Here is a 113,485-nt window from a genome sequence, read left to right as displayed (position 1 = left end):
GCCGAGCAGTTGCTTGGCCAGCGGGATCGGCTTTTCCAGGCGCACGCAGCCGTGGCTGGCCAGGCGGCTGTAGCTGGCGAACTTGGCCCGCGACGGGGTGTCGTGCAGGTAGACGCCGTAGGGGTTGTTGAAGTCGAACTTCACCAGGCCCAACGCGGCCTTGTCGCCGGCCTTCTGCTGCAGGCGCGAGCCGCCGTCGCCGGTCGGGATGACGATGAAGTCGTTGCGCGCCAGATAGCCCGGATTGGCCCGCTCCTTGGGCCACAGTTCCTTGGTCGCGATCGACGACGGCACGTTCCAGGGCGGATTGAGCACGATCGAGTGGATCGCCGATTGCAGCATCGGCGTCTCGTCGCCCGGACGGCCCGTGACCGCGCGCATGGTCAGGGTCGGGGCGTCGTGGTGGAAGACGCTCATGACGGCGGCGGCGATGTTGACCTGGATGCGGTCGGCCGGCAGTTCCTGCGGCAGCCAGCGCCAGCGCTCCATGTTGGCGACGATCTGGTCGATGCGCAGCTGCACCGGCACGTTCAGCGCCGTCAGAGTGCCCTTGCCCAGAACGCCGTCGGGATTGAGGCCAAAGCGCTTCTGGGCGCGCATCAGGGCCTGCTGCAGGGCCTCGTCGAACACCGCCACGCCGTCGACGGCGATGGTGGGGTCCTCAACCGCCAGGCGGGCCTCGAGTTGGACAATGCGCGGATCTGCCTTGTCGCCCAGCTTCAGCGGCGTCCCCTCGGGGATTACCGCCCAGCCGCCGCGCGCGGCGATGTCGCGATAGGTGACGAGGCCCTTCTGCAGGGTCTGATAGCCGGTATAGGGCGGCGACAGCTCTTCCAGCCAGCCGGCCAGCTGGTCGTTCTGCACGGCGGCGGCGAAGCCGGGCGCGGGATCGTAGGCGGCCGGGCGCAGGCCCCAGTTGGCGTCGAAGTCGGCGGGCGCCAGGCGGCCGCTGTGCACGGCCTTGGCGTAGCGCAGGGTCAGGGCGATCAGTTGGTTCAAACCGGCCTGGCGGTCGGCGCCGTTGCGCGAGTCCAGCTGGGCCAGGGCGCGGTCGGGCGCGAAGGCGCCGGGCTCGAAACCGTGCGAGGGCGCGTTGATCAACGCCTTGGCCAGCAGGTCGATCTGGTCGGCGCGCAGGGCCGGCGGCGCGGGCACGGGCACGGGCGCCTGTTGCGGCGCCCGGACAGGCCGGACTTGAGCTTGAGCATGAACGGCTGGAGCCGCCGACATCCACAGGGCCGCCCCAAGCAGGGCGGTCGAAACTTTCAGGCTCTGTCTCACCGTCGACGGGTCTCGCACGCACATTGCGCGCGGCCCCTCCGCGCGCTTCCCAAATGGCAATTCCGCGTCGGCTTCGTCAACGCGAGGATCGTGAAACTGCAACGGCCAAGGTCGCCTTTTGGTTCTTTCTCACGTTGCGGAACCTTAACGCCACACTCGCGGTTTGCATTCCGACGTCGGCGCCTTTGCGCCACAATCGTCCTTGGCAGGATCACCACACATGAGAATCGCCCAGGTTCCGCCCCTGTACGAAGCCGTTCCGCCGCGGTTCTACGGCGGGACGGAACGGGTGGTCGCGCACCTGACCGACGCCCTGGTCGATCTGGGTCACGAGGTCACCCTGTTCGCCTCCGCCGAAGCCCGCACCAAGGCCGACCTGGTGGTCGTCCGCGACCAGGCGATCCGCCTGGATCCCGCTCCGCTGAAGTCCGACCTGGCCGCCCACATCGCCATGCTGGCCGAGGTTCGCCGCCGCGCCGACGACTTCGACGTCATCCACTTCCATACCGACATGATCCACTTCCCGCTGTTCGAGGGCATGGCGGGAAAGACCCTGACCACCCTGCACGGGCGGCTCGACCTGAAGGACCTGCCGGGCGTCTATCGCCGCTGGCCGCAGTTTCCGCTGGTCTCGATCTCCGACAGCCAGCGCGCGCCCCTGCCCTTCGCCAACTGGGCCGGCACGGTGCTGCACGGCATGTGCGCCGAGATCTACGAATACCACCCGAAACCAGAGGGTTACCTCGCCTTCCTCGGACGGATCTCGCCGGAGAAGGGCCCCGAGCGGGCGATCGCCATCGCCAAGCGCGTCGGCCGCCGGCTGAAGATCGCCGCCAAGGTCGACGCCGCCGACCGCGAGTACTTCCACGCCGTCGTCGAGCCCCTGCTCGACCACCCGCTGATCGAGTTCGTCGGCGAGATCGGCGACGCCGAGAAGTCGGCCTTCTTAGGTGGAGCCGACGCCCTGCTCTTCCCCATCGCCTGGCCCGAACCCTTCGGCCTGGTGATGATCGAGGCCATGGCCTGCGGCACCCCGGTGATCGCCTACCAGTGGGGCTCGGTGCCCGAGGTGATCGAGGAAGGCGTCACGGGCTTCATCGTCGACGATGAGGACGAGGCCGTCGCCGCCCTGCGCCGCCTGCACGACCTGTCGCGCCAGACCGTGCGCGAACGGTTCGAGACCCGGTTCTCGGCCCACGCCATGGCCCGTCGGTACGAAGACCTCTACGGCCGCCTGGACGAGGCGGCCCAGCCGCCGCGCCTGACCCTGGCCCAGAGCGCCTGACCCGTCGGCGGTCCAGCCCAACGGCCAAGCTGCCGGCCTGAGGCCGCATTGTATTTTCAAGTTTCAGCGACCGCGCCCTCACCGGCGCGGCCGCTGATCGCGTTTAAGACCCAGCGTTCCGGATAAGGGGCATCGAATGGACGACCTCGCACCGACCCCGTTGACCGCCGGCGAGCAGGGCGAGACCGGCGAACCGCGCGTGCCCTACCGGCTGTTCGCCCTGAAGGACCGCGACACCTTCCTGGTGGCCGACGCCTTCGGCGACGTGCTGGGGGCGGCCGACGGGCTGTTTCACGACGACACCCGGCTGCTGTCGCGCCTGCGCCTGCTGATCGGCGGCAAGCCCCCGGCCCTGCTGAGCGCCAGCGTCTCGCAGGACAACGTCTTCTTCACCTCGCACTCGACCAACCAGACCGTCCAGTCGCTGGGCGGGTCCTCGGCGCCGCACGGCGCGATCCATATCGAACGCAAGCGCTTCCTGTGGTCGGAGCGGCTGTATGAGCGGCTGCGCTTCGTCAACTACAGCCGCGACATGGTCATCCTGCCGGTGATCCTGGAGTACGACGCCGACTTCCACGACATGTTCGAGGTGCGCGGCTCCAAGCGGAAAGCCAGGGGTCGCGTGCTGCCCGCCGAGCTGAACGGCCGCTCGGTGCACTTCGCCTACCAGGGCCTGGACGGGCTGCGCCGCGACAGCGTCGTCGCCTTCTCCGAACCGCCCGGACGCCTGACGCCGCAACGGGCCGAGTTCATGTTCATGCTGACGCCGGACACCCATTTCGACCTCTATCTCGAGGTCGGGCCGGTTCCGGACTATCCGCCGACCCGCGAGCGCTGGCGGGCCGCCGCCGCCCGGGCGCGGCTGGACATGCGCGGCCGCCGCCGGCGGGGCGCGCGACTGAACAGTTCCGGCCGCCTTTTCAACGACTGGCTGGAGAAGTCGCGGGCGGATCTCGCGCTGCTGACCACCGAGTTCGAGACCGGCCCCTATCCCTATGCCGGCATCCCGTGGTTCTCGACCCCGTTCGGCCGCGACGCCATCATCACCGCCTGGCAGGTGCTGTGGATCGAGCCGCGCCTGGCGCGCGGGGTGCTGGCCTATCTGGCCGCCCACCAGGCCGAGGAGGTCAGCGCCTTCCGCGACAGCGCGCCCGGCAAGATCATGCACGAGACCCGCAAGGGCGAGATGACCGCCCTCGGCGAACTGCCGTTCGGCCGCTACTACGGCGGGGTCGACACCACGCCGCTGTTCGTGGCCCTGGCCTGCGCCTATGCCGAGCGGACCGGCGACCTGGCCTTCATCGACAGTCTTTGGCCGCGCCTGCAGGCGGCCATCGGCTGGATAGAGCACTTCGGCGACAGCGACGGCGACGGCCTGATCGACTACGCCCGCGGGGCCGACACCGGCCTTTCCAACCAGAACTGGAAGGACAGCGAAGACAGCGTCTTCCACGCCGACGGCAAGTTCCCCGACGGGCCGATCGCCGTGGTCGAGGTGCAGGGCTACGCTTTCGCCGCCTTCAAAGGCATGGCCGATCTCGCCCGTCGGCGCGGCGAGGCCTTCAACGCAGAACGCTGGGGCGCCAAGGCCGAACACCTGCGCAGGATGGTCGAGGAGCGGTTCTGGATGGAGGACAAGGGCTTCTACGCCATGGCCATCGACGGCCACGGCCAGCCCTGCCGGGTGCGCGGCTCCAATCCCGGGCACCTGCTGTTCTGCGGCCTGCCCTCGCCCGAACGGGCGGCCAAGGTCGCCGAGACCCTGCTGTCGAATGCGTTCCACAACGGCTTTGGCGTGCGGACCCTGGCCGAGGGCGAGCCGCGCTTCAATCCGATGAGCTATCACAACGGCTCGGTCTGGCCGCACGACACCGCCATCTGCGCCATGGGCCTGGCCCGCTACGGGCACAGGGACGGCGTGGTGCGGATGACCTCGGGCCTGTTCGAGACCGCCGCCCACTACGAGATGCGTCTGCCGGAGCTGTTCTGCGGCTTCCCCCGCCAGCCGGGCGAGCCGCCGGTCGCCTATCCCGTGGCCTGCCTGCCCCAGGCCTGGGCGGCCGGCTCGGCCTTCATGATGCTGCAAGCCTGTCTGGGGATCACCGTCGACGGCTGGGCCGGTGAGATCCGCATCCAGGAGCCGCGCCTGCCGATCGGCATCGACAGCCTGTCGATCGAGAACCTCGGCGTCGGCGACAAGCTGACCGATGTTTCCTTCGAGCACGTCGGCCGCCATGTCACGGTGCAGGCCGGCCGGCGCTCGACCGTGCCGATCCTGACCCGCTGCTAGTCCTGCTTACCCAAGAACAAGAAGAGCAAGATCCCATGCCCCAGAACCTCGACCTCTTTCCGATCGGCAACTGCGCCGTGAACGCCCTGATCGACCGCGACGGCCGGTTCGTCTGGGGCTGCATGCCCCGCGTGGACTCCGATCCGGTGTTCTCGACCCTGCTCAGCGGGCTGGAGCCGCCGTTCGAGGGCGGCAAGGGGCTGTGGGACGTGGTCGTGGACGGCGCGACGAGCGTGGAGCAGGCCTATCTGCGCAACACCCCGATCCTGCGCACGGTGATCACCGACGCCGACGGAGCGAGCCTGGAGATCATCGACTTCGCGCCGCGCTTCCAGCAGTTCAGCCGCATCTATCGCCCCACCGCCTTCATCCGCCTGGTGCGGCCGCTGAGCGGGGTATGCCGCGCCACCATCCGCCTGCGCCCGACGGCCAGCTGGGGCGCGCGCCTGGCCGAGCACACCAACGGCTCCAACCACATCCGCTACCTGTGCTCGGACATGACGATCCGGCTGACCACCGACTGCCCGGTCTCGCACATCCTGGAGGAGCGGACGTTCCGCATCGAGCGGCCGATCGCCATGTTCCTGGGGGCCGACGAGGGCTTCGACGCCGATGTCGGGGCCACCTGCGCCCGGATGCTGCAGCAGACCGAGGACTATTGGCTGAACTGGGTGCGGGGCCTGGCCGTGCCGCTGGACTGGCAGTCGGCGGTGATCCGCGCGGCCATCACCCTGAAGCTCTGCACCCACGAGGAGACCGGCGCGATCGTCGCGGCCATGACCACCTCGGTGCCCGAGCACGCCAACAGCGGCCGCAACTGGGACTACCGCTACTGCTGGCTGCGCGACGCCTACTACGTGGTCCAGGCCCTCAACCGGCTGGGCGCGGTCGATATCCTGGAGAACTACCTCTCCTACCTGCGCAACATCGTCGACCGGGCGGCCGGCGGCCACATCCAGCCGCTGTTCGGGGTGGGGTACGAGCCGGCGCTGATCGAGCGCTTCGCCCCGGACCTGGCCGGCTATCGCGGCATGGGGCCCGTGCGGATCGGCAACCAGGCCTTCGAGCACCAGCAGCACGACGTCTATGGCCAGATCATCCTGTCCTCGACCCAGGCCTTCTTCGACGAGCGCCTGCTGCGGCCGGCCACCATCGACGACTTCAAGGCCCTGGAGCCGGTGGGCGAGCGGGCCTTCCAGCTGCACGACCAGCCCGACGCCAGCCTATGGGAGTTCCGCGGCCGGGCCAATGTGCACACCTATTCGTCGGTGATGTGCTGGGCGGCCTGCGACCGCCTGGGCAACGTCGCCGAGAAGCTGGGCTTGGCCGATCGCGCCGTCTTCTGGAACGAGCGCGCGGCCAAGGTGCGGGGGGCCATCGACAGCCAGGCCTGGAACGAGACCCTGGGCCGGTTCGCCGCCACCTTCGGGGGCGAGGAACTCGACGCCAGCCTGCTGCAACTGGTGGACCTGCGCTATATCGCCGCCGACGACCCACGCAACAAGGCCACGGTGGCGGCCATCGAGGCGGGCTTGCGCAAGGGTTCCTACCTGCTGCGCTACGCCCTGCCCGACGACTTCGGCACGCCGCAGACGGCCTTCAACATCTGCACCTTCTGGCTGATCGAGGCGCTCTATCTGGAAGGCCGCATCGAGGAAGCGCGGGATCTGTTCGAGGAGATGCTGGGCCGCCGCACGGCCGCCGGCCTGCTGTCGGAGGACATCGGTTTCGAGGACGGCGAGCTGTGGGGCAACTACCCGCAGACCTATTCGCTGGTGGGGCTGATCAACTGCGCGGCCTTGCTCAGCCGGCCGTGGACTTCCGTCCGCTGACGGAGCGTCAACCCTGCGGGGCGCACGTTTTGGTGAGGCAAACGTGACCCACAGCTGGACCGTGCAGGGGATCGAAACCGGCCGCGGATGCGTTGTTGGCGCCTAGTTCCATAGTGAAAGGGGCCAAACTGCATGACCGCGTACGGGTCTGCCGCTCGGCTTGCGGCGTCGGATCTTCCGACACCGCCGATCAATATTCCCGCCAATGCCGCGCTGTTCCTCGATCTCGACGGAACACTCGCGCCCATCATGCCGCGTCCGGACGACGTCGGCCCAGACCCCGCGCGCGCGGCTCTGCTGGCGCGCCTGCGGGCCGCCCTGAACGACCGGGTGGCCGTGGTCAGCGGCCGCTCGCTCGACGATCTTTCGCGTATCCTCGGCCAGGACGGCGTGGCCTATCTGGCCGCCGTGCACGGCCTGGAGCGCCGCACGCCGGCCGGCGCCTGGCGCTCGGAACCCCACGAGGGCCTGGCCGAGGCCCGCGACGTGCTGGGCGATCTCGCCCGCTGCGATCGCGGCCTGCTGCTCGAGGACAAGCACCTGAGTCTCGCCCTGCACTACCGCAACACCCCCTCGGCCGCCGACGCCGTGGTCGAGGCCGCCGAGCGCCTGGCGCGCCAGACCGGCCTCGTCCTGCAACTGGGCGACATGGTCGCCGAGCTGCGCACGCCCGGCCAGGACAAGGGCTCGTCGGTCGCCGCCCTGCTGCGCGAACCGGCCTTCCATGGCGCCACGCCGATCTTCGTCGGCGACGACCTGACCGACGAGGACGGCTTCGCGGCCGCCGCTCGCCTCGGCGGTTTCGGCGTGCTGGTGGGTCCCGAGCGTCCCACCGCCGCGACCTATCGCCTGGACGGCCCGGAGGCCGTTCACGCCTGGCTGGACGCCGCCGCCCAGGCCGTCCCGACCAGCGAGGCAGCCCGATGAGCCGCCTGATCGTCGTATCGAACCGCGTCAATCCGCCGTCCGGCAAGGGTGAGGAAAGCGTCGGGGGCCTGGCCATGGCCCTGGCCGCGGCCCTGCGCGAATATTCCGGCATCTGGTTCGGCTGGAGCGGCAAGACCACGCCGGAGTTCACCGGCCAGCTGTCGATGCAGCGCATCGAGGGCGTGACCGTGGCCACGGTCGACCTCGAGGAAGGCGACTATCAGGAGTACTACAACGGCTACGCCAACAAGACGCTGTGGCCGCTGTTCCACTACCGCGTCGACCTGACCGCCTACGACCGCTCGTTCGGCGAGGGCTACGACCGGGTCAACAAGCGCTTCGCCGAGACCCTGCGGCCGCTGATCGAGCCGGACGACATCATCTGGGTTCACGACTACCACCTGATCCCGATGGCGCGGGAGCTGCGGCGGCTGGGCGTGACCAACCGCATCGGCTTCTTCCTGCACATCCCCTGGCCGGCCCACCAGCTGGTGGTCACCCTGCCCCGCCACCGGCCGCTGGTGGAGGCGATGTTCCACTACGACCTGATCGGCTTCCAGACCGAGGAGAGCCTGCAGGCCTTCGAGGGCTATGTGCTCAACGAGGTCGGCGGCGAGAAGACCGAGGACGGCCGCCTGCGCGCCTTCGGCCAGGTGACCGAGGCCGGGGCCTTCCCGATCGGCATCGACGCCGAGGACTTCGCCCGCATCACCAAGAGCTCGCGGGCCATGCGGGTCTATGACCGGATGGCGGCCCACAGCGTGTTCCGCAAGATGGTCGTGGGCGTCGATCGCCTCGACTATTCCAAGGGGCTGGAAGAACGCCTGATCGGCTTCGAGCGCTTCCTGCACGACAACGAGGAAGCGCGAAACGAGGTCATGCTGCTGCAGATCGCGCCGATTTCGCGCGACGAGGTCGAGGCCTATCAGGACATCCGCCACCGGCTGGACGGCCTGATCGGCAGGATCAACGGCGCCTATGCCGAGATGGACTTCACGCCGATCCGCTATCTCAACCGCTCCTATCGGCGCGACGAGCTGGCGGGGGTCTATCGCGCGGCCAGGGCGGCGCTGGTCACGCCGCTGCGCGACGGCATGAACCTGGTGGCCAAGGAATATGTCGCCTCGCAGAACCCCGAGGATCCGGGCGTGCTGATCCTGTCGCGCTTCGCCGGCGCCGCGCGGCAGATGAAGGAGGCGCTGATCATCAATCCCAACAGCCCCGAGGAGATCTCCGACGCGCTGAGCCGGGCGCTGGCCATGGACGAGACCGAGCGAAAGCGGCGCTGGGAGGCCTTGATGGACAACGTCACCCGCCAGGACGTCACCGCCTGGCGCGACGACTTCGTGGCGGCCCTGAAGGGGCGTCCGCCGGTGGCCGAAGCGGCCAATACCGAAGTTCCCGAAGAGGAGCCGCCGGTCGTGACGGTCAAGAAGGCCGCCCTGGTCGGGGCCAAGAAGTAGCATGGCCGCCCGCCCCACCTGGCAGGGCCACCTGCGGCTCTCGCTCGTGACCTGCCCGGTGGCGCTCTACACCGCCACCAATCCCGGCGGCGAGGTGCGGTTCAACCTGCTGCACCCCAAGACCCACAACCGCATCAAGATGGTGGCGACGGACCCGGATCTCGGGCCCGTAGAGCGGTCCGACCTGGTCAAGGGCTACGAGGTCGAGAAGGACCGCTACGTCATCGTCACGCCCGAGGAGATCGAGAGCGTGCGGCTGGAGAGCACCCGCACCATCGACATCGAGCGCTTCGTCGACGTGGCCGACATCGACCGCCTCTACTGGGACAATCCCTACTTCCTGGTCCCCGACGGCAAGCTGGCGGTCGAGGCCTATTCGGTGATCCGCGACGCCATGGCGAGCGCCAAGCGCATCGCCCTGGGCCGCGTGGTCATGCACACCCGCGAGCGGCTGCTGGCCATCGAGCCGCGCGGCAAGGGGCTGATCGCCTGGTCGCTGCGGTCCTACGACGAGGTGCGCGACCCGGCCGACCTGTTCGACGACATCCCGGCCAAGAAGGCCGACGCCTCGATGATCGCCATCGCCCGCAAGATCATCGAGCAGCAGGACGGACCGTTCGAGCCGCAGGCCTTCAAGGACCGCTACGAGGACGCGCTGCGCGCCCTGATCAAGCGCAAGGAAAAGGGCGGCAAGGCCAAGGTCTCGGCCGCTCCGCCCGAGGACACCAACGTGGTCGACCTGATGGAGGCGCTGCGCAAGAGCCTTGGCGGCAAGGCGCCGGCGAAGAAGGTGGCGGCGAAGACCCCCGCCAAGACCAAGAAGGCCTCCTAGCGCCCCCAAAGTCCGAGCATCCCCGCGAAGGCGGGGATCCAAGCTGAGCGTATCGTCGAGACGCGGCGCACCTCGCCAGACTCGGCTTGGACCCCCGCCTTCGCGGGGGAGATCGCGTTGGGTTGGCGTCTTAGGCCGCCTCGGCCACCGGCGACTTCGCCTCCCTCAGACGCAGGTAGATGCAGCCGAAGCCGACGATCGCGTTGAGGATGCCCACCAGCACGAACGGCGAGGCCGGGCCGACCACGTCGAACAGCACGCCGCCGACCGTGCCCAGCACCAGGATGCCGAACGCGCCGCACAGGTTGAAGAAGCCGATGACGGCGCCGCGGCCCTCCTCCGGCGCTTCCTTGCCGATCAGGGCCTGGGAGCCGATGAAGGCGCTGATCTGGCCCACGCCCAGCAGCACGAACAGCGGCATGGCCGCCTTGCTCAGCGGGTCGTCGATGAAGATGGTCGCCAGGTAGCCGACGCCGCCCAGCAGCATGCAGGCGGCAAGCGCGGTCAGGCGGTGGGCCTTGTCGATCATCAGGGCCACGACCACCGGCCACAGCAGGGCCGCCGACTGGGCGACGATGAACGGGATGCGGCCCTGGTCGAGGGCGTCGGCCAGGGTGGCGCCGTTCTCCAGCGCCGCCTTCTTGCCCCAGGCGATGGCGTAGGCGCCGACGATGGCCAGGTCGCCCCGGGCCACGAAGGCCGAGGCGTAGGCAAGCACGATGCGCGGATTGGCCTTGGCGGCCGCGACGCCGACGCCGAGCTGGGTCGAGAGCTTGGGCCGCTCGACCGTGCGCGTCGCCACGCCCGGCTTGAGGCCGAACCACATCACCGCCGAAGAGATCACGCACATCACCGCCGCGACCACCAGGGCGGCTTGGCCGGCGGCCTTCTCGCCCATGCCGTCGGCGACGAAGATGGAGGGCAGCTTGCCGATGGCCAGCGCCAGCACCACCACGCCCAGGCCGTTGAGCACGCCCGACAGGGCGACGATCTTGCCCCGGTCGCGGGCCTTCACATAGTCGGCCAGGACGGTCGACAGCATGCCCGTCGTCGCGCCGATGCCGATGGCGTAGATCACCTTGTAGAGCGACAGGTCCCACAGGCTGGTGGCCAGCGGATAGAGCAGATAGCCGGCCGCCGTCGCCAGGAAGCCGACGGCGTAGACCGCCCGGCGCCCCACGCGGTCGGCGAAGGCCCCGGCCAGGCCGAACACGAACAGCAATGCCACCTCGTTGACGAGGTTGAGTATCCCCAGGGCCGAGCCCTGGCGGTCGAGCGGCACGCCCAGATTGGCGCTGAGCACGTAGGGCGTCATGATCGCCACGGTCGTGGCCAGCCCGATATTGACGAAGGAGGCGTAGAGCGCGGTCCACATGTGGCCGGCGCGTACGCCCGGCTCGATCGCCACTATGCCGAAGCGCTCGGGATCTTTGGCCTTCGCCATTTGGGGGAACTCCAGGAAAGCTTGGGGGCAAGGAAAAGGCCCGGCGCGCAGGCGCGCCGGGCCTTGGCAGTTCACACGATCAGCAGGATCAGAAGGTCTTGCTGATGCGGATCGAGCCGGCGCGCTTCTCGGGCAGAGAAACCACGTAGGCGCGCACCGGGGTGTTGTTGACGAGGTCGAAGAACCCGAAGTCGGTCGCCGCGATGGCGTTCTTCGGGGTGTCGTCGTCGAACAGGTTGGTGACCGAAAGATCGACGCTCCACGACCCGTCGGTGATCCCGGCCCGCAGATCCGAGACGAAGTAACTCGGCAGCCAGGTCAGGTTGTTCTGGGTCATGTAGCGCTTGGACTGGTAACGACCGCTGAGTTCGGTCGTCCAGGTCCAGCCGGCGCCCACCGGCAGGTCGCCCGTCACCAGGGCCGAGACGTTCAAGCTGTGCTTGGGCGTCAGCGGCACGGCGTTGCCGGTGTAGTTGCCGCCAGTCGACTCGATCCGGTCGAAGTAGCCCGGGGTCGAGACTTTGTAGTCGGTGAACTCGGCGTCGGTGTAGGTGTAGTTGCCGCTCAGCGTCAGCCAGTTGGTCGCCCGCCAGTCGGAGTTCAGGTCAAAGCCCTTGCTCTCGCTTTCGCCGGCGTTCTCGACCGACGGCACCGAGGTGCCGCCCAGCACCTTGGTGGTGCCGATCTGCTGGTTCTTGTAACGGTTGAAGAAGATCGCGCCGTTCAGAACCAGGTCGCCGCCGAGGAAGACGTTCTTCGAACCGATTTCGAAGCTCTGCAGCTTCTCCGGCTTGAAGGTCGAATCGACGCTGCCGCTGGTGCCGGTGGTGTCGACGCCGCCCGGCTTGAAGCCCTCGCCGTAGGACGCATAGACCGAGTTGCGCGAGGTCAGCTTGTAGTTGACCACGAAGTTCGGCGTGAAGGCGTCGGCTCGGACGGTCTTCTTGTCGATCTGAGTGGTCTTGGCGAGCTGAGCGGCGCGCGCAGCCGCGGTGCCGGCGGGACCGGCAGCGCAGCCCAGTTGGGTCAGGCAGACCAGCTGGACGCCGAACAGGCGGTAGTACATCGGCTGGTACGGGCTGCCGCGATAGGCCACGCGTTCCTCGATGTAGCGGCCGTCGAAGCGGACGGTCAGGGCGTCGGTGACATCGTATTCGACGCTGCCGGCCCAGGACAGGGAGTCCGTTTCGCGCGAGATCTTCAGCGGATAGTCCGCCGTGGCCTTGGCCGTGGAGGTCGGCGCCTGGAAGGCCCCGGCCGCCGTGGCGCCGCCGCCCATGTAGAGCGCCGTCAGGATGGTCATGCGGGGGTCGGACCCCGTACGCATCCAGAACTGGTCCTTGTTGATCTGGCTGGCCTGCTCATGGAAGTACAGGCCTTCCAAGGACGTGCGCAGCTTGCCGAAGTCCTTGCTCCACCGCAGCGTCTGGCTCTGCTGCTTGGTGTCGAAATCGTCGTCCAGCATCACCGAGAAGCCGATGGCCGGAAGGCCGCCGGTCGGCGCCACGGTCGAGTAGTTCAGGCCGTAAGCGCGCAGGAAGCCCAGATACTGGTAGAGCGAGCCGTAGAACGGCGCGATGCTGGCATAGGCCGACAGCACGTTGCCCGACAGGCTGTAGTCGCTGTTGTCGAAGTCCTGGACCTGGGTGGTCTCGCCGCGGGTGATGCCGGTCAGCGAGGTAAACGTGCCCCAGTCGCTTTCGTAGTTGATCTCGAACGAGGCGCGCGTCGCGTCGGTGACGGTGCCCGTGAAGTCCTTGCCGGTACGCGGGTCCAGCGAATAGGCCACCTTCTGGTTACGCACGACCGCGGCGTCGGCGAGGTTGCCCTTCACCGTGTAGCCGGCCTTGGTGCCGTCGAGGGCCGCAACGCCGAGATCGGCGGTGTTGGCCGTGCCGGTCGCCGGGTTCACCGAGGTGATGAAGGCCCGGGCCATCTGGTCGTATTCCTCGTGCGAGTGCTGCACGCGGGCGAAGACCGTCAGGTTCTCGGTCGGCTTGATCAGCAGGCCGAGGGCCGCGCCCTTGGCTTCGCCGCCACCAACGCGCGCGCCGCTGACGCTGTTCAGGTACTGGCCGTCAGTCTCCCAGGCGCCGGCGTTCAGGCTGAGCGCCAGCTTGTCCTTCACCAGCGGACCGGTGAGCAAGACCTTGCCTTCCTTGAGGCCGAAATCGCCGGCCTCGATGCTGACCTTGGCTTCGAACTCGTCGAGGTTCGGCCGCTTGGAGATGTAGTTGATCGCGCCCGAGAAGGCCGAGCGGCCGTAGAGCACGCTTTGCGGGCCCTTCACCACTTCGATCCGCTCGGCGTCGACGAAGCGCAGGCTCGCCAGAGCACCGCCACCGGCGGTGGCGAAGGCTTCCGAAGACGTATCGACCCCGTCCACCAGGATGGCGACGTTCGGACGGCCCCGAACGGCTTGCACGCCACGAATGGCCGGACGCGTATCGCTAGGCGTCAGACCCTGGTCAAAGGTTAGACCCGAGGTGGATTGCGCCACCCGCGAGATATCAGAAATGTTGCGACGTTCGATCGTCTCAGCCGACACCGCATTGATGGTGATCGGCACGTCCTGCAGAGATTCTGACTTATTCCGCGCCGTGACGGTGATCTCTCCAATCACCGTGGACTCTTCTGAAGTTGTCGTTTGCGCGAAGGCTTGCCCCGCGCAGACCAAAAGCGTAAGAGCGCTCGCGCTCGCACAGTAGATATTCATCGCCGACTTGGTCATGACTCCCCTCTTCAAATCTTGACCACACCCCGCCGCGTTCACCGCGACTGTTCCCCGCCGGTCAAGATGATGGAGCCGGACCAATACAGGTCTTGCGATAAAGCGTTTGTCCGTCCATCGGATAGGAGTTCAGGAAAGTAAGCCATGCTGTCAGAGATCGCCGCCGCGCCCAAACCTCGACAATCACGTCGGATCGCCACCGAAGCAGCGATCGTGGAGGCTTTTGGGCGTCTTATGGAGCGCGGAAGCGTCCACGACGCGGGTGTGAACGCCCTAATCAAGGAAGCGGGCGTAGGCAAGAAACAAATCTATGACTATTTCGGCGGACTGGGCGGCGTGGCCGACGCCTGGGTGCGCCGCACCGGCGTCTGGCCCCGCCTGACCGACATGATCGACGAGTCGCTGGAAACCTTCCACCAGCGCCCGGCGATGGAGCGCCTGCGCATGCTGGTGCGGGCCTACGCCTCGACCCTGCGCGCCCACCCGGCCGTCGCCACCATCATGGCCGGCGAGTTCGCCGGGCCGCCCGAACTGCGCGACGCCGTCACCGCCGTGCGCATCCGCATCTGGGAAGAGTACGAGCGGCTGTTCATCGGCCAGCGCAGCGAGGACAAGGAACTGCTGGCCGTGGCCATGACCATGCTGTCGGCCGTCTCCTACATCGGCATGCGCGCCAAGTTCGAGCCGAACTTCTTCGGTTTCGATCTTCACGACGACGACGCCTGGCATAAGGTCGCAGGCATGCTCGACCACGTGATGGGCCGCTATCAGACGGGCGTCGAGGTCGCGATTTCTCGTCAGGCGGATATCGCCGAATAGAAAATTGACCGGTCGGTCCCTTTTTGAAAATCTCCGAGCATCCCGCCAACCGCGGGGCTGATGGCACCCGGAGACCTTCATGTTCGGCGACCCCCTTTCTCTTCCCGTCAAACCCCAGGCGGGAGACCTCTGGGTGGCCGCGACCACGGTCACCGACCACCAGCTGAAACTGGGCCTGTCGCGCATCCTGCTGCTGGGCCCTGATCTGCAGGTGAAGGCGGCGCTTCATACGGGCGACTTCGGCATGGTTTCGGGCTTGGCGGTGAATCCCCGCACCGGCGAGCTCAACGCCCTCGACCCCTTCGCCCGCAACGTCACCCGCATCGACGCCGACGGACGCCGCGTTCCTGGCCAGGCCTCGCTTCTCCCCGGTCGAGGCCTGGGCTCGATGGTGTTCCTGCCCGACGGCGGCGCGCTGGCTGGCGAGCACCTCTCGGGCCTCGCCCCGCCGTTCACCGGCGAGGGCCGCCTGGTGCGCTTCGACGCCGACGGCCGCGTCGTGCGCTTCTATCGCCCCGAATATCATGGCGGCGTGATGGGCTTCCTGGGCGTCACCCACCTGGCCCTGCTGTCGGACGGCAAGACCGTGGCCTACGTCTCCGAGACCGGCCACACCGTCTTCCGCTACGACATCGAGGCCGACGCCCAGCTGTCGCCGCTCTATGTCCGCACCGATCCGCCGGGCATGGTGTTCGGCCTGGCGACCGCCCCGAACGACGACGTGCTGGTCAGCTGCGGCAATGAAGTGCGCCGCATCGCCCAGGACGGCTCGGTGGTCCGCGCCTACGCCGTGCCGGAAGGCCGCGGCTGGTCGTTCCTGCGCGCCAGCGAAGACGGCGCCCACTTCTGGGCCGGCGACTTCTTCTCGGGCCAGCTGGCCAAGATCGCGCTGGACAGCGGCGAGGTCGTCGCCAGCGTTAAGCTCGACATCCCGTTCGGCGTCACCTCGATCGTGGAAGCAAAGGCGGCCTGATGGGCAAGAAGCGCAAGATCCTGCTGGCGGGCCTCGGCGTCGTCGTCCTGGCGGGCGCGGCGACCTATGCCTCCGCGCCGCTCTACTGGAGCCGCTATTTCCGCGCCCTGACCGTCAATCCGCTGGAACCGCCGATCGACTGGTACAAGCCGGTCGCCGTGGTGAAGGGCGCGCCGGGCAAGGCCCTGCCGAAGACCACGCCGCAGGCGGCCGGGATCGATCCCGCCGCCCTGGACGCCGCCGCCGACTACGCCGGGGCCCGCAAGTCGGACGCCCTGATCGTCGTCAAGGACGGGGCGATCGTCTACGAGCGCTACTGGAACGGCGTGGGCCCCACCAGCCGGATGAAGGCCCACTCCTTCACCAAGACCCTAACCGGCATGCTGATCGGCGCCGCGATCGCCGACGGCAAGATCAAGTCGGTCGACCAGCCGGCCGCCGACTTCATCACCGAGTGGCGCGGCGACGAACGCGCGAAGATCACCATCCGCGACCTCTTGCAGATGTCGTCGGGCCTGGCGGCGCCGGACTATTCCTACGCGCCGTGGTCCAGCACCATCCGCACCTTCCTGTCGCCGGATCTGGCCAAGGACAATCTGGCCCTGAAGGCGACCCACCCGCCGGGCACGGTGTTCGGCCATCACAATCCCGACCCGGTGGCGCTGAGCGTCATCGTCGAGCGCGCCACCGGCAAGACCTTCGCCGACTACATGTCGGAAAAGCTGTTCCGTCCGCTGGCAATGCACGACGGCCAGCTGTGGCTGGCCAAGGAAGGCGGCCTGGCCCACGGCGACTGCTGCCTGGTCTCGCAGGTGCAGGACTGGATGCGCATCGGCGTCATGCTGGCCAATGGCGGCTCGTTCGAGGGCCGCGAGGTCCTGCCGGCCTCGTACGTCGAAGCCATGAGCGCGCCCGGCAAGGCCAATCCGGGCTATGGCTTCCAGATCTGGCGCGGCCGCCCCTACGCGGCCGACCGCATCTATACGCCCGAGCGTCCCGACAAGAGCAGCAAGTCGGCCGAGCCGATCGCCGCGGAAGATGCGATCTTCCTCGACGGCTGGGGCAAGCGCCGCCTCTGGATCGTGCCTTCGCAGAAACTGGTGATCCTGCGCGACGGGGTGGACCTCGACGACTGGGACGACACCAAGATACCCAACCTCATCCTCCGCGGACTCACCCCCGCCCCGCAGCCGGAGAAGACGCCATGATCAAGAACCAGTGGTACGTGGCCGACTACAGCGACGAGATCGCCAAGGGCGGCCACAAGCGGGTGAAGATGCTGGGCCTGGAGTTCGTGGTGTTCCGCGACTCCAAGGGCAAGGTCAGCTGCCTGTCGGACGTCTGCATCCACCGCGGCGCGTCGCTGGGCAGCGGCATGGTCGTCGATGACGCCATCGAGTGCCCCTATCACGGCTGGCGCTTCAACGGCGGCGGCAAGTGCGTGAAGATCCCGTCGCAGGAGCCGGACGCCAAGATCCCGCCGCGCGCCAAGATCGACTCCTATCCCGTGCAGGAGAAGTACGGGATGATCTGGGTGTTCATGGGCGACCTGCCCGAGGCCGAGCGCCCGCCCCTGCCGCCCTTCCCCGAGTTCGACGATCCGTCCTGGCGCTGCATCCGCGGCACCTACGAGTGGAAGGCCAACTACGCCCGCATCACCGAGAACGGCATCGACCCCTCGCACGCGGCCTTCGTCCACCCAAGCTTCGGCGACAAGGAGGCCCCTCAGGTCCACGAGTTCACCCTCGAGCAGGACGAGTACTCGGCCTATGCCGAGCTGAAATTCGTGCCGCCCGAGTACAAGGGCATGTGGAAGTTCTTCCGCAAGGCCAAGCGCAGCATGGTGACGGTGCGCAACGGCTTCCACGTCTCGGGCGCCCACGTGCGGATCCAGATCCGCCCGACCCCGACCTGGTCGACGGTGATCTTCGACGTCAACACGCCGATCGACGAGACCACCACGATCACCCGCTGGATCATGGCCCGCAACTTCCTGACCCAGAAGATCTGGGACGGCGACAGCCGCCGCCGCACCCTGCGCATCTTCGAGCAGGACCGCGTGATCATGGAGAAGGTGTGCCCCGAGCTGCTGCCCGTCTATCTGCACGAGGAAGTCAGCGTGAAGTCAGACGGCATCATGGTGGCCTGGCGCAACAAGCGCCGCGAGCTGATCGAGAAGGGCTGGGCGCTGGACGTCGACGCCATGGAGCGCGACATCCAGGGCAAGCGGGCGATGGTCATCCCCTCGCCCGACCGCGCCGATCCCAAGCTGGCCAAGGACTTCCTGCTGAAGACCGTGCCGCTGGTCGACGGCGAGCGGGTGCGCCAGGAAGCCTTGAAGCAGCGCCACGGCGGCGCCGCCGCCACGGCCGCGGAGTAGTCCGGTGAAGAGTGTGAGAACGAGCATCCTCGCCCTCGTCGCCGCGCTGGCCGCCACGGGAGTCGCCCACGCGGCTTCCGTGGAGGTTCGCGTCTCCGGGGCCCGCAGCGCCAAGGGCCAGATCGTGGTCTCGGCCTGCGACAAGGCCACCTTCCTGAAGACCTGCCCCTACAACGTGAAGGTCCCGGCCGCCTCCGGCGCCGTGACCGCCAAGATCGCCAACCTGCCGCCCGGCCAATGGTCGTTCCTGGCCTTCCACGACGAGGACGGCGACGGGGTGATGAAGAAGACCGCCCTGGGCCTGCCCGCCGACGGCGTCGGCCTGTCGCGCGATCCCAAGGCCCGCTTCGGCCCGCCGAAGTTCGAGGACTCGGCGGTGGACGTCGGCGCTGGTGGAGCCAGCGTCAGCATCGGCCTGAAATACTGATCCTTCTCCCCTTGCGGGAGAAGGTGTCGGCGCCAGCCGACGGATGAGGGGTCGCACAGACCTGAAACACCGCGAAAGCTGATCGGCTTTCGCGGTGTTTTGCTTTTGAGAGACCCCTCATCCGATGTCCTTCGGACGCCACCTTCTCCCGCAAGGGGAGAAGGATCAGGCGGGAAATCCGCCCGCCTTCGACACCATCCCCGGCAGCGCCGGCGCGCCCAGCACGCCCTTCAGCCAGCCCGCCGTGTCGATCAGCGACGGCAGGTCGAGCCCCGTCGCCACGCCCATCCGCGCGAACATGTAGGCCAGGTCCTCGGTCGGCACGTTGCCGGTGGCGGCCGGGGCGAAGGGGCAGCCGCCGATGCCGCCGATCGAGGCGTCGAGGCTGGCCACGCCCGCGCGCCAGGCGGCAAAGGCGTTGGCCAGGCCGGTGTTGCGGGTGTTGTGGAAGTGGGCGCGCAGCACCGCGCCGGGCGCGACGGCGCGGACGGCGCCGAAGCGGGTTTCGACCGCCAGCGGGTCGCCCACGCCGACGGTGTCGGCCAGGGTGATCTCGGTGACGCCGAAGCTCGCCAGTTCGGCGGCGATCCGCGCCACCTGCTCGACGGCCACCTCGCCCTCGAACGGACAGCCGAAGGCCGCGGCGATGGTGACGCCGAGCTTCAGCCCCGCCTGGCGCGCGACCTCGGGCGCCTCGGAAATCTGCCTCAGAGTTTCGAAGACCGGGACGCCCTGGTTGCGGGCGTTGAAGGTCTCGCTGGCCACCACCACGAAATTGACCTCGTCGACGTCGGCGGCGATGGCGCGGTCCAGGCCCCGGCGGTTCAGGACGAGGCCGATCAGCGACACGCCGCGCGCGCGCAGATCCTGCTGGCCGCGCAGCCGGGCCATCACCTCGTCGGCGTCGGCCATCTGCGGCACGGCGCGCGGATTGACGAAGCTGACCGCCTCGACCCGACGGGCGCCGGCCTCGACGGCCTTGAGCACCAGGGCGGCCTTGTCGGTCGCCGAGACCATCGTCTTCTCGTTCTGCAGCCCGTCGCGGGGCGACACTTCGACGATCTCGATGCGGGTGGTCATGACGTGTTCCTCGACGCCCGCGACGCGGGCAGGCATGGCGCGCGAGCATGCGCGGCGGCGCCTTCGAAACCAGCGCCCCGCCCCCGGCGCCCGACAGGCGGGGAGCCCGCGCGGCCACGCAGCGAACGTCGGTACGCGGCGCAAGCTCCCCCGATCAACGAGGGGAGCTGATCAATGAAAACTGCTGGAACACTCGCCGCCTGCGCCGGCGTATCGCTGCTGGCCCTGGCCTGGGCCGACGCCGCGTCCGCCCAGGACACCGCCGTCGAAGAAGTCGTGGTCACCGCCCGCCAGCGGGCCGAGAACCTGCGCGACGTGCCCGCCGCCGTCACCGCCCTGGGCCAGTCGACGCTGGAAGCCGCCGGGGTGGCCCGCGCCGCCGACTTCGTGGCCCTGACCCCGGGCGTCAGCCTGGTGCAGGCGGCCGAACAGGGCGACGCCCAGGTCAACATCCGCGGCGTCAACGGCGCCCGCGACGCCCAGGCCTCGTTCGCCTTCGTCGTCGACGGCGTGCAGATGGCCAATCCGGCCGCCTTCAACCGCGAATTCTCCGACCTTCGCCAGATCGAGGTGGTGAAGGGTCCGCAGGGCGCGGTCTACGGCCGCAACGCCGCCGCCGGCGCGATCATCGTCTCCACCGTCGAGCCCGGCGAGGAGTTCGAAGGCTCGGCCAAGCTCAGCGCCGGCAACCGCAAGAGCTACGCCGGCGACCTGCGGGTGGCCGGACCGCTCACTGACAAGCTGGCCGGCAGCCTGTCGGCCGACTGGCGGCGCACCGACGGCTTCTACGACAGCCAGTTCAGCGACGGCGCCGTCGATCGCTTCCGCGGCTACAATCTCAACGGCCGCCTGGTGGCGCGGCTGGACGACAAGACCAAGCTCGACCTCAAGGCCCGCTACGGCCGACTGACGGCCGGCTCGATCGCCTACAACGCCGTCTTCGCCCTGCCCTCGTTCGCCTCGGTGCTGTCCACGCCGTCCTACTACGAGGACGTCAACGACCACGACTTCGTCTTCCAGAACAATGTGCAGCACACCAACCGGCAGGAGGCCTTCGAGGTCTCGGCCAAGCTGGAGCGCGACCTCGGCTTCGCGACCCTGACGGGCTGGACGCTCTATTCCGACATCGACAACGACCTGGTCGCCGACGGCACCTCGGCCTCGTTCGGCTTCTTCAACGCCAGCGCCAGTTGCGCGGCCTCGATCGCGGCGCTGAACGCCAAGGGCGTCACCCTGCCCTCGCCGCAGTACCTGGGAACCACCGCCGCCGGCTCGTTCTTCGGGCCGTACACGCCGACCACCTGCGACGGCTACCAGTATCAGAAGCGCGACCAGAGCGACCTGTCGGGCGAGTTGCGCCTGACCTCGCGCTCGGACCAGGCCCTGCGCTGGATGGTCGGCGCCTACGCCCTGCGCATCGACCGCGAGGTCGGCGTCGCCACCGGCCTGGACGGCGGCGGCGAGGTTCCGCGGTCGCTCTACGTGCCCTCGTCCTCGGCCTATTCGACCGAGCAGCTCTATTGGGACGACTTCAAGAGCGACGTGGCGGCCGTGTTCGGCCAACTGGCCTACGACTTCGCGCCCGGTCTCGAAGGCTCGCTGGCCCTGCGCTACGACCGCGAGGAGCGCAAGGTCCACAATCTGGTGCCGACCGCCGCGCGCACCAAGTACATCGACTTCGACGGCCCGGCCTATACCGGCGGCGCGGCCCTGAACCCCGGCCTCGACACGACGATCAATCCCGGCGGCATCAAGGACCAGAAGAAGACCTACGACCAGCTCCAGCCCAAGATCGCCCTGCGCTGGAAGGCCAGTGACGACTGGACGCTCTATGGCGACTGGGGCGTCGGCTTCAAGTCGGGCGGCTTCAACAGCCAGGGCAGCGCCGCGACGGTGAACCTGTTCATCAACCCGGTGCGCACGGCGGCCGGCTACAAGCCGGTGACCATCCGCGACGACTTCGACAAGGAAGTCTCCAAGAGCTTCGAGATCGGGGCCAAGGGCCGGATGTTCGACGGCCGCCTGACCGTGGACGCCGCCGCCTACCAGACCGACGTCGACGACATGCAGTTCTTCGAGTTCTTCGTCGGCCCGTTCGGCCTGCTGCGCGTGGTGTCGAACATCGACGAGGTGCGGATCAAGGGCGCGGAGCTGGGCCTGCGCTACAAGGCCAGCCCGAACCTGATCCTGGAGGCCTCGGGCGCCTATACCGACAGCGAGATTCGGAAGAACAGCGTGCGGCCCGACACGGTGGGCAACGAGTCGCCCTACACGCCGCGCTACACCTGGAATCTGGCGGCCGACTACACCCACCCGCTGCCGCAGAACCTGTCGCTGCACCTGCGGGCCGACGTGCGCGGCACGGGGCCGACCTGGTTCCACGTCGTGCAGGACCAGGACAATCCCACCGTCTTCGAGCTGAGCTACGGGGCGCTGGGCCGGGCCAACTACGCCAAATCCCGCCGCGACGCCTACACCACCCTGGACCTGCGGGCCGGGGTCGAGGCCGACGCCTGGAGCCTGACCGCCTTCGGCAAGAACGTGCTCGACGAGGACTACGCCGCCGAGGTGATCCCGGCGCCGGAGTTCGGCGGCAGCTTCGTCTCGCCCGCCGCCGGCGCGACCTGGGGCGTGGAGCTCGCCGTGAAGTTCTGACGGTTCGACGGGCGGCGCCCGCACAGCGGTGAAACCCCTCCCCCGATCCGGCGCGCACCGCCCGATCGGGGGAATGTCGCCCGAATAGGCGTCGCGCCGTCGCCCTGGGGGGAGTTGGCGCGCCAGCAAAGAGGCTGACGATGGCTTACCGATTGGGCGTGGACGTAGGCGGGACCTTCACCGACCTGCTGTTGCTGAACGAGGCGACGGGCGATTTCTGGCGGCACAAGACGCCGTCGACCCCACATGACAGCTCGGTCGGCGTGATGACCGGCGTCAACGCGGTCTGCGAAAAGGCCGGGGTCAAGCCGTCGGACGTCGACGTCTTCCTGCACGGCACCACCGTGGCCACCAACGCCGTGCTCGAGGGCAAGGGCGCCCGGGTCGGCCTGGTGACCACCGAAGGCTACCACCAGGTGATGCAGATCGCCCGCTCGCTGGTGCCGGGGGGCCTCGCCGCCTGGATCATCTGGCCCAAGCCCGAGCCGCTGGCCAAGCTGGAAGACACGGTCGAGATCAAGGGCCGCATCGACGCGGCCGGCAAGGAGATCCGCCCGCTCGACGAGGCCGACGCCCGCGCCCAGCTGACCAAGCTGAAGGCGCAAGGCGTCGAGGCGGTGACCATCGCCCTGATGAACGCCTACCTCAACGGCTCGCACGAGCGCCGCGTGGCCGAGCTGGCCGCCGAGATCCTGCCGGGCGTGCTGGTCTCGCTGTCGCACGAGGTCCTGCCCGAGATGCAGGAATACGAGCGCACCCTGACCACCGTCGCCAACGCCTCGGTCCGTCCGGTCGTCTCCAAGTACGTCAAGAACCTGCGCGACAAGCTGCGCGGCCTGGACATGCAGGGCCGCATCGCCCTGCTGCGTTCGGACGGCGGCCTGATGTCGTCGGAAAAGTCCGAAGAGCACCCCGTCAGCCTGCTGATGTCCGGCCCCGCCGGCGGCGTCACCGGCGCCCTGTGGGTGGCGCGTAACTCGGGCCTGAAGAACATTCTCACGCTCGACGTCGGCGGCACCTCGACCGACGTGGCCCTGATCGAAAACGGCGAGCCGCGCCGCGTGCGCACCACCGACGTCGGCCACCTCACCGTCCGCGCCTCGTCGCTGGACGTGAAGACGGTCGGCGCCGGCGGCGGCTCGATCGCCAAGGTGCCGGAACTGACCCGCGCCCTGCGCGTCGGCCCCGAGTCGGCCGGCGCCGCGCCGGGTCCGGCCGCCTACGGCAAGGGCGGCACGGCTCCCACCGTCACCGACGCCAACGTCGTGCTCGGCTATCTGCCGGAAGACCTGCTGGGCGGGGCCTTCAAGCTCGACCGCGAAGCGGCCCGCACGGCGGTGCAGACCATCGCCGACGCCCTGGGCATCGACCTCTATGAAGCCGCCCGCGGCATCATCGACATCGTCAACGAGAACATGTTCGGCGCGCTGCGCATGATCTCGGTGCAGCAGGGCTACGACCCGCGCGACTTCGCCCTGATGGGCTTCGGCGGCGCCGGTCCGCTGCACGTCAACGCCGTGGCCAAGCTGATGGGCTCGTGGCCGGCTGTGTCGCCGGTCTCGCCGGGCGTGCTCTGCGCCCTGGGCGACGCCACGACCCGGATGCGCACCGAAACCGCCCGCTCCTATTCCAAGCGGATTTCGGCGGCGACCGAGACCGAGGTGCTGTCGTTCTTCAACGAGATGGACGCGCAGATCCGCGCCACCCTGAAGGCCGACGGCGTCGCCGACGCCGAGATCGAGACCAGCTTCGAGATCGACATCCGCTATCACGGCCAGGCCTTCGAAGTGCCGATGGTCGTGACCCTGGACATGCTGAACGCCGGCGGCCTGGCCCGTCTGGCGGCCGCCTTCGACGAAGAGCACCGCCGCCTGTTCACGTTCAACATGGACGCCGAGCATGAGTTCGTGAACCTGCGCGCCGTGGCCGTGGGCAAGGTCCAGGAAATCCCGACCCTCGAGATCGAAAAGGGCGACGGCGATCCCTCGCGCGCCAAGATCCGCGACCACGAGGTCTGGGCCGACGGCGGCATGAAGCCGGCCGCCATCTACGACCGCTCCAAGCTCCGCGCCGGCGACCGCATTCCGGGTCCGGCGATCATCACCGAGATGGATTCGACCACCCTGGTGCTGCCCGACTGCGAAGCCGTCGTCGACGTCTACGGCGTCATCCTGATCAACCCTGCCAAGGAATCCTGAGCCATGCCCGCGCGCATCCTGGAAACCAATTCCACGCCCTTCGGCAAGGTCGCCGTCGATCCGGTGACGCTCGACATCATCGAGAACGCCCTGCGCAACGCCCGCGTCGAGATGGACGCCACCCTGTTCCGCACCGCGCTGTCGCCCGGCATCCGCGAACAGGGCGACGCCTTCCCGCTGATCGCCGACCGCGACGGCCGCATGGTGGTGGGCCAGTTCGGCTCGTTCATCGACGGCTTCCTCAAGGGCTATGACGGCGAGATCGAGGAAGGCGACATCATCCTCGTCAACGACCCCTATTCGGTCGAAGGCGCAATCAGCCACACCTCGGACCAGCTGTGCATCGCGCCGATCTTCCGCGACGGCCGGCTGATCGCCTGGTCGGCGATGTTCGGCCACATGACCGATGTCGGCGGCAAGGTGCCCGGCTCGCTGCCCACCGACGCCAACTCGATCTTCGAGGAAGGCTTCCGCCTGCCGCCGGTGAAGCTGTATCGCAAGGGCGAGCTGCAGAGCGACATCGTCCGCATCGCCGCCCACCAGTCGCGCATGCCCGAGTGGTTCAAGGCCGACCTGCACGCCATCGTCGCTTCATGCCGCGTGGCCGGCCGCCGGGTGGTCGAGATCTGCGAACGCTTCGGCGACGACGTCTTCAACTCGGCCCTGACCGAGCTTCTGGCCCGCAACCATCGCGCCATGGCCCACCTGATCTCGACCGCGATCGGCGAACAGCCGGTGTCGTTCGAGGACTACATCTGCGACGACGGCAAGGGCGCTGGTCCGTTCAAGATCAAGTGCACCATGTGGCGCGAAGGCGGCAAGGTGGTGCTCGACTTCGACGGCACCGATCCGCAGTCGGAAAGCTCGATCAACTTCCTGCTGAACGAGAACATGTTCAAGATGTTCTTCGGCATCTACATGATCATGGTCTTCGACCCGCAGATCCTGTTCAACGACGGCTTCTACGACCTCGTCGACGTGCGGATCCCGGAAGGCAGCCTGCTGAAGCCGAAGTTCCCGGCCGCCCTGTCCTGCCGCACCCACGCCCTGGGCCGCATCTTCGACGTGCTGGGCGCGCTGCTCGGCCAGAAGACCCCGGAATTCCTGTGCGCCGCCGGCTTCTCGAGCTCGCCGCACCTGATGTTCTCGGGCTTCGACGGCAAGGGCGAGTGGTTCCAGCTGTTCCAGATCGGCTTCGGCGGCATTCCGGGCCGTCCGTTCGGCGACGGCGCCGACGGTCACTCGCTGTGGCCGGGCTTCACCAACGTTCCGAACGAGTTCCTGGAACGCTACTTCCCGATGATAATCGAGCGCTACGAGAGCGTGGCCGACAGCGGCGGCGCCGGGCGCTTCCGGGGCGGCAACGGCATCCACATGACCTACAAGTTCACGGAAGCCGGCACGATCGCCATCCACGACGACCGCTGGTTCGTGCCGCCGTGGGGCGTCAATGGCGGCGCGCCTGGCGCCCGCTCGTGGAAGCGCCTGGACAAGGCCAATGGCGAGAGCATCGCCCTGCCCTCCAAGTGCGACGGCGTCCAGGTCGACAAAGGCGACCTGCTGCACTTCGTCACCTGGGGCGGCGGCGGCTGGGGCGACCCGCTGGAGCGCGAGGTCGAGCTGGTCGAGCTGGAGGTCGCGCGCGGCCTGGTCAGCGCCGAGGGCGCCAAGCGCTTCGGCGTGGTGCTGGACGCCGCCGGCAAGGTCGATGCGGCGGCGACCGACGCCCTGCGGGCCAAGATCCGCGCCGAACGCGGCCCGCTGGAGGTGTTCGATCGCGGCCCGTCGCTCGACGAGCTGCGCGCCAACTGCCTGGCCGACACCGGCCTGCCCGCGCCGCGTCCGCCCGTGTGGCGCAACGCGCCGCTGGCCCTGGCGGCGGAGTAGGTCGTAAGCGTCATGACGGTTGAAAACACCGGTCCCCTCAAGGGCCTGCGCGTCGTCGAGATGGGCCAGCTGATCGCTGGTCCATTCTGCGGCCAGTTGCTGGGCGACATGGGCGCGGACGTCATCAAGATCGAGCCGCCCGGCAAGGGCGACCCGATGCGCGACTGGGGCCGCGGCGACTATCCGCTGTGGTGGGAGGTCGTGGCCCGCAACAAGCGCACGGTCTCGGCCAACCTCCGCGTGCCGGAAGGCCAGGCCCTGGCCCGCAAGCTGATCGCCACGGCCGACATCCTGATCGAGAACTTCCGGCCGGGCACGCTGGAGGGCTGGGGCCTGAGCCCCGAAGTCCTGCACGCCGAGAACCCGGGCCTGATCATCGTGCGGGTGTCGGGCTACGGCCAGACCGGTCCCTATGCCGACCGGGCCGGCTTTGGCGGCATCGGCGAGGCCATGGGCGGCTGGCGCCACATCGTCGGCGACCCCGACCGCGCGCCCTCGCGCATGGGCATCTCGATCGGCGACGCCCTGGCGGCGACCTACGGCTGCCTCGGCGCCCTGGCGGCCCTGCGCCACCGCGACGCCACCGGCCAGGGCCAGGTGGTCGACAGCTCGCTCTACGAGGCGGTGCTGCAGGTCATGGAAAGCCTGGTCCCCGACTACAAGGTCATGGGCTACATCCGCGAGCGCTCGGGCTCGGTGCTGCCCGGCATCGCCCCGTCGAACGTCTATCACTGCAAGGACGGCGACTACCTGATCGCCGCCAACCAGGACACGGTGTTCGGTCGCCTGTGCAAGGCCATGGGCCAGCCCGAGCTCGCCCAGCACCCGGACTACGTCAACCACGTCAACCGGGGCCGCAACATGAAGGCGCTGGACGCCCTCATCGAGGAATGGACCAAGACCCTCACGGTCGACGAGGTCGAGGCCAAGATGATCGAGGCCGGCGTGCCGGCCGGGAAGATCTATCGCGCGCCCGAGATGCTGGCCGACCCGCACTTCGCGGCCCGGGAGTCGATCGTCACGCTCGACCACCCGCGCTGGGGCGAGCTGCCGATGCAGAACGTCATGCCCAAGCTGTCCAAGACCCCCGGCGTCGTCCGCGCCATCGCCTCGCAGGCGGTGGGCCAGGACAACGGCGCGGTCTGGGGCGAACTAGGGATCTCGGAAAGCGAGCTGAAGGCGTTCGCCGAGCAGGGGGTGGTCTAGGACCTCCCCCATCCTCCACAGTGGATATCGAGAGTCAGCTTGGATCCCCGCCTTCGCGGGGATGCACGGAGTAGAAATGGCTGAAGACCTGGACGCGGACTACCATAAGGCCGGCTTCGGCGGCCGCCTGGCCTTCGGCAAGAGCCCTGCCCTGCTGATCATCGACGTGGTCGACGCCTATCTGCTGCCGGACTCGCCGCTCTATGCCGGCGTCGAGGCGGCCCTGGCCAGCAACGCCCGGCTGCTGCAGGCGGCGCGCAAGGCCGGCATCCCGGTGATCCTGACCAACGTCGTCTATCAGGCCGGCGTCGGCGGCCGCGACGGCGGGGTGTTCTATCGCAAGGTGCCGGCGCTGAAGGCCTTCCAGGAAGGCTCGCCGCTGGGCGCCTTTCCCAAGGAGATCACCCCGATCGAGGGCGAGATCGTGCTGTCCAAGCAGTACGCCTCGGCCTTCTTCGGCACGCCGCTGGCCTCGACCCTGCGGGCCATGGGTGTCGACACGGTGATCATGGGCGGCTTCTCGACCAGCGGCTGCGTGCGGGCCAGCGCGCTCGACGCGCTCCAGCACGGCTTCATCCCGTTCGTGGTGCGTGAAGCCTCCGGCGACCGCGACGAGCGCGTGCAGGAAGCCAACCTCTTCGACCTGCAGGCCAAGTACGCCGAGGTGGTGTCGGAAGCCGACGCGCTGGAGCTGATCGCCGGCGCGACAGGTTAGGCTCGGGTCGGCAGTCTTCGGCCCGCAGCCTCCCCAAAATCCGTAAAACCCCCGCTTTCGCGGGGATGCACGGTGGAAATATCGATCGAGTCTAGCGCCAGAGCGCCGCCAGCTCGGCGTAACCGGCCTCGCCGCCGCAGGTCTGCACCGCCTTGGCCGAACGGTCGCCCGCGGCCAGGGCCTTGGCGCAGGCGCGGTTGGCGGCGACCTGCGGCTCCACGATGTCGTAGCGCGGCGAGGTTTCCGGGGCGAAATTGCCGCCCGGCGGGTCCAGCGGGCCGCGCTCGAAGACCGGCAAGCGCCCGCGCGAAGCGGTCGCCGCCTTGCGCAGACGCTCGGCCTCGGCCGGATTTCGCTCGACGCCCCGGCCGGTCTCGTAGAGCAGCGCCAGAGCCAGCTGGACCTTGGCGCTGGGACCCACGGAGCGCTCACGGAGCTCCTGGGGCGAGGTGGTCAGGGCCAGCTTCAGCGGCTCCAGTTCGGCGCGCCGGTCCTCGGGGACCGTCGCACAGGCCGTCATCAGCAGCGCCGTTCCGATCAGGGACGCGATGGACATGACCGTCTTCGACAAAGCTTTCCTCCCCTTTTTCTAAATTGATGCGGCTCAGCGCCGCCAACGGGCCGCCAGCTCGGCGTAGTTCTCCTCGCCCCCGCATGCCCCGACCGCTTCGGGCGAGCGATCGTCCTGGGCCAGGGCCTGGGAGCAGGCGAGGTTGATGGTCGCCTGGAACGGCGCAACGTCGTAGCGCGGCACGAAGATCATCGAGACCCGTCCGGGCTTGCCGTTCAAGCCGGCGATATAGGTGGTGATCGGCATGGACCCGCGCGACGCCGTGGCCGCCTTGCGCAGGCGATAGGCCTCGATGGGGTCGCGCTCGACGCCGCCCTGGCCGTATTGGTAGAGCAGCGACAGGCTCAGCTGGGCCGAGGCGTCGTTCCGATCGGCCCGCGCGCGCAGTTCCTCCGGCGAGGTCGTCAGCGCCGTCTGCAAGGGACCAAGGCTGGCCAGCCGCGCCTGTTGCGAGCTGGCGCAGGCTCCCAAAGCGGCCATGGCGAGGACAAGGACGGCCGTCCGCGCGATCCCGTTCGACAAGGTAGCCTCCGCACGCCAGAACAACTCTTGAGTGCAACACTACCCCAGAACGCGCGTGGCGCAACCGCGCGTCAGGCCTTGGCCGGCTCCACGCCATAGGCGCGCATGAAGACGTCGACGGCGGCGTCGACCGTCTCGTCGACCAGCGACGGGGGAAGCTCCTTCAGCACGCCTTCCAGCAGGCGATAGAACGGCCCGGCCTCGCACAGGGCCTGGAAATGCATGGCTGCCCGCCAGGGATCGACCCGCCGCATCTTGCCCTGGTCCATGAACCACTCGAAGCGGGCCGTCATCCTGGTCCAACCGCGCTTGGGCCCGTTCTCGAAGAACAGCTTGCCGAGGTTGGAGCGCGCGCCCTCGGCGATGATCATCCGCCGGAAAGCCATGACCTCCTCGCTGGCGATGAACGTCAGGAAGGCGCGGCCGAAGCGGTTCAGGGCCGGGCGCAGCTCGTCCTCGGTCTCGAAGGTGGCGAACACCGGATCGATGATCTTGGTCCCCTTCTCCAGCATGGTGGCGACGAAGAGGTCGTCCTTCGAAGCGAAGTAGCTGTAGAGCGTCTGCTTCGAGCCGCCGGCCCGGGCCGACACCTCGGCCATGCTGGCGCCCAGGAACCCACGCTCCAGGAACACCGCCTTGGCGGCTTCCAGGATGCACTTCCGCTTCTCCTCGGTCTTGACGCGCACGCGCTCTCCTCTCCCCCCGATCGACCCAGACTACGCGGCCCAGGCGTTTTCTGGACCAGACTGTACACTTTTCGCTTGACGCCGTCACGTCAAGTTATATTTAGACCGTCCTGTACGGTTTGATATCGAGCAATTCGATGGCCCACTTGTCCCTCCCCCTGAAAACTACCCTCGCGGCCCTGCTCGCGACCTCGGCTCTCGCAGGATGCGCCGCGGTCCCGACCCTGCCGCCCGCCCAGGCGATCAAGGCTCCTGACGCCTACGCGTCGCAGCAAAGCCTCGCGGCCCCCGCCGCCGACTGGCCGACCGACCGCTGGTGGGCCGCCTATGGCGACGCCCAGCTCGACGCCCTGATCGAAGAGGCCCTGGCCGGTTCGCCCGACCTGGCCGCCGCCCAGGCCCGTGTCGCCAAGGCCGAGGCCCTCGCCGGCCAGGCCCGCTCGGCCACGCTGCCCAGCCTGTCGGCCAACGCCAACTACGCCTCGGTCAAGCAGAGTTACCACAACGGCTTCCCGGCCGCGTATGTGCCCAAGGGCTACAACGACAGCGGCCGCGCGACGCTGGACTTCGCCTGGGAGCTCGACTTCTTCGGCAAGAACCGCGCGGCTCTCGCCGCCGCCACCTCGCAGGCCAAGGCCGCGCAGGCGGAAGCCGCCGAGACGCGCCTCGTCTTGTCGACCAATGTCGCCGCCGCCTATGCCGACCTCGCCCAGCTGTTCGCCGACCGCGACGCGGCGGCCGACGCGGTGAAGACCCGCGAGCAGACGGCGCAACTGACCGCCGACCGCGCCGCCAACGGCCTTGAAAACCAGGGCTCGGCCGAGCAGTCGAAAGCGGCGCTGGCCTCGGCCCGCGCCCAGCTGGCCGCCTCGGACGAAGCCGTCGGCCTGACCCGCAACCGCCTGGCCGTCCTGCTCGGCGCCGGTCCCGACCGGGGCCTGTCGCTGGAGCGTCCGAAGGTCGGCGCGCTGAAAGCCTTCGGCCTGCCGCAGAACCTGTCGGCCGACCTGATCGGCCGCCGCCCGGACGTCGTCGCCGCCCGCCTGCGGGCCGAAGCCGCCGCCCAGAGCGTCAAGAAGGCCAAGGCCGAGTTCTACCCCAATGTCGACCTCTCGGCCTATTTCGGCCAGCAGTCGCTGGGCCTGGACATGTTGACCAACAGCGGCTCGCGCATCGGCTCGTTCGGTCCGGCTATCCGCCTGCCGATCTTCCAGGGCGGCGCCCTGCGGGCCGGCTATCGCGGGGCCGCGGCCGACTACGACGCCGCCGTCGCCAGCTACAACGGGACCCTGTCGCAGGCCCTGAAGGACGTCGCCGACGCCGCCGTCAGCGCCCGCGCCCTCGACGCTCGCCTGGGTGAAAGCCGCAAGGCCGTCGAAGCCTCGTCGGCCGCCCACGACATCGCCCTGCAGCGCTATCGCGGGGGCCTCGCCACCTACCTCGACGTCCTCACCGCCGAGGACGCCCTGATCGCCAACCAGCGGACCCTCGCCGACCTCGAGACCCGCGCCTTCACCCTCGACGTGGCGCTCGTGCGCGCCCTCGGCGGCGGCTACCGCGCCGCCTGACCCGTTTCCCGGAGCATCTCCCAATGTTCGATTCCGAAGCCTCCGCTGAAGTCCAAGCCGCCGCCTCCAAGAAGGCCGCGACCGCCAAGCGCAAGAAGCTGTTCGCCGGCCTCGCCGCCGTCATCGTCGTCGCCGGCGCCGGCTATGGCGCCTACTACGCCCTGGTCGGCTCGCACCATGTCGAGACCGACAACGCCTATGTCGGCGCCGACATCGCCCAGGTGACCCCGCTGGTCGGCGGTCCGGTGCGCAGCGTCGCCGTCCACGAGACCCAGGTGGTCAAGCAGGGCGACGTGCTGGTCACCCTCGACGACAGCGACGCCCGCATCACCCTGGCCTCGGCCCAGGCCGATCTTTCCCGCGCCGAGCGCCGGGTGCGCGGCTATCTGGCCACCGACCAGAGCCTGGCCGCCCAGATCGCCGCCCGCGACGCCGACCAGACCCGCGCCGCCGCCAACCTGACCTCGGCCCAGGCCGACCTCGAGCGCGCCCGCGTCGATCTCGACCGCCGCAAGGCCCTGGCCGCCACCGGCGCCGTCTCGGGCGACGAACTGACCCGCGCCCAGAACGCCTATGCCAACGCCCAGGCCGCCTTCGCCTCGGCCAAGGCCTCGCAGGTCCAGGCCCAGGCCAACCGCGCCGCCGCCGCCGGTTCGCTGGCCGCCAACGCCGTGCTGACCGCCGGCGCCAGCGTCGACGCCAATCCGGAAGTCGCCGCCGCCCGCGCCAAGGTCGAGCAGGCCCAATTGGACCTGTCGCGCACCGTCATCCGCGCGCCGATCGACGGCGTCGTGGCCAAGCGCAACGTCCAGATCGGCCAGCGCGTCGCCGCCGGTTCGCCGGTGATGCAGGTCGTGCCGATCGGCGCGGCCTATGTCGACGCCAACTTCAAGGAAGGCCAGCTGCGCAAGGTCAAGATCGGCCAGCCGGTCGAGCTGGAAGCCGACCTCTACGGCGGCTCGGTGAAGTACCACGGCAAGGTCGCCGGCCTGTCTGGCGGCACCGGCGCGGCCTTCGCCCTGATCCCGGCCCAGAACGCCACCGGCAACTGGATCAAGGTCGTGCAGCGCCTGCCCGTCCGCGTCGCCATCGACCCGGCCGACCTTAAGGCTCACCCGCTGCGCGTGGGCCTGTCGATGAAGGCCACGATCGACACCCGCGGCTGATCCGCACCTAGTCTTTCCGAGCAAGGACAGCCGTCATGGCCAACGCTCAAGCCGCCCCCGCACGGGCGGCCTCCGAACCCGCGCCGCTCAGCGGGCCGGCGATGATCTTCGCCGGCCTGATCCTGGCCGCCGCCAACTTCCTGGTGGTGCTCGACACCACCATCGCCAACGTCTCGGTGTCGAACATCGCCGGCGCCCTGGGCGTCTCGCCGAGCCAGGGCACCTGGGTCATCACCTCCTACGCCGTGGCCGAGGCCGTGGTCGTGCCGCTGACCGGCTGGCTGTCGGCCCGCTTCGGCGCGGTCAGGGTGTTCGTCTTCGGCATGATCGGGTTCGGGATCTTCTCGTTCCTCTGCGGTCTTGCGCCGTCGCTGGGCTTCCTCGTCCTGTTCCGCATCCTGCAGGGCGCCTGCGGCGGTCCGCTGATGCCGCTGTCCCAGACCCTGCTGCTGCGCGTCTTCCCCAAGAAGCACGCGGCCGCGGCCACGGGCCTGTGGGCCATGACCACCCTGGTCGCCCCGATCCTCGGGCCGATCCTGGGCGGCGCGCTGTGCGACAGTGTCGGCTGGGCCTTCATCTTCTGGATCAACGTGCCGATCGCCATCGCCTGTTCCTGGTTCGCCTGGAACCTGCTGAAGGCCCACGAGACGCCTCTCGCCAAGGCGAAGGTCGACCTGGTGGGCCTGGGCCTGCTGGTCGTCTGGGTCGGCTCGCTGCAGATCATGCTGGACCTGGGCAAGGAGCACGACTGGTTCTCCTCGCCGCTGATCATCGGCCTGGCGCTGGTCGCCGCCGTCGGCTTCGTCGCCTTCCTGATCTGGGAGCTGACCGAGCAGAACCCGATCGTCGACCTGCGGGTCTTCCGCCACCGCGGCTACACCGCGGCGGTCATAACCCTCAGCGTCGCCTTCGGGGCCTTCTTCGGCATCAATGTGCTGAACCCGCTCTGGCTGCAGCAGAACATGGGCTACACGGCCACCTGGGCCGGCTACGTCTCGGCCCTGCTCGGTGTCACCGCCGTCATGGTCGCGCCGCTGGCGGCCGGCATGTCGGCCAAGTTCGACGCCCGAAAGCTGGTGTTCCTGGGCCTGATTTGGATGGCCTTCATGACCTTCTTCCGGGCGCAGTCCAACCAGCAGATGGGCTATTTCGACATCGCCCACTGGCTGCTGTTCCAGGGCTTCGGCATGCCGTTCTTCTTCGTCCCCGTGACCGCCCTGGCCCTGGCCAGCGTCCGGGTCGAGGAGACCGCCAGCGCCGCCGGCCTGATGAACTTCTGCCGCACGCTGTCGGGCGCCTTCGCCACCTCGGTGGTGACCACGGTCTGGGCCGACGGCGCCAGCCGCAACCACAACGAACTGTCGGGCGTGCTCAACGGCGCGCAATCGACGATGGACCAGTTGCAGGGCGTGGGGCTCACGCCCGAACAGGCGCGCGGCACGCTGGACAACATGGTCCAGAGCCAGGGCGTCATGCTGGCCACCAACCAGGTGTTCATGGCCATGGCCGTCCTGTTCGTGGTCGCCGCCCTGATCGTCTGGCTGGCCCCCAAGCCGACGCGGGTCGCCGACACCTCGGCCGTGCACTAGAGCAAGTTGGGGAGCGGCGAAGGTCGCTCCCCTCTCCTCTTTGAGTCCCTCTCTCTTAGAGAGAGGGGTTCGGTGTCAGCTTCCCCTACCGCGCCACAGCCCCCTTCACCACCGCCGCGAACCTCTCCGCCGGGCAGTCGTAACCCGCCCCCGCCTGGCTGCAGCCCGGCACGAAGATCGGCGAGGCTTCCGGCGGAGCCGCCAGCGTCAGGGCCTTCTTCCCGCGCAGTTGCGACAGGCTCTGCACCGCGTAGCGCACGCGGATCACCCGCACGCCGTCGGCGCGCTTCCAGCGTTCGAACACCAGGTTGCCGCCCGGCGCGATCTGGTTGGGCTGATAGCCCGGCGCGGCCCATTCCAGGCCGAGCAGCCCGCCCAGCATGGCCAGGGTGCCGTCGTGACCGACGATCACCACCATCTTGGAATTGGTCTCGCCGATCGCGTCCTTGCCGGGCTTGGTCTCCAGCGTGGCGAGAATGCGCGAGGCCAGATGGCCGGCGCCCGTCCGCGCCACTTCGTGCGAACGCAGGCGCAGGTCGAACTCGGCCTGGTGCAGCGGGAAGACCCGCAGCAGCGAGGCATCATTCAGGCCCTTCCAGCCCAGGCTCGCGAAGTCCTGGCCGTCGGCCCAGGCCATCAGCAGGCTCTCGGTGACGCCGGAGGCGAAGGCTTCCGGACCGGCGATGCCCACCGTCTCGTCGGCGTCGTCGAGGAAGGCCGGGGCCTCGTCATAGACGCGGCGCTTGCCGGCGGCCTTCGGGCACGGGGCGGCGTCGCACTGCATCAGCAGCTCGTCGAGGCTGGCGATGGCGTCGGCGTGGCTGGCGCTCCAGGCAGCGAGGCTGCCCCCCACCCGGCCGGCGACGGACGCCCGCGCCAGGGCCAGATCCGGCTTGGCGACGCCGGCCTTCACCGGCTCGAACATCGGATCGATCTTGCCCTCGCCCACCGTGTGGACATCGACGGCGCAGCCGGGCGACAGCCCCTCGCCCAGGGCCTTGGCCGTGGCGATCGTGCGCTGAGTGACATTGGCCCAGTAATAGACCGCGCCGCAGTCGGCGCCGGCCAGCAGGCCCTGCTTGGCGTAGAGCGAGTGATAGTAGGTCCCGAACAGGGTCGAGAGCGCGCCGCCGTTGGCCGTCAGGTGGCCCGGCGGCACGCCGAAGCGCGGCCAGGGCTTGGCGGTGGCCGTCTCCAGCCGCTCTGGGCTCGACATCGCCGCCCGCACGCCGTGGCGGCTGAGGATCACCACCTTCTCCAGGGTGTCGCCGGCCTGCTGGGCGGCGGCGGGCGCGGCGACCGAAACGGTCAGCGCGGCGGCGAAGAGGCGGGCAAGCAGACGCATCGGAACTCCCAGAACGAAAAAACGGCCCGCACAACGGAATCGCGCGGGCCAGTCAAGGGGATCGGAACGGAGGAGCGCAAGGGGCGTCCCCTCCGGAAAGTCGGGATCGCCGCCCCGGCCGCCAGGAAAAGCGGCCGGGGCGCGACAGAACTCCGTGAACGGAGCAACCAGCCTTAGAACTTGGCGCGCAGGCCGAAGCTGACGGTGCGGCCGTACTTGGTGTAGCCGCCGAACCAGCCGCCCTTCACGAACTGCCACTGGGTCGCGTCGGTCAGGTTCTGGCCTTCCACCGCCGCGGTGATCTGCGGGGTGATCTTGTAGCTGATGCTGGCGTCCAGCGAGCCGAAGGCCGCGTCGTTGAGGGCCGACAGGCCCGCCCCGCCCACGTCCTGCAGCACATCGTCCACCCAGCTGTAGCTGGCCCGGGCCGCGATGCGGTCCTTCTCGTAGAAGCCGGTCAGGTTGAAGCTGTTCTTGGCGACGTTGACCATCTGGTCCTTCAGCGTCGCCGAGTAGGTCGCCTCGGTGTCGGTGTAGGTGTAGTTGGCCAGGAAGCCGAGGCCGTCGAACGGCGCGGGCAGGCTCTTGAACAGGTGCTGGTAGGCCAGCTCCACGCCCTTGATGGTCGCCTGGCCGCCGTTGGTCGGCGAGGTCAGCTGATACGTCTGGCCGTCGACCACGATGTTGGTCTTCTGGCTGTAAACGAAGGTGGTGATGTCCTTGTAGAAGGCGCCGGCGATCAGGGCGCTGCCGGGGGCGAAGTACCATTCCAGCGTGGCGTCGTACTGCCAGGCCTCGAAGGGCTTCAGCTCCGGATTGCCGCCCACCGCCGTCAGCACCGTGCCCGAGGAGTTCAGCGTCAGACGCGGGGCCAGATCGGCCAGCGACGGACGGGTGATCACCTTGGCCACCGCGACGCGGGCCTGGAGGGTGTCGGTGATGTCGAGGGCGAAGTTGGCCGTCGGCAGCACGTCGGTGTAGCTCTTCTCGTAGCGCACCGGCACGGCGGTCGTGCCGTTGTCGGCGTGACCGGCCGAGACCTGCTTGGTGTTGGCCACGCGCACGCCCAACTCGCCGCGCAGCGGCAGGTTGGCGATCCTGGTGTCCAGATCGGTCAGGGCGTAGCCGGCCAGGATCTCTTCCGACACGAAGTAGGAGTTGCGCTTGTCGGCGCGGGCGGTGCCCAGCTGGCTCTTGTCGGCCAGGGCCCAGAACTTCTCGGGATTGGGCATCACCCAGGTGCGCGGCAAGGCGCCGCCCACGCCGCCGAGGAAATCGCTGACCGGGAAGGCCTCGAAGTAGCTGGCGTCGAAGTATTTGCCCGCCAGGTTGGTCGTGTAGTTGATGTCGGCGCGATTATAGGTGCGCTCGCGTTCGCGGAACTTCACGCCGAAGGCGATGCGGTTGAACGGCCCCCATTCGACCGGCCGCTCGGCGTCGGCCTGCAGGGCCTTTTCCAGGTCCAGCGAGTCGTTGACGCGGTACTCGATGCGGCGGAACGGCAGCAGCGAGGGGTTGGACAGGTTGGTCGTCGCCAGGGTGACGCTCGGCAGCTCCTCGTCGTCGGCCTTGGTCATGTTGAAGGTCGTCTGACCGATCGAGCCCAGCAGGCGCGTGCGGGTGATCGGCTTGGAGGTCTCCGAATAGGCGCGGGCGTAGGCCGCGTCGCCCGAGAAGGTCCATTCGCCGATCCGCTGCTTGCCGTTGACCGCCAGCATCAGGTTGTCGTGCGCCAGGTCGCTGACCTCGCGGCCGATCTGGCTGGTCGAGGTGACCGTGCCGCCCACCAGGGCGCCGTCGCGCACCACCGCCGAACCGGCGACCAGGGTCGAGACCGTCTGGTCGACCGAATAGGTCAGCTCGTCATAGTGGTCGTCGAGGTGGGTGTAGCTGGCGTCGAAGGTGATCTCGGTGGCGTCGGTCGGCCGGTACTGGGCCGAGAACACCAGGCCCTTGCGCTCGCGGTCCTCGCGCTCGAGGGTCGGGCGGATGGCGGTCGGATAGAGGCTGATCCCCTGCGCCGCCAGGCTCTTGCCCAGGGTCGTGGAGGTGTCGACATAGCTCCAGCCCACGCCGGTGACGCGGTCCTGGCGCAGGGTGCGCTGGTCGTAGACCAGGGCCAGCAGCGCGCCGAAGCTCTTGTCGTCATTGACCCAGCTGATCAGGCCCGAGGCGCGCGGGTCGGTCTTGCCGGCCAGCTCCGGATGGCTGGCCGTCACCGAGGCGGCCATGGTGTTCTTGCCCAGGGTCAGGGGGCGAAAGGTCTTGATGTCGACCACGCCGCCGATCGCGCCCTCGTCCAGCGAGGCCAGCGGGGTCTTGCCGACCTCGACGCCGGCCACCAGCTCGGACGGCAGGGTGTCGAAGCGGAACTGGCGGCCGCTCTGGCCGCTGTCGCGCATGTTCTCGTTCACCGCGGCGCTGCGGCCGTTCAGGGTGACGATCTGGAAGTTGGGACCCAGACCCCGGACACGGACGAACAGGCCCTCGCCGCGGTCGCGGGTGATGGCGACGCCCGGCACCCGTTGCAGGGCTTCGGCGATGTTGTTGGACGGGAACTTGCCGATGTCCTCGGCCGAGATGGCGTCGACGACGTTGGCGGCCTTGCGCTTGTCGGCCAGCGCCCGGGCCAGCGAGCTGGCGAAGCCGCCGGTGACGACGACCTCCTCGACGGTGGCGGGCTCCTCGGCGACCTGCTCGGCGGCGGCCGGAGCCGACGCGGCCTCGGCGCGGGCGACCGGGGTCGGAGCGGTCGAGATCTTCTGGGCCGCCGGACGCAGCACCGCCGCGCCGCCGTTGCGAACATAGGTCAGGCCGGTGCCGCGCAGCAGTTGGGCTAGGCCGCTCTCGGCGTCGACCTCGCCGCGCACGCCGCCGGTGCGCTTGCCCGCCAGCAGGGCCGGGTCGGCCAGCACCTGCAGGCCGGTGGCGCGCGAGAAGGCCGGCAGGGCCGTCGACAGGTCGCCGGCCGGAATGGCCAGGGCCGGCTTGGGCGCCGGCGCGGCCAGCGCCGAACCGCCCGAAAGCAGAGCCACGGCCGAGGCCGTACCGAGCCAGGTCTTGAAGGTCATCGTCTATCCCCGAGTTCGCGCGGCGTAAGGCCGGCTTCGGCGGGAAAGACGCTGGCGCCCCGCCTGTCAGGACAGGGAATTTTGTGAAGTTTCCGCGACGGGGTCAGCCGGCGCCTCACCGCGTGAGGACGAGGCCGCCCCCGCCTTCCCTGACCTTGAAGCCGTGGACGAGCGCCAGATTGCGCACCAGGGTGTCCGGATCGTCCATGCGGAAGCGCCCGGCCACGCGCTGGCGGGACAGATCCTCGCCCTCGACCACGATCGGCGTCGGCGAGGCCCGGTTCAGCCGTTCGACCAGCCGCGCCAGGGTGACCCCGTCGGTCTCCAGCCAGCCCGAGCGCCAGTCGTCGCCGGCCGGGTCGAAGGCCCGAACCTTGGACAGCCGTCCCTCGGTGGCGAAGGCCCGCTGGCCGACGGTCAGCTCGGCCGTGCGATGGATCAGCCCCTTGGGCGCCAGCCGCACGCGGCCGCGATGCACCGACAGCTCCACCCGTCCCGGGCCGCGTTCGTGGCTGAGCTCCAGGTCGAAGGCCGTGCCCAGCACCCGGGCCGAGCCCTCGGCGGTCTTCACCGTGAACGGCCGCGTCGCGTCATGGGCGACATCGAAGAAGGCCTCGCCCTGGGCCAGAGCGACCTCGCGACGTTGCGACCCCATCCGGACCGACAAACGCGTGCCGCCGTCCAGCGTCACCTTGGTGCCGTCGGCCAGGGCGACGGTGCGGTGCTCTCCCCTGCCCGTCTCGAAGACCGTGGGCGTCACGGTCATCAGTTGCAGTTGCGGCCAGGCGATCACGGCGGCCAGGGCGCAGGCGGCGACGAGGCCGCCGGTCAGGCCGGCAATCGGCCCAGCCCGACGGGCCCGCACCGCGCGGCGCTGTTCGCTCAGCGCCATGGCCTCGGACAGGGCCGCGTCCTGGCTGGTGGTCCACAACTGGTCGAAGGCCTGGGCGTTGGCGGCGTCTGCGGTCCGCCAGGCGGCGAAGCCGGCCTCGTCGCGGAAGGCCGGGTCCATCCGGCGGGCGGCCCAGAGGGCGGCGGTGCGGCGGGCGCGGCTCATCGGCGGCCTCCCGCGCGGCGCTCGGCCTTGGCCACTTCGCGATGCAGCTGCTCCAGCGCCCGCACCACGTGCTTCTCGACGGCGGCCTCGTTCATGGCCAGGGCCGCGGCGATCTCGCGCGTCGTCTGACCGTGCAGGCGGCGGCGGATGAACACGTCGCGGCGCAGCGGCGGCATGGCGTCCAGCACCTTGCCGAACACCTCGACCTTCTGGCGATGCATGAGGATCTGCTCCGGCGCGGGGGCTTGGCAGGGAATGTCGTCGTCCAGCGCCTCGACCGGCCGGCGCTTGCGGCTGCGGAAGTGGTCGCGGACCAGATTGAGGGCGATGCGATAGCCCAGCGCCGCGCGGTCGGCGACGGTGCGCGCCTTCTCGTAGGTCAGCAGCCGCGCGAAGGTCTCCTGCACCAGGTCGTCGGCCGCCGCCGGGTCGCGCGTGCGCCGGACGATGAAGTGATAGAGCTCGTCACGCTGGGCGCGCAGGCTGGCCAGGTCGGTCATGGCGCGACACGCCAAGCGCTAAGGGATGCGGGCTCCGGAAACATGGGCCGGCGCTAGCACGGCTTCATGACAGTTCTTCCCCCGCGCCCTCGGGAAAGAGGTCCGCCGCGATCGTCAGCACACGGGCAAAAGCACCGGGTGTGAATTCACCACGTGCGATGTTTCAAAGCTTTACAAACAATTGCAACTCTGACACGAGTCCAGCGCCACGCCAACCAGAGCGTGGATCGCCCGGTCGAAACCAGCCTCAGGGAGGGATTGGTGCTCGAGTCGTCGGTGTGCCCCAGCGTAGCGTCCCAGAGCGTAGATCTTCCGAGCACGGAGCCCGCGGACCTGCTGGTCACGGGCATCGGCGGAGCGACGCCCAAGGCCGCATCCGTGCTCAGCCAGGCCCTCGACATGCCTGTCGAGACGGTGGTCGACGCCCTCTATCGCGCCCCCGCCCGGCTGCTGGCCGGACTGCCGGCGGCCGACGCCGCGCATCTGGCCGGCGTCATCCGCACCCTGGGCGTCGAGGTGGCCGTGACCCCGGCCGGCCCCGCTCCGGCCCGCGCGCCGGCCGTGGATCTGGCCGGCGAGCTCATCGATCTCGACGCCGCCGACGCCGTCGGCCAGGTCCTGGGGCGCTTTCTCGGCATGGAGCCGAGCGTGGCCCTCGACCTGCTGCTGACCCCGCCGGGCGTGATCCTGGGCAATGTCACCGAGGCCACGGTCCGGGCGCTGGAAGCCGCCCTGCCCGCAGACGCCGTGCGCCTGACCGCCAGCCGCCCCGACACCGCCGGCTTCGCCCTCTTCGCCAGCGGCCTGTCGCCCCTGCAGGTCGGCATACTGCGCCCCCGCCTGCCGGCCGGTGCCGAGATCGCCGCCGGCGGTTCGGCCACCGTGTTCGACCTGACCCGCGGCGAGGCCGACGGCCTGTGGCGGCGGCTGAAGGCTCCCGAGCAGGTGCGGATCATCGACCAGGCCTTCCTGCGCTTTTCCATCGAACTGGTCGCCGCCCCGGACGACGCCGCCGAGGCGCTGGAGGCCCTGGCCGGCGTTCCGGTCGAGGACTACGACCTGCTGCGCCAGGCCCTGCCGGTTCCGATCGAGGCGGGCGTCGCCTTCGCCGATCTCGAAGACCGGATGGCCGCCTACGAGTCCGCCAACCTGCATGTCCGCGCCGAGCTGGAGACCTTCGCCCACCAGGCGCTCGACATCCTGTCGGCCCCGGCCGCCCTGCTCGCCGAGTTCGGCCTGGCCGGCCCCGCGCCGCTGGCCACCCCGCCGATGCCCCGCCCCCACGCCCGCCTGCTGCGCCATCGGCTGGAAGCGGCCGGCGCCGAGGTGCTGTTCGCCGAGACCGTCCGATGACCGGCCAGACCATGACCGCCCGTCCCGACGTCCATCGCCTGCACGCCGGCGTCGCCGAGGCCGGCAAGCTGCTGGCTTTGAAGGGCCGCCACGACGAGGCCCTGGCCAAGTATCGCGAGGCCCTGCGCCTGGCCCATGGCGTGCGCGCCCCGCAGATCTTCGCCCGCCACTACCTGCACTGCGTGCTCGAAAGCCTGGAGCGCACGGGCGCCCACGACCAGGCCGCGACCCTGGCCGGCGAGGCCGCCAGCAGCGCCGCCGCCGAGCTGGGCGACGGAACGCCCAGCGACTTCCAGCGCCGCGACCGCGCCTTCCTGCTGGAGCGCCTGGGCGTCAATCGGCTGAAGGCCGGCGACGTAGCCGGCGCCCGCGACGGCCTGGCCGCCGCCCTGGCCTTGGACGAAGGCCTGGGCCTGGCCCGCGACCTGCTCTCCTGGACCGCCCGGGGCCTCGGCGTCACCGCCGCCCGGCTGGCCGAGGCCCAGCGCGCCCACGGCTACTGGACCGTGCGCGCCGACACCGTCGATCGAACCCGCGTCTGTGAATCCCCCGTGTCGCCCCGGGAGCCGATGAGCAAGGAACCGATGCATGGCTGACGAGAACCCCATCGAGAAGATGACGCCCGGCCAGATCCTGGCCGACGCCAGCGTCGCCGAGTTCATCAAGGCCATGGGCCTGTCGATCGCCGACGCCCAGAAGGCGCTCGACCTCAACAGCCTGGCCCAGGTCGGCGAGTACGTGGAGCCCCGCCCGGGGCTGGGCGGCAAGAGCCTGCTGCAGCTGGGCCTGTCCCCGCCCTTCTACCACTACCAGCACGCCGACCTGACGGTCTCCATGCAGCTGACCATGAAGGTCGGCGAGGCCAGCGCCTTCGGCATCGGCGGCAAGCTGGACTTCGGCTTCGGCCAGGGCGGCCCGCAGTCCCCGGCCAACGCCCGCGAGGCCCAGATCACGCTGAAAAGCCTGCCCGCCAGCGTCACGGTGGACGGCGCCAAGACCGACGCGGCCGGCGCCGACCTGGAGTCCGCCGCCGAGGCCGTGGCCCAGAAGCTGCGCACCCCGGCCGGCAAGTTCGAGCGAGCCTATGTCGAGGCCCAGCACACCAAGGTGCAGTTCAAGCTCGATCCCGACACCGCCAAGAACCCGATCAAGACCGACAGCGGCGTGGCCTTCTACGGGGCCGGCGAGTCCAGCGTCGGGGTGATCCGCATCGTCGAGACTCCCACGGCCGGCGCCAGCGAGGACTTCGTCCTGGCCGCGGGCAAGACCGCCAACGTCAAGAGCCAGGCCAACGAACTGCTCTACGCCCGCGCCGTGGTCTCGGCGATCAACGCCCTGGGCGGCTTCAAGGCCAAGCTGCAGCGAGATCCGGTCGGCTCCACCCTGCCCGTCGGCGGCGGCACCCTGGGCATCGCCCTGTTCGACAGCGGCAGCTCGGTGCTCAAGCCCGCCGCCACCGAGGAGCTGGGCCTCCTGGCCCGCACCCTGCGCGACAGCGGCTCGGTGGTCGACGTCATCGGCTTCACCGACCGCGTCGCCTCGCAGGACTACAACATCAAGCTGGGCGAGGACCGCGCCAACGCGGTCGCCAACTACCTGAAGAGCAACGGCGTCCCCGCCGCCCAGATCCGCAAGGTCGAGACCAAGGGCGAGGACCGCTGGGTCGGCGCCACCGACGAGGTCTCCAACCAGCAGTTCCGCCGCGCCGAGGTGCTGCTGGCCGACTCCAACGACCTGCTGATCATCGTCGACTCCGCCGGAACCCAGCTGCAGGCGACGCCGACCCCGGACAAGACCGGCGGCAGCGCCAGCGGCAACGGCTTCATCATCGTCCGCCACTTCACGGCCCAGGCCGTCGACGCCACGGCGGTCAAGGTCGGGGCGTCCGACACCTCGGTGGCGATTAGCGGGGCTGCGGTCAATTCCGGCGGCTCGACCTTCGCCGGCGACACACCCGAGGCCTACGCCTTCAACCTGACCCGCGACGTCAACGCCGGCAGCGCCACCCACGGCGTGCGGGCCACGCGCCAGGGCGGGGTCGTCACCTTCGCCGACGCCAAGGACGTGGTGCTGATCAACCTGGTCACCCTGTCGGCCAACGACATCGCCCTGTCGGCCGCCGACGGCGCCAGCATCACCAAGGCCCTGGCTCCCATCGCGGCGGGTCCCACGGCCAGCGGCGACAAACCGAAGATCTCGGTCGCCGTCGGCCTGGCCGTCGACTACCGCACCAGCCGGCAGTTCGAGCAGTCGGTGAACGGCAACAGCAGCATCTCGGCCCGCATCGTCGCCGTGCCCGCGCCCGTCGAGTTCCTCGACGAGATCAAGACCTATCTGACGCCAGCCCCGACCCCGACGCCATGAGCGAAACCGCCGCCGTCACCCGGCAGCTGCTCTCCGCGCCGCTGCCGCAGATCATCGAGCGCCTGGGCGTCGCCATCGCCGAAGCCCAGGCCGCGCTCGACCGCAACAGCATCGCCACGGCCCAGGCCATGGCGACGACCGACATCGAGATTGGCGGCGAGACCCACAACCTGATCTCGCTGGGCTTCACGCCCACCTTCTACAGCTTCACCGAGGCGACGGTGGAGGCCAAGCTCTCGTTCAGCATGACCGAGAGCACCGAATTCGGCGTCTCGGCCGGCGCGACCGTCGGGGTCAACACCGGCTTCGTCATGGTCGCCGCCTCGGTCAACGTCAGTTACGCGCGCAAGTTCTCGGTCAGCGCCGAGGGCATGAGCTCGATCGCGGCCCGGCTGGTCAGCCTGCCGCCCCCCGAAATCCTCGAAAACCTGCTGCGCAGGATCAGCGAACCCACCACCGTTTAGGAAGGAGACGTCATGCCGTCGATCGGAAGAGAGCTGTTGAACGTCCCCATGGGGGACATGATCCGCCAGATGGCCTTCGCCATCGCGGAAGGCCAGATGAAGCTCGACGCCAACAGCATCGAGGTGGCCGAAATGATGGGCGGCCTGCAGGTCGTCACCGACGACGAAGGCAACCAGACCTTCGACGACAGCCGGATCTTCTTCGGCTACGACCTGATGACCGTCCAGCAGGCCGAGGCCTTCATCGCCACCGATGACGCGATCTCCGGCGGCAATATCGACGCCCTGTCCAAGGTCATCGCCAACCAGAAGAAGAACGCCCAGGACAACGGCGAGAGCCTCGACACCACCCTGATCCGGGTGCCGACCCGGCTGTCGATGCTGGAGCTGGGCTTCTCGCCCACCTTCTACCAGTTCGTCGACACGATCATCGAGGTGAAGATCGCCATCAAGTTCACCTACACCCGCGAGACCACCCGCTCGTCGCGCGACACCAACCAGACCAACACCAAGAGCAACAGCTTCTCGTTCAAGCTGTTCCGCGGCAAGTTCGGCTCCAGCAACACCACCCAGGTCTCGACCAGCCAGGTCGACGCCTCCTACTCGGCCAAGTACAGCTACACCGCCGAGGGCTCGAGCCTGCTGCGCACCAAGCTGGTGCCGATCCCGCCCCCGGCCATCCTGGAAGAGCGGATCCGTCGTCAGCTGGACGAGGAGATCGAGCGTCGCAAGCGCCTGCTCGACAAGTCGCTGGCCGAAAACAAGAACTAAACCCCGGACGGAGAACGTCCCATGAGCGTGGGTCAAGAACTGCTCGCCGTCCCCTTCCCGGAGATGGTCCAGCGCCTGGGCGTGGGCATAGCCACCGCCCAACTGCAACTCGACCTCGTGTCGCTGCGCATCGCCCGGCTGATGGCCGGCTACGACGAGGACGCGGACGAGGAAAAGGAAGGCGACGGCGCCAAGTCGAAGACCTATCTGGTCAAGTTCGGCGATGGCCAGGAATACAGCCTGCTGGAGCTCGGCTTCACGCCGACGTTCTATCAGTTCGTCGATACGGTGATCGAGCTGAAGATGTCGATCTCGTTCAAGTCCGAGACCGAGATCAAGCGCAGCAGCAGCAACACCTCGGTCAAGGCCGGGGGGCTGTGGACGCCGTTCGGCGGCGGCGGGGCGGTCAGCGCCAGCAGCGTCAGCGCCAGCTATGCGGCCAAGTACCAGTACAGCGCCGAGGGCTCGAGCCTGATGCGCACCAAGCTGGTGCCGATCCCGCCGCCGGCTCTGTTCGAGGAGCGCGTGCGCGGCCTGATCGAGCAGCGGCGCGCGGCCGAACAAGAAGGCTCCGGATGAGCGATCCGCCCTGGAAGGACGCCCTGCGCCGCGCCAAGGCGCCGTCTCCGGCCGCGCCGGCCCGCGCGGCCGCGCCCCGGTCTGCGTCGGCGTCTGCATCGACAGCCTCTCGCGGCGCCGATCCCTCGACCCTGTCGCCGAACCTGGCGCGGCTGATGGCCGAGCGGCAGGCGCTGGAGTCGCGGATGTCCCAGCTGACCGGCCAAGGCGGCCTGGGCGATCCGCGCTACGCCGTCACGCCGCTGGACCGCCGTCGCGCCGAGTTGGACCGCTGGGGCGCGGGGCGCGACGCCGCCCGCGGCGCCGCCGGCCCGCGACCGCCCTCTCATCCGCCCGCCCTGCCCCCGGCCCTGCGCGGCACGGCCGCCGACGCCCTGCGCGCGACGCCGGGCGAAGGCGTGCGCGGCACCCCGGGCGAACAGGTGCGGCCGACGCCCGGCGGCCTGCCGCCCGACCTGCGCAGGTTCACGCCTTCGGAAGTGTTCGAACGCGCCCCCGCCTCGCCGCGCGAGGCGGCGTGGGAGCGTCCCGCCGCGGCGGCCCGCGAAGCCCCCTGGGAACGCCTGGCCTCACGCCGGGAGGCCGATCCGCTGGCCGAGCCCTCGCGGCGGTTGGCCTCGCTGGGCCAGGCCGGCCGTAGCCTGCGCGACGCCGGCCGGGCCCTGACCGGTCCCGACGAGCGCCCTCGCCCCACGGCCGCCGCCAGCGACCCGCTCGACCGCCGCCTGGCCAAGGCTCGCGACATGGTCAGCCGGGGCCGCAAGGCCTACGCCGCCGCCGAACGCGCCCTCGACGGCGCCCGCGACGCCATCCCCAAGGACTGGGTCGAAAAGGCGCGCGAGAAGATCCCGGGCCTCGGCCGCGCCGACCCCTATGTCCGCGAGACGGCGCGCAAGCTGGCCGTCGGCGTCGGCACGGTGAGCGAATATATCGACTACGCCGAGAAGGCCGACCGCATGCGCGAGATGGCCAGCGACGTGCGCGAGCTGAAGGAAGCCGACGAGGCCCGCGACGACGCCCGCCGCGACCGCGCCCTGGAAAAACTGAAGGCCAAGCGCGCCGAAGGATCCCGCGACAGTTCCGAGGGAGGCGACTGATGACGACCGAAAGCCGCTTCGTCGGCAATTCGATCGAGGAGTTGCTGGTGGCTCTGGCCGAGGGCGTGCGCGAGGCCCAGCTGGCCCTGAACGCCGGCCCGCGCGTCGACGCTTCCGGCGCGCCGCTGGGCGGCTACCAGCTGCCGTTCCTCGACTTCTCGATCAAGGTCGACATGCAGACCAAGGCCGACGCCGGCGGCCGGCCGGTGGCCCTGCTGTTCACCGCCCGCGACCAGAGCTCCAGCAACCAGCAGGTCAGCAGCACGATCAGCGGCCGGCTGGTGGCCACCCCGCCCGGCGAGGGCCTGCCGACGCCGCGCATCGCCTTCGTCGTCGGCCAGAACATCGGCGGCAAGGCGACCCTGTCGATCACCGTCGCCAACAGCGCCGGCGAGGTGCTGGCCGACCAGCCCGTCGAGCTCAACATCGACGACGAGGCCGGCGCCACCCTGTCGGCCGCGCGCGGCGCGGCCAACTACAAGCGCCAGGCCGGCACGCGCCTCGACCAGGCCCTGCTGCGCACCGACGCCTCGGGCAAGGCCGCGACCACCCTGTCGATCGCCGCCAAGGAGCCGGCCCGCGCCGTCGTCGTGGTCGTCGCCTCGATTGGCGCGTTCAATGCGCGGGCCGTCGTCGGTCTGGAGGAAGTGGGATGAGCACGGCCTTCACCTGGAGCGCCAGGCTGACCGACGCCGACGGCAAGCCGGCCGTCGGGGCGAGCCTGGACGTCCAGCTGTTCGACCTGAAGACCAACGCCTGGGCCGCCGTCTCCAGCGCCAAGACCGACGCCGACGGCCTGGCGAGGGGAACCGGCGCGATCGCCGACGACACCCTGCCCTTCGCCCCCGCATTCCGGCTGGTCGAGGGCGCGGCGGCGATGTCGGTCAGCCCCGAGTTCGGCCGCGCCGCGCGCGGCGGCGGCCTGACCATCGACTTTGGCCAGGTGCGCCGCCTGGCGGTCGAGGAGAAGGTCGTGGCCCGCACCACGGTCGCCGCCCGGGTGCTGCGCGCCGGAACGGTGATCACGCCCGTCGGCGGCGTCATCGCCACCGACAGCCCCGCCGCCCGGGATGTCGCCGACCGCGACAAGCAGCTGGCCGACAAGGACGCCGAGATCGCCACCCTGCGCTCGGCCAAGGTCGACGTCGCCGCCGTCCGCGCCCAGGCGGCCGAGGAGACCACCAAGACTTTCACCGCCCGGCTCGTCCAGCGCGACCAGGACCTGGCCGATCGCGACCGCCAGCTGGCCGACCGTTCCCGCATCGTCACCGAGCAGCAGAGCGAGATCACCCGCCTGCGCGGCGTGGTCGCCACCCAGGAGACGGCGGCGACCCAGGCGGCTGCCGCCGCCGCTGCGGCCCAGGCCGCGGCCGCCGCGCGCCCCGCGACGCCCGGACGCCTCGCCGCCGACGCCACGGGCGCGACCACCGCCACGACGCCGCTGAGGCTGCGCAGCGTCGCCGTCACGGATCTGGCCACCACCATGGCCACCCAGCTGGACGACGCCCAGATCACCCTGAAGCCGCGCGGCTTCTCGCTGGGCGCCATCCAGGTCAACGCCAAGGTCCTGCTGCAGGACGCCGGCGCCGTGCAGCTGATCGACGCCGACACGGCCCGGGACCTCAAGCAGGACGTGCTCAGCGACGTCAAATTCCAGTTCATCCCCGAAAAGCCGGCCGACGACAGCAGCGGCCCGCGCGCGCCCGACGTGCTGCAACTGACCGAGAGCGCCGCGCGACGGGTGCTGACCTCGATCGGCCTGGTGCTAGAAGCCAGCGTCGGCCCCCACGCGCTCAATCCGGCCGTCGCCCCCGGCCAGGCCATGGTGCAGTCGCCCACGGCCGGCTCGGTCGTCGCCCGTGGGGCGCGGGTGATGGTGATCTTCGCCGCCGCCGACGAACAGGGAGCCTGACATGGCCCAGGACGCCTCCGAACTGCTCAGCGAAAGCCTGGCGACGCCCTTGGGCGAAGTGATCGCCGCCGTCGGCCGGGGCGTGGCCGAGGCCCAGGCGGCGCTCGACCAGGGCTCGCTCAACGCCAGCCTGGCCATCTACGAGGCCGACGGCGACGAGGGCCTGGAGATGCTGCGCTCGATCGGCTACCAGCCCACCTTCTACGTCCTGCCCGAGACCACCTGCGAGGTGCAGGTCTCGATGCGGATCGGCGGCACGGGCGGCGCCGACGGCAGCGCCGGAACGACCGGCCGCGGCGGCGCCATCGGCCAGGCCCGCACCTATGTCACTCCGGTCGATGCGGCCTTCCAGCAGCGCTACGGCTTCCAGGCCAGCGGCGCGGCCAAGCTGACCTTCAAGATCGTGCCCGTCCCCGCCCCGGCCGCCCTCGACGACGCCGCGCCGATGCCCGAGGTACGCGGCCTGACCGGCGCCGACGCCGTCGCCCTGATGGCGACCCGGGGGCTGGCGGCCGAGTTCGTCGACGCCAAGGGCCAGGCGGTCGCCACCGCCGACGCCGCCAAGCTGACGGTCAAGACCCAGGACGCCCCGCCCCGCGCCCTGGTCCGCACCACCAATGCGGTGATCCTGGGCCTGGGCTGACACCCTTGATTGAAGCCAGCCTTGATTGAAGCAGGCGCGGCGGCCACCCTTGCGCCATGCTCAAGCTGACGCCCGTCCTGCAGATGAATCCCGGCCCCGCCTACGCCTGGGCGCCGGACTATGCCCCGTACCAATGGGTGGACCTGACGGGAGACGCCGCCGACGCCGACGTGACCAACGCCGTGGCCGCTCTCGCCTGCTACGGCGACGAGCCCGAGGGCGAGACCCTGGAACAGGTCCTGCGGTCTATGATGGCCAAGGAAAGCAGGGTCGTGGCCGGCGGCCTGCGCGCCGAGCGCGACGGCGTGATCATCGAACCCGGCTGCTGCTGCGGTCTGGAAAGCTGGCGGGAGTGGTTCGGCGTCAAGCCGGGCGGCGACTCGCCCTGGCTGGGCCACGACCCCGACGCCTATGTCGAGTGCGCGACGGAGCGGGCGATCATCCACGCCGACGCCGCGCCGGACGCCGAGGCCATCGCCGTCGACTACGCCGAACTGTCGGCGGCCCGGATCGCCGCCGACACGACCTTCACCGGTTTCGTCCGCCGGCTTCAGGACTGGCTGACCCGCCACGCGCCGGGCGCGGCGGGCTTCGCCGACTATTTCATCGAGCAGTTCGACGTCTCGCCGCCGCTCGACGACCGATAGGCCTCAGGGAACCTCGGCTTCCGTCAGCGGCGGCGCCTCGACGCCCTTGGCCAGCAGGCTCGTGCGGCGGCTGTAGAGCAGGTAGACGACCAGGCCGATGGCGTTCCAGCCGGCGAAGCGCAGCAGGGTGCCGACCGGCAGGCTGACCATGAAGTAGAGGCAGCCGACCACCGCCAGCGGCGCGACGATCCACACCGCCGGGCAGCGGAACAGGCGCGGCAGGTCCGGACGGGTCTTGCGCAGAACCATCACGCAGACGGCGACGCAGATGAAGGCCAGCAGGGTGCCGGCGTTCGACAGCTCGGCGATCTGGTCCAGCGGCAGGAAACCGCCGACCAGGGCCACGACCACGCCGGTGATCAGGGTCAGGCGCACCGGCGCGTGGTTGGCGCTGAGCTTGCCCAGCGCCTTCGGCAGCAGCCCGTCGCGGGCCATGACGAAGAACACCCGGGTCTGGCCGTACATCATCACCAGGATGACGCTGGGCAGGGCCAGGATGGCGGCCACGGCGATGGCCACGGCGGCGACCGGGTGCTGCAGCGAGCGCAGGATGAAGGCCAGGGGCTCGCCCGACTTGGCGAACTCGGCATAGGGCCAGGCCCCCACGGCACAAGCGGCCACGATCATGTAGATCACCGTGCAGATCAGCATCGAGCCGATGATGCCGATGGTCAGGTCGCGCTTGGGGTTCTTGACCTCCTCGGCCGAGGTCGAGACCGCGTCGAAACCGAAGAAGGCGAAGAACACGATGGCGGCGGCCGCCATCACCCCGCGCGGATGGCCGCCCTCGGTGTGGGAGACGAAGCCGTAGGGCATGAAGGGGTGGAAGTTGGCGGCCTTGATCGCGCCGATGGTCAGGACCACGAACACCGCCAGGGCGATGATCTTGATGATCACCAGCACGATGTTGACCGTGGCGCTCTCGCGCGCGCCCTTGGCCAGCAGGGCTGTCACCGCCACGGTGATCAGCACCGCCGGCAGGTTGATGATCCCGCCCGCGTGCGGTCCGGCCAGCAGTTCGGGCGGCAGCATGATGCCGACGCTCTTCAGCAGGCCGACCATGTAGCCCGACCAGCCGACGGCCACGGCCGCGCAGGTGACGGCGTATTCGAGCACCAGGCTCCAGCCGACGATCCAGGCCAGGCCCTCGCCCAGCACCGAATAGGCATAGGTGTAGGCGCTGCCCGCCGCCGGGATCAGGGTGGCGACCTCGGCATAGGCCAGGGCGGCGAACACGCAGAGCACGCCGCAGGCGGCGAAGGCCAGGATCACCGCCGGCCCGGCGCGCTCGGCCCCGATGCCGGTCAGGGTATAAATCCCCGTGCCGATGATGGCGCCGATGCCCAGCGCCAGAAGGTGCGGCCAGCTGAGCGTGGGCTTGAGCCTATGGCCCGCGTCCACCGCCACGATCGCGTCGAGCGCCTTGCGGCGCGTCCAGAAGCTCATTCGATCCCCCTTACAGGAACTCCGCGCCGCACTCCTCCCGGCGCCGCGGAGACATTGGCCAAATCAGAACTCGAAGCGTCTCCCGATCAGGCCTTCAGGCCGAACGGGTCGTCGATTGACGGCGAAGGCGGCGTGAACCAGGCCGCGCCGTCCTCTGTGACGTGAAAATGATCTTCCAGGCGCACGCCGAAGCGGCCCGGAACGACGATCATCGGCTCGTTGGAGAAGCACATGCCCGGCGCCAGCGGCGTGGAATCGCCGCGCACCAGATAGGGCCCCTCGTGGATCGACAGGCCGATGCCGTGGCCGGTGCGGTGCGGCAGGCCCGGCAGGGCGTAATCGGGACCCAGGCCATGGCGCTCCAGCACCTGGCGGGCGACGGTGTCGATCACCTCGCACGGCAGGCCGGGCTTCACCGCGTCGAAGGCCGCGGCCTGGGCCTCGTGCTCGATCTCCCAGATCCGCCGGTGCTCCGCGTCCGGCTCGCCAAACACATAGGTGCGGGTGATGTCGGCCTGATAGCCCTCGACCTGGCAGCCGGTGTCGATCAGCACCAGATCGCCCTGCGCCAGTTCCTGGTCGCCGGGCAGGCCGTGCGGATAGGCCGTGGCCTCGCCAAACTGCACGGCGCAGAAGGTCGAGCCGGTCGTGCCGGCCGCGCGATGGGCCTCGTCGATGAAGCGCTTGACCTCACTGGCCTTGACGCCCGGCGCCAGCACCGCGCCCGCGCGGCGGTGGACATCGAGGGTGATGGCCTTGGCGTAGCGCATCAGGGCCAGTTCGGCCGGCGACTTCACGCCCCGGCAGCCGTCGACCACCGCCGTGGCGTCCTTGACCGACAGCGACGGCGCGACCGTCTTCAGCGACGAATAGAGCAGGAATGGCGCGGCCGGATCGAGCGCCAGGGTGTCGACGCCGACCTCGGCCAGGCAGCGGGCGACCAGGGCGGCGGGGCTTTCGTGCTCCTGCCACAGGCGGATCTCGACCTCGATCTTCAGATCGGCCTGCAGCGAACCCAGCTCGAAGCCCGGGCAGATCATCAGCGGCGCGCCGCTGACCGGCAGCAGCAGGGCCACCAGCCGCTCGGTCGCGCCCCACGGCACGCCGGTGAAATAGCGCAAAGACGCCCCCGCCCCGATCAGCAGGGCGTCGGCGCCCAGCGCGCGGGTCAGCCCCCTCGCCTTCTCCAGCCGGGCCTCGTACTCGGCCGCCGTGATCGCCGGCGGGCGGCCGGCGCGCGGCGAAAGGTCGGCCAGTTCGGCGGCCATGGTCGAAACGCCCACGCCCAGGGTCATGCGGTAGTCCTCGTCTTGCCGCGCCCGGAGGCGAAGCGATCTATGTCGAAAGCGGAGAGATCCGGCGCCTGGCCGGCAATCAGGCTAGCCACGATCTCGCCGGTGGTCGCCGCCAGGGTCAGGCCCAGATGCTGATGCCCGAAGGCATAATAGAGATTGTCGGCTCGCGTGCTGGCGCCGATGGCCGGCAGATAGTCCGGCAGGGTCGGCCGCGCGCCAGACCACTGGGCGACCTCGCCGTGCAGCTTGATCCCCAGCGCGTCCAGGTGGCCGCGCAGACGGTCCCACTTCATCGGATCGGGCGGCGAGCCCTCGCGGCAGAACTCGACGAAGCTGGCGGCCCGCAGGCGGTCGCCGAAACGGGTCAGGATCAGCGAGCGGTCCTCGAACACCACCGGCGGCAGGCCGACCCAGTCGCCCGCCCCGCCTTCCAGGTGATAGCCGCGCTCGGCGATGATCGGGGCGACATGGCCAAGGCTGCGCATCAGCGCCCCCGAACCGACGCCGCCGGTCACCAGGATCTGGCCGGCGGCGATGCGCTCGCCCCCCTCCAGCACGATCTGCGCGAACCGGCCGCTGGGCGCCAGGCGCGAGACGCCGGCCGTCAGCCGCCGTCCGCCCGCCGCCTCGAAGGCTTCGCCGAGCAGCTTCAGAACCTGGCCGGGATCGCTGACCTGGGCCGAGCCCTCGAATCGCGCCCCGCCCGCCAGCGGCGTGGAGACCTGCCGGCCCACGCGCCGCAGGGTCGGTTCGTCGAGGGGAGCCAGTTTTGTCTGGCCGATGTCGGCCGCGCTCCAGGCGGCCATACCCTTGCGGGCGGTCTCCTGGCTTTCCCAGACCACGACGTGGCCCTGCTCGATGACGAGATCGGGCCGCTCGACCGAGGCCGCCAGCCGCTTCCAGGCCGGCAGGGCGTCGGTCAGCAGGCCGCTCAGCGCGGCCCGGCCGCGCGCCGCGCCGTCCGGCGTGCTCGCGCGGATATAGCGCGCCGCCCAAGGCATCCAGGCGGCGGCGTCGACGAGTCGGAAATCCAAGGCCCCGCCAAGGGCGAACAGCCGCCGGGGAGCCGAGGCCAGGGCCGCCGGCGAGGCCAGCGGCTCGACCTGTTCCACCGCGATGTGGCCGGCGTTGCCATAAGAAGCCGGAGGCGGATCACGCCGCGGATCGATCAGCAGCACATCCTCGCCCGCGCGCCGCAGAGCCAGCGCGCAGATCGTGCCCACGATCCCGCCTCCGATAACCGCCGTTCCTGCCGCCTTCATCGTCGGGCTTTACCCTCGCACTCAATATCGTATACGGTAGACAAATCAGCAGGAGGCGCAAGCACTATGAGTTCCATGCGTTGGTCGGGCGTGTTTCCCGCCGCTACCACTCAATTCAAGTCCGATCTCTCGATCGATTACGACGCCAGCCAACAGGTGCTGGATAACCTCGTCCGCGACGGCGTGCACGGCCTTGTCGTGCTGGGCACCTGCGGCGAAAACAACTCGCTGGAAGCCGACGAAAAGCGCAGCCTGCTCAAGGCCGCCGTCGAGGTCGTCGCCGGCCGCGTGCCGATCATCGTCGGCTGCTCGGAGCTGACCACGCCCCGCGCCGCGGCCTTCGCCAAGGACGCCGAGACCATCGGCGCCAACGCCCTGATGGCGCTGCCGGCCATGGTCTACGTGCCGACCGAAGCCGAGCTGGAAGCCCACTTCCGCACGGTCGCCCGGGCCTCTGGCCTGCCGATCATGCTCTACAACAACCCGCCGGCCTATCGCGCGGCCATCAGCCTGGGCGTCCTGGAACGTCTGGCCGACGAGCCGACCGTCGTGGCGGTCAAGGAAAGCGCGCCCGACACCCGCCGCTTCACCGACCTGGCCCGCGCCTTCGGCGACCGCTTCATCCTGATGGCCGGCCTCGACGACGTCGCGCTGGAAGGCCTGCTGCTGGGCGCCAAGGGTTGGGTCTCGGGCCTGACCAGCGCCTTCCCGCAGGAATCGGTGGCCCTGGTCGCGGCCGTCGACGCCGGCGACCTGGACACCGCCCGCAGCATCTACCGCTGGTTCATGCCGCTGCTGCACCTCGACGCCGAGCACGACCTCGTCCAGTCGATCAAGCTGGCCGAGGAGATCATGGGTCGCGGTTCCGAGCGCGTGCGCATGCCCCGCCTGCCCCTGGCCGGCGCCCGCCGCGCCCAGGTCGTCGCCATGGTCGAGGAAGCCGCCGCCACCCGGCCGGTGCTTTCCAAGGCCGAAGCGGCCTGACGTAACGTTGCGTGGTCCTCGCCCTCGACGAGCTCAGGGTGAGGACCATTTTTCAGACCGAGCAGTAGAAAACCTCATCCTGAGCTTGTCGAAGGACGAGGTTTTCGCTCCCCTCCGGCGGGTCAGCTTCTAGAGATCAAGTCCATGCGTCACACGTTCTTCTGCATCGACGGCCACACCGCCGGCAATCCCGTGCGTCTGGTCGCCGGGGGCGCGCCGCTGCTGAGCGGCGCCAGCATGAGCGAGCGCCGCCAGGACTTCCTCGCCCGCTTCGACTGGATCCGCACCGGCCTGATGTTCGAGCCGCGCGGCCACGACATGATGTCGGGCGGCTTCCTCTATCCGCCCACCCTGCCCGACTGCGACGCGGGCATCCTGTTCATCGAGACCAGCGGCTGCCTGCCCATGTGCGGCCACGGCACGATCGGCATGGTCACCTTCGCGCTGGAGAACGGCCTGGTCACCCCGCGCGAGCCGGGCAAGCTGCGTCTGGAGGTTCCGGCCGGCGTCATCGACATCGCCTATGAGACCGAAGGCGACAAGGTCACGTCGGTGAAGATCCGCAACGTCGCCAGCTACCTGGCCGAGACCGGCGTCGAGATCGACGTTCCCGGCTTTGGTCCGCTGACCATCGACGTCTCCTACGGCGGCAACTTCTACGCCATCGTCGAACCGCAAGGCGCCTACAGGGGCGTCGACGCGCTGGGCGCGGCCGAGATCCTGCGCCTGAGCCCGATCATCCGCACCCTGGTGCGCGAGAAGCTCGAGCCGGTGCATCCGCTCGATCCCACCATCCGCGGCGTCAGCCACGTGCTTTGGGCCGACGCCCCCGCCAGCGACGGCGCCGATGGCCGCAACGCGGTGTTCTACGGCGACCGCGCCATCGACCGCAGCCCCTGCGGCACCGGCACCTCGGCCCGTCTGGCCCATCTGCACGCCAAGGGCCGACTGAAGGTCGGCGACGCCTTCGTGCACGAAAGCTACATCAAGAGCCGCTTCATCGGCCGGGTGGAGGCCGAGACCACCCTGGGCGACCGCCAGGCGATCATTCCCTCGGTTCAGGGCTCGGCGATCGCCACGGGGTTCAACACCATCTGGATCGATCGCGCCGACCCGTTCTGGGCAGGATTCCAGGTCATTTGAAATGACCCAGGTTTAATCCGAGCCACCTGATAATCTGGTATAGGGAGGCCCTCTCGGCGCGGGGGGCGCCGACCCAGGGGTTATAGTTCGCAGCTCATGAGCATCGTCGTCCGCACCCTGTCCGACCAGACGTACGAGATCGTACGTCGACGTATTCTCACCGGCGCCATGCCGCCGGGCGCGGCCGTGCGGCAGGACACCATCGCCGGCGAGCTCGGCGTCTCCAAGATCCCGCTGCGCGAGGCGCTCAGCCGCCTGGAGCAGGACGGCCTGCTCAACTCCTACCCCAACCGCGGCTACGTGGTGCGGCCGGCCTCCACCGAGGAGGCCAGCGAGGTCTTCGCCCTGCGCCTGAAGCTGGAGCCGGGCGCCACCGCCGAAGCCTCCCGCAAGGCCGGCCCCGAGGACCACGTCCGCGCCGAAGCCGCGCTGGCCGCCCTGGAAACCGAGCTGGGCAAGCCCGACGGCGACCACGTGGCCTTCAACCACGCCTTCCACATGTCGCTGGTCCGCCCGGGCGGCCACATCACCAGCCAGCTGGTCGAGCGCCTGCAGATCCTGTCGGAGCGCTACGTGCGCATCCACCTGGAGCCCTTCGGCCGCGACGAACGCGCCAGCCGCGAGCACCGCCAGATCCTCGAAGCCTGGAAGGCCGGCGACGCCGCCACCGTCGAGGCCGTGGTCGCCGAGCACATCCAAGGCACGCTCGACGACCTGCGCCAGCAGCTGGCGGCTTAAGCTCCCCTCCCTCTACGCCGCCCGCCGCGTGTAGAGGAACTCGATCACCGCCGCCCGGGCGTGGACGTACGAAGCATCCTCCGCCACGGCCAGGCGGTCGCGCGGCCGGGCCAGATCCACCGGGCGCACCTCGCCGATCGTCGCGCGCGGGCCGTTGGTCATCATCACGATCCGATCCGACAGCAGCACCGCCTCGTCGACGTCGTGGGTGACCATCAGCACAGTGTTGTTCAAGGTCGCCTGGATCTCCATGACGCTGTCCTGCAGGTGGGCGCGGGTCAGGGCGTCCAGCGCCCCGAACGGCTCGTCCAGCAGCAGCACCTTGGGCTGCATGGCCAGCGCCCGGGCGATGCCGACCCGCTGCTTCATGCCGCCCGAGATCTCCGCGGGCCGCTTGTCCTTGGCGTGGGTCATCTTGACCAGTTCGAGATTGTGCAGCGTCCAGTCGCGGCGCTCGGCCGCCGACTTCTTGCCGCCGAACACCTTGTCGACCGCCAGCTGCACGTTCTCGCGCACCGACAGCCACGGCAGCAGCGAGTGGTTCTGGAACACCACCGCCCGCTCCGGCCCCGGCGCGCTGACGGCCTCGCGGTCGAGGATCACCGCCCCGGTCGTGGCCGGCACGAGACCCGCCACCACGTTCAGCAGGGTGGACTTGCCGCAGCCCGAATGGCCGATGATCGAGACGAACTCGCCCTTGTCGACCTGCAGCTCGACGCCGCGCAGCACTTCGGAAGCGCCCGCGCCATGCCCGAAGGTGACGCAGAGGTTCTCGATGGAGAGATAGGCCTTGCCCATGATCTTTCCCCTTCTCAGCTCGCCGCGTTGCCGCGAGAGACGATGCGGCCCGCGAGGGCGACGATGCGGTCCAGGGCGAAGCCCGTCAGGCCCACCCACGCCAGGGCCACGACGATGTCGGAGATGCGCGAGGCGTTGTACTGGTCCCAGATGAAGAAGCCGACGCCGACGCCGCCCAGCAGCATTTCCGAGGCGACGATGGCCAGCCAGCTCATGCCCACCCCGATGCGCAGCCCCGTGAAGATGTAGGGGGTGGTCGCCGGCAGCAGGATCTTGAAGAAGTATTCGATCGGCGACAGCCGCAGCACCCGGGCGACGTTGCGATAGTCCTCGGGGATGTTTCTCACGCCCACGGCGGTGTTGATGATGATCGGCCAGATCGAGGTGACGAAGATCACGAACAGGGCCGACGGATTGGCCTCGTGGAAGGCCGCCAGCGAGATCGGCAGCCAGGCCAGGGGCGGCACCGTCCGCAGCACCTGGAAGATCGGGTCGAGACCCCGGTGCGCCCAGCGGTTGGCGCCGATCAGCACGCCCAGGCCGACACCGACCACCGCCGAGATCGAGAAGCCGAAGGCCACCCGCTTGAGACTGGTCAGCACGTGCCAGAACAGACCCTTGTCCACCCCGCCCCGGTCGTAGAACGGATCGACGATCAGCTCCTTCGACTCCAGCCAGATGCGCGAGGGCGACGGCAGGCCGTCATAGGAGTCGCCGCACACGCCCTGCCACACGGCCAGTATGACCAGCACGGTCAGGGCCGGCGGCAGGACGGCGGCCGCGACCGCTCCCGCCCGCCGCGCCAAGTCGGCCGCCCCTGGGACTCTTGGGGCGGCCGACCCGGCCTTCGCCGCCGACGCCGTTGCCGGCGGCGGGGACGCTCCTTGGGCCGTCACCGGGGCCGCGACAGGCGCGGCCTCGGCGAAGTCAGGCTTGGGATAGGTCATGAGCTTTCCTCCCCTCGGGCCTTTCTCAGGCGAGCTTCTTGATGGGCTGGCTGGCGAGGTACGCGCCCGGATTGGCCGGATCGAACACCTTGCCGTCGAAGAACTTCTCGGGGCCGCGGCTGTCGCCGGCGGGGCCGGTCTGGCCGATGCTCTTGGCCGCCGCGCGCCAGATGTCCGAGCGGTTGACCTTGTTGACCAGGGCCTGCTTGTTGGTGTTCTGCGGGATCACGCCCCAGCGGATGTTCTCGGTCACGAACCACAGGTCGTGCGACTTGAACGGGAAGCTGGCGTTGTCGGCCCAGAACTTCATGACGTGCGGCGAGCCGGTCACCTTGCGGCCGTCGCCGTAGTCGATGACGCCCTGCTGGCGGGGCAGGATGTCGCCCATCGGCACGTTGATGTACTGCCGGCCCGAGACGATCGAGCACATGGCCGCCTTGTTGGCCTGCTTGTCGCACCACATCTGGGCTTCCAGCACGGCGGCGGTCAGGGCCTGGGCGGCGCGCGGATACTTGTCCACCCAGTCGGCCCGCATCCCCAGCGCCTTCTCCGGATGGTTCATCCAGATCTCGCTGGTGGTCGTGGCGGTGTAGCCGATCTTCTGGTTGACCGTCTGGCCGTTCCACGGCTCGCCCACGCAGAAGGCGTCCTGGGTGCCGGCCTTGAGGTTGGCCACCATCTGCGGCGGCGGGATGACGATGGTCGAGACGTCGATGTCCGGATTGATGCCGGCCGCCGCCAGCCAGTAGCGGACCCACAGGTCGTGGGTGCCGCCCCGGAAGGTCATGGCGATCTTGGCGATGTTGCCGGCCGCCTTCAGCTGGGCGAACTTGGCCTTGGCTCCGCCCGCCTGCAGCCCGACCTTCACGGCCTTCAGGTCGTTGCCGACCGAGATCGCCTGGCCGTTGGTGTTGAGCCTGGCCAGCACGTACATCGGCAGCGGCTTGCCGCCGGTCTGGACGCCCAGGCTGAACTGCAGCGGCATGGGCGACAGGATGTGCGCCCCGTCGATGCCGCCGCCGCCCGAGCCCAGCACCAGGTTGTCGCGGGTGGCGGCCCACGAGGCCTGCTTGACCACCTCAATGTCGGGCAGGCCGTGCTTGGCGAAGAAGCCGCGCTCCTTGGCGATGATCAACGGCGAGCTGTCGGTCAGGGCGATGAAGCCCAGGCGCGCCTTGGCGGTTTCCGGACCCGCGCCGGCGGCGTGGGCCCCGGCCGGGAAGGCGGCCTTGACGGCGGCCATGGTGGCGGCGGCCCCGATCAGGGCGGTGCGCCGGGAAACCCCCATGGAAGCGCCCTGCGAAAGGATCTTGTCGGTCTTGGTCATGATCGGCGTTCCGTCTCAGAGCTTGTATTCGAGGGTGAACCAGGCCTTGGTCCGCGAGGCCGGCGGGGCCAGGGTCCCGGCCGGCACGGTCGTTTCGCGCTGGAAGTCGGCGTACTTCAGCTGCACCGAGAGCTTGGGCGTGATCGCCGCGGTGACCTGCACGTTCCATTCGCTGCCGAGGTCGGCGCCGGTGCGCTGGTCGTTGAAGTCGTGGTAGCGGACCACGACGTCGCTGTTGAAGAACCAGGTCCGCTTGAAGCGCGGCTTGACGTTGAGGCTGAGGTTCAGGTCCTCCAGCCCGTCGGCGAAGCCCTTGTTGCCGCCTCCCGTGACGAAGGCGTCCGACCAGCCGTTGAAGGCGTGGGCGGTGGCCAGCGGCGTCGTGAAGCCCCGCGTGCCGTTGCCCTCCAGCGACTCGTAGGAGAGCTTGAGGGTGTAGATGTCGAACGTGCCGGCCACGTCGCCGCCGACATAGTCGAGGTCATAGGCGGCGGTGTTGCCGTGATAGTCGCTCTGGCGGGCGAAGGTGGCGTTGTAGGCCAGCTGGTAGAGCCCGACCCAGGTCTTGCCCGAGGCCTTGGCGCCCTTGGTGATCGACGAGTTGATCGCCGAATTGCCGAAGTCCAGCGCGTAGACGAAGCCTTGCAGGCGCAGCGCCTCGGCCGGTGACCAGGTGACGTTCAGCAGGTGGCTGTCGCTGTCCCAGTCCTTCAGTTCGCCCAGCACCCGGTTGACGTGGTTGATGTAGGCGTAGGTCCCCTTCACCCGGCCAAGCGCGAAGTCGGCGCGCACGCCGTCGAAGGTCTGCTCGTCCTGACGCCAGGCGACGGCGCCGACGAAGCGCTGGTCGTCGATCAGGATGCGCTGGCGGCCGGCGGTGACCTGCAAGGCCGCGCTGGGCGTCCAGGTCACCTGGGCCCGGTTCAGCTCGGTGACGTCGGGATCGTTGACGATCGGATAGCGGGCCTTGTCGGCGCCGTTCAGCGGGGCGGTCGTCGCGCCCGGCACGTTGACTGCGTAGTGCTCCTCGCCGATCTGGCGAACGTCCTCGAACTCGATCAGGCCCTTGAGGCCGTGGAACTCGGCGGTCTCCCAGCCAAGACGCGTGCGGACGGTGAAGGCCGAGGCCTTGTCGGCCAGGTTGGCCTGGTCGACGCTCTCGTAGCGGGCGCGGACCTCCAGGATCACCTTGCCGGCCGCAACCTGGTCGCTGAACGTCGGCGGCGGCGCGGGCGGAGGCGGCGGCTCGGCCGGCTCCGGCGCGGGCTCCGCAACCGTTTCCGGCGCCGCCTCCGTGGCCGCCGGTTGCTCCGGCGTCGCCGCCGTTTGGGCGTAGGTTCCCGTCGCCCACAGCAGCGCCGCGAGCCCAGCGCCGAGCGTGAGCCCGGCCCTCTTCGTGTTCATGCCTCTTCCCCTCAGGCCAAAAAAAAACGCCCGGCGAGGGCGTGAGCCCCCTCCGGACGTCGTTGTCCAAAACAGTCGCCGACCCCGTCGTCGGCGTAGGTCCTTCAAGGACCCTCGCAGGACGTCGTTGCCCCGCGTGTCGCCATCAGGGACGCACCACGTCGGGACGCCGACAATCTGAAAACCGGCGTTATCGACCATTTCGCGGGTGCGGCGCCTGTTTCTGCGCAGCAGCACGGCGCCCAAAGCTTGGGCGGCGCCCGGAAACCAGGCGCCACCCTCCCCTCACGGACGATGACCGGCGGGGACTCGCCTTCGCCAATCCCTGGCGACGCAAGGCTTTGAAGGCATCCGGTTACCGGGCGGGAAGCGTGGAGTCGGGCCGACGCTGGCGCGCTTCAGACCTAATTCGCCCGATCCCCCCGCGCGTCATCCCGGGCGGAGGGCCGCGCAGCGGGCCGTAGACCCGGGACCCAGGGGACTGGGCGCGGCGGTCAGGCTCTCGCTGATGGCTGTCGCCGACGCCGGGCGGCGGCCCCTGGGTCCCGGCTCTTCGCGCTGCGCGCTACGGCCGGGATGACGAAAAATTGGAGCGGGGGCGCCCTACTCCGTGATCAGCCCGTGCAGCACCCCGTCGAGCGTGACCTGCATCAGCTCTTCGTGCGGAGCCCAGTTGCGGCTCGGCTTGGTGATGACCAGCGAGACGATGCCGTGGCAGGCCGCCCACAGCACCTGGGCGGCGCTTTCGGCGGTGCCGGTCTTCAGCCGGCCGGCGGCGGCGATCTCGCGGATCGGACCGCTGAACTCGTCGAAACAGGCGTCGCCGAGGTCGGACACGGCCTGCTGCTTCTCCACCGAGATCGCCTCGCTCGAGCCGCAGAACACCAGCTGGTAGGTGTTGGGATTGTCCAGGGCGAAGCGCATGTAGGCGTCGAGCATGCGCCGCACCTTCTCCACGGCGTCGACCGGCTCGTGCGACAGGGCGACGTTGATGGCCAGCAACTGCTCGATGGCCTCACGGCCGATCTCCAGCAGGATCTGGTCCTTGTCGCGGAAGTGCATGTAGAGCGCGGTCGAGGACACGCCCACGGCGTCGGCGATCTTGCGGATCGTCGCCCCGGCGTAGCCCTCGGCGATGAAGATCTTCTCGGCGGCGGCCAGGATCTCGCCCCGGCGCATGTGCCCGTCGCCCTTCGGCTTGCGGGCGGACCTGGTCGGCTTCTTCAACGCAACGGTCACGATACGGTACTTCCTCCCTCTTCCCCGATCTGACAGTAAACGGGAATCACCCAGGGCCGACAAGCGCGCCGCAGCTTTTGCGTAGAACGCGTATTTTTCCATTTGACACTTTATGGTTGAGTTAATCGAGTCACTCCCACCGATCAGGCCTGGTTGTGGGGAAACGACATGGCGCGCGAAGACCGGCGGCTGCACGTCGAGGAGCAGGACCATCATGTCCTGGCCGATCCGCCGCTCGTCGCACCCCTGCCGCTCGCCGACGGGGCGCATCGCCGACTGAGCACCGGCCAGGGCGTCGCGCTGGTCCTGATCGCCATCGTCCTGGCCGCGAGCGCGGCGCTGGCGCCGAGGATCACGCTGGCCGCGCTCGGCTGGACGGGCCTGGCGCTCTTCGCCCTGCTGGCTTCGCTGCGGCTCGTGGCGGCCTGCACGCCGCCAAGGCGGATCCCAGTCCCGCCCCTGCCCGACGCCGAGCTGCCCACCTATACGGTGATCGCCCCGCTCTACAAGGAAGCCTCGGTCGCCGCCGAACTGGCGGCCGGCCTCGACCGACTGGACTATCCGCGCGACCGACTCCAGGCCCTGATCATGCTGGAGGCCGACGACGTCGAGACCATCGCCGCCTTCCACGCCCTGGACCTGCCGGCCTTCATCCAGGTGCTGGTCGTTCCGCCCGGCGCGCCCAAGACCAAGCCTCGCGCCTGCAACCACGCCCTGGGCCGCGCCCGCGGCGAGCTGCTGGTGATCTACGACGCCGAAGACGCGCCCGATCCTGGCCAGCTGCGCGAAGCCGCCGCCCGCTTCGCCGCCGGCCCGCCCGACCTCGCCTGCCTGCAAGCGCCGCTGCGCATCGAGATCCCGGCCATCTCCGGCTTCCTCCCCCGCCAGTTCCAGCAGGAATACGCCGCCCATTTCGAGGTGCTACTGCCGGCCCTGGCGCGCTGGCGACTGGCCTTTCCGCTGGGCGGCACCAGCAACCACTTCCGCGTCGAGGCCCTGCACGCCGTCGGTGGCTGGGACGCCTTCAACGTCACCGAAGACGCCGATGTCGGCTTCCGCCTCGCCGCCGCCGGCTATGGCCTCGACGTCATCGCCCCGCCGACGCTGGAGACCGCCCCGACCAGCTGGAAGGCCTGGCGGCCGCAGCGAGCGAGTTGGGTTTCCTTTCCAATCGCTTTTCTGCGATGGGCAGAGAGATCAGCAGGATCTCGATTTCCTCTTTGCCTACAACGATCTTGTCGGTGATGGCTTCGACGAGCGAGCGCTTCTCGCTCGTCGCAAGCTCGTTCCACTGGCCATAGAGGTCACGAGCTCCGCTGAAGGCCTCAAGCTCGGAATCGAGCGTGATGCGCAGGACGTCGCACTGCGCCGTGAGCGCAGGGATCTCGTCCTCAAGCTGGGCGCGGCGGTCGGCGAGCGGGCGGTAGCGGCGGCCGTAGTCCTCGGCCGTGATCTGGTCGTCCTGATAGAGCCGGTAAAGGCGGTCATCCTCGCCCGCGAGGCGGGACGCTTCCGCGCGCGCGAGGGACACCAAGGCCTCCTTCTCGCGCAGGCGCTCATGCCCCACGTCGAGGTGCCGGCGCAGCTCATGCTCGGAGAGCAGGAGGCCATGAAGCTGCTCGCGGTACACGGCCTCGATGTCGTTCGCGGGGACCCGGTTGCCGCAGGTGCGGCAGAGGTACTTCGGATAGCGCGCCCACACGTACATGCGCGCGCCGCAGGCGCAGTGCAGGAAGCCCGTGAAGAGGTGCTGGGTGATCTTGGCGGGGCGCGTGCGGCCTGCGCGCTGGCTGGCGGCGATCTCGACGCACCGGTCCCAGAGCTCCTCGGAGACGATAGGCTCCACGGGCGTGTGCACCCAGTGCTCGTCCGACTTCTCGACCCGCGTCTTGGTGGCGTCGTCCCAGCGCGAGTAGTTGCCGCGATAGGTGCCCTTGGCCGTGGTGTCGTGCAGCAGGCGGTTGATGGTGGTGTTCGAGAATTCCGCGCCAGTGCCGGTGCGGTAGCCGCGATCGTTCAGGATGCGCGCCACGGTCTTCATGCGCTGATGCTCAGCAAAGAGCTCGTGCACCAGCACGCGCACGGGAGCCTCGGCCGGGTCCACTACGAGCGCGCCGTCCTTCCACTGGTAGCCGAAGGGGCCTCGGCCGCCGAGCGGCTTACCCATCTTGGCGCGAACCGGCACCGACGCCGCCACGCGGCTCGCGATCTCCTCCCGCTCCCATTGGGCCATAGCCGCGATCATCGTGAAGAAGAGACGGCCGGCGGGACTTGAGGTGTCGATGGCCTCTTCGAGCGAGACGAGGTCCGCATTCTCTGCCCGGAAGATCTCGGCGAATTCGAGAAGCTCGCGGGTGTTGCGCGCCAGGCGCGCGAGCTTGGAGAAGACGAGGCCGGAGATGCGGCCTGCCCGGACGTCGGCGAGCATCCTTTGGGCTTCCGGGTGCGCCATAACGGCTTTTCCGCTCACGGCGTCAAGGCGATATACCTCGGCGACGCGCCAGCCCTTGGCTTCGGCATAGGCGCGGGCGCGCTTCTCATGATGCTCGGGACTCTCGCCGCGCACCTGGTCTTCGGTTGAGACCCGTATCCAGATGGCGATCTGTTTCGCCACATCGGTAGCCGGCATGCTCGCCTCCCACGTGAGGAACAAAACTAGCACAAATCTATTGCCGGTTGAATCCCTAGGGCGCTGGTTTTGCAGCGTAATCGCTGCCACTGAGGGGCATCGTCACGGGGACCCTGCGCGCGCCTCCGCCGCAAGCATCATAAAGGCCACGTCACTCGCGCGGCATCAATGAATTCGCCTTTTAGTTGAAATAGAGTCATACTCGCCTCACAGATCGGGGGGCGATCATGAAACTCCTTCTCCGCCGCGACCAACGGTCCGGCCTCCTCGGCGGCAAGCCCATCTTCAGCATCGACGTGCGCGCCGAGATCTCCGACGACGAACATGCCGCTATCAAGAAGTACAAGCTGGCTGATACCCGGCTCTACGAGAAATTCGAGGTTCCGGGGGCGTCGGGGCCAGGGGCCTACCTTGGGATCTTCGGGGCCGTAGGTTTTGCTGCGCGCATAGCGGCCCGCGCCATGAACATCACGGTCGACGTGAAGGACCTCACCGGTGGCAAGCGCATCGAGTGCAAGGACATCGTCGAGATGCTCGCCGTCGAACAGCAGCTCAAGGACGCTGCTCTGACATTCAAGACCGTCCTCGACGCCGCGTCGCACTTCGGCGGCGAGGAGGTCATTGAGGTCTAGCCCCGTGGGCTGGAGCAATCTCCGGAACTGGCTCTCCGGCGGCACCAGACACATCGAACAGGCCCAGATGCGCGACGCCTGGGCTGACGTGGACGGCCTATGGCAGCGGTCGCCGCTCGCGGAGCGGGACGTCTCGTTCCTCGTCATGGACGCGATGACGGACTACCTGCGCCGGGTCGATCGCGTGCCGGCGATCTCGCTCGTCGTAGCGCTCTGCGAGACCTCCGAGGCCATCCTGCGCCAGGAGCAGGTCGGCGAGGTGTCGCCGGTCTGGGCGGTGCTCGACAACGACGTCGCCGAAGCCGTCTATTTCCGGAAGTATCTCAACCGCCGCCGCCGCTGGGCCGCCGACTATGATGCCAACCTGGCCGCCGTGCGCGAGCGCCTGTTCGAGCTCTTCGACGCCGTGTTCGCGGCGCTCCCCGAGATCTGCTTCGAGGACCAGGAGGACCGGAAGGGCGGCCTCGAGGTGCCGCTCATCGAGCTCCTAGAGCGGCCGGAAGAGGTGATCGAACGGCTCTGCACCTTCGCCTACAGCGACGACACCATCCGCCGGGAGCTGTTCGTGCCGCTCCGCGAGCAGATCGTCTCGAACATCATGGTGGCGTCGGGATTCCAGCCGGACGCGGACCTAACTCTTGTCCAGCATCGCCTCAAGCACGCGCCGGAACTCAAGGGCAAGACCGCCGCCGAGCTCGCGGACCTGTACCTCAGGCATACGCCGTTGCGGGCCATCCTCGAATTCCCCGTGCCTTTCACGGTGCCGGAGACCTCCCGGTTCGAGCACACGCACATTGTCGGCGGCACGGGACACGGCAAGACCCAGCTCCTCCAGCGGCTCATCCATGCGGACCTCGTGGCCGCCCAGGAGGACGGGCGATCGGTCGTGGTGATCGACAGCCAAGGCGACCTCATCAACAAGCTGATCCGGCTCGACCTGTTCGACCCGGACACGCCCGGCAGCCTCGCGGACCGCCTCGTGCTCATCGACCCGGCCGACGTCGAGTTCCCGGCGGCGCTGAACCTCTTCGACGCGCACCTCGACCGGCTTGCCGACTATCGGCCGGTGGATCGCGAGCGAGTGCTGAACGGCGTCGTGGAGCTCTACGAGGTGTTCTTCGGCGCGCTCCTTGGCGCGGAGCTCACCCAGAAGCAGGGCGTCGTGTTTCGCTACCTCGCCCGGCTCATGGTCTCGATGGACGGAGCCACGATCCACACCCTCATGCGGCTCATGGAGGACGGGAAGCCGTTCAAGCCGCACATGGAGAAGCTGGACGGCTCGGCGCGCTACTTCTTCGAGACCGAGTTCTTCCATCCCTCCTTCGCCGCCACGAAGAAGCAGATCCTCCGGCGGCTATGGGGCGTGCTGTCGACGCCCGCCTTCGAGCGGATGTTCGCGCAGCGGCAGAACAAGCTCGATCTGTTCGAGGCGCTCCAGGGCGGGAAGATCATCCTCGTCTCGACGGCCAAGGACCTGCTCAAGGAGGAAGGCAGCGCCCTCTTCGGCCGCTTCTTCATCGCCATGCTCGCCCAGGCCACCCTTGAACGCTCCACGGTCTTGGAATGGGACCGCACGCCCACCTACGTCTACGTGGACGAGGCGCAGGAGTATTTCGACGACCGCATCGAGACCCTGCTCACCCAGGCCCGCAAGATGAAGGTGGCGATGCACGGCGCGCACCAGGCCCTCGACCAGCTGTCCCCTCGCCTGCGGGCCGCGTTCAACAGCAACACGAGCTTCAAGTGCGTGGGCGGCGTCTCGGCCAAGGACGCCCGCGCGCTCGCCGACGAGCTCCACACCTCCGCCGAATACATCGACGGCATGAAGCGGCGGAAGGACCGCACGGAGTTCGCCGCCTGGCTCAAGCACCAGACGCCCCAGGCCATCCGCCTCACCGTCCCGCTCGGCTTCCTCGAACGCCAGCCCACCCTCACCGACGAGCGGTTCGACGCGCTCATAGACCGCAACCGGGCGCGGTACTGCGGGACGCTCGCGGACGTCCCGGTGCTCTCGCCGGTCCAGGCACCCATAGAGGACGCGCCGGCCAAGCCGCCGCGCCCGGTGCCGCACGCCCCGGCTCCGGCACCTGAAGAGCCGCCGGCAGCGGACATGCCCGAGCCGACCGTCCCGCCGGACACGCCGCCCCTGGCGGAAGAGCCGGCCGAGCTTCCGATACCGCACCGAACGGAAGAGCCCGCCGCCCGGCCTACCCGCCCAGCCCCGAAGCCCGCGGCTAACCAGGAGCCCGGCAAGGGCGGCCAGAAGCACCGCTACCTCCAGAACCTGGTGAAGGAGCTCGGCGAGCAGCAGGGGTTCCGGGCAACCGTAGAGGCCCAATTGTCTGACGGCGGCCAGGCGGACGTGCTGCTCGCGCGGGACGGCGTCCGCGCCGCCTTCGAGGTCTCCGTCACGACGCCGGCGGCATGGGAGCGGGAGAACGTCCGCAAATGCCTCGCCGCCGGCTTCGAGCGCGTAGCGCTGGTGCTCGCGAAGTCATCACGCACTCAAGCCGCGTTTCGCGCCGCCGTAACCGAAGGCCTATCCGCCGAGGAGCGCGAGCGGGTCTTCTTCCTCGTCCCCGAAGACCTGCCCGACTACATCGCCGGCCTCGCGCCGCCGCCCGAGCCCACGGAGAGCGTCGTGAAGGGATACCGGGTGAAGGTGTCGCGGACGACGGTGTCGCCCGAGGAGGCGAAGGTGCGGCGGGAGCGGCTGGCGGGCGTGATTGCGCGGTCACTAGACCGGCAGAGCTAGGGATCCCCCAGGTGATCGAGCAGGCGATCCGATCCAAACCGGAAGTGCGTGAAGACGAGCGCTGCGGCCGAGAACAACGCCATCCTCCGATCTTCCGCATCCCATGGCCGCCTCCTACGTGGGAGTTGATGCCGGAACGCGTCGATGTGGCGCGCGACGGCCTCGGCGATCTCCTGCCGGGTCCGCGCCCCCACCGTCTCGAAGCAGCTCTGGATATCCGCGCGCGTATAGACCGCGACATCGACGCCGCGATCCGCCGCCAGCGCCATTACGGCCTTTGATAGGCGGTCGATCCGGGCGCTGCGTACCGATGCTCTTCGACTCGACGCTTCGAGCACCAGCGTCTCAGGCTGGAGGCGCGCGAGCAGTTTCTCGATGGCGCGCAGGCAGACCGCGTTCTTGTCGCCTTTAGCGGAGACGAGACCCCAGTCGTAGGGCGCGAAGGGGCCTTCGAACGCTACCCAGCCAAACCCACGCGACGTTGGATGGAAGGCCATGGTGAGCGGCCAGCGGTGACGGGCCGGGCTCATAGCGCGGGGGTATGTGTCGCCCGCTGCATCATGGCGTCGAGAAGCGCGACCTTCTGCCGAGACTTGTCGTCCGACTGCTCCTCCAGACCCTCGCGGAGCATAGCCGCCTCCCCCATGACGGCCTCCTCTACGCGCTCATAAAGGGCTGGGAAGAGGTGGCCCGGCGTCTTGCCGAAGATGATCTCAAGGCGCAGCGCGATCTCGAAGCTGGGGAGCATCAACTGCTGCTCGTAGTGCGAGATGGCCTGGCGCGTGAGCCCCATGAGCTTGCCGAGCTCCTCCTGCGTGAGCGCCCAGAGCTTGCGATGCGTCTTCAAATACTGGCGGTTGGACCGTTTTGGCATGAAAGGAGCGAGTTATGGATAGCGCCGATCGCACGATTGGCCTGGCTATCGTCCCGCGTTCCGTCGGCATGCTGGAGGCGCTAAAACGCTAGTGTCACTAGCACCGGCTCTCGGCTCATTCTGCCAAATCACAGATCAAGAGAAGCTGGATTTTTGATAAGGCGAAGACGCGATCGACGCCCAAGCGTTGCCGCTGCGCGTTAGCGGGGCGATGATGCAACCATGGAAAGCCTCCTTCAGTACGTGGCAGCCATCGGATGGCGATGGGTCGCCGTTGTGACAGGCTGCCTTCTGGCGGCAGCGGACCTCTCAAATCGCATCTGGCCGAGTTGGACCGACGCCGCTGATCGCTATGGGTTCACCGCCGCCCGAAGACGAAGGGCGGAGGTCGCCATCCTAATCGCGGCGATCCTGTGGGCCGGGTACGCTACGTGGCGCGACGAGCGTGCGGCCAAAGAGAAAGCCCAGACCATCGCCACCCAACTCCAGTCGGCGCTCTCGGCAAAGGGCGCATCGGAAACCGTTTCAACAATCTCGCCTAGCAGCCCCTCGGAGCGTTTCGATCGTCCCGGACCTCCAGCGGCCCGCGATCAACCGACGCGTGGCCTCATGCGGTCCCTCGCAAACCGAGACTTGGAAGTACTCGCCACAGCGAGCCCATCGGGCTTCACGCTCGACGGCTTTCAGGTGAACGTGCAGAACGTGGGCGGCGACATGATCGACTGGCGCCTTGTCAGCCTCTCGGCGACCGTTGATGGTGTACCGGTACTGCAATCGCCAGCATCCCAGGAAGGCATTCTTGCAGCGTCGGACTCCGGCCAGTTGGTGCTCAAAAAGGTGCAGCCGCTGACGCTCACTCAAAACATGAAGACCATCGATGTGGAGTACGTGGTCGAATACGACACAAATCCAAAATCAGGCGTGAGACACTTCGGGCGGAAAGTGCGGTTCCTCATAAACTGGGCGAATGGTCCAGTGTCGCTTCCACTCTTTGAGATGCGGGCTCTCTCGCAAAGCGAGACGTAGGCGAAGGGCCCTAGATCTTGGGTTGCAGCCACGCGATGTGCAGCAGGTGGGCTGAATGGCGTGGACGGACACAGCTACATCCGAATAACCGCTTCCCAGACTTCAGACTGCCTGACCTGAAAGGCAATGCTGCGCCAATTGCGGACTCGACGATCTCTCCAGGAAGGCGACGCTCAGCGAGCTTGTCTGCCGGTGACACGAACCACCCGGTAGATTGAGCGGCAATCCGTCATCGGCTCGATAGAAAGAACGTATTCCCGTCCGGATCCTGGAAATAGACATGAGGGAAAGGCTTTAACTCTGGCGGCGCCAAAAAGGTCACGCCCTTTTCCAGCAGTCGTTCGTATTCGTACTGCACGCTGTCGCAGCCAAAGGAGCCGTTGAAAAAGGTGCCAACTCTGTCTTCGTGACCTTCCGGCGTGAAGAGCAAGATGCCGGTTTGGGCGCCTGGGATGGAGAGTTCAATCCAGCGCCTGTCGCCGATCGGGCGATCCGTCGTGATGATAAACCCCATGACGCCTGTCCAAAAGGCTAGGGCCCGCTCCTGATCTCTGGTTGGAATTCCAACATAGTTGAGCTTCTTGATCACCAGACACTTTCCGCGCCACAGGCCGTCAACTTGCGACCAGAGACCCGCGTGGTATCGGCTAGTCCGATGAGCAACAAGCAGTACACAGTGGACGCCTATGTCCTCGACACTCTCATGCGCGACCTGGTGGGTCACGATCACCGGGCCTCGGCGTTTCTGGTCTATCTAGCCTTGGCGGCCCTGGGCGATACCCGCCCTCGCCTCAGTCACGCACAGTTGGCGGAGCGGACCGGCTTGTCGAAGCGCAGCGTTCAAGCCGCGGTGATCCATCTTGCCGAACGAGACCTGATACGCCCCACCCGGTCCGGCGCCACCGACGTGACCCGCTACGAGGTTCTGACCCCATGGCGGCGTGGGGCCGAACCCGCGCCAGGTCCGTAGGGCTCATTTAGGCTGCCACAACTCAACCAGCGTGCCGTCGGGGTCTTGCACCCAAGCAAACCGTCCGAAGGCATTGTCGTCGTCGCGCTTTAAAATGGCGACGTTTGACGCCCGCAGCCGAGTGATAATCGTATCCATGTCATCCACGGCGAAGTTGACCATGAACTCACGCGTTGATGGTGCCATATGGTCAGAGGTGTCTGGGAAGGCCATCCAGGAGATCTTAGGCGGGTGGCCCGGCGCATCGTAAGGCAGCGCCGCACCGCCCCAAGCGGCGACATCCAAGCCAAGGGCATCGCGATACCAGTTCGCCAGGGCTTTGGGATCCTTGCTTTTGACGAACACGCCCCCAATGCCGGTCACACGGCCGATCGGCTCAGCCATGGCCGCCGCCTGACAGGCGAGCGCAAAGGCGATCGCGAATACTGGCTTCAAGAACGCCTTCATTCATGGTGCTCCCCGCAGGTCCCAAGCAGGTCCGACCCTGCGTGACCGTTATAGATCGGGTGCCGCCTAACGCGCACCGGAAGCAACGATTGCTATAGCAGCGATTGTAGATCGCGTTTGCACGAGCCTGGGCGGCTGCGGACGAAGTCGCGGATCGGCTGGCTGGCGCCAATAGCGAACTTGGGACCGCTTCCAGGAGCCGGACGTTCAGCATCAAGGTCTCGAAGAATGGCATCCCCCTAAGTTAGGGCCTTGCCTACGACCGGCCGCGTGCTGATGGAGAGGCGACGCAGATGATGGTTATTCCTGTTCGTGGCCTTGTGGGCTGTATGCTTTCCCTTACGCTGATCGGCTGCGGAGGCCCCTCGGACGATAAGAGCGACGCGACCGACCGCGACCCGCTCAAGGCCGAGAGAAAATCCCAAATAGGTTCTGCGGAGGCCCGGGCCTATGTCGCCCAGTTCACGAAGAAGGACCCGGAGGCGTGCTTCAAAAAGGATGTGGCGCTTCAACAGCCGACGCTGAAAGGTCCCGCGGGGGCCATCGGCGCACGGGTCCCGCCGACGCGCGTGATCGTGATGATCGACGGGTCCGGTTCGATGGCCGGACGAATGGGCGGTCGGACCAAGCTCGAACTGGCGCGGGAGGCGGCGCTGGGCTTTGTCGATGGACTGCCCGCGTCGGTGCAGACGTCCCTGCTGGTCTTCGGCCAACAGGGAAACAACAGCCAGGCCGGCAAGGCGAAATCCTGCTCGACCATCGACGTGCTCGCGCCGATGTCGGCGGACCGGGGGAGCCTCCGCACGGCGCTGGGACAGGTCCGCGCAGTCGGCTGGACGCCGCTCGCAGCCGGGCTCGATCGCGCCGAGGCGCTGCTGGCCGCCTCCGCTACGCCCGGGGAGCAGGTCATCTATGTCGTGTCGGACGGGGAAGAGACGTGCGACGGCGATCCCGTGGCGGTCGCACGTCGGATCAACGGGGGCCGCACGCGGGCGATCGTCAATGTCATCGGCTTCAACCTGCCGTCGGGCGAGGCTGCCAAATTGACCGCGGTCGCGCGCGCGGGCGGCGGCGGGTTCGTCAACCTGTCCAACGAGGCGGAGCTCGAGAGATCGGCGCAAGTGCGGGAATGGATGCGGCGATCGGACAACCACGTCGCGACCTGGTCGGCCACCAGCGATAATCACGTTGCCACCAGCAGGGCCATCAGCGACACCCATGTATGCATAAGCGGCCTCGTCTCCGAAGAGCATGTCGCAATGTCCAGCGACCTCTCGGATCGCCAGGTGGCTGGCCGCCCCTTATCCTTCGCGGAGGAAGCCAGAGCCTTACTGAAAGCGCGCCACGATGCGCTGCGGACGAGGGACGAGGCCTATCGGGCCGAACTTACCAACGCAGAGGCTGGGGCAAAGCGGAGCATCGATTCAGCGGCGAATGCGAACCGCTGAACAGCCCTCCTATACTCCAGGCAAGGTCCACAACCCACCCTGCCCTGTAAGCTCAGAGGCGGCGCTGCGCCTGAACCGCGCCATGAGCTGACATTGGCCCACCTCCAGGAATGCGACGTTCAGCACCCGGCGGGAGAAAACCGGCGCCGCCCCATGGAGGACGTCGAAAGCGTCAGGTTCCTACGAGGGTCTTCACTGAGGGCGGGAAGACGCGTCTGCTTCTTTGAAGCCTGCTAAGGTCGCAGCCGAAGCTGCGCATCAATAGTCCCTGGGCGCCAATCCGCGTCGCCATCAAGGAGCTAGCCAACGCGGGCCTTCAGCGCCTTGGCCACGATCGGCGCCAAGGCCTCGCCGATCCGTCTGGCTCCGCCCGCATTGGGATGGACGCCGTCCCGCTGCATGAGGGCGGCGTTCGTGTTCACCCCGGCAAGGATGTTGGCGTAGAGCGGCACGCCGAACTCGCGCGCCAGGCTGGCGTAGATCGCGTTGAACTCGCGGGCGTAGGCCGCCCCGATGGCCGACGGCGCGCCCACGCCGACCAGGACCGCGTCGATCCTGCGCGCCTTCAGCTTCTGGAGGATGCCGCGCAGGTTGGCCTTGGTCTGGGCGGGCTCCACGCCCTGCAGCAGGTCGTTGCCGCCCAGGGCGACCACGCAGATCCTGGTGTCGGCCGCGACGCTGAAGCCGACCCGCGCCAGCCCGCCGCCGCTGGTGTCGCCCGAGACGCCAGCCGCCCGGACCATCGCCGGTACGCCCAGCCGGCCTAGGGCGGCCTGCAGCTGCGCGGGCATGGCGTCACGCGCCGGCAGGCCCAGGCCCGCGGTGATCGAGTCGCCCAGGACGGTGACGACAGGCGGCTTCGGCGCGGCGGCGATCTGGGTCAGCAGGCCCAGGCCGAGCAAAAAACGACGACGGCTTGGAAAACGCTGTGCGGTCGGGTCCATGCCTTCCTATGTAGGCTGACCGCCGGCCGAACAAGGGCCGGCCTCGCAGGAAACACCATGTCCGACGACCCCTCGCCCCCGGCTCCCCCCCTGGCCCTGAGCGCCGTCGCCCTGACCCTGCCTTCGGCCGCTGGACCGGTGAACATCCTGCGGGGCGTCGACCTGACGGTGAACGCCGGCGAGCGCGTGGCCGTGGTCGGCCCGTCGGGCTCGGGCAAGTCGTCGCTGATCGCGGTCGCGGCCGGCCTGGAAGACCCCACCGCCGGCGCGGCTCGCCTGTTCGGCCAGGACCTGGCGACGCTGAACGAGGACGGCCGGGCCCGGCTGCGGCGCGGCCGGGCCGCGTTGGTGTTCCAGTCCTTCCACCTGTTGCCCAACATGACCGCCGAGGAGAACGTCGCCACGCCGCTGGAGATCGCCGGAGCCGACGACGCCCTGGCGACCGCCCGGGACTGGCTAGGCCGCGTGGGCCTGTCGGCTCGCCTGACCCACTATCCCCACCAGCTGTCGGGCGGCGAGCAGCAGCGCGTCGCTCTGGCGCGCGCCCTGGCCGCGCGTCCCGCCCTGCTGTTCGCCGACGAGCCGACGGGCAACCTGGACAGCGTCAGCGCCACGTCCGTCGCGGACCTGATGTTCAACCTCGTCGCCGAGGTCGGGGCGGCCCTGGTCATGGTCACGCACGACCAGGCCCTGGCCACCCGCGCCGACCGCATCGTGCGGATGGCCGACGGGCGCATCGCTTCGTGAGGCCGCCCCTCGCCTTCCGCCTGGCCGCCCGCGAGCTGCGTTCTGGCGTGCGCGGCTTTCGCATCTTTCTGGCCTGCCTGGCGCTGGGAGTGGCCGCCATCGCCGCCGCCGGCTCCACCGCCGAGGCCTTCCGCCAGGGCCTGGCCAGCCAGGCGCGCGAGATTCTCGGCGGCGACCTGTCGTTCTCGGCCGAGAACCGCGACTTCACCGACCAGGAACGCGCGGCCTTCGACAAGCTGGGAGTCACGACCTACGCCGCCTTGGCACGCGCCATGGCCCAGACGCCGAGCGGCGAGCGCCGCCTGGTCAGCCTGCGCGGCGTGGACGCGCGCTTCCCCTTGGCGGGCGCAGTGACCCTGGAGGGCGCGCCCAACCTTGCGACCGCCCTGGCCGACCGGGACGGCCTGCCCGGGGCGGCGGTGGAGCCGGCGCTGCTGGACCGCCTGCACCTGAAGATCGGCGACCGGTTCGAGGCCGGCCCCATCACCCTGGTCGTGCGGGCCAAGCTGATCAGCGAACCCGACGGGCTATCGCGCGGTTTCTCGATGGCGCCGCGCCTGCTGGTCCGCCGCGACGTCCTGGAACGGTCCGGCCTGCTGGCGCCGGGCGGCCTGTCCGGACGGGCCGTGCGCATCGCCCTGGCGCCGAACCAGGACCCGCGCGCCGTCGGCAAGGCCGTGCAGGCGGCGCTGCCGGACTCGCACCTGCGGGTCCGTGACCGTCTCGACAGCGCGCCCGGCGCGCGACGGCTGATCGACCAACTAGAATACTTCCTCGGCTTCATCGGCCTGGCGTCGCTGGTGGCCGGCGGCCTGGGCGTGGCCGGCGCGGTTTCGGCCTATCTGTCGACCCGGGAGCCGGCCATCGCCGTGCTCAAGGCCCTGGGCGCGGAGAGCGGCCTGATCCGCGACCTTCACCTGATCCAGATCGCGGCGCTGGCCCTGCTGGGCGTGACGATCGGCCTGGTTGTCGGGGCGCTGGCGCCGCTGGTCCTGGGCCAGTTGGCCGGCTCCAGCCTGCCGATCCCGGCGCTGTTCAAAGTCTATCCGTGGCCCCTGGCCAAGGCTGGGCTGTTCGGCATGCTGGCGGCGGCCGCCTTTTCGCTGCTGCCGCTGGCGAGAGCCCGGGCCACCCCGCCCTCGGCCCTGTTTCGACGTGCGCCCAAGGCCCGCCTGCCGCTCGGGTTCGAGACGCTCGGCGCGGCCCTCTCGGGCGCCGGCCTGGCGGCCTTGGCCGTGGCCACCGCGCCGACCCCGCTGGCGGCGGCGATCATGATCGCGGGCGTTATGGTCGCCTTCGGCCTGCTGGCCGTGCTCGGCCGCTCGGCCGCCTGGCTGGCGGGAAGGGTTCGCGGCCTGACGCGCGGTCTCGCCAAACTGGGCCTCGCCAACCTGGCCGGACCGCGCTCAGCGGCGCGGACCGCCAGTCCCGCCATCGGCCTGGGCGTGGCCCTCCTGGCCTGCGTGGTGCTGATCCAGTCGGCGCTGCTGGCCCAGGTCAGCGACGTGGCCCCGCGGACCGCCCCGGCCATGATTTTCACCGAGATCCCCGGTGACCGCGTCGCCGCCTTCGACGCCGCCGTGGCCGGGGTGACGGGCCCGCTGCACGCGGACGCCTATCTGCGCATGCCTTTCGCCACGGGCCGGATCATCGCTCTCAAGGGCAAGCCGATCGACACCAAGACCATCAAGGCGTCCGAGCGCTGGGCCTTCGACAACGACCTCAGCCTCTCGTTGCTGGCCAGGGAGCCGAACAACGCCGGCGTGGTCGCCGGCCGCTGGTGGTCCGCGAACGACGCCGGTCCGCCGAAGGTGGCGTTAAGCGCCGAGATCGCCCAGGCGGCCGACCTCAAGGTCGGCGACACGATCACCGTGCTGGTTCTGGGCCGCGAGATCGAGGCGCGGATCGCGGTGCTGCGCAAGGTTGACTTCGGCGGCTTCGGGCCCAACTTCAACCTGATCTTCAACCCCGCGACCCTGGAGGGCGCGGAGCTGCGCAGCGTCGCAATCGCCCGCCTGAGCCGCGGCCAGGAAGCGGCCCTGACCCGCAGCCTCGGGGAGGCTTTTCCGGGCGTCAACGTGATCAGCGTCCGCGAGCAGCTGGACGCAGCGGCAGCCCTGTTCGACCGCCTAGCCTTGGCCGTTCGCGGCGCGGCGGGCGTCGCCGGCCTGGCCGGCCTCCTGGTGCTGGTAGGCGCCATCGCCGCCGGAGCGCGCGCCCGAGCCCGCGAGGCCGCGACCCTGAAGGTTCTGGGCGCCACGCGCGGCCAGATCCTGCTCGCCTATGTCATCGAGTATGGCGCGGTCGGGCTGATCGCCGGCGCGGCGGGCGTGCTGCTCGGCTTCGCCGCCGCCTGGCCAGTGGTCGTCAAGGTGTTCGAGGCCAGCTGGAGCGTCGACTGGAGCGGCGTCCTGGCCCTGCTTGCCGGCGCGACCGGCCTGGCGACCCTGGGCGGACTGATCGCCGCCGGCCTGGCGTTGTCTCAACGCCCGGCGCCCGTGTTGAGGGGCGAGTAAATCTTAAATTCGTGCCGGCCGCCAAGACAGTCTAGCGACGTTTTCCGCCGATCGGGAGGTTTGATCCCAGACCGGGTCGCGCCAGGAACACGCACACCACCACATTCGCGAAGCGCTCGTCGCGGCCCTCAACGAGCGCCGCCCCGTCGATCCCGCCGCCTTGCGATCGGACCGACATTGCCTCCTCGGTTGCTGGATTCACGGCGAGGGCGCCCGGCGTTGGGCGGGTAACCATGCCCTCCTAGGCTTGCTGGAAGGCCATGCGCCTTCCACCAGCAGGCGGGTCTGGTCGCCGATCAAATCAATCGTGAGCAATGGACCGAGGCAGAGATCGCTCAGCCAGGGGTCGCCCTTCGCCCTGGCGGTTGCAGACTTAGCCGCCTTGCGGCGAATGCGGGCGACGGCTGGATCGGTTGCGGCCTAGCTAAGCGCGCAGCGCCGAGGCTGCTTCCGTCTCCGCCGCGTGCGGTGGAAACAGGAAGCGGCCGGCGCGCGCGCCATCGCGCAGCCTGATGTCCAAGACCACAGGCTCGCCGGCGTCCGCCAGGCGATGGGCCAAGTCACGCGCGGCCTGCTCGGCGCGGGCGCCGGTGGCAAACTGGAGAGGACCGCCGCTAAAGTCGCCGCGAACGATCCAGCCGTCGCTCGACGGCTCGACAAAGATGAAACAAGGCATGGTCATAACGCAAAGCAGTGAGCGGGGCGAAGTGGCGGCCGGCCCTCCGCTGGCCGGCCGCCCGCCCCAACTCAAGAAAACATGTCGCGGTCCAGGCGGCGCAGCGCGGACAGCACCTCGCTGAGCGGCACAGGCCCGGGCGTTCCCAAGAGCCATCTCTGACTGGGCCGATGCTCGACCGCGCAGGCGTCAGAAGCCCAGGCCGCCAGGATTTCGCGCTTTTCGGCGAGATCGAGATCCTGATCCTTCAGCACCTCCAAGGGGTGGAGGAAGCCGACCGCCGGACGAACGGGCCATGGACCCGCCCGGTGGGACGCATTGGTGTGCGTGCGCATGGCCAGCTCCTTATGCGGCCTTTTGGGTCTTGGCCGGTTTGAGCTCCAACGCCTGCTGGCGTGCACCGACCCCGATCGGAACCTGCTTGGGCTTCAAGGCCTCGGGCACATCACGGACCAGATCGATCGACAAGACGCCATGGGCATGGACGGCGTCCTTGACGATGACATAGTCGGCCAGCTCGAATCGGCGCTCGAAAGCGCGGTGGGCCAGGCCCTGGTGGAGGAAGGTTCGCGCGCTCTGGTCTTCGTTCGCCGCCCTTCGCCCCTTAATCACCAGAAGGTTGGGCTCGGCCATGACCTCGAGATCCGCCGGCGCGAAACCGGCGACCGCCAACGAGATGCGGTAGGCGGCCTCGCCGGTCTTCTCAATGTCGAACGGAGGATAGCTGGCGCTCGCTTCGGTGCGGAGCGCCGTCTCGACGAGATCGACCATGCGATCCACCCCGATCATGGAGCTGTAGAGAGGGCTGAAATCAAAAACGGTGCTCATTTCCATCTCCTCGCAAGCAAGTTGGACATGAGGGGCGCCGAGCCAAGCGCTATGCGCCCCAAGGCCAGGCCCTGTCGGCGCCCGGCAAGCAGGCGATGAATTAGGACGCGGCGGAAAAGCGTCAAGACGCCCGCATCAGAAATTTTTCGATCCCGGAACTAAAGCGTTGCCCGCCCTGAAGCTGAGGCTGAACCTGGCCGCACTGCATCACCGGTTGGAGGTTAGGTCGACGCTCATCCTGAGCGGTCCCGGCGACCAAACACCCCCCGTTTGGAGACTTGCGGCTTGTCGCCTCAGTCCCCAAACGCGGAAGCTGAGAGAGGCCGCGTGCTCAGCACGCCTTCCCATCTCGCAATGGTCGCCCGCGCCAAGAGCCTAGTGGCGGCCTTCGGCGAATTCCTCGACCATCTTGGCGCAGAAGGCCGGTAGGTCGTCAGGCTTGCGGGAGGTGACGAGCCCGTCGTCAACCACCACGTCTTGGTCGATCCAATTGGCGCCGGCGTTCTTCAAGTCGGCTTCCAGCGACGGCCACGAGGTCATCTCCCTGCCCTCGACGGCGCCGGCGTTGATCAGCGTCCAGGGCCCGTGACAGATCGCGGCGATCGGCTTCTTGGTCGTCACGAAGTGCTTGATGAAGTCGATGGCGTTGGGCTCCAGCCGCAGGGCGTCGGGGTTCATCACTCCGCCCGGCAGAACGATGCAGTCGTAGTCCTCGGGCTTGGCGGCCGAGAGTTCGCGATCGACAGGGACTTTGCGGCCCTTGTCGTGGTGCTCCCAGCCCTGGATCTGCCCACCCTTGGGCGAGACGACTTCGACCTGCGCGCCGGCCGCCTTCAGGGCCTCGACCGGCCTTTCCAGTTCCGACTGCTCGAAGCCGTCGGTGGCGAGCACGGCGACCTTGCGGCCGGCCAGGGTTTGATCGGGCATGGGAGAACTCCTCGGTAAGCAGCAGGGATCAAGTGTTGGCGGAAACCCGGTCTGGCGAGCGGCGGTTCCAATCGGCGCCGACAGCGGAAATGCCAGAAACCGTTTCCGTGATTTCGGCGCGGCTCAAGGCGCTAGATGTCCCTAGGGATGGGCGTGATGCTCGGCGTTGCGCTTGCGTGTCGCGGCCGCTTTCTTGGCCGAGGCCGAGCGGTCGGCGGCGCTACGATGGGCCGAGGCTTCGCCACCCGCCTTGCCGCCCTTATACGCCGCCGGATGACCCGTGGACTTGCCGCGTCCGGAGCCGCCCTCCTTCTTGCCGCCGCCGTCGTCCTTGTTGACCGTGGCCCACGCCCGTCGCTCGGCTTCCTTCTCCGAAACGCCCTTGGCCTCATAGCCCTCGGCGATGTGGTCGGCCTTGCGTTCCTGCTTGCCGGTGTATTTGGATTTGTCACCTTGAGGCATCTGACGTCTCCGTTGAGATGGGTGGTGCAACGCCCACAAAATTCCCGCTGCCCCACCCCGTTCCCACAGCAAAGTCAGTCGTTTAGCTCAAGTTCGGATGTCGCATTTCCGACAGAGGAACAGGCGGCGGACATGCATCGTTTGCCTCTCGCCACGTCAATCGGCGCGGCCAACATCAAGATGGGAAGCAGACGACCATGAGCGAGAACCGCGACAATCAAGGCCTGCAGCAACAGCCGAACGACGCCCAGCGGCAGCAGGCCGGGCAGCAGAACCAGCAGGGCGAAACGCGCCAGCCCCAGCAGCAAGACCAGAACCCTCAGCAGGCCCAGCCAGGTCAGCAAAACCAGCAGGCCGATCGTGAGCGCCGCCCCAATGAAGGCGTCGAGGGGACGGATCAGGACGGCCTGACCGACGGCGGTGTGACGGGCGGTAACGGCGACATTCGTCCGGGCCGCACCGGCGACGGCGGCGTTGAACGCTGAGTCTACTGAGGGCCGCTCTCGAGCGGCCCTCTTTCCGCACACGGTCCTGGTTGTACGCCCGTACGTGGTGAGCCTTGCCCATCGACGCGGCGAAATCGGAGGCGACGATGACCTGCGTTCTCGAGGTCTCCCCGTTTGAAGGGGGCTGGTCGGTCAAGCTCTGCGACACCTGTGAAGTTCTGTTTTTCGAAACGGGCGGACAGGCCGAGCGGGAAGCCAGGCGGCTGGCGGCGAAGCACCCCGGTGGTGCGCGCGTGCGCATCTTGGATCTAAGGCGCCAATTGGCGGGTGAGTGGATGCCGAAAGGCGACGCGATCTTGCCAGTCGGGTCGCACGCCCAGGCCTAACACCACGCCTTTGCTGAGGCACAGGCCCTGGAACGGAGACAAATCATGTCAGATCAGAACGCCGAAGGCCGAAAGGCCAACGAGGCGGAGCCCCCGGGCGAATTCACGGCGCTGGGCGGGAGGAAAGCGGTCCAGCGAACGGGCAAGCGGTCACAGGCCAAGGCTGGGCCGGATGGCGGCGCCTCCGCGGACGTAGGCGACACCTTCAAGTCCGGTCCTAACCAAGGGTGAGCGGATGAAGAGCCATTGGCAAACACAGAAGGGAATTGTTCATGCCCAAGGTCGCTGACGACCATCAATGGTCGGCCAAGGTCACCGAGACGAGTGACGCGCTCGACCTGAAGGCCAACCTCTTCGAACAGGACGATCCGGCCGAAATCGCCGCCTCCCTCAAGCGTTCGGCCGAGCATAGCCACCGGCGCAAGGGCACGCCGTTCCAGTCGGCGATGTCGATGCTCACCTTCTACATCAACCGCGCGGGCGACAACCTGTCGGCCGAGCGCAAACAGGTGCTCAACGCCGCCAAGGGTGAACTGCGCCAGCAGTTTGGCCGCAAGCCGGCTTAGCGATAGGTTCGGCGCCGCTGCGCCAGCTCTAGCAGCGGACTTGAACGCTACTTCGGACACGTAGCGTTGGCCGGTTGGTGCACGCGTCTCGCGCCCATTCAGTTTCGCCAACCCTAGACGGGGATCGAGGGCGTAAGCTTCACAATTTTCAAGACATGCGACAACCGGCGCCATGAGTGAAATTCGCATTTCAGTATAGCGGTCTTGAAAATAACAATTCTTCCGGGAGGCCGATGATGCGTGTTCTGGTGGCTGACGACGACGCGTTCATCCGAGAACTCGTCGGCATTCTTGTTCAAGGCAGCGGCCTGGATGCCGTCGAAGCCGCCGACGGCTTGGAGGCGATCGCGCAATTTGAGAAGCAGCCGTTCCGCATCGCGCTCGTCGATATGATCATGCCCAATTGCGACGGTATCGAAACCATCATGGCGATAAGACGCCGCTGGCCAAATACGCGGATTATCGCCATGAGCGCCGGATCACGCTTCCTACGCCGAAAGGACGCTCTGGATTGGGCTGTGGGTCTTGGCGCGGATATGGCGATCGAAAAGCCCTTTGATCCGGTATCCTTCAGTTTCGTGATGGATGAGCAGCTTTCGCTCGCGCCGCCACGGCTGGTGGCCTGAGGCTGGGCCGAAAACTGGCCTTGCTACTCATCAACGGCGCGGGGCGCCTTCCCCGTCGTGGTGACCTCCTGGATCATCGCGAGCAAGACAGACGGCGAATAGGGCTTGGCCAGGAACCGGGCGCTGGACGGCAAGTCGGCGGGGGCCACCGCCGCCGCGCCGGTGGTGACGATGATCGGCAGTTGCGGAGATCGCAGGGCCGCCAAGCGAGCCAGACCAAGGCCGTTGATCTCGCCAGGCATATCGACATCGGTGAACATCACCGCGATGTCAGGGCGGGCTTCCAGAAGGATAAGCGCCTCTTGGGCGTCGACGGCCTCGATCGCGTGATGGCCGCCCTCCATCAAGATGTCGCAAGCCAGCATGCGAACAAGCACCTCGTCCTCGACGACGAGTATGATCAGCGGCGCGGCCTCTTCGCCCGCCACCACTGCGGTTTCATCGCCCGACATTCCATTTGCCCCGAACCGGCGATCCGCCGTCCAAAGGCTGGCGGATTTGTCGGCTTCTCGAGTAACCCGCCCGGTCCCGGTTTTGTTGCTTGGCGACAGACGATCGTCGGCGGTTGGCGCCCGCCAGCGACATAACCAATTTTAAGCCTCCGCCGCGCCGAACTCCGAGGCGTTGCGGCGCGGCTTGTCCTGACCGCGCCGCTCCAGCGCTTGGCGCACCCGATCGATCAGTTCGGTTCGCCGATAGGGTTTGCCGATCACGTCCATCGCCGGGCGAGAGGGCCCGTCGATGACCAACTCCTCATTGTAGCCGGTGGTCAGGAGCACGGGCAATTCCGGTCGCCGCCGCTGTATCTCCGCCGCCAGGCTGATGCCGTTCATGCCACCGGGCATGACGAGGTCGCTGAACAGTAGATCGAACGCCTGCGGCGAGGCCTCGAACACCGCAAGGCCTTCATCTCCGGACGTCGCGATGGTCACCTGATAGCCGACGCCCGTGAGGATTTCGCGGGCCAGCTCGAGGACCTCCAGATTGTCCTCCACCACCAGGATGTGCTCGCTGACGGGCGTCGCGGCGGCCGACGTTGTCAGGGCTGGGCCCGAAACCGCCGGCGGGATCTTGGCCACATCGCGCGTGACCGGGAACAACATGCGGATGGTGGCGCCATGCCCCGGCGCGCTGTCGATCTCCAAGCGGCCGCGCGACTGTTGAACAAAGCCGTGGGCCATGGCCAGGCCCAGCCCCGTACCCTTGCCCACGCCCTTGGTGGTGAAGAACGGTTCGGTGGCCCGCTCGACGACATAGGCGGCCATGCCCTCCCCCTCGTCGCGGACTTCGACGGCGACATAGTCGCCGCTGGGGAGGTTGCGCGCCTCCGCGTCGCCGTTGAGATGCAGCGCCGAGGTGGTGATCGTCACCAGCCCGCCCTTGGGCATGGCGTCGCGGGCGTTGATGACGATGTTGAGCAACGCCATCTCGAAATTGTCGGCGTCCAGCATCACCGCCGGAAGCCTGCGACGCAGGCTCAGCTGAAGCTCGACCTGCGAGCCGAGCGTGCTCTCGATGATCTCGCCAAACTCGGTGATCAGGGCCGAGATGTCGACGGCCTGCGGCTCCAGCCGGGTCTTGCGAGCGAAGGCCAAGAGTTGACGAGTGAGCTTGGCGCCGCGCTCGGCCGCCGAACGCGCGGCCTCGACATAGCGGACGCTGCGCTCGTCCAGGGGACGCGAGGCCAGCAGTTCCAGATTGCCGTTGACCACCTGCAACAGGTTGTTGAAGTCGTGGGCCAGGCCGGCGGTCAGCTGGCCAATGGCTTCCATCTTCTGGGACTGGCGCTGGGCCTGCTCGCTGTTGCGACGCCGGCTGACATCGAGCTGGCTGGCGAAGAAGTAGAGCAGCTTGCCGGACGTGTCATAGACCGGGCCGATGAACACCGCATTCCAGAATGGCGTTCCGTCCCGCTTGTAGTTGATGATCTCCAACGAGACCGCCTCGGCCTTGGCGATGCTCTGACGCATCTCGGCCACGGCCTCGCGATCCGTCATCGCCCCTTGCAGGAAGCGGCAGTTGCGCCCGACCACCTCGGCTTCCTCATACCCCGTCAGATCCAGAAAGGCCTTGTTGGCGAAGACGATCGGGTTGTCCGGTACATTGGGGTCGGTGAGGATCATCGGCATGCGGGTCATCTCAACCGCCGCGAAGAACACATTGCCGCGGCTTTCGAGCCCAGGCTCGGTGATCGTGCTCTCGCGCCAGTGACGAAGGCCGCGCGATCCCAAGGGCTCGGGCGCGCCGCTGTCCAGCGTGCCGGCGGCGGGAACGCCACTGCTTTGCCCCCCGCCCTCTACGTCGCGCCGGGGGTCGCGATCGTGGTCTTCTGAACTCAAGGGGCCTTCTCCGACAAGCTTGGCTGCGCCTTCCCGATGCGCAACGCCTGGGCCCTTATCAGGTTCGCCCAATCTGTCGAGCCGGCGCCCGACCGTGCCCCCTAAAGCTGGGGGCGGGTCGCGCCATTTGCTGCCGTCGGCGCACCGCTAGGAACCGGACGTTCAGCGACTAGGGTAAGGAGACGGCCTCCGCCCCTCGCCTTCCCCCTTGAGACAACTTGTCGGCGGAGACTTGGGTGTTAGCCTTCCCGAGATCGAAAGGGAGCCGGCGTGGATTGGATCGCCACAGCAGGGGAACTTCGCGCGGCGACGATCGCGGCCGTCGACATGTTGAGCTCCGTGCTCGAAGGGCGACGCCTCTATGCGGTCTGTCTCCAGACAGCGGATGACGGCATGAGCGTGGGTTTCTGCGCCAATACCGAGGAAAGCTACGCCGAGAAGCATGCCTCCGAGGCCGCGATCGAGGACATGAGCTCTGACTACGCGACCTATCTGCGCTGGGCGCCCGCCGAGTGGGGGTACGAAGGTTTCGGCGACGACCTTTTCGCGGATATCAATCGCGACCTCACTGCGGCAAGCGCCACTTCGAACGATGACTTTGCCCTCTATTTCGACCATCTCATCCACGCGATGATCGATGCGTTGGCCCATCTGCAGGCGGAACGGGCGCAGGCGCTCGAAGGTGTGACGTTGTTTGTGACGATCTCCGACAGCGAGGCCGCGCGAGCGGTCGAGCGGAATTCAGTCCAGCGGCTGAATCGGTCGACGCTCGCTGCCGAATTCGGCCAGCGGTTGGGCCGAAGCGGCAGCGCTGCGCCAGAAGCCGCCGTCCCGTGGTCGACTGAAACTGGAGGCTGATGGGCCTATTGATCACCAATTCCGAAGCGCTGGCGGCAACATCGACGCAGAGCAATATCGGAATGCTTCGCCCGCACCGCCGCGCCTGAGCGTGAAGGTGAGTCCTGGATGTCGATGGTCGCCTTCTCGATCGAACGAGGTCCAGGGCCTTGGCCTGCGTCGATGCACGATTGCTCGAAGTCGTATGAAGAGCCGCGCTTGGCCAGAACCTTGATCCGGCAGGCATGCGTGTGGGCGCCGCTCAGGCCTTCCCCGTCGTAGCGACGCAGGGAGGCGTTTGGCGGATCGCCGCAGGAAATGTCGGCCGCGACGAAGATGCCGTGCTTGAGCGGCAGAGCGCCGCCCAAGTCCCGTGCCGGCTTGATCAGCACGTCGCGCTCGGAAGCGCCCTCAGCGGTTACCGAGGCTGTCGGTAGATCAGCACGGGAAGCGCTCGCACTGGGCGCGGCCTGTATCGGCGCGCTCGGCGACGCTACTGCCCCACCGCGCGCGCCCGAAGTCCGCGACGCAGGCGCGGCGGAACGTTCGCCACAGGCGGCCAGCGCCAGGACCGAAAACAGACCGACAACGACGGCGCGAGACAGCATGGGCATTCCTTAGTCATGGACGCTAGCGGGCGCACGCTGCTCTAGGCGCCAAGTGACGTGTGGCGAGGTCATCCAGGGTTTAATCTGCGCCGTTGCCCGGGTCGTCCGCTGTCGGATCATGGGTCGCGTTGGTTTTCTTGTTGGGGTCGAGCTCGGGCGGCAGCGGCGCCTCCTGGCCAGCTGGTCTTTCCCCAGCGGGCGGATTTTTTGGCGTAGGCGTTGCCTTGTTGCTGTCCGTCATGGCGGTCTCCTCTCCCGCCCCCAATCCCCGACAATCGGAAAGGCTCCCGCGATCGAGTACGACCGGAGTGCGCCCCGGCCTCGCCACCTGGTCGTCAGGGGGCTGTCAGATGGCCTTTGGCAATATGCGGGCTCGCCGCTGCCTGGCGCTTTGCAGGCAACGCGCGACGCTCGGGTCACGTTATCCGAGCCCCTGTCACAAGGAGTTAGCCCATGAAGACCGCCATCCTTGGCCTGTCCCTGGCCGCCATCGCCACCGGCGCACTGGCGCAGACAACCATCGCCCGCAACGAGGCCCAGCCCGCCAAGGGCGCTTTCACGGTCGGCCACATCGAGGACGCTGACGTGATCGACTCGGCCAATCGCAAGGCCGGCGAGGTCGAGCACGTTTTGCTCGACGCCGCTGGGAAGCCGACAGCGATCGTCATCGAGATCGACCGAATGGGACCCGACAAGAAGGTCGTCGTCGCGCTGGCGGACGTGTCCGTCGCTCCAGAGCCGGGCGATCCGGAGGATCACATTATTCGAACCAAGCTGACCAAGGCGCAGCTGGCCGCGCTTCCAGACTGGAAAGGCTAGGCCCCGGACTGGCGCGCTTGGCAAACGAGCGTGCCAGTTCCTTTCGGCGGAGCGCCCGAGCGTCGCCTTGGCGCCACGAGCAGAAGCTCTAGCGGCTCCAGAAAGGCGACCTTCACGGTCATGCAGGGTTAAGCGGCAGCTGATTGCAGATCGGACACCAATGCCTGCTTCGGCTGGCGGCCAGCTGGCCGCCAGCCGAAGCAGTCTACCAGCTGTAGCGCAGTGTCGCCGTTACCGTGCGGGCGGAGCCGAAGTAACAGCTATTACTGAACGGACAGGCCGAGATGTGCCGCTTGTCGAACAGGTTGGCCGCGTTCAGGGCCGCTTCCCAACCTTTCAGCTCAGCTTTGGCAGCGCCCAGGTCGTAGCCGATCAGGGCGTCGACCAGGATGAAGCCGTCGGTGTGGAAGCGCTGGAAGGTGGTGACGTTGTTGATCACCGCATAGGTCGTCGTGCCGTCCGAGCCGCCGACATAGCGCAGCCCCCCGCCCAGACGCAGGCCCGCCGCCGGGCCCGCGACCCGGCCGGCGCGGCCCAGGTCGTAGGAGACGAAGGTCGAGGCGCCCCACTCCGGCACGCCCAGCTGCCGGGTGCCCGTGGTGGTCGGGGTGCCGCTGTTGGTGGCGGTGGCCGCGATGGCCGGCGCGCCCTGGGTGATGATCGCGTCGGTGTAGCTGAGCGCGGCCACCACGTTCAGACCGCGCGAGACCTCCCCCCGGCCCTCCAGCTCGACTCCGCGCACGCGAACCTCGCCGATCTGGATCTGCGAATTGGCCGGGATGCCGTTCGTGCCGGCCTGCGGGTCGGCGACCGGAACCTTGCGTCGCTCCAGTTGGTAGGCGGCCAGGGTGAATAGCGCCGAGGTGCCCTTGGGTTGGTACTTCAGCCCCCCCTCCAGCTGGCGGCCGGTGACGGGCACGAAGGCCTCGCCCTGCCAGGTCGTGCCGGCCTGGGGCTCGAAGGATTCCGAATAGCTGACATAGGACGCCAGGCCCGCGCCCAGGTCGTAGAGCCCGCCCAGCCGCATGGTGAAGGCGTTCTGCTCCAGTGTGCTGGAGGTGTTGTTCTTCTTGTTGTCGGTGACCTGCTCGTACCAGTCGTAGCGACCGCTGGCGATCAGTTGCAGCCGGCCGATGGTCATCTGGTCCTGGGCGTAGAGGCCCTTCTGCTCGCGGCGACTGTAGGTGTTCACATAGGCCGTCGACAGGACGGTAAGGTCCATGCTGGGCAGCGTGCCGCCATAGGTTGGCGCGAACAGCGACAGGTTGGGGATGCTGGTCAGCGGATTGCTGGTTTGGCCGGTGTTGAACTGCTGGAAGTTCTCGCCGGTGATCTTCTGGTAGTCGAAGCCGGCCAGCACCTGGTGCTTGATCGCGCCGATCTCGAAGCGGGCACTGACCTGGTTGTCGAGCGTCAGGGTGTCGAAGTCCTCGTCGGCGCCGCCGCCGCCCCGGATGATCGTCGAATAGTCGGTGTTGCGAGCCGCGCCAACGCCCGTGGTGGCGAAGCCGCCGACATAAAGCTGGCGGTAGGACAGCTTGTTGTTCTGGAAGCGGGCGTTCGAGCGGAAGGTCAGGTGCTCGTTGAAGTCATGGCGGAAGAAGGCCGCCACCGACCCTGCCTTGTGGTCGTAGCGCTCGTAGCCGGGATCGCCGGTGTTGATATCGCGCGGCAGCTTTCCGAACGGGTTGGGTAGCACCGATCCGAAGGCCGGAACGCCCGAATAGCCGCCGCCGCTGGGCGAGCGCTGGTAGGTGCCCACCAGGGTCAGGCTGGTGTCGGCGGTCGGTTCGAACGTCACCATCGGGCTGACGTGATAGCGCTCGCTGAAGGTGCCCTCGGTCATGCCGTCGCCCTTCTGCCAGCCGGCCAGGATGCGGCCCAGCCACTTGCCCTGGCTGTCGAGCGGGGCGTTGACGTCGACGGCCGCGCGGCGGGTGTCGAAGTTGCCGAGCTGGCCTTCGATGCGTCCGAAGCTGCCCTCTTCCGGCAGTTTGCTGGTCAGGTTCACGAGGCCGCCGGGCGTGGAATTGCCGTAGAGCACCGAGGCCGGACCCTTGACGATGTCGATATGGTCGATGCGGTTGAAGTCGATCTGCGGTGTCGAATATGGGCCGGCGATCAGGCGCATGCCGTCCAGGAAGACGCCCGGCGCGAAGCCGCGCACGACCAGCTGGTCATAGCGCGTGACCATGCCGCCGCGCTGGTTGGGCGAAACGCCGGCGACGAAGCCCAGGGCCTGGTTGATCGACTGCACGTTGCGGCGCGAAAGCTCGTCGCCGTCGATGACGGTGATGCTCTGCGGCGTCTCAATCAGGGCGGTCTCGGTCTTCGTGCCGGCGGCCGCGCGACGCGCCTTCAGGCCGGTCACCTCGACTCGCTCGACAGTGTTGGAGTCGTTATCGGCGTCATCGGCCCAGGCGGCGGTCGCGCCCAGCCCCTGCAGCGCCGCCGCGGCGGCGACGGTCACGGCCAGCCCTCGCAAGACCCCGGCATTGGCGTTCGCGCCACGCGCGGTTTTGGAACGGATGACCATGCAGACCCTCGTCAAGATTGTCGATAAGATTGATAATGAGTTGCAACTATCGAAACGAGTTGTTAGGCGCAAGCCAACTTTCGGAGGGTGCGTGAACAACGATCGATCAGCGAAACAGGCGGCCGCGTGGCCCGGCGTGGCGCGGATGACCGCCCGCGCCCTCACCGCCCTGTTCGGCGGCTATGTGGCCGCCGCGGCGCTGGCCTCGCTGCTGGCCCGCCTGCTGCCGATCGCCCCGGCCGAGGCCTCGGCCTGGGGCATGATCCTGTCGTTCCTGGCCTTCGCGGGTCTTGGCCTGTGGGCCTTCCATGAGCGCCGACTGGCCATCGTGACGGCCGCGATCTGGGGCTCGGCGCTGGTCGCCGGCGCAGCGGTGCTGCTGCTGGGAGCCCGAGCGTGAACGTTCGGTCGACCTTCCCCGCCCCTGCCCCGCCGGCTCGCGCCCTGCGCCAGTCCATGGCCTGGATCCACGCATGGCTTGGCCTGCTGGCCGGCTGGATCCTGTTCGCCATGTTCCTGACGGGCACGGCCAGCTACTTCCGCCCCGAGATCACCCAATGGATGCAGCCGGAACTGCGTTCGGCCTCGGTGCCTGCCGAGCAGGCCGCCCAGGCGGCGATCGCCCACATGCAGGCGACCACACCCGACGACCAGCAGTGGTTCATCTACCTGCCCGACGACCGCACGGCCGTGACCCGGGTGTTCGCCCGCGCCAAGCCCAATCCCGAAAAGCCGCCGGCCCGCCGCCCCGAACTGAAGCTGGACCCGGCCACCGGCCAGGCGCTGGAGGCGCGCGACACGCGCGGCGGCGAGCACTTCTATCGCTTCCACTTCCAGCTCCAGCTGCCGCATCCCTGGGGACGCTGGCTGGCCGGGATCTGCGCGATGTTCATGCTGACGGCGATCATCTCGGGCGTGATCACCCACAAGCGCATCTTCGTGGACTTCTTCACCCTGCGCTGGCGCAAGGGCCAGCGTAGCTGGCTGGATGCGCACAACGCCTCTGCGGTGCTGGCCCTGCCGTTCCACGCCATGATCACCTACACCGGCCTGATCACGCTGGTGGCGATGTACATGCCCTGGCCGATGAAGGCCAATTTCGACAAGCCCGACGCCTTCACGGCCGCCGCCTATGGCGCGCCGGCCGAGGCCAAGGCTTCGGGAACGCCGGCGCCGCTGCTGCCGGTCGGTCCGATGATCCAGGCGGCCGGACGGGCCTGGAGCGGCGACGCTCCCCGCACCGTAGTCATCCGCAATCCGGGCGACGCGGCTTCGACCGTCACCCTGCTGCGCGCCACCGAAGGCCGGCTGAATGCGCGGCCGGACTCGATCACCTTCTCCGGCGCCACGGGTCAGGAGCTGTCACGTTCGCCATCGCCCGGCCCGGCGATCGCCACGGCCGGCGTCATGCTGGGCCTGCACCTGGGCCATTTCGCCGGCCCGGCCCTGCGCTGGGTCTATTTCCTGCTCGGACTGACCGGCGCGGCCATGGTCGGGACGGGCCTCGTCCTCTGGGTGGTCAAGCGCCGCAAGCCGAACGCCGCCCCGTTCTTCGGGCTAAGGCTGGTGGAACGGCTGAACATCGGCGCCATCGCCTGCCTGCCCAGCGGCATGGCCGCCTATCTGCTGGCCAATCGCCTGATCCCCGCAGATCTGCCCGGCCGCGCGGAACTGGAGGTCAAGGCGATGTTCTGGACTTGGTTCGGCCTGGCCGTGGTCTCGCTGCTGCGTCCAGCCCGGCGCGCCTGGATCGAGACCCTGAGCCTGGCGACGCTGACCTTCGCCGCCCTGCCGGTGGCCAACGCCGTGACAACCGATCGCGGACTGGTCGCCAGCCTGTGCACCGGCGACTGGCTGTTCGCCGGCTTCGATCTGGCCATGCTGGCCATCGCCGCGCTGTGCGGGCTGGCCGCCTTCAAGGCCTCGCGCAAACCGCAGCCACCCAAGCGTAAGGCGTCCATCCGCGCGCCCGTGACGGCCAGTCCTGCGCCAGCGCCGATCAAGGAGGGCGTCGATGCCCTTTGAGAGCGGCCTGATCACCTTCGCGGCGTTCACCTGCATGGCCCTAGCCATGAAGAAGCATGGAAGCAGTCTGGCCTGGAAGGCCCTGCCCTCGCAGCGCGTGCTGCGGATCCTGGGTTGGGTGCTGCTAGCGTTGGCGGCCACGACCGCCGTGGCTCGGTTGGGCGCGCCGCTCGGCGTCACCACCTGGGTCGGCCAGATGTGCGTGGCCGTGTCGCTGCTGGTGCTGCTGCTTTCGTGGTGGCCAAGGCTGGCGGCGATCCTAGCCGGCGGCGCCTTTGTCGTCGCCGTCTTCTTGGCGCTCCTTTGATCGGGAAGACCTAGCGTCGTGCTAAGAATGCAACGCCATGAAAACACGCCCGGCTGATCATGAATTCCAAAGGGGCGTAGCGACTGGTCTACGCCGCGCCATTTGCGGACATTGGTTCAGTGCCAGGAACACGACGCTCCTGGGCCCGGCGTGCCAATAGCCGACTCTGGATCACCTCCAAGAACACGACTTTAGCGCTCAGGTGGCGCACGCGCCTCGGGCCAAGAGGATCCAATCGCGCCGCGCGCCAAACTTCCTCTGTAGATGTCGTCAAATCGGCCGGTCGTTTCTCAGGCCCGATGCGATGCGGCAGATCGTCGCTAGAAATCTTCACGTTCGCGTCGCGGGTTTCCCGCATAGCGCGAAATCAGATCAATATTCTCCATCATCAAATTCTTTGAACAGAAAATAGCTACCTTTAATTGAGAACAAGCAACCCAAATCGGGCTCGATTTTCTAAGACCGCGACAAACCATATCTTCGAATTTTACCGTTCGTTGACCCCGGTTCGCTTCCTATGCGCGAAAGCTTGACCTCGGAGGAAGCGCGGTGATTGGGTTACGCAATCGTTTGAATGGCAATCCGGCCCATACCTTGGCGGCGCTGGATCGTTCACTCGCCACGATCGAATTCGACCTGTCGGGCAAGATCCTGTCCGCCAACGCCAACTTCTGCGACGCCATGGGCTATGGGCTCTCCGAGATCGTCGGCAAGCACCACAGCCTGTTCGTTGAGCCTGAGTATGCGGCGAGTCAAGACTACCGCGACTTCTGGTCCAAGCTCGCCCAAGGCGAGTTTGATGCGCGTGAATATCTGCGCATTGGCAAGGGCGGACGTGAGGTCTGGATCCAGGCCTCCTACAATCCTGTCCGCAACGGCGCGGGCAAGGTTGCGCGCGTAGTGAAGGTCGCCACGGTGATCACGGATCAGAAGCTGCGTAACGCGGATTTTGAAGCCAAGCTCGCCGCCATCAGCCGCGCTCAGGCGATCATCGAATTCTCCACCGACGGCTTGGTTCTGGACGCCAATCAGAATTTCCTCGACGCGCTGGGCTACAGCCTCTTGGAGATCAAGGGCCAACATCATCGGATGTTCCTCGACAAGACCTACGCCGGATCGCCCGACTACGCTGACTTCTGGCGTAGGTTGAACGCGGGCGAATATGTAGCCGCCGAGTTCAAGCGCGTTGGCAAGGGCGGCACGGAGGTCTGGATCCAGGCCTCGTACAACCCGGTATTCGGACCTAAGGGTCGCGTCGAGAAGGTCGTGAAGTTCGCCACGGTCATCACCGGACGGGTCGACGCCATCAACCAAATAGCCGCCGCCCTTGAGCGCTTGGCGGCTAACGACCTGACCTGCCGGCTCAACCAGCCGATCGATCCACAGTTCCAGAAGGTGCGTGACGATCTCAACCGCGCTCTAGCCGCCCTTGACGAAACCATGAGTTCGGTGACCACGGCCACCGGCAGCGTCGGCGCCGGCGCCGATGAGATCTCCATCGCGTCGGACGATCTTTCGCGCCGCACGGAGCAGCAGGCCGCGAGCCTCGAGGAAACCGCCGCCGCCCTCGACCAGATCACCGCCACGGTCAATCGCAGCGCTGAGGGCGCCCGGCAGGCTTCGGCGGCCGCCTCCAGCGCCCGGGCAGACGCCGCTCGTTCGGGTGAGATCGTTGGCGACGCCGTGGCCGCCATGGGCGAGATAGAGAAGTCGTCGGGCCAGATCACCAGCATCATCGGCGTCATCGACGAAATCGCCTTCCAGACCAATCTGTTGGCTCTCAACGCTGGCGTCGAAGCCGCCCGCGCTGGGGAGGCTGGTCGCGGCTTTGCGGTTGTCGCCCAGGAAGTCCGCGCTCTGGCCCAACGCTCAGCCGAGGCGGCCAAGGAGATCAAGACCCTGATCGCCAACAGCGGCTCGCAGGTCGAACGCGGCGTGAAGCTGGTCGGCGAAACCGGCCGCGCGCTCGGCGAAATCGTCGAGAAGGTTGGCCAGATCGACGGCCTGATCTCCGAGATTGCCCAGTCTTCCAAGGAACAGGCGACAGGCCTCAACGAGGTCAATGTCGCGGTCAATCAGATGGATCAGGTCACCCAGCAGAATGCGGCCATGGTCGAGGAGGCCACCGCCGCGTCCGCCAGCCTGAAGTTCGAAGCCAGCGAGCTTCGCCAGATGGTCGGAAGGTTCAGAATCAGCGCGGTCAAGGCGGCAAACGCCGCGTCCAGCCCGCCTCGCGAGCGCCCCGGCGCGATCCAAAAGACGCGCCCAATGACCCGCGCCCCGATGCTGGTCCGGGGCTCAGCGGCGCCGGCGCTCGATAGCTGGGAAGAGTTCTGAGTCAGGCCCGCATTGGAGCGCGCGCATGACCGCTAATGAATCCGCATTGCTGCTAATGGCCGACTATCAGTCTGGTGTCACCGCAGTCCTGATCGGCATCCTCATCGCGCGGGGCGTGATATCGCGAGAGAGTTCGCCTGAGCGTTCGATCGTCTCGAGCACGCGCGACGATGGGCGCCTTCGCGGCCTGTTCCGGACCCTGATCGACAACCTTCTGGTGCGACGATCGCCCCCAGCTCATCATCGAGGCCTCGGTCGTCGTCCGACGCGCGCCATTTTCTGACGTTGTCACGCCTTCAGGAACCGGACGTTCGCGCTCCACATGCGGCGAGATCGACCAGGCGCAGTTATCCATCCCGCCTATTTCCGTTTTGACGCCTTCTGAGCATCTAAGGCGTCGAGAGCCGTATCGATGGCGTCGATAACGGCGCCGGGCTGATCCAGTTGAATGTAGTGGCCCGTTGCGGCGACCTGCCGATTCTCGCCCCGGGCGGAGCGCGAGGCCAATTGGTCGTGCATCGTCGTCCAGTTGTTCCAGAGAATGGCTCGGCTCTGCGCCGTTTCGCCCGGGCCGAGCGGAACGGTATCCTTGGGACGGGTCAGCACGATGAGCGGCATCGACCCGAACGAAACGATTTCCGCGGCGACCTGCGAGCCGCTGAGCCCTCCGCGCATGCTCTCGAACTCCGAAAGGGCCGCGCGCTGATACGCCGGCCGGCGATGGATCTGGGCATGGACCGCGTTCAGCGCGTCGCTCATGCGCGGGTCCGGCTTGTCGACACAACCGGTGCCAGCCGCCGGGTCCGGTCCGAAGCCTTGCTCGGCTTTGCGGACGCAGTCCCGTTTCCGGGCCAGCGCCGGCGCCAGGAGATCGGACTCATAGTTCGGGAACGCCTCCCGAAAGGCGTCGACCTGGCGCGTGTTGGCGGGTTCGACGGCGACGAACGCGGCGACGTCCTTGCGATAGCGGCTGGCGTACAGAGTCGCCGTTAGCCCGCCATAGGAGTGACCGACCAGAACGTAGGGGCGCTTCATGCCGGCCTTCGTCAGCAGGTGATGCAGGTCGTCGACGATATTGCTGGCCGAACTGGCCCGCGTCGCCGGGTCGCTGAAGCCTATCCCGGCGCGATCGTAGGCGCACGCCGTCGTACGCTTGGCGATCACGGGCTGAACCAGACCCCAGGTGCTGGTGTCGTCACCGAGGCCCGCTTCGAAGATCACGACCGGCGCGCCGGAGCCGATGCAATAGAGGTTCAGCTTGCGGCCGCCGCCTACATCAACCCGTCGCTGCGCATGGGCGTAGGCTGGATCCTCGACCTGCGCCGTGCTCGGGGTGGCGGCCTGGGAGCCGATTGGGGTGGCCAAGCAGACCGCCAAGGCGCCGACGAACGAAAAAAAACAGTCCTATGCGCATGAAGACCTCCAACGCCCTGAGGTCGGGTGTCGGACTTATGGAGGGGAAGGCGCCAGTTAAATGACCGTAATGCCGCTTGAGGCAGGTGGAGGGACCACCCGACTTCCCCCCTCGACCGCCAATCCGAAGATGCATAACCGACCGGAGGCGCCAGTTCTGGACATTGGCACCTGCAGAAACACGACGGCCGCAGTGGCGGGGGCGGCTGTCGAAACGATAGGAAACGTGCTCAGCCGCTCCAGGTCAGGTTCGGCCGCGCCAAGCCTGACCTTGATCCGGCCATGCGCGACGGTGAAAGTGACGTCGTCCCACTACGAAGAGTCTCAAAATGTCCGGCAACGCTCAGACCCGTCGGGCCGCGATCGGCGGCGCCGCGCTGACGATGGCCTCGGCCAGCTCCCTGGCGGCCCTCGCCGCGCCACGCGTCGCCGTTGGGACTGGACTGGAAGCCGGAGAGATCCGGGCCATCGGCGTTGAGACGACGCGAATCGACTATCGGGGCCGTCCCGCGCTGCGCGCCACGGCGTTGGAAAACGCCCCGGGGCTCGACCGTCTGGTGGTGCTGGACACGCCCGCTTTCGGCGACGGCGTCATCGAAGCTTGGATCAGCGGCGCCCCAGCCGCCACGGCCAGCGCCACGGCGCGAGGCTTTGTGGGCTTGGCGTTCCGACTGCACGAAGAGTCCAAACTGGAGGCCATCTATCTGCGTCCGACCAATGGCCGAGCCGACGACCAGCTGCGCCGCAACCATGCCGTCCAGTACATTTCGCACCCCGACCACCCCTGGGAGCGGCTGCGCGCCGAAGCCCCGTCCAAGTACGAGACCTATGTCGATCTCGAAGCTGGTCGGTGGACACATGTGCGGATTGTGGTGGCGGGCCTCAAGGCCCAACTACATGTCGACAACGCCGCGCAGCCGACCCTGATCGTCGGCGACCTCAAGCACGGCGCCGACGCCAAGGGTGCCGTGGCGCTCTGGATCGGCCCCGGCACGCTGGCCCATTTCAGCGGCGTGCGGGTCACGTCGTAGGCCGTATGGCGATAGCGTTGATGGTCCGCGAACCTGATCGCGAGTTGGGCGCGACCTGTGACGCGCCTATGTAGGCCTTGGTGTTTGATCCACTCTGCATGTCGCGCAGGACCCTCGACTAAGCAATCCTCCCCTGCCTACCGGATGGTCCGGTCCAGCAGCGAGATGGCGCCAACAGCCGACCTTGGAACCACTTCAGACTCGGGACATCCGGCCGTCATCATCGATGGCGGTGTGCGAACATCTTGGAACACAGAAAGTAGGCTGACTTGAGCCAGAGGAACTGGAGGCCTCCTCAAGAGCTAAGCCTCCGCTTCAGGAGGCTTTAGATGACCGGCGCAACGATCAAACGCGACCTCAGAACAGGCCGCTCGCTATGGGCCGATAGCCATGGTCTGGGTGTGCCGGTGCGCCCGCTGACCGCAGCAATCACAGTCGATGTCGCCGTTGTCGGCGCTGGGATCAGCGGCGCCTTCATGGCCCACGAGTTGTCGAAGGATCACTCGGTTGTGGTGCTGGACCGGCGAGCGCCGCTGATGGGATCGACCCTGGCCTCGACCGCGCTGCTGCAGTGGGAGATCGACCTGCCGCTGACGGCGCTGGCCAAGAAGATCGGAGCGGCGAAGGCCAGGCGTGCCTATCTGAGATCGCGACAGGCGATCGACACGCTCAAACAGATCGTGGCCGAGGAGCGCATAGTCTGCGGCCTGAAGGGCAAGTCATCGCTCTACTTGGCGGGCGACGCTTACGGTCATCGCGCGCTGGAGGCGGAGGCGCTGGCCCGCGCCGAGATTGGGCTAGATAGTCGCTATCTGGACCCCGTCACGTTGCGAGAGCGGTTCGGCATGGACCGAACCGGCGCCATCGTCTCCAGCGGTTCGGCCAGCGGCGACCCGGCCCGACTTGCGGCGGGACTGCTGAGGCGAGCCCAAGCGCGCGGCGCGCGGATCTGCTCGCCTGTCGAGGTACTGCAAGCTGTCAGCGATCCGGAGGGGGTGACGCTGCTGACCGACGCGGATCACACAGTGCGGGCCAAATCGGTGGTGTTCTGCTGCGGATATGAGTTCCCCAAGGGCGTTCCCACCCCGGGAGCCGAGGTGATCTCGACTTGGGCGATGGCCTCCATACCGCGTCAGCGCTGTCCTGCCTGGTTGAAGGACATGCTGGTCTGGGAGGCTTCCGACCCGTACCTCTATCTGCGCATGGGCAGCGATGGCCGCCTGATCATCGGCGGCGAGGACGAAGCGTCTGCGGTCGCGCACCAGGACAAGGCGAAGCTGAAGCAAAAGTGCGGGATCATCGCCGCCAAGCTGAAAGGGCTGTTGCCCGATATTGCATTCGAGATCGACTACGGCTGGGCCGGTGCTTTCGGCGAGAGCACAACGGGTTTGCCAAGCATCGGGCCGGTTGCTGGCATGGATCACATTTGGGCCGTCATGGGCTTTGGCGGCAACGGCATCACCTATTCCGTCATTGCCTCACAGATCGTCTCGGCTGAAGTGCGGGGCGAGCCCGACCCGGACGCAGATCTATATAGGCCGTAACTTGAGGGCCGCGCGCAGCATGGCGGCCACGACGATCAAGTCACAGAAAACCCCCAAAAGGACTCGATCTTGGCCTGTCCGTTAACGGCAGGATATAGTGCGAACGTAGCCGACTTATATCACGCCAACTGGCCGCGTAGCGCCACCCATGGCCTTTGCGGATGACCTGCCTCTCACCAGGATCAACCTAGGGCGGCTCCCTGGCAGGCACTAGCTGATCAGCCCTAAAGGCTCCCGGCATCCTCAACTGGGCTCTGGTGACCAGCGTACCGAGCCGCCAGTGACGCGACACGGACGCGCTCCTCTGCCGGCACGACGTAAACGCCCTGCGTTTTCATGGTTTTTAAGCGCAAGCGGCTGCGCACAAACTCCCCCACCCATCGATTGGACACAGCCCGCCCAAGGCTCTCGGCCGCCAGCACATTGAAGCGCGCCGTCACGTCGGCAATCGACGCGTTCGGTCCTGCTCCCTCGCGAAACGCGGCCTCCAGCGCCGTCACCATAGCCGCCTCGTAGGATGAAGACCGCTCGTCTCGGCGCTCGGCATCGATGCCGATCAGTTCGGCCTCGACACGCCGGCGGACCTCGGCGTCGTCGATCAAAGAAAGGAGCGCCAGGGCGGTCTGGTTGATCCTGGGCTCGACGCCGTGGACGAGACGGGCGGCGTCCGGCCCAACGCGGTCACGCGTATGAAAACGCCAGGCCAGAAGCCGGTTGCGCAGGTGCGTGGCTTCAAGGGCCAGGCTGTCGGGCGTGTGGATGGGCACGCCCGGCGGCATCGGCCGGCCGGTGTTCTCCGTAAGGAAGCGGCTTTCGAGCGCCTTGTCCGCGAAGCTCTCGCGCATGGCGATGAGCTTGGGGCCGTAGACCTTGAAGGCCTGCGGGTTCAGCTCCTTGTGCCGGTTGGTCATGGTGCGAAGGACCGGCATGCCGCGCGCGTTGCCATTGTTGAGGATCTTCGTGAGCTCGGCAGTGGCGTCGGAGAACCGGAAGTCGGCCTCGTCGAGGATGAGCGTGCCGCCGAAGGCATCCAGGATGTGGAAGATGGGCGAGACCGTGGAGGCGCCCGACGCGAAGAACGGCTTGTAGCAGAGCGACCCAACGGCCAGGAGCGCCCGGGTCTTGCCGGTGCCGTAGTCCCCTCGGAATCTGAGGTACGGCAGCTCGTTGAAGGAGTCGTACACCCAGGCCAGCAGGACATAGTACGCGGCGATGTCCTCGAAGACGGGCGACAGCGCGACGTACCGGCGCAGGAACCCTTGGATGCCCTCCACCAAGTCCCCAACGTCCCTAAACTCCCCCACGTCCGAGGGCAGCTTCACGCAGCCGGAGGCGATGAGGTTGTTCGCGGCCGAATACGGGACCAGGTGCTCGCCGGTGGCGAGGTCGACGGACTGCTCGATGGAGACCCGGCCGTCCGGCCAGCGGACGGCGAGCGACGTCGCGGCCTTCTCGGCATCGTAGACGAGCTCGACGAGCATGCCGTCGAGACAGACGCGGGAAATGGTGGGGACGTCGCTCGCCTTCCGGTCTTCGTTCATCGCCCCAGCGTAGGACGCGAGCTCGGATCGCAAGAGGGGCCAAAGCGCCAGTGCGGATATCGAATGCTCCCCCTGCGGGAAGGGGGCGTTCGGTCCAGAGTGGGATGACGCCTGGATTCGACAGAACCAAGCCGGCGCCCCACACTTCGATCACCCTCTATGAACCGCCCTACCCTGCTATCCCGCGTGACGACGCGCCTTCGCGCGTGGGGGTTCTGGACGTCAGGGAGTTCAGGGACGTTGGGGACTTCGCCCAGCCGCCTATGAAGTACTTCCTCTACTGTCGGAAATCGACGGAGGACGAAGGCCGCCAGATCCTCTCGATCGAATCCCAGGAGCGCGAGGCCGCGCAGAAGTTCGCCCATGATCCCGCCGTGAGCGAGATCATCGTCATCACGGAGAGCCGGAGCGCCAAAGCGCCAGGCCGCCCGGTGTTCGACGACATGATGCGGCGGATCGAGCGCGGCGAGGCCTCAGGCATCATCGCCTGGGCCCCTGACCGGCTCGCCCGCAACTCGATCGACGGCGGCCGGATCATCTACGACCTCGACCACGGCGCGCTCGCCGACCTGAAGTTCGCCACCTACACCTTCGAGAACAACGCCCAAGGCAAGTTCATGCTGCAGGTGATGTTCGGTTACTCGAAGTACTACTCCGACGCCCTCTCGGAGAACGTGAAGCGCGGAAACCGCGCCAAGCTCGCCCGCGGCTGGCGGCCCAGCAAGCCTCCCTTCGGCTACCAGACCGATCCGCTGACAAAGACGACGATCCCCCACCCCGAACACTTCCCGCTGGTGCGGCGCATGTTCGACCTGGCCATCACTGGCGTCGCCCCGCGAGAGATCGCGCGACGGGCGAAGGACGAGTGGGGCCTCCGGACCGTCAAACGGAAGAAGCGCGGCGGTAAGCCGCTGACGCTGAGCGCCATCTACAAGCTTCTGGGCAATCCGTTCTACGCGGGCGTCATCCTCTGGGACGGCCAAGTCTATGCTGGCAAGCAGGAGCCGGCCGTGAGCATGCGAGGTTTCGAGGCGGTTCAGGCGCGCTTCGGTCGCCAGGAAAAGCCAAGGCCCAAGAAGTATGCTTTCCCGTTCACCGGCATGATCCGCTGCGGGTCGTGCGACTACATGATCACGGCGGAGCAGAAGCGAAAGCCGTCCGGCCGCGTCTACACCTACTATCACTGCACCAAACGAGGCCTTGGCCCAAAGTGCCGTGAAGCGCCGATCAGCGCCCCGGTACTCATCCAGGAATTCGAGCGCTTCCTGGCGTCGATCATCATCCACCCAGAACTTCACCGGTGGACGCTTCGCGCGCTAGAGACCGCGCATCAGGACACGACGGCGCTGGCCTCGACCCGCATCGCGTCCCTCACGAAAACGGCCCAGGACGTCCAGGCGCAGCTCAAGGAACTGATGCGGCTCCGGCTGCGCAGCATGATCGACGACGAGACCTACGACGAGGAGCAGCGTCGGTTGGAAATGGAGCGGATCGGGCTCAATCAGGAGCTCAGCAAGGGCGGAGACGACAATCGGTTAGAACTCGCCTCTACGGCCATTTCGCTTAGCAAGTACGCCTTGGAATGGTTTCGGAGCGGATCTGACGATCTAAAGCGCACGATCGTCGAAATCGTCGGTCAGAACTCTGTTCTCAGCGGCAAAAAACTCAATGTTCAGGCCGCAAAACCGTTCATGCTCCACCCTTTTTTACGCGATTTCCTCTTAATGTGCACCACAGGGGAGGACAATCGGAACTTAGGGGCTCAAACGCAAGCGCCTCTAGCGTCTGGCCTCTACACGGCGGACACGCCCTGCCCTGACGGTCTCAGGCCGCTGGTAGATCGGTATCTTGAGCAGGTGCTGTCCGGACTTGATGATGAAGAGGATCTACGGGATCGGCTTCAGAAGGTTCGGGAGCGGTTCCCCCATCTTTTTGAGGAAGGGGTCTCAGGACCAGCTGGTACAGCTCAAGCAGTTGCCTTGCGTGCACCTCGGCGTCGGCCCGCGAGAGGGTTTCGCCAAAGGCCTTTTCCCAGGCCCGTATGAACTCGTCGATTATTGCGTCAGTCAGCATGCATAGAGGGGTTATGCCTGCACTTCAGCTATGGAGCCGACAAGGCGCAGGTAGCTGCCCTATACCTCGATTTTGACTGGATGGTAAGGCAACGGCCGCCCTGGGCCGGGGCGGGAAGGCTAGAAAACGCTATTCGTACTTGCGTTGGTGCACCACAGGGGAGGACAATCGGAACTTAGGGGCTCAAACGCAAGCGCCTGTAGCACCTGGCCTCTACACGGCGGACACGCCCTGCCCTGCCGGTCTCAGGCCGCTGGTAGATCGGTACCTTGAGCAGGTGCTGTCCGGCCTTGATGATGAAGAGGATCTGCGAGATCGACTTCAGAAGGTTCGGGAGCGGTTCCCCCATCTTTTTGAGGAAGGGGTCTCAGGACTAGCTGGTACAGCTCCAGCAGTTGCCTTGCGTGCACCTCGGCGTCGGCCCGCGAGAGGGTTTCGCCAAAGGCCTTTTCCCAGGCCCTTATGAATTCGTCGATTATTGCGTCAGTCAGCATGCATAGAGGGGTTATGCCTGCACTTCAGCTATGGGGCCGACAAGGCGCAGGCACCTGCCCTATACCTCGATTTTGACTGGACGGTAAGGCAACGGCCGCCCTGGGCCGGGGCGGGAAGGCTAGAAAACGCTATTCGTACTTGCGTTGGTGCACTACAGGGAAGGACGTTCGGAACTCTGGGGGCGGAACGCAAACCCAACTGGCATTTGAATACGACGATCCAGATGCCCCCTACCCCGAAGCTTCTAAGGCGCTGGCAGATCGGTATCTTGCGCGAGTGCTTTCCGACCTCGATAGCGAGGAGAAGCTGTGGGATCGACTTCAGAGGCTTCGAGCGCGGTTCCCTCACCTTTTCGAGGAAGCGGCCTTAGGACCAGTTGATACAGTTCCAGCAATTGCCTTGCATGAACCTCGGCCTCCCTGCGCGTGAGGGTTTCGCCGAAAGCCTTCTCCCAGGAGGCAACAAGGTCGTCGAGCATTTGGTCGGATAGTCTCATACGGCAATTTTCTACCAGACCGGTCCACAGGCCATGGCGGAAAAATGCAAGTACAACTGGCGAATGAATCAAGCTGACGTCTAACTGAGATGGACGTCAACGTAACGCCCGTCGGATGCGTGCCCGCATGCAATAACCTGGATCAGATAAGCCGGCCACCGCTGCACGACCACCTAATCGACGCCTGAATTGGGATGAAGGTGCAGCATCCCGCCTGAAGCCGCCCTAAAGAAGAAAATGCCGCTTCGCGGCCTTGGTCAGCCGCCCCAGTGGGGCACTCAAGGCTAGCGCTGGGCTTCCCGCTCTCGCCGCCTTAGGCAGAGAAACAACCCCTGATAGAGCTCAATTTGCGTCGTCGGATTTCCCGAGCGTGTAGCTGAAAGCGCTGCCCTAGTCTCAGGAAACTTGGAAGACCAAGCGCGCACGCGCTCTAATCTTTCTCCCTCGCTAGCCAAACCCGAAATACGACGGAAATGCCCTCGCCATCTGCCATCTTCATGAGCTTCAACGCATCCCGGGCAGCACCAAAAACCTTCCCACCCCAAGAAGAAATATCCTCATCTGGCCCAAATAGACTGTAACCTAAATCCAAAATCCTATCCTCACCATCACAAACAAACCCCTCAATAGTATGAATTAATATGTTATTTTCCATGCAAAATTTTGCCAGATATTCAACCTCCCCGCCAATCACCTCCATGCCCTTGGGCGAAAATCCAAGATTCATTATGTGATCATCACTAAATTTGCTCATTTCATTTTCCATTTTATATATTATTTTTTTTCAGCCGGATTTTGCTCAGGCTCCTTCGGAGCTGGCGGTTTATAATTCTTATTATCCCTGTCGTTTACCGCTATAACCTGACCAGTGACATCATTTACAACTACAAAATTTCCATTCTTATCCACGTAAACTGTGGCAGGTTGACCCTTTCTACTATCCCCCTGCTTACTTTGATATTTCTTGTCTGGATTTGCGATTACCTCGTCCACCTGTTCGGGTTTCCACTTAGCGCCTGCGAGATATTGCTCGCCAGTTCCCTTGTTGCCATGGTCTCTAACTTCGCGTCCGTCAGGGGTTCTGAACGGCTCACTGGCATGAAAATGATCCCAAATCTTCCCGCAGAATGCGGCACACAGCACGCCGCCCAACTCAATCGTGGCGCCCAAACCAGCGCCAATAGCAGCCCCCGGCGCACAACCGAGTTCGATGGTCGCTGCGCAGCCAGCCCCTGCCATCGCCGGTATAAGCGGACCTAGTCCGCTGGGGTCGGTCTTATTAAGCGGGTCTCCACCGACATAGGCATAGAGGTTAAGGTTGTCCCGATACCCGATGGGGTCGGTTTGGAAGAACCAGCCCCGCGCCGGATCATAGACCCGAGCCTTATAGTGGTAGAGCTTCAGCTCCGGCAGAGCGATCTGGCCGGTGTAGCGGAAGCGGCTGCCCGCCCCCCAGTTGTCACCCGGCTCGCCGTAAGGTCCGTAGGTGTAGACCGTGGCCAAACCGCCGGTCGAAGACGCGATCACCGAGCCCTGGCGGTCGGCGTGCAGGCTGCGCGGATCGGAGAAGCCCGCGCCCTCCCACCACAGAACCGCCTCATCGACACCGTAGCTGGGCACATAGCGGCGCAACAGGTTTCCAAGGTCGTCATACTCGGCCACCAGCTTGTCGCCGGCGTAGAGGAACCGGGTGGCCGTTCCGTTGACTATGGTTCTGACAAGACGCCCTAGAGGGTCATATTCCAGCGTCGCGCTGGCCGGCCCGCTCATCGACGTCAGACGGTTCTCGCCATCGTAGAAGAAGGTGCGGCCGCTGTCCTTGGTCAGGTTCTGCTTGGCGTCGTAGCCGCCGGCCGCGACGATGGCCGCGTCGCGATTGAGGCCGTCGGCCGTGGCCGCCAAGCTCGTGCTGGGCGCGGCCCAGACATAGGCGCTGTTAGAGACCGACTGGCTCACCGTCTGGCCGGCGGGATTGTAGCCGAAGCCGAAGCTTACGTCCTGGCCGGTCCCCGGCATGTCGTGGGCCAAGCTGACCAGGCGATTGCCCGCATCGAAGCCCCAACTCGTCGACACCCCGGTCCAGAACGCCGCCGAGGTTCGCCGTCCCAGATCATCGAAGCCGTAGGTCAGGAACGGGCTGTTGGTGGTCAGCGCCACCGATTTCAGCCGGCTGGCCGCATCGACCGTGTTGACGACGTAGTAGCCGTCCGGCCAGGTCAGCCGGGTCCGGTTGCCCGCCTTGTCATAGGCGTAGGTCAGGGTCCGGCCGAAGGTGGATTCGGTGAGTTGCCGCCCAGCCGTGTCGTAGGTGTAGGTGACGCCCAGGCCACTGCTGACCACCAGCACCGAGGTCGGCCTTCCGGCTAGGTCGAAGCCGAACGACACCGGCGGCACGACCGCACCGCTCTTGCCGATCATCCGATTGAGCGCATCGAAGGCGTAGTCGATGATCGTCCCGTCGCGCAGCCGCCAGCCGACGCGGTTGCCGTTGGCGTCATAGCCGTATTGCTCGAAGTCGGTGGTGCTCGATGCCCCCGCCCCGCGCGTCGCCAATGGGAAGTTCTGCTGCACCAGCCGGTCGAAGCCGTCATAAATCAGCGTCGTCTTGTTGCCGTTGGCGTCGGTGAGCGTCTGCTGCTTGCCGTTCAGCGTGTAGGTGTAGGTCGCATAGGTCCGCTGATCGGCCGAGCCCAAGGCCTGGATCGTCTGTAGCGTCTGGCCAGCCGCATCGTAGATGGTCTTGCTGACCCGGTCGTTACCCGCCGAACCGGCCGTGGTGAGGGCGCAGGCATTGGGGCTAGCGCTTGCGCTATAGAGACTATCGAAGGCAGCACTGTTCATCCGCACAGCCGTGCACAGCGGCCGGTCGTCAGCGTCATAGCTAACCTGCGTTAGCGTCGCAGCCGCTGTTCCGGGAAAGCCGTAGAGCTGGGTCTTGTTGCCGACTGCGTCGTAGCGCGCCTGAGTGGTCTGGCTGACAACGAAGTTCGTGTACGACACGATCCCGGAGCTGACCGACACCGAATCCACCGTGCCGACGTCAACGCGCACGACCCGCCCTTCGGCGTCGTAGGTGATTTTCTCGGCCCGTCGCTTCAGGGATCCTGACGAGCCGTCCGGATCGGGGCCGATCTTCATCACCGGGCGGCGGTCGGCGTCCCACTGAAAATAGGTCGTGTAGTCGCTGGCCGTCAGGGTCTGAGCCCGCGACGGACAAGCCCCAACCGCCAGAACGACCGCCGCAAGCAACAAGCAGGCCTGGATCGCGACCTTGAAGAAAGCAGCCCGGCTCATTGGCAAGCCCCGCCGCGCGGATCGGCCATCTGTGTCAGATTGCCTTGGGCGTCATAGCCCAAACAGGTCGTCAGGCTCTCTCCGGACGGATCGACCGTCACGCTCTTGAGGGCGAAGGCCTTGCTGGCGTCGTAAGCATAGGTCGTCGTCAGGCTTTTCTGATCGTCGATCTTCACGACCTTGCTGGTCAGCAGGCTGAAACTGGCCGCGTCCGTACCGGTATAGGCCGTGTAGCCGAGGTCGGTCTGAGGTCGCTTGCCGCTGGCATCGGCCGGCGAAAGAATTTGGGTCAGATCCCCGCCAGAAGACCACGTATAATTCGTCGTATTTCCCCTGGCGTCGGTTTCACTCGCTGGCTTGTTGCAGGTCTTGGGAGAGGTGCACACCAGGACTGAAGCTAGCTCCCCATAGGCAGTGGACGTCGTCAGAGCGCTAGAGCCGCCCTTGTTCCAGTTCGCCGCGCTCAGGACGTTGCCCCGGGCGTCGTAGCTATAGACCACCCGATCGCCTTCCGGCCGCTTCTCCTCGAGCTTGCGACCCAAGGCGTCGTAGCGGGTCGTAGAACGCCGTCCCAACGGGTCGGTCACTTCCATCGGCGATCCCCGATCGTCGAAGACATACTGCGTGGCCGCAGCGGATGGCGCGATCTTCCGCGCGAGCTTCCAGGGCTCCACCCCCGCCACGCCGCCGGGCCGATAGAGCTCGGTGTGGCCGTTCGCGTCAGTGACCGACTTCACCCGCAGGAGTTCGTCATAGGCGATCGTGATCGCGGGCGACGAGGCGTCGTTCGGCGTGAAGATGCGGCGCAGATGATAGTTCGGCCCCATCACCTTGGCCGGATCCGGCGAGGCGGTATCGGCGTCATAGGCGTAGGTCGTCTTCGCGCCGTTCGGCGTCACGACCGAGAAGGTTCCGCAGGTGTAGGTGGAGCAGTTGACGCTGTAGGTGGCCGACCGGCCGTTCTCGTCGGTGACCGCCGAGATCCTGTACCCGGTCACCATGCTGTTGACGTCCGTCAGCGCCGCCAAGGTGAGGCTCAGCGAACGGCCCAGGCTGTTGGACACCTGCGTCAGAACCCGAGCCTTGTGCACCGTAGAGGACGAGTTGCTGCACGATCCGCCCCAATAGCACACCACCGGACCAGATGAGCCGCGCGTGATCTGGCTCCAGCCATAGGTGAAGTTGACGGCAATCCCGTTGGGAAAGGTCCACTTGGTGGCAACGTAGTTGGAACTGCTGCTGGCCGTGGGCACCGAGGAGACCAGCGCATCCCCTTCAGCGAAGACAAACTGGACCACATCGCCGTCGCGACCGACATAGGTCATGCCGCTCCAGTCGGCCCAGGTCACCTGCCCCCCGCTCCGATCAGTGAATATCCCGTCCGGCAAGCGGTAGAAAGTCTGCTCCTTGCCGCCGAGCGTCACCGATATCGAGTTCCCCAGCGTGGCGTAGGAAAAATAGTCGGACGCCCATGCACCGATGAGGCGACGCTGTAGGCTTTCAGCGCCCGCAAGGTCGGCCATGACGGCGACAGCGGCAATCGCCTGGCTAGCCTCCAGCGCCGTGTCGCGCCCCCACGCTTTGCCGGAGTCTCCGCCGACTATGGCAGTGGCGTTGTAATTGTGGGACCAGCCGCCGCCGAGGCGCGCCGAAAGCGTCGCGTCGCGCCCGCCCCCGAACACCGTCATCGAGGTATGGTCGGTCACGGTGCCGCCGCCGATCACGTCGTAATAGGACAGATCAGCATAACGGGTCAGGTCGTAGTTCGAAGGCGCGTAGGTGCGGATGAAGGGGAGGCTGTAGGGAAACTCTCCCTGGCCGCTGACGATGTCGGCAGACGCCTGGAGCGAGAGGCGACCGTCAGCCAGCGATGGCGAAAGGGACTGCCGCGCCCGGAGCGCGCCGTCGCTCCGCTCCACGGTCTTGCTCACCGCCGCCAGCGGATCGCTCACCCCAACGGCGCCCTTGAGGTTTTCCCATTGCGTATAGGCTTGCCGTGATGAGCCGATGAAAATCTCCCCGACGCTCCCCGGAGAGATGATTGTGTCGTAACCAGCGTTCGCCGCCTCCTGCAGAAGGGTCTTACGCCAAGAATCGAAGCCGCCGCTCGCGGTGCTGTCCGGATATTGCGCCAGGAACGTCTGCATGCTGCCGCTAGGAACGTTGTGGATCTGCACGTCGGTGCCGCTCGAACTGAACCGACCCAACTGACTCGTATGGGGCACGTTAAACGCGATCCCCACCTGCCCTAAACCACCGGCAAGCGCCGTGCCCTCGGTGCTCGGCGCCAAGGCCGAAACGACCGTAAGGGCGCGTGCAACGGCCGTAGCGTCATCCTGGCTGGAGACGATGCTCTCAACCCCTTGCAACGTGCTGTAGTTTACGCCGGTCAGTCGCGAGGAATAAATCAGCCCGACGTCGTGGTGACGGATCGAGACAGTGCCAGTCAGGCCATCGACCAGAGCACCGGCCAGCGTGCGGTTGGCGCTGATGGTGGTGGCGGAGACTGGTTGCCTGTCGTTTTCGCAGGTGCGGGTGAAGACCGGCGTAGTCGAAGACGGGCGACAGGTCACAGCCGTCATCACCGGCGAGACCGAAGCCAAGTCCGACATGAACTTCTGAGCCGAAGGCGAAGCCTCGCCGAGGCTGAAGATCAGCGTGACCGGGAACGATCCTACCCAGCTGGTCTCGGTCGTGTTGGAAATGCCGTTATAGCGTGAACTGTTGGCCCAGGGCGAAGCCCGGATGCTCGTCGGCTCCACCAAGGGAAGGGTTACCGTATCGTCGCCGTAAGCGCCGCTGCTGGCGGCGTAGGGGTGGTCAACGGTGAGCACAAAGGCGTTGGTTGACGATGTCCCAGAGCAGGTGGTCCCGGTGCCATCAAGATAGACGGCATAGGCGCTGACAGTCGACAGGCTGCCCGTGCCGGAATAGCTCACTCGACGGCCGGCCAACTCGTCGGCGAAGACGGTTTGCGTTGTACAGGCCGGCGCAGCGATCGTCAGCTTGGTGCGGTACTGATCGGGGATTTCTCCCGAGATCGAGAGCGACGAAGTGCGGCTGTAGGCGTAGCTGACACCCGCCAGCGCCTCTGCTGATTTCAGCCGCTTGCCGCCGACCACGGCCACGGCGAGATCATCCCGGTTGTTGGCCTGGATGGTGCTTTGCAGGGCCTTGGCGTAGCCGTGCAAGACAGGTGAAGCATTGGTGTAGTTCAGGGTCGACAGCCAGGACGAACCGGCCGTCGAGCCCGATTGTGCGCCCGACATGGCGGTATTGATGAGCGTGGTCGCGCAAGTCGGCGCCGCAGCCGATCCGCAGCCCATCGCCGCATAGACGTCGAGGCCCTTGTAGAGGTCGTGCGGCTTGATGGTCGGGTCGTAGGCGACACCGCCGACGCTCACCCAGGCATGCAGGAACTGCACCGAGCTCACATCGCCCGTCAGCCCGCTGCAATTGGCCGCGCCGTTGACGAGCGCGGGCGTTCCGCCGCTGGCGAGGAATTGACACGCCGCCTTCGCGTTCACCGAAAACGTCTGCGCACTTTGGTTCAGCGACTTGACCAAGCCGGTCCAGGTCCCGAATTCCTGGGCGGTCAGGGTGACGACGCCGACCTGATAGGAGGCCTGCACGCCGCCGGCCCGCAGCAGCTTGACCAGCAGCTCGGCCTGGTCGAACCCCGTGCCCGACTGCTCCAGCAAGGCGCCGCGAGCGCCCTTGCCCAGGCCGAAGCGGTACTCAACCGCGATATTGTTGCGAACATAATTGAAGCTGTTTTGCGTGTAGTCCGCCGCGCTCAAACTTCCCGCCCCCAGGCTCACGGCCAAGGCTTTGATTTCCGGCGCGCCATCGGACCACGCCGCGGTTCCAACTGTGTGCGTCGTGCCTGAACCGTAGAATGCGAGCGCATCGCTGGGCGAAAGGCCCGAACCACTGATCAGCTTGATGGCCGGAGGCTCGGCCCAGCTTGGCACGGCGCACCCCAAGGCTGCCGATATCGCAAGCACGCTCGCTACTTGAAAGCGCTTCATCTGCCCCCACAAAACACTGCCGCAAATCGCCGAGGCATCGCCTCGACAGGCCCTACACTTCTACTCTTCGAAACAAGATCGCCAGACTACAACCCGATCACGTCTCACCTCAGGAAATACTGACGAGCATTTCCGGCAGATGCACGATAGATGCATCGCAAATTTCGACACACATCTCCGCCTTTATCTTATTCGGATCAGCTTCAACCTTCATGACCACAACCATCACTAGTCGCTCGGCTCTACATAGAGCGTGATCGTGCCGGTGGCCGTTCCGCCCTTGCCATCGCTGATAGTGTAGTAGAGAGGCTCGTTGGTTATTCGGGCATTCTGACCCAACCCCAACAGGATATGGTTGCTGTAAACCGAGGCATTGCCAGCATAGGCGCCGCTCACTCCAGTGATCGTCAGGCTGTCGCCATCCGCGTCCGTATCGTTATCCAGCGGATAGATATCCAAGGAGCCTGGTGACGTGCCGCTGGCGTAATCGGGATTGGCGACCGGGTTGCGGTTGACGCTGGCGATGGTGATGCTGACTGTTGCCGCTGCGCTCGTGCCGCCCGGACCGGTAGCGGTATAGGTGAAACTGTCGGATCCCGAATAACCGCTAGTCGGTGTGTACGTGGCCGTTGCGCCGCTGATCGACACCGTCCCATGGGCCGGTGTCGAGGCCGCAAGCGAGGTGTAGACACCGCTTGGAGCCAAGCTGATAGACACTGCTGCTCCAGCGGTCGTCGTCGCCGACACTGCCGACACCGTGGGCGCGGCTGGAGCCGAGACTGTGATGGAAATGGTATAGTTAGGCGAGGTGCCGCCGGGGCCGGACACCGAATAGACAATCGTATCGGGTCCATAGTAGCCGGTGGTCGGCGTGTAGACCCAAGATGGCGGAACCTTGGTATAGGTTCCGTGGACCGGCGCGGTGACTGTATTGCTCGTACCGTTATTAACGCCGCTGATCGTCGGCGTAATGGTTACGGTGGTATTATATGCCGTTGTCACAGCCATGTTCGCGGCCGTCGGGGCTGGCGGCAATCCAACCGTAACACTCACCGTCGCTGCTGAGCTCGATCCGCCAGGCCCCGTGGCCGTGTAGGTGAAGCTATCCGCACCGTAATAACCACTGGTCGGAGTGTAGGTCGCTGTCGCTCCCGAGATTGTCACCGTACCGTGGGCAGGGCTCGTGGCGACCGACAGGCTGGTGTAGGACCCGCTCGGCGACAGGCTGAACGAAGTCGTCGTGTTGTAGGCAATGGACGCCGAGACCGCAGCCACGGCGGGCGCCGGCGTCGAAGCGCTGGAAGCCTGCTGCGTCCGATTACCGGCCGCATCATAGGCGTAGCTGACGCTCGCACCGCCACTATAGGTGACGGCGATTACGCGACCCAGGTCGTCGTACTGATAGGAAACCGATTGCTGCGCCGCCGCCTCGCCGAAAGTGATCGCCAGCACCACAAGGACCACAAAGGCCGCCCCAACCGGACGGCCGCGCCAACACTCCATACTCCGCCCAAGCCCCGAACAGAAACACAACCATTGATGGCGTAGCTCGACCTTAGCAGCAACCAAAGTCAAGCTTGCTTACAATGTTTCGATTCATATCGGGCTTGTCGCCTTTTTGGCCCGACGGCAGGCGGTGAGCACACCGACTAGCCCCCATGAGCGTTGCCGTAGTCCACAAGGTTCAACTCACCAGTAGAACCGCGCATGAGACCAACAGGCCTAACATTTGGCCCCGCGCCACTGAGCAACAAATACAGAGGCCCGCTATAACCGGGGCAATCGCTCTGATAGTCGAAATGAGCTCCATAGATCATTCTGGAGAGGTCTGCGCCTGTCTCGTCGTCATCGAGCGGCCAAAAGCCCTGCACCACATCGCTGCTTGCGATCTCATCCCACTCCTGCGGTGTAATCGGCCTTGGGTGGCTCATATACTTGGAATCTACACCAATTCCGATATATCGCAACGCAACACCAGGGCGTACACGCGCGCCTCTGCTCCTCGCCAAAGTCCAGCCGGTTTAGCGGGTGACAGCTCAGAACTCCCTCGCCCTGGCTACCCTGGAGATCCGTCGTGCGGGAGATCGTCGACTTCAAAGATCTTCAGATCGCCTTGCTCATCCTGGACGACGCAGAACGGCTCGAAGCTCGTATCATAGGGATGTCGAAGCAAAAACGCCGCGCCCTCTGGACATCCGCGCATGGCGAACCGCGCTCCTTGCATGGCGCGGACTTTCCGCTTCTCGACATCGTGCGATCCAAACACCCGTCGCCGGATGGCGCTGTTGGAAAGCAGCCTTCTCCATTCGGCCGAAGACATCGGCCTTGGATTGCTCATATCCGAAATTCTACAGGCGCCGCCGGCTTCCGGCAAAGGAGCGCAAGCACCACGAGCGTTTGAGCCCCTTCGTCAGCGTCCGCGTCACCGGCATCATCCAGACCAGACCGCTCCCCCGCACCGGGAAGCGCCGGAATAGGTCGGGCGCTTCCGCAGTGACGGGAGAGACGGATGTACGGTTCTTTACGAGGTTACGGCCGCTCCAACGGGAGGCCGCGATGAGGTGGGTGCCCAGACAGCAGAACGACACCCAGCGGCTCAACGACGAGTTCCGCCAAGCTGGCGCGGTCCACACCGATGGCGGCCGCTGGGTGACTACCAGGGGCATCACCGCACTTGGCCCCATCATGGTGCTCGAAGCGGTACGGCAAGTGCAGCGGTTCGACCGCTTCACCGAAGACAACGATCCATACGGGGTGCACGACTTCGGCGCGTTCGACCTGGCTGGCGAGCGGCTGTTCTGGAAGATCGACTGCTACAACCAGACGCTCGACGCCGCCTCGCCTGACGAGACCGATCCAGCGGTCACATGCCGGGTGCTCACCATCATGCTGGCGTCTGAATACTAGTAGCGTGGGCGGCGATCTACGATCGCCGCCCTTT

Annotated in this window: 98 protein-coding genes and 1 pseudogene (1 of these 99 cut by a window edge); 57 read left to right on the top strand and 42 right to left on the bottom strand. The window is 67.5% G+C overall.

From position 1 onward, the window contains the following. Positions 1–1,155, bottom strand: partial view of a L,D-transpeptidase family protein gene (locus AC2YHT_RS16275; protein WP_487290825.1) — the 5' portion only. Its footprint begins 207 nt before the window's first position; only the first 1,155 of its 1,362 coding nucleotides appear in the window; its start codon is at positions 1,153–1,155; the stop codon falls past the left edge of the window. Positions 1,156–1,501: 346 nt separating this feature from the next. Here AC2YHT_RS16275 and AC2YHT_RS16270 point away from each other — a divergent pair, with 346 nt between their 5' ends. The 6 genes from AC2YHT_RS16270 (at position 1,502) to ku (ending at position 9,910) form a co-directional block, all read left to right on the top strand. Then, a complete protein-coding gene (locus AC2YHT_RS16270) occupies positions 1,502–2,566 on the top strand; it encodes a glycosyltransferase family 4 protein (RefSeq protein ID WP_487290824.1) in 1,065 nt (354 codons plus the stop codon). A 136-nt stretch (positions 2,567–2,702) separates the two neighbouring features. After that, positions 2,703–4,856 carry an amylo-alpha-1,6-glucosidase gene (locus AC2YHT_RS16265; protein WP_487290823.1) on the top strand — a complete coding sequence of 718 codons (2,154 nt, stop codon included), beginning with the start codon at positions 2,703–2,705 and terminating at the stop codon, positions 4,854–4,856. Between the two features lie 35 nt (positions 4,857–4,891). Beyond that, the gene (locus AC2YHT_RS16260) at positions 4,892–6,688 is read left to right on the top strand and encodes a glycoside hydrolase family 15 protein (RefSeq protein WP_487290822.1); all 1,797 of its coding nucleotides are present in this window, start codon (positions 4,892–4,894) and stop codon (positions 6,686–6,688) included. Between the two features lie 132 nt (positions 6,689–6,820). Then, positions 6,821–7,615: a trehalose-phosphatase gene (gene otsB, locus AC2YHT_RS16255; RefSeq protein ID WP_487290821.1), complete on the top strand. Its 795-nt coding sequence runs from the start codon at positions 6,821–6,823 to the stop codon at positions 7,613–7,615. Then, complete coding sequence (locus tag AC2YHT_RS16250) at positions 7,612–9,078, top strand: alpha,alpha-trehalose-phosphate synthase (UDP-forming) (protein ID WP_487290820.1); 1,467 nt, start codon at positions 7,612–7,614, stop codon at positions 9,076–9,078. Before otsB ends, AC2YHT_RS16250 begins: the two co-directional genes overlap by 4 nt. Before the next feature lies 1 nt (position 9,079). Next, on the top strand, positions 9,080–9,910 hold the full coding sequence (ku, locus tag AC2YHT_RS16245; protein WP_487290819.1) for a non-homologous end joining protein Ku: 831 nt from the start codon (positions 9,080–9,082) through the stop codon (positions 9,908–9,910). Positions 9,911–10,040: 130 nt separating this feature from the next. On the opposite strand, the gene AC2YHT_RS16240 is transcribed toward ku, so the two are convergent. Further along, the gene (locus AC2YHT_RS16240; protein WP_487290818.1) at positions 10,041–11,354 is read right to left on the bottom strand and encodes an MFS transporter; all 1,314 of its coding nucleotides are present in this window, start codon (positions 11,352–11,354) and stop codon (positions 10,041–10,043) included. An 88-nt stretch (positions 11,355–11,442) separates the two neighbouring features. Beyond that, positions 11,443–14,070 carry a TonB-dependent receptor gene (locus AC2YHT_RS16235; RefSeq protein ID WP_487290853.1) on the bottom strand — a complete coding sequence of 876 codons (2,628 nt, stop codon included), beginning with the start codon at positions 14,068–14,070 and terminating at the stop codon, positions 11,443–11,445. A 279-nt stretch (positions 14,071–14,349) separates the two neighbouring features. On the opposite strand from AC2YHT_RS16235, the gene AC2YHT_RS16230 reads away from it, so the two are divergent. From AC2YHT_RS16230 to AC2YHT_RS16210, 5 genes are all read left to right on the top strand, one after another. Then, positions 14,350–14,904, top strand: coding sequence for a TetR/AcrR family transcriptional regulator (locus AC2YHT_RS16230; RefSeq protein WP_487290817.1), 555 nt, complete (start codon positions 14,350–14,352; stop codon positions 14,902–14,904). A 79-nt stretch (positions 14,905–14,983) separates the two neighbouring features. Beyond that, positions 14,984–15,877 (top strand): SMP-30/gluconolactonase/LRE family protein, encoded by an 894-nt coding sequence (locus AC2YHT_RS16225; RefSeq protein WP_487290816.1) that lies wholly within the window; start codon positions 14,984–14,986, stop codon positions 15,875–15,877. Then, positions 15,877–17,085 (top strand): serine hydrolase domain-containing protein, encoded by a 1,209-nt coding sequence (locus AC2YHT_RS16220; protein ID WP_487290815.1) that lies wholly within the window; start codon positions 15,877–15,879, stop codon positions 17,083–17,085. Before AC2YHT_RS16225 ends, AC2YHT_RS16220 begins: the two co-directional genes overlap by 1 nt. After that, positions 17,082–18,257, top strand: coding sequence for an aromatic ring-hydroxylating dioxygenase subunit alpha (locus tag AC2YHT_RS16215; protein WP_487290814.1), 1,176 nt, complete (start codon positions 17,082–17,084; stop codon positions 18,255–18,257). Before AC2YHT_RS16220 ends, AC2YHT_RS16215 begins: the two co-directional genes overlap by 4 nt. 4 nt (positions 18,258–18,261) lie before the next feature. Next, a complete protein-coding gene (locus tag AC2YHT_RS16210; protein WP_487290813.1) occupies positions 18,262–18,684 on the top strand; it encodes a DUF2141 domain-containing protein in 423 nt (140 codons plus the stop codon). Between the two features lie 165 nt (positions 18,685–18,849). Here the strand turns inward: AC2YHT_RS16210 and AC2YHT_RS16205 are convergent, their stop codons facing one another. Then, positions 18,850–19,764 (bottom strand): hydroxymethylglutaryl-CoA lyase, encoded by a 915-nt coding sequence (locus AC2YHT_RS16205; RefSeq protein WP_487290812.1) that lies wholly within the window; start codon positions 19,762–19,764, stop codon positions 18,850–18,852. Between the two features lie 174 nt (positions 19,765–19,938). Here AC2YHT_RS16205 and AC2YHT_RS16200 point away from each other — a divergent pair, with 174 nt between their 5' ends. The 5 genes from AC2YHT_RS16200 (at position 19,939) to AC2YHT_RS16180 (ending at position 28,425) form a co-directional block, all read left to right on the top strand. After that, positions 19,939–22,419 (top strand): TonB-dependent receptor, encoded by a 2,481-nt coding sequence (locus AC2YHT_RS16200; RefSeq protein WP_487290811.1) that lies wholly within the window; start codon positions 19,939–19,941, stop codon positions 22,417–22,419. Between the two features lie 140 nt (positions 22,420–22,559). Continuing rightward, positions 22,560–24,617, top strand: coding sequence for a hydantoinase/oxoprolinase family protein (locus AC2YHT_RS16195; RefSeq protein WP_487290810.1), 2,058 nt, complete (start codon positions 22,560–22,562; stop codon positions 24,615–24,617). A gap of 3 nt (positions 24,618–24,620) precedes the next feature. Continuing rightward, positions 24,621–26,504 (top strand): hydantoinase B/oxoprolinase family protein, encoded by a 1,884-nt coding sequence (locus AC2YHT_RS16190; RefSeq protein WP_487290809.1) that lies wholly within the window; start codon positions 24,621–24,623, stop codon positions 26,502–26,504. A gap of 12 nt (positions 26,505–26,516) precedes the next feature. Further along, entirely contained in the window at positions 26,517–27,710 is a 1,194-nt protein-coding gene (locus AC2YHT_RS16185) for a CaiB/BaiF CoA transferase family protein (protein WP_487290808.1), read from the top strand. Between the two features lie 76 nt (positions 27,711–27,786). After that, positions 27,787–28,425, top strand: coding sequence for an isochorismatase family protein (locus AC2YHT_RS16180; RefSeq protein WP_487290807.1), 639 nt, complete (start codon positions 27,787–27,789; stop codon positions 28,423–28,425). 91 nt (positions 28,426–28,516) lie between these two features. On the opposite strand, the gene AC2YHT_RS16175 is transcribed toward AC2YHT_RS16180, so the two are convergent. The 3 genes from AC2YHT_RS16175 to AC2YHT_RS16165 all read right to left on the bottom strand — a co-directional run bounded on the left by AC2YHT_RS16175 (position 28,517) and on the right by AC2YHT_RS16165 (position 30,204). Then, positions 28,517–28,981 (bottom strand): SEL1-like repeat protein, encoded by a 465-nt coding sequence (locus AC2YHT_RS16175; RefSeq protein ID WP_487290806.1) that lies wholly within the window; start codon positions 28,979–28,981, stop codon positions 28,517–28,519. Between the two features lie 48 nt (positions 28,982–29,029). Beyond that, the gene (locus tag AC2YHT_RS16170) at positions 29,030–29,518 is read right to left on the bottom strand and encodes a hypothetical protein (RefSeq protein ID WP_487290805.1); all 489 of its coding nucleotides are present in this window, start codon (positions 29,516–29,518) and stop codon (positions 29,030–29,032) included. A 71-nt stretch (positions 29,519–29,589) separates the two neighbouring features. Next, positions 29,590–30,204 (bottom strand): TetR/AcrR family transcriptional regulator, encoded by a 615-nt coding sequence (locus AC2YHT_RS16165; protein ID WP_487290804.1) that lies wholly within the window; start codon positions 30,202–30,204, stop codon positions 29,590–29,592. Positions 30,205–30,341: 137 nt separating this feature from the next. Between AC2YHT_RS16165 and AC2YHT_RS16160 the strand changes: the two genes are divergently transcribed. From AC2YHT_RS16160 to AC2YHT_RS16150, 3 genes are read left to right on the top strand one after another with little or no spacing between them, the layout of a single operon-like run. Continuing rightward, the gene (locus AC2YHT_RS16160) at positions 30,342–31,772 is read left to right on the top strand and encodes an efflux transporter outer membrane subunit (RefSeq protein WP_487290803.1); all 1,431 of its coding nucleotides are present in this window, start codon (positions 30,342–30,344) and stop codon (positions 31,770–31,772) included. A gap of 23 nt (positions 31,773–31,795) precedes the next feature. After that, complete coding sequence (locus AC2YHT_RS16155; RefSeq protein WP_487290802.1) at positions 31,796–32,938, top strand: EmrA/EmrK family multidrug efflux transporter periplasmic adaptor subunit; 1,143 nt, start codon at positions 31,796–31,798, stop codon at positions 32,936–32,938. A 35-nt stretch (positions 32,939–32,973) separates the two neighbouring features. Beyond that, positions 32,974–34,527: a DHA2 family efflux MFS transporter permease subunit gene (locus AC2YHT_RS16150; protein ID WP_487290801.1), complete on the top strand. Its 1,554-nt coding sequence runs from the start codon at positions 32,974–32,976 to the stop codon at positions 34,525–34,527. Between the two features lie 85 nt (positions 34,528–34,612). Here the strand turns inward: AC2YHT_RS16150 and AC2YHT_RS16145 are convergent, their stop codons facing one another. The 4 genes from AC2YHT_RS16145 to AC2YHT_RS16130 all read right to left on the bottom strand — a co-directional run bounded on the left by AC2YHT_RS16145 (position 34,613) and on the right by AC2YHT_RS16130 (position 40,500). Next, on the bottom strand, positions 34,613–35,872 hold the full coding sequence (locus AC2YHT_RS16145; protein WP_487290800.1) for a histidine-type phosphatase: 1,260 nt from the start codon (positions 35,870–35,872) through the stop codon (positions 34,613–34,615). 173 nt (positions 35,873–36,045) lie between these two features. Then, on the bottom strand, positions 36,046–38,943 hold the full coding sequence (locus AC2YHT_RS16140) for a TonB-dependent receptor (protein WP_487290799.1): 2,898 nt from the start codon (positions 38,941–38,943) through the stop codon (positions 36,046–36,048). A 115-nt stretch (positions 38,944–39,058) separates the two neighbouring features. Then, on the bottom strand, positions 39,059–40,000 hold the full coding sequence (locus AC2YHT_RS16135) for a FecR family protein (protein WP_487290798.1): 942 nt from the start codon (positions 39,998–40,000) through the stop codon (positions 39,059–39,061). Next, positions 39,997–40,500 carry an RNA polymerase sigma factor gene (locus tag AC2YHT_RS16130; protein ID WP_110119698.1) on the bottom strand — a complete coding sequence of 168 codons (504 nt, stop codon included), beginning with the start codon at positions 40,498–40,500 and terminating at the stop codon, positions 39,997–39,999. Before AC2YHT_RS16130 ends, AC2YHT_RS16135 begins: the two co-directional genes overlap by 4 nt. Positions 40,501–40,761: 261 nt before the next feature. Between AC2YHT_RS16130 and AC2YHT_RS16125 the strand changes: the two genes are divergently transcribed. The 11 genes from AC2YHT_RS16125 to AC2YHT_RS16075 are packed head-to-tail and all read left to right on the top strand — an operon-like array spanning position 40,762 to position 50,330. Beyond that, entirely contained in the window at positions 40,762–41,853 is a 1,092-nt protein-coding gene (locus AC2YHT_RS16125) for a hypothetical protein (RefSeq protein WP_487290797.1), read from the top strand. Continuing rightward, a complete protein-coding gene (locus tag AC2YHT_RS16120) occupies positions 41,850–42,449 on the top strand; it encodes a hypothetical protein (protein WP_487290796.1) in 600 nt (199 codons plus the stop codon). The genes AC2YHT_RS16125 and AC2YHT_RS16120 overlap by 4 nt, the downstream gene beginning before the upstream one ends. Next, positions 42,442–44,217 (top strand): OmpA family protein, encoded by a 1,776-nt coding sequence (locus AC2YHT_RS16115; protein WP_487290795.1) that lies wholly within the window; start codon positions 42,442–42,444, stop codon positions 44,215–44,217. The genes AC2YHT_RS16120 and AC2YHT_RS16115 overlap by 8 nt, the downstream gene beginning before the upstream one ends. Then, entirely contained in the window at positions 44,214–44,681 is a 468-nt protein-coding gene (locus AC2YHT_RS16110) for a hypothetical protein (protein ID WP_487290794.1), read from the top strand. The genes AC2YHT_RS16115 and AC2YHT_RS16110 overlap by 4 nt, the downstream gene beginning before the upstream one ends. Positions 44,682–44,717: 36 nt before the next feature. Further along, a complete protein-coding gene (locus AC2YHT_RS16105; RefSeq protein ID WP_487290793.1) occupies positions 44,718–45,452 on the top strand; it encodes a hypothetical protein in 735 nt (244 codons plus the stop codon). Between the two features lie 21 nt (positions 45,453–45,473). After that, positions 45,474–46,031: a hypothetical protein gene (locus tag AC2YHT_RS16100; protein ID WP_487290792.1), complete on the top strand. Its 558-nt coding sequence runs from the start codon at positions 45,474–45,476 to the stop codon at positions 46,029–46,031. Next, the gene (locus tag AC2YHT_RS16095; protein WP_487290791.1) at positions 46,028–47,128 is read left to right on the top strand and encodes a hypothetical protein; all 1,101 of its coding nucleotides are present in this window, start codon (positions 46,028–46,030) and stop codon (positions 47,126–47,128) included. The genes AC2YHT_RS16100 and AC2YHT_RS16095 overlap by 4 nt, the downstream gene beginning before the upstream one ends. Further along, complete coding sequence (locus tag AC2YHT_RS16090; protein ID WP_487290790.1) at positions 47,128–47,784, top strand: hypothetical protein; 657 nt, start codon at positions 47,128–47,130, stop codon at positions 47,782–47,784. Before AC2YHT_RS16095 ends, AC2YHT_RS16090 begins: the two co-directional genes overlap by 1 nt. Beyond that, a complete protein-coding gene (locus tag AC2YHT_RS16085) occupies positions 47,781–49,040 on the top strand; it encodes a PASTA domain-containing protein (RefSeq protein ID WP_487290789.1) in 1,260 nt (419 codons plus the stop codon). The genes AC2YHT_RS16090 and AC2YHT_RS16085 overlap by 4 nt, the downstream gene beginning before the upstream one ends. Position 49,041: 1 nt before the next feature. Then, positions 49,042–49,683, top strand: coding sequence for a hypothetical protein (locus AC2YHT_RS16080; RefSeq protein ID WP_487290788.1), 642 nt, complete (start codon positions 49,042–49,044; stop codon positions 49,681–49,683). Positions 49,684–49,739: 56 nt separating this feature from the next. Continuing rightward, entirely contained in the window at positions 49,740–50,330 is a 591-nt protein-coding gene (locus AC2YHT_RS16075; protein WP_487290787.1) for a hypothetical protein, read from the top strand. Positions 50,331–50,333: 3 nt separating this feature from the next. Here AC2YHT_RS16075 and AC2YHT_RS16070 read toward each other — a convergent pair whose 3' ends face one another. The 3 genes from AC2YHT_RS16070 to AC2YHT_RS16060 form a co-directional block, all read right to left on the bottom strand. Continuing rightward, positions 50,334–51,776: an amino acid permease gene (locus tag AC2YHT_RS16070; RefSeq protein ID WP_487290786.1), complete on the bottom strand. Its 1,443-nt coding sequence runs from the start codon at positions 51,774–51,776 to the stop codon at positions 50,334–50,336. An 86-nt stretch (positions 51,777–51,862) separates the two neighbouring features. Next, on the bottom strand, positions 51,863–53,071 hold the full coding sequence (locus AC2YHT_RS16065; RefSeq protein ID WP_487290785.1) for a M24 family metallopeptidase: 1,209 nt from the start codon (positions 53,069–53,071) through the stop codon (positions 51,863–51,865). After that, a complete protein-coding gene (locus tag AC2YHT_RS16060) occupies positions 53,068–54,333 on the bottom strand; it encodes an NAD(P)/FAD-dependent oxidoreductase (protein ID WP_487290784.1) in 1,266 nt (421 codons plus the stop codon). Before AC2YHT_RS16060 ends, AC2YHT_RS16065 begins: the two co-directional genes overlap by 4 nt. Positions 54,334–54,399: 66 nt before the next feature. Between AC2YHT_RS16060 and AC2YHT_RS16055 the strand changes: the two genes are divergently transcribed. From AC2YHT_RS16055 to AC2YHT_RS16045, 3 genes are all read left to right on the top strand, one after another. Next, complete coding sequence (locus tag AC2YHT_RS16055; RefSeq protein WP_487290783.1) at positions 54,400–55,317, top strand: dihydrodipicolinate synthase family protein; 918 nt, start codon at positions 54,400–54,402, stop codon at positions 55,315–55,317. Between the two features lie 144 nt (positions 55,318–55,461). After that, positions 55,462–56,460 (top strand): 4-hydroxyproline epimerase, encoded by a 999-nt coding sequence (locus tag AC2YHT_RS16050; RefSeq protein WP_487290782.1) that lies wholly within the window; start codon positions 55,462–55,464, stop codon positions 56,458–56,460. A gap of 96 nt (positions 56,461–56,556) precedes the next feature. Further along, a complete protein-coding gene (locus AC2YHT_RS16045) occupies positions 56,557–57,198 on the top strand; it encodes a GntR family transcriptional regulator (RefSeq protein ID WP_110119035.1) in 642 nt (213 codons plus the stop codon). Between the two features lie 12 nt (positions 57,199–57,210). On the opposite strand, the gene AC2YHT_RS16040 is transcribed toward AC2YHT_RS16045, so the two are convergent. The 5 genes from AC2YHT_RS16040 to AC2YHT_RS16020 form a co-directional block, all read right to left on the bottom strand. Then, positions 57,211–57,996 carry an ABC transporter ATP-binding protein gene (locus tag AC2YHT_RS16040; protein WP_487290781.1) on the bottom strand — a complete coding sequence of 262 codons (786 nt, stop codon included), beginning with the start codon at positions 57,994–57,996 and terminating at the stop codon, positions 57,211–57,213. 14 nt (positions 57,997–58,010) lie between these two features. After that, complete coding sequence (gene ntrB, locus AC2YHT_RS16035) at positions 58,011–58,943, bottom strand: nitrate ABC transporter permease (protein ID WP_487290780.1); 933 nt, start codon at positions 58,941–58,943, stop codon at positions 58,011–58,013. Between the two features lie 25 nt (positions 58,944–58,968). Then, entirely contained in the window at positions 58,969–60,270 is a 1,302-nt protein-coding gene (locus tag AC2YHT_RS16030) for a CmpA/NrtA family ABC transporter substrate-binding protein (RefSeq protein WP_487290779.1), read from the bottom strand. 15 nt (positions 60,271–60,285) lie between these two features. After that, positions 60,286–61,674: an alginate export family protein gene (locus AC2YHT_RS16025; protein ID WP_487290778.1), complete on the bottom strand. Its 1,389-nt coding sequence runs from the start codon at positions 61,672–61,674 to the stop codon at positions 60,286–60,288. A 603-nt stretch (positions 61,675–62,277) separates the two neighbouring features. Beyond that, the gene (locus AC2YHT_RS16020) at positions 62,278–62,913 is read right to left on the bottom strand and encodes a TetR/AcrR family transcriptional regulator (RefSeq protein WP_487290777.1); all 636 of its coding nucleotides are present in this window, start codon (positions 62,911–62,913) and stop codon (positions 62,278–62,280) included. Positions 62,914–63,081: 168 nt separating this feature from the next. Here AC2YHT_RS16020 and AC2YHT_RS16015 point away from each other — a divergent pair, with 168 nt between their 5' ends. Beyond that, on the top strand, positions 63,082–64,158 hold the full coding sequence (locus AC2YHT_RS16015; RefSeq protein WP_487290776.1) for a glycosyltransferase: 1,077 nt from the start codon (positions 63,082–63,084) through the stop codon (positions 64,156–64,158). Positions 64,159–64,723: 565 nt separating this feature from the next. Here AC2YHT_RS16015 and AC2YHT_RS16010 read toward each other — a convergent pair. Next, a pseudogene (locus tag AC2YHT_RS16010) lies at positions 64,724–65,542 on the bottom strand (recombinase family protein); the annotation flags it as partial. Positions 65,543–65,769: 227 nt separating this feature from the next. On the opposite strand from AC2YHT_RS16010, the gene AC2YHT_RS16005 reads away from it, so the two are divergent. Both AC2YHT_RS16005 and AC2YHT_RS16000 read left to right on the top strand, forming a co-directional pair. Continuing rightward, entirely contained in the window at positions 65,770–66,174 is a 405-nt protein-coding gene (locus AC2YHT_RS16005; protein WP_487290775.1) for a hypothetical protein, read from the top strand. Positions 66,175–66,241: 67 nt separating this feature from the next. Beyond that, positions 66,242–68,929: a type IV secretion system DNA-binding domain-containing protein gene (locus AC2YHT_RS16000; RefSeq protein WP_487290774.1), complete on the top strand. Its 2,688-nt coding sequence runs from the start codon at positions 66,242–66,244 to the stop codon at positions 68,927–68,929. Here the strand turns inward: AC2YHT_RS16000 and AC2YHT_RS15995 are convergent. Together AC2YHT_RS15995 and AC2YHT_RS15990 are read right to left on the bottom strand one after the other, a co-directional pair. After that, positions 68,926–69,426, bottom strand: coding sequence for a hypothetical protein (locus AC2YHT_RS15995; protein WP_487290773.1), 501 nt, complete (start codon positions 69,424–69,426; stop codon positions 68,926–68,928). The genes AC2YHT_RS16000 and AC2YHT_RS15995 overlap by 4 nt on opposite strands. Before the next feature lie 29 nt (positions 69,427–69,455). Beyond that, positions 69,456–69,803 carry a helix-turn-helix transcriptional regulator gene (locus tag AC2YHT_RS15990; protein WP_487290772.1) on the bottom strand — a complete coding sequence of 116 codons (348 nt, stop codon included), beginning with the start codon at positions 69,801–69,803 and terminating at the stop codon, positions 69,456–69,458. Between the two features lie 222 nt (positions 69,804–70,025). Between AC2YHT_RS15990 and AC2YHT_RS15985 the strand changes: the two genes are divergently transcribed. Further along, on the top strand, positions 70,026–70,829 hold the full coding sequence (locus AC2YHT_RS15985; protein ID WP_487290771.1) for a hypothetical protein: 804 nt from the start codon (positions 70,026–70,028) through the stop codon (positions 70,827–70,829). Between the two features lie 229 nt (positions 70,830–71,058). Here AC2YHT_RS15985 and AC2YHT_RS15980 read toward each other — a convergent pair whose 3' ends face one another. Then, positions 71,059–71,418 (bottom strand): VOC family protein, encoded by a 360-nt coding sequence (locus AC2YHT_RS15980; RefSeq protein WP_101717104.1) that lies wholly within the window; start codon positions 71,416–71,418, stop codon positions 71,059–71,061. Between the two features lie 66 nt (positions 71,419–71,484). Between AC2YHT_RS15980 and AC2YHT_RS15975 the strand changes: the two genes are divergently transcribed. Continuing rightward, positions 71,485–71,799, top strand: a complete 315-nt coding sequence (locus AC2YHT_RS15975; protein WP_487290770.1) for a MarR family transcriptional regulator — start codon at positions 71,485–71,487, stop codon at positions 71,797–71,799. A 3-nt stretch (positions 71,800–71,802) separates the two neighbouring features. On the opposite strand, the gene AC2YHT_RS15970 is transcribed toward AC2YHT_RS15975, so the two are convergent. Continuing rightward, on the bottom strand, positions 71,803–72,246 hold the full coding sequence (locus AC2YHT_RS15970; protein ID WP_487290769.1) for a VOC family protein: 444 nt from the start codon (positions 72,244–72,246) through the stop codon (positions 71,803–71,805). A 293-nt stretch (positions 72,247–72,539) separates the two neighbouring features. Between AC2YHT_RS15970 and AC2YHT_RS15965 the strand changes: the two genes are divergently transcribed. Further along, entirely contained in the window at positions 72,540–73,694 is a 1,155-nt protein-coding gene (locus AC2YHT_RS15965; protein ID WP_487290768.1) for a vWA domain-containing protein, read from the top strand. Positions 73,695–73,993: 299 nt separating this feature from the next. Here AC2YHT_RS15965 and AC2YHT_RS15960 read toward each other — a convergent pair whose 3' ends face one another. Continuing rightward, entirely contained in the window at positions 73,994–74,638 is a 645-nt protein-coding gene (locus AC2YHT_RS15960) for an arylesterase (protein WP_487290767.1), read from the bottom strand. Between the two features lie 57 nt (positions 74,639–74,695). On the opposite strand from AC2YHT_RS15960, the gene AC2YHT_RS15955 reads away from it, so the two are divergent. Next, positions 74,696–75,385 (top strand): ABC transporter ATP-binding protein, encoded by a 690-nt coding sequence (locus AC2YHT_RS15955; RefSeq protein WP_487290766.1) that lies wholly within the window; start codon positions 74,696–74,698, stop codon positions 75,383–75,385. Next, a complete protein-coding gene (locus AC2YHT_RS15950; protein WP_487290765.1) occupies positions 75,382–77,901 on the top strand; it encodes an ABC transporter permease in 2,520 nt (839 codons plus the stop codon). The genes AC2YHT_RS15955 and AC2YHT_RS15950 overlap by 4 nt, the downstream gene beginning before the upstream one ends. A gap of 424 nt (positions 77,902–78,325) precedes the next feature. On the opposite strand, the gene AC2YHT_RS15945 is transcribed toward AC2YHT_RS15950, so the two are convergent. From AC2YHT_RS15945 to AC2YHT_RS15925, 5 genes are all read right to left on the bottom strand, one after another. Beyond that, positions 78,326–78,577 carry a hypothetical protein gene (locus tag AC2YHT_RS15945; protein WP_487290764.1) on the bottom strand — a complete coding sequence of 84 codons (252 nt, stop codon included), beginning with the start codon at positions 78,575–78,577 and terminating at the stop codon, positions 78,326–78,328. A gap of 71 nt (positions 78,578–78,648) precedes the next feature. Next, positions 78,649–78,912, bottom strand: a complete 264-nt coding sequence (locus AC2YHT_RS15940) for a hypothetical protein (protein WP_487290763.1) — start codon at positions 78,910–78,912, stop codon at positions 78,649–78,651. A 10-nt stretch (positions 78,913–78,922) separates the two neighbouring features. Further along, entirely contained in the window at positions 78,923–79,405 is a 483-nt protein-coding gene (locus tag AC2YHT_RS15935) for an Hsp20 family protein (protein ID WP_487290762.1), read from the bottom strand. A gap of 375 nt (positions 79,406–79,780) precedes the next feature. Then, a complete protein-coding gene (locus AC2YHT_RS15930) occupies positions 79,781–80,332 on the bottom strand; it encodes a type 1 glutamine amidotransferase domain-containing protein (RefSeq protein ID WP_487290761.1) in 552 nt (183 codons plus the stop codon). Positions 80,333–80,473: 141 nt separating this feature from the next. Beyond that, positions 80,474–80,794, bottom strand: a complete 321-nt coding sequence (locus AC2YHT_RS15925; protein ID WP_487290760.1) for a plasmid stabilization protein — start codon at positions 80,792–80,794, stop codon at positions 80,474–80,476. Positions 80,795–80,991: 197 nt separating this feature from the next. Here AC2YHT_RS15925 and AC2YHT_RS15920 point away from each other — a divergent pair, with 197 nt between their 5' ends. The 4 genes from AC2YHT_RS15920 to AC2YHT_RS15905 all read left to right on the top strand — a co-directional run bounded on the left by AC2YHT_RS15920 (position 80,992) and on the right by AC2YHT_RS15905 (position 82,818). Continuing rightward, positions 80,992–81,279 (top strand): hypothetical protein, encoded by a 288-nt coding sequence (locus AC2YHT_RS15920; RefSeq protein WP_487290759.1) that lies wholly within the window; start codon positions 80,992–80,994, stop codon positions 81,277–81,279. A 74-nt stretch (positions 81,280–81,353) separates the two neighbouring features. Further along, a complete protein-coding gene (locus AC2YHT_RS15915) occupies positions 81,354–81,626 on the top strand; it encodes a hypothetical protein (protein ID WP_487290758.1) in 273 nt (90 codons plus the stop codon). Between the two features lie 272 nt (positions 81,627–81,898). Beyond that, a complete protein-coding gene (locus tag AC2YHT_RS15910; protein WP_487290757.1) occupies positions 81,899–82,192 on the top strand; it encodes a DUF3175 domain-containing protein in 294 nt (97 codons plus the stop codon). Positions 82,193–82,428: 236 nt separating this feature from the next. Continuing rightward, on the top strand, positions 82,429–82,818 hold the full coding sequence (locus tag AC2YHT_RS15905; RefSeq protein ID WP_487290756.1) for a response regulator: 390 nt from the start codon (positions 82,429–82,431) through the stop codon (positions 82,816–82,818). Between the two features lie 23 nt (positions 82,819–82,841). Here the strand turns inward: AC2YHT_RS15905 and AC2YHT_RS15900 are convergent, their stop codons facing one another. Together AC2YHT_RS15900 and AC2YHT_RS15895 are read right to left on the bottom strand one after the other, a co-directional pair. Then, a complete protein-coding gene (locus tag AC2YHT_RS15900; RefSeq protein WP_487290755.1) occupies positions 82,842–83,270 on the bottom strand; it encodes a response regulator in 429 nt (142 codons plus the stop codon). Between the two features lie 141 nt (positions 83,271–83,411). Further along, entirely contained in the window at positions 83,412–85,157 is a 1,746-nt protein-coding gene (locus AC2YHT_RS15895) for a histidine kinase famiy protein (protein WP_487290754.1), read from the bottom strand. A gap of 270 nt (positions 85,158–85,427) precedes the next feature. On the opposite strand from AC2YHT_RS15895, the gene AC2YHT_RS15890 reads away from it, so the two are divergent. After that, on the top strand, positions 85,428–86,015 hold the full coding sequence (locus AC2YHT_RS15890) for a DUF4303 domain-containing protein (RefSeq protein ID WP_487290753.1): 588 nt from the start codon (positions 85,428–85,430) through the stop codon (positions 86,013–86,015). Positions 86,016–86,020: 5 nt separating this feature from the next. On the opposite strand, the gene AC2YHT_RS15885 is transcribed toward AC2YHT_RS15890, so the two are convergent. Both AC2YHT_RS15885 and AC2YHT_RS15880 read right to left on the bottom strand, forming a co-directional pair. Further along, positions 86,021–86,602 carry a hypothetical protein gene (locus AC2YHT_RS15885; RefSeq protein WP_487290752.1) on the bottom strand — a complete coding sequence of 194 codons (582 nt, stop codon included), beginning with the start codon at positions 86,600–86,602 and terminating at the stop codon, positions 86,021–86,023. 79 nt (positions 86,603–86,681) lie between these two features. After that, on the bottom strand, positions 86,682–86,843 hold the full coding sequence (locus tag AC2YHT_RS15880) for a hypothetical protein (RefSeq protein WP_487290751.1): 162 nt from the start codon (positions 86,841–86,843) through the stop codon (positions 86,682–86,684). A 212-nt stretch (positions 86,844–87,055) separates the two neighbouring features. Here AC2YHT_RS15880 and AC2YHT_RS15875 point away from each other — a divergent pair, with 212 nt between their 5' ends. After that, positions 87,056–87,421, top strand: coding sequence for a PRC-barrel domain-containing protein (locus tag AC2YHT_RS15875; RefSeq protein ID WP_487290750.1), 366 nt, complete (start codon positions 87,056–87,058; stop codon positions 87,419–87,421). 205 nt (positions 87,422–87,626) lie between these two features. Here the strand turns inward: AC2YHT_RS15875 and AC2YHT_RS15870 are convergent, their stop codons facing one another. Then, positions 87,627–89,891, bottom strand: a complete 2,265-nt coding sequence (locus tag AC2YHT_RS15870; protein WP_487290749.1) for a TonB-dependent siderophore receptor — start codon at positions 89,889–89,891, stop codon at positions 87,627–87,629. A 157-nt stretch (positions 89,892–90,048) separates the two neighbouring features. Between AC2YHT_RS15870 and AC2YHT_RS15865 the strand changes: the two genes are divergently transcribed. The 5 genes from AC2YHT_RS15865 to AC2YHT_RS15845 all read left to right on the top strand — a co-directional run bounded on the left by AC2YHT_RS15865 (position 90,049) and on the right by AC2YHT_RS15845 (position 94,909). Further along, positions 90,049–90,357, top strand: coding sequence for a hypothetical protein (locus AC2YHT_RS15865; RefSeq protein ID WP_487290748.1), 309 nt, complete (start codon positions 90,049–90,051; stop codon positions 90,355–90,357). Further along, positions 90,354–91,982: a PepSY-associated TM helix domain-containing protein gene (locus AC2YHT_RS15860; RefSeq protein WP_487290747.1), complete on the top strand. Its 1,629-nt coding sequence runs from the start codon at positions 90,354–90,356 to the stop codon at positions 91,980–91,982. The genes AC2YHT_RS15865 and AC2YHT_RS15860 overlap by 4 nt, the downstream gene beginning before the upstream one ends. After that, a complete protein-coding gene (locus AC2YHT_RS15855) occupies positions 91,972–92,289 on the top strand; it encodes a DUF3325 family protein (protein ID WP_487290746.1) in 318 nt (105 codons plus the stop codon). Before AC2YHT_RS15860 ends, AC2YHT_RS15855 begins: the two co-directional genes overlap by 11 nt. A 549-nt stretch (positions 92,290–92,838) precedes the next feature. Beyond that, a complete protein-coding gene (locus AC2YHT_RS15850) occupies positions 92,839–94,626 on the top strand; it encodes a methyl-accepting chemotaxis protein (protein ID WP_487290745.1) in 1,788 nt (595 codons plus the stop codon). Positions 94,627–94,651: 25 nt separating this feature from the next. Continuing rightward, entirely contained in the window at positions 94,652–94,909 is a 258-nt protein-coding gene (locus tag AC2YHT_RS15845; RefSeq protein ID WP_487290744.1) for a hypothetical protein, read from the top strand. 77 nt (positions 94,910–94,986) lie between these two features. On the opposite strand, the gene AC2YHT_RS15840 is transcribed toward AC2YHT_RS15845, so the two are convergent. Further along, positions 94,987–95,991, bottom strand: coding sequence for an alpha/beta fold hydrolase (locus AC2YHT_RS15840; protein WP_487290743.1), 1,005 nt, complete (start codon positions 95,989–95,991; stop codon positions 94,987–94,989). A 377-nt stretch (positions 95,992–96,368) separates the two neighbouring features. Between AC2YHT_RS15840 and AC2YHT_RS15835 the strand changes: the two genes are divergently transcribed. Continuing rightward, positions 96,369–97,070: a hypothetical protein gene (locus AC2YHT_RS15835; protein WP_487290742.1), complete on the top strand. Its 702-nt coding sequence runs from the start codon at positions 96,369–96,371 to the stop codon at positions 97,068–97,070. A 329-nt stretch (positions 97,071–97,399) separates the two neighbouring features. Continuing rightward, positions 97,400–98,614, top strand: a complete 1,215-nt coding sequence (locus tag AC2YHT_RS15830) for an NAD(P)/FAD-dependent oxidoreductase (protein ID WP_487290741.1) — start codon at positions 97,400–97,402, stop codon at positions 98,612–98,614. Between the two features lie 224 nt (positions 98,615–98,838). Here AC2YHT_RS15830 and AC2YHT_RS15825 read toward each other — a convergent pair whose 3' ends face one another. Next, positions 98,839–100,155: a hypothetical protein gene (locus tag AC2YHT_RS15825; RefSeq protein WP_487290740.1), complete on the bottom strand. Its 1,317-nt coding sequence runs from the start codon at positions 100,153–100,155 to the stop codon at positions 98,839–98,841. A 263-nt stretch (positions 100,156–100,418) separates the two neighbouring features. Here AC2YHT_RS15825 and AC2YHT_RS15820 point away from each other — a divergent pair, with 263 nt between their 5' ends. After that, a complete protein-coding gene (locus AC2YHT_RS15820) occupies positions 100,419–102,200 on the top strand; it encodes a recombinase family protein (protein WP_487290739.1) in 1,782 nt (593 codons plus the stop codon). Between the two features lie 767 nt (positions 102,201–102,967). Here AC2YHT_RS15820 and AC2YHT_RS15815 read toward each other — a convergent pair. The 5 genes from AC2YHT_RS15815 to AC2YHT_RS15795 all read right to left on the bottom strand — a co-directional run bounded on the left by AC2YHT_RS15815 (position 102,968) and on the right by AC2YHT_RS15795 (position 112,008). Further along, complete coding sequence (locus AC2YHT_RS15815; RefSeq protein WP_487290738.1) at positions 102,968–103,201, bottom strand: hypothetical protein; 234 nt, start codon at positions 103,199–103,201, stop codon at positions 102,968–102,970. 448 nt (positions 103,202–103,649) lie between these two features. After that, entirely contained in the window at positions 103,650–103,973 is a 324-nt protein-coding gene (locus AC2YHT_RS15810) for a hypothetical protein (RefSeq protein WP_487290737.1), read from the bottom strand. A 20-nt stretch (positions 103,974–103,993) separates the two neighbouring features. Further along, positions 103,994–106,513, bottom strand: coding sequence for an RHS repeat-associated core domain-containing protein (locus tag AC2YHT_RS15805; RefSeq protein ID WP_487290736.1), 2,520 nt, complete (start codon positions 106,511–106,513; stop codon positions 103,994–103,996). After that, positions 106,510–110,544, bottom strand: a complete 4,035-nt coding sequence (locus tag AC2YHT_RS15800; protein ID WP_487290735.1) for a hypothetical protein — start codon at positions 110,542–110,544, stop codon at positions 106,510–106,512. The genes AC2YHT_RS15805 and AC2YHT_RS15800 overlap by 4 nt, the downstream gene beginning before the upstream one ends. 228 nt (positions 110,545–110,772) lie before the next feature. After that, the gene (locus AC2YHT_RS15795; protein ID WP_487290734.1) at positions 110,773–112,008 is read right to left on the bottom strand and encodes an Ig-like domain-containing protein; all 1,236 of its coding nucleotides are present in this window, start codon (positions 112,006–112,008) and stop codon (positions 110,773–110,775) included. Between the two features lie 610 nt (positions 112,009–112,618). Between AC2YHT_RS15795 and AC2YHT_RS15790 the strand changes: the two genes are divergently transcribed. Together AC2YHT_RS15790 and AC2YHT_RS15785 are read left to right on the top strand one after the other, a co-directional pair. Next, entirely contained in the window at positions 112,619–112,945 is a 327-nt protein-coding gene (locus tag AC2YHT_RS15790) for a hypothetical protein (protein WP_487290733.1), read from the top strand. A gap of 155 nt (positions 112,946–113,100) precedes the next feature. Next, positions 113,101–113,451, top strand: a complete 351-nt coding sequence (locus tag AC2YHT_RS15785; protein WP_487290732.1) for a DUF3768 domain-containing protein — start codon at positions 113,101–113,103, stop codon at positions 113,449–113,451. Positions 113,452–113,485: the final 34 nt, after the last annotated feature.

Source organism: Caulobacter sp. SRI_008 (assembly GCF_057586355.1).
Note: the sequence above shows the minus strand (reverse complement) of the source record. Positions and strands in the feature narration are given on the sequence as shown.

What these genes read in the sequence shown, in the direction of transcription:
- AC2YHT_RS16080 (WP_487290788.1), top strand. Translation starts at nt 49,042, where the DNA reads ATGGCCCAGGACGCCTCCGAACTGCTCAGCGAAAGCCTGGCGACGCCC.
- AC2YHT_RS16185 (WP_487290808.1), top strand. Translation starts at nt 26,517, where the DNA reads ATGACGGTTGAAAACACCGGTCCCCTCAAGGGCCTGCGCGTCGTCGAG.
- AC2YHT_RS15975 (WP_487290770.1), top strand. Translation starts at nt 71,485, where the DNA reads ATGAGCAACAAGCAGTACACAGTGGACGCCTATGTCCTCGACACTCTC.
- AC2YHT_RS16235 (WP_487290853.1), bottom strand. Translation starts at nt 14,070, where the DNA reads ATGAATATCTACTGTGCGAGCGCGAGCGCTCTTACGCTTTTGGTCTGC.
- AC2YHT_RS16240 (WP_487290818.1), bottom strand. Translation starts at nt 11,354, where the DNA reads ATGGCGAAGGCCAAAGATCCCGAGCGCTTCGGCATAGTGGCGATCGAG.
- AC2YHT_RS15900 (WP_487290755.1), bottom strand. Translation starts at nt 83,270, where the DNA reads ATGTCGGGCGATGAAACCGCAGTGGTGGCGGGCGAAGAGGCCGCGCCG.
- AC2YHT_RS15835 (WP_487290742.1), top strand. Translation starts at nt 96,369, where the DNA reads ATGTCCGGCAACGCTCAGACCCGTCGGGCCGCGATCGGCGGCGCCGCG.
- AC2YHT_RS16260 (WP_487290822.1), top strand. Translation starts at nt 4,892, where the DNA reads ATGCCCCAGAACCTCGACCTCTTTCCGATCGGCAACTGCGCCGTGAAC.
- AC2YHT_RS15845 (WP_487290744.1), top strand. Translation starts at nt 94,652, where the DNA reads ATGACCGCTAATGAATCCGCATTGCTGCTAATGGCCGACTATCAGTCT.
- AC2YHT_RS16120 (WP_487290796.1), top strand. Translation starts at nt 41,850, where the DNA reads ATGACCGGCCAGACCATGACCGCCCGTCCCGACGTCCATCGCCTGCAC.
- AC2YHT_RS16250 (WP_487290820.1), top strand. Translation starts at nt 7,612, where the DNA reads ATGAGCCGCCTGATCGTCGTATCGAACCGCGTCAATCCGCCGTCCGGC.
- AC2YHT_RS16195 (WP_487290810.1), top strand. Translation starts at nt 22,560, where the DNA reads ATGGCTTACCGATTGGGCGTGGACGTAGGCGGGACCTTCACCGACCTG.
- AC2YHT_RS16145 (WP_487290800.1), bottom strand. Translation starts at nt 35,872, where the DNA reads ATGCGTCTGCTTGCCCGCCTCTTCGCCGCCGCGCTGACCGTTTCGGTC.
- AC2YHT_RS16155 (WP_487290802.1), top strand. Translation starts at nt 31,796, where the DNA reads ATGTTCGATTCCGAAGCCTCCGCTGAAGTCCAAGCCGCCGCCTCCAAG.
- AC2YHT_RS15935 (WP_487290762.1), bottom strand. Translation starts at nt 79,405, where the DNA reads ATGAGCACCGTTTTTGATTTCAGCCCTCTCTACAGCTCCATGATCGGG.
- AC2YHT_RS15825 (WP_487290740.1), bottom strand. Translation starts at nt 100,155, where the DNA reads ATGAACGAAGACCGGAAGGCGAGCGACGTCCCCACCATTTCCCGCGTC.
- AC2YHT_RS15955 (WP_487290766.1), top strand. Translation starts at nt 74,696, where the DNA reads ATGTCCGACGACCCCTCGCCCCCGGCTCCCCCCCTGGCCCTGAGCGCC.
- AC2YHT_RS15960 (WP_487290767.1), bottom strand. Translation starts at nt 74,638, where the DNA reads ATGGACCCGACCGCACAGCGTTTTCCAAGCCGTCGTCGTTTTTTGCTC.
- AC2YHT_RS16220 (WP_487290815.1), top strand. Translation starts at nt 15,877, where the DNA reads ATGGGCAAGAAGCGCAAGATCCTGCTGGCGGGCCTCGGCGTCGTCGTC.
- AC2YHT_RS15875 (WP_487290750.1), top strand. Translation starts at nt 87,056, where the DNA reads ATGAAGACCGCCATCCTTGGCCTGTCCCTGGCCGCCATCGCCACCGGC.
- AC2YHT_RS15800 (WP_487290735.1), bottom strand. Translation starts at nt 110,544, where the DNA reads ATGAAGCGCTTTCAAGTAGCGAGCGTGCTTGCGATATCGGCAGCCTTG.
- AC2YHT_RS16150 (WP_487290801.1), top strand. Translation starts at nt 32,974, where the DNA reads ATGGCCAACGCTCAAGCCGCCCCCGCACGGGCGGCCTCCGAACCCGCG.
- AC2YHT_RS16205 (WP_487290812.1), bottom strand. Translation starts at nt 19,764, where the DNA reads ATGACCACCCGCATCGAGATCGTCGAAGTGTCGCCCCGCGACGGGCTG.
- AC2YHT_RS15815 (WP_487290738.1), bottom strand. Translation starts at nt 103,201, where the DNA reads ATGCTCGACGACCTTGTTGCCTCCTGGGAGAAGGCTTTCGGCGAAACC.
- ku (WP_487290819.1), top strand. Translation starts at nt 9,080, where the DNA reads ATGGCCGCCCGCCCCACCTGGCAGGGCCACCTGCGGCTCTCGCTCGTG.
- AC2YHT_RS16065 (WP_487290785.1), bottom strand. Translation starts at nt 53,071, where the DNA reads ATGACCCTGGGCGTGGGCGTTTCGACCATGGCCGCCGAACTGGCCGAC.
- AC2YHT_RS16030 (WP_487290779.1), bottom strand. Translation starts at nt 60,270, where the DNA reads ATGACCAAGACCGACAAGATCCTTTCGCAGGGCGCTTCCATGGGGGTT.
- AC2YHT_RS15965 (WP_487290768.1), top strand. Translation starts at nt 72,540, where the DNA reads ATGATGGTTATTCCTGTTCGTGGCCTTGTGGGCTGTATGCTTTCCCTT.
- AC2YHT_RS15905 (WP_487290756.1), top strand. Translation starts at nt 82,429, where the DNA reads ATGCGTGTTCTGGTGGCTGACGACGACGCGTTCATCCGAGAACTCGTC.
- AC2YHT_RS16055 (WP_487290783.1), top strand. Translation starts at nt 54,400, where the DNA reads ATGAGTTCCATGCGTTGGTCGGGCGTGTTTCCCGCCGCTACCACTCAA.
- AC2YHT_RS16045 (WP_110119035.1), top strand. Translation starts at nt 56,557, where the DNA reads ATGAGCATCGTCGTCCGCACCCTGTCCGACCAGACGTACGAGATCGTA.
- AC2YHT_RS16175 (WP_487290806.1), bottom strand. Translation starts at nt 28,981, where the DNA reads ATGTCCATCGCGTCCCTGATCGGAACGGCGCTGCTGATGACGGCCTGT.
- AC2YHT_RS16000 (WP_487290774.1), top strand. Translation starts at nt 66,242, where the DNA reads ATGCGCGACGCCTGGGCTGACGTGGACGGCCTATGGCAGCGGTCGCCG.
- AC2YHT_RS16130 (WP_110119698.1), bottom strand. Translation starts at nt 40,500, where the DNA reads ATGACCGACCTGGCCAGCCTGCGCGCCCAGCGTGACGAGCTCTATCAC.
- AC2YHT_RS16040 (WP_487290781.1), bottom strand. Translation starts at nt 57,996, where the DNA reads ATGGGCAAGGCCTATCTCTCCATCGAGAACCTCTGCGTCACCTTCGGG.
- AC2YHT_RS15830 (WP_487290741.1), top strand. Translation starts at nt 97,400, where the DNA reads ATGACCGGCGCAACGATCAAACGCGACCTCAGAACAGGCCGCTCGCTA.
- AC2YHT_RS15940 (WP_487290763.1), bottom strand. Translation starts at nt 78,912, where the DNA reads ATGCGCACGCACACCAATGCGTCCCACCGGGCGGGTCCATGGCCCGTT.
- AC2YHT_RS16200 (WP_487290811.1), top strand. Translation starts at nt 19,939, where the DNA reads ATGAAAACTGCTGGAACACTCGCCGCCTGCGCCGGCGTATCGCTGCTG.
- AC2YHT_RS16160 (WP_487290803.1), top strand. Translation starts at nt 30,342, where the DNA reads ATGGCCCACTTGTCCCTCCCCCTGAAAACTACCCTCGCGGCCCTGCTC.
- AC2YHT_RS15945 (WP_487290764.1), bottom strand. Translation starts at nt 78,577, where the DNA reads ATGCCTTGTTTCATCTTTGTCGAGCCGTCGAGCGACGGCTGGATCGTT.
- AC2YHT_RS16075 (WP_487290787.1), top strand. Translation starts at nt 49,740, where the DNA reads ATGCTCAAGCTGACGCCCGTCCTGCAGATGAATCCCGGCCCCGCCTAC.
- AC2YHT_RS16100 (WP_487290792.1), top strand. Translation starts at nt 45,474, where the DNA reads ATGAGCGTGGGTCAAGAACTGCTCGCCGTCCCCTTCCCGGAGATGGTC.
- AC2YHT_RS16225 (WP_487290816.1), top strand. Translation starts at nt 14,984, where the DNA reads ATGTTCGGCGACCCCCTTTCTCTTCCCGTCAAACCCCAGGCGGGAGAC.
- AC2YHT_RS15810 (WP_487290737.1), bottom strand. Translation starts at nt 103,973, where the DNA reads ATGAGCAAATTTAGTGATGATCACATAATGAATCTTGGATTTTCGCCC.
- ntrB (WP_487290780.1), bottom strand. Translation starts at nt 58,943, where the DNA reads ATGACCTATCCCAAGCCTGACTTCGCCGAGGCCGCGCCTGTCGCGGCC.
- AC2YHT_RS16060 (WP_487290784.1), bottom strand. Translation starts at nt 54,333, where the DNA reads ATGAAGGCGGCAGGAACGGCGGTTATCGGAGGCGGGATCGTGGGCACG.
- AC2YHT_RS16190 (WP_487290809.1), top strand. Translation starts at nt 24,621, where the DNA reads ATGCCCGCGCGCATCCTGGAAACCAATTCCACGCCCTTCGGCAAGGTC.
- AC2YHT_RS15985 (WP_487290771.1), top strand. Translation starts at nt 70,026, where the DNA reads ATGGAAAGCCTCCTTCAGTACGTGGCAGCCATCGGATGGCGATGGGTC.
- AC2YHT_RS16140 (WP_487290799.1), bottom strand. Translation starts at nt 38,943, where the DNA reads ATGACCTTCAAGACCTGGCTCGGTACGGCCTCGGCCGTGGCTCTGCTT.
- AC2YHT_RS15910 (WP_487290757.1), top strand. Translation starts at nt 81,899, where the DNA reads ATGCCCAAGGTCGCTGACGACCATCAATGGTCGGCCAAGGTCACCGAG.
- AC2YHT_RS16085 (WP_487290789.1), top strand. Translation starts at nt 47,781, where the DNA reads ATGAGCACGGCCTTCACCTGGAGCGCCAGGCTGACCGACGCCGACGGC.
- AC2YHT_RS16090 (WP_487290790.1), top strand. Translation starts at nt 47,128, where the DNA reads ATGACGACCGAAAGCCGCTTCGTCGGCAATTCGATCGAGGAGTTGCTG.
- AC2YHT_RS16025 (WP_487290778.1), bottom strand. Translation starts at nt 61,674, where the DNA reads ATGAACACGAAGAGGGCCGGGCTCACGCTCGGCGCTGGGCTCGCGGCG.
- AC2YHT_RS15885 (WP_487290752.1), bottom strand. Translation starts at nt 86,602, where the DNA reads ATGCTGTCTCGCGCCGTCGTTGTCGGTCTGTTTTCGGTCCTGGCGCTG.
- AC2YHT_RS15990 (WP_487290772.1), bottom strand. Translation starts at nt 69,803, where the DNA reads ATGCCAAAACGGTCCAACCGCCAGTATTTGAAGACGCATCGCAAGCTC.
- AC2YHT_RS15820 (WP_487290739.1), top strand. Translation starts at nt 100,419, where the DNA reads ATGAAGTACTTCCTCTACTGTCGGAAATCGACGGAGGACGAAGGCCGC.
- AC2YHT_RS16270 (WP_487290824.1), top strand. Translation starts at nt 1,502, where the DNA reads ATGAGAATCGCCCAGGTTCCGCCCCTGTACGAAGCCGTTCCGCCGCGG.
- AC2YHT_RS15970 (WP_487290769.1), bottom strand. Translation starts at nt 72,246, where the DNA reads ATGAAGGCGTTCTTGAAGCCAGTATTCGCGATCGCCTTTGCGCTCGCC.
- otsB (WP_487290821.1), top strand. Translation starts at nt 6,821, where the DNA reads ATGACCGCGTACGGGTCTGCCGCTCGGCTTGCGGCGTCGGATCTTCCG.
- AC2YHT_RS15805 (WP_487290736.1), bottom strand. Translation starts at nt 106,513, where the DNA reads ATGAGCCGGGCTGCTTTCTTCAAGGTCGCGATCCAGGCCTGCTTGTTG.
- AC2YHT_RS15880 (WP_487290751.1), bottom strand. Translation starts at nt 86,843, where the DNA reads ATGACGGACAGCAACAAGGCAACGCCTACGCCAAAAAATCCGCCCGCT.
- AC2YHT_RS15920 (WP_487290759.1), top strand. Translation starts at nt 80,992, where the DNA reads ATGAGCGAGAACCGCGACAATCAAGGCCTGCAGCAACAGCCGAACGAC.
- AC2YHT_RS16095 (WP_487290791.1), top strand. Translation starts at nt 46,028, where the DNA reads ATGAGCGATCCGCCCTGGAAGGACGCCCTGCGCCGCGCCAAGGCGCCG.
- AC2YHT_RS16110 (WP_487290794.1), top strand. Translation starts at nt 44,214, where the DNA reads ATGAGCGAAACCGCCGCCGTCACCCGGCAGCTGCTCTCCGCGCCGCTG.
- AC2YHT_RS15995 (WP_487290773.1), bottom strand. Translation starts at nt 69,426, where the DNA reads ATGGCCTTCCATCCAACGTCGCGTGGGTTTGGCTGGGTAGCGTTCGAA.
- AC2YHT_RS16070 (WP_487290786.1), bottom strand. Translation starts at nt 51,776, where the DNA reads ATGAGCTTCTGGACGCGCCGCAAGGCGCTCGACGCGATCGTGGCGGTG.
- AC2YHT_RS16215 (WP_487290814.1), top strand. Translation starts at nt 17,082, where the DNA reads ATGATCAAGAACCAGTGGTACGTGGCCGACTACAGCGACGAGATCGCC.
- AC2YHT_RS16015 (WP_487290776.1), top strand. Translation starts at nt 63,082, where the DNA reads ATGGCGCGCGAAGACCGGCGGCTGCACGTCGAGGAGCAGGACCATCAT.
- AC2YHT_RS16005 (WP_487290775.1), top strand. Translation starts at nt 65,770, where the DNA reads ATGAAACTCCTTCTCCGCCGCGACCAACGGTCCGGCCTCCTCGGCGGC.
- AC2YHT_RS16180 (WP_487290807.1), top strand. Translation starts at nt 27,787, where the DNA reads ATGGCTGAAGACCTGGACGCGGACTACCATAAGGCCGGCTTCGGCGGC.
- AC2YHT_RS15785 (WP_487290732.1), top strand. Translation starts at nt 113,101, where the DNA reads ATGAGGTGGGTGCCCAGACAGCAGAACGACACCCAGCGGCTCAACGAC.
- AC2YHT_RS15930 (WP_487290761.1), bottom strand. Translation starts at nt 80,332, where the DNA reads ATGCCCGATCAAACCCTGGCCGGCCGCAAGGTCGCCGTGCTCGCCACC.
- AC2YHT_RS16050 (WP_487290782.1), top strand. Translation starts at nt 55,462, where the DNA reads ATGCGTCACACGTTCTTCTGCATCGACGGCCACACCGCCGGCAATCCC.
- AC2YHT_RS15855 (WP_487290746.1), top strand. Translation starts at nt 91,972, where the DNA reads ATGCCCTTTGAGAGCGGCCTGATCACCTTCGCGGCGTTCACCTGCATG.
- AC2YHT_RS16115 (WP_487290795.1), top strand. Translation starts at nt 42,442, where the DNA reads ATGGCTGACGAGAACCCCATCGAGAAGATGACGCCCGGCCAGATCCTG.
- AC2YHT_RS16135 (WP_487290798.1), bottom strand. Translation starts at nt 40,000, where the DNA reads ATGAGCCGCGCCCGCCGCACCGCCGCCCTCTGGGCCGCCCGCCGGATG.
- AC2YHT_RS15925 (WP_487290760.1), bottom strand. Translation starts at nt 80,794, where the DNA reads ATGCCTCAAGGTGACAAATCCAAATACACCGGCAAGCAGGAACGCAAG.
- AC2YHT_RS16265 (WP_487290823.1), top strand. Translation starts at nt 2,703, where the DNA reads ATGGACGACCTCGCACCGACCCCGTTGACCGCCGGCGAGCAGGGCGAG.